Source organism: Shinella sp. OV683 (assembly GCF_057787725.1).
The window spans coordinates 4,141,259-4,256,601 of the sequence record NZ_CM173543.1 but is presented as its reverse complement, the minus strand read 5'-3'; the positions used below and the strand labels follow the sequence as shown (position 1 = coordinate 4,256,601).

Annotated in this window: 104 protein-coding genes and 1 tRNA gene (2 of these 105 running past the window's edge); 57 read left to right on the top strand and 48 right to left on the bottom strand. The window is 59.5% G+C overall.

Annotated features, from left to right (window positions below):
- Positions 1-135, bottom strand: the 5' portion of a protein-coding gene (locus tag ACXHRN_RS20605) for a hypothetical protein (RefSeq protein WP_488638167.1). It extends 102 nt beyond the left edge of the window; only the first 135 of its 237 coding nucleotides appear in the window; the start codon lies at positions 133-135; the stop codon falls past the left edge of the window.
- Between the two features lie 154 nt (positions 136-289).
- On the opposite strand from ACXHRN_RS20605, the gene ACXHRN_RS20600 reads away from it, so the two are divergent.
- The 3 genes from ACXHRN_RS20600 (at position 290) to ACXHRN_RS20590 (ending at position 3,826) form a co-directional block, all read left to right on the top strand.
- Complete coding sequence (locus ACXHRN_RS20600; RefSeq protein WP_488638166.1) at positions 290-859, top strand: hypothetical protein; 570 nt, start codon at positions 290-292, stop codon at positions 857-859.
- A gap of 653 nt (positions 860-1,512) precedes the next feature.
- Complete coding sequence (locus ACXHRN_RS20595; RefSeq protein ID WP_488641962.1) at positions 1,513-2,883, top strand: site-specific DNA-methyltransferase; 1,371 nt, start codon at positions 1,513-1,515, stop codon at positions 2,881-2,883.
- Complete coding sequence (locus ACXHRN_RS20590) at positions 2,876-3,826, top strand: DUF5681 domain-containing protein (RefSeq protein WP_488638165.1); 951 nt, start codon at positions 2,876-2,878, stop codon at positions 3,824-3,826. The genes ACXHRN_RS20595 and ACXHRN_RS20590 overlap by 8 nt, the downstream gene beginning before the upstream one ends.
- 400 nt (positions 3,827-4,226) lie before the next feature.
- Here the strand turns inward: ACXHRN_RS20590 and ACXHRN_RS20585 are convergent, their stop codons facing one another.
- From ACXHRN_RS20585 to ACXHRN_RS20555, 7 genes are read right to left on the bottom strand one after another with little or no spacing between them, the layout of a single operon-like run.
- Positions 4,227-7,103 (bottom strand): hypothetical protein, encoded by a 2,877-nt coding sequence (locus ACXHRN_RS20585; RefSeq protein WP_488638164.1) that lies wholly within the window; start codon positions 7,101-7,103, stop codon positions 4,227-4,229.
- Between the two features lie 23 nt (positions 7,104-7,126).
- On the bottom strand, positions 7,127-8,923 hold the full coding sequence (locus tag ACXHRN_RS20580) for a GMC family oxidoreductase (protein WP_488638163.1): 1,797 nt from the start codon (positions 8,921-8,923) through the stop codon (positions 7,127-7,129).
- A gap of 2 nt (positions 8,924-8,925) precedes the next feature.
- Positions 8,926-11,721 (bottom strand): hypothetical protein, encoded by a 2,796-nt coding sequence (locus tag ACXHRN_RS20575; protein WP_488638162.1) that lies wholly within the window; start codon positions 11,719-11,721, stop codon positions 8,926-8,928.
- A gap of 18 nt (positions 11,722-11,739) precedes the next feature.
- Entirely contained in the window at positions 11,740-13,215 is a 1,476-nt protein-coding gene (locus ACXHRN_RS20570; protein WP_488638161.1) for a c-type cytochrome, read from the bottom strand.
- The gene (locus ACXHRN_RS20565; RefSeq protein WP_488638160.1) at positions 13,212-13,643 is read right to left on the bottom strand and encodes a hypothetical protein; all 432 of its coding nucleotides are present in this window, start codon (positions 13,641-13,643) and stop codon (positions 13,212-13,214) included. Before ACXHRN_RS20565 ends, ACXHRN_RS20570 begins: the two co-directional genes overlap by 4 nt.
- Positions 13,640-15,166 (bottom strand): c-type cytochrome, encoded by a 1,527-nt coding sequence (locus ACXHRN_RS20560; RefSeq protein WP_488638159.1) that lies wholly within the window; start codon positions 15,164-15,166, stop codon positions 13,640-13,642. The genes ACXHRN_RS20565 and ACXHRN_RS20560 overlap by 4 nt, the downstream gene beginning before the upstream one ends.
- 33 nt (positions 15,167-15,199) lie before the next feature.
- Positions 15,200-16,585: an NADH:flavin oxidoreductase gene (locus ACXHRN_RS20555; RefSeq protein WP_488638158.1), complete on the bottom strand. Its 1,386-nt coding sequence runs from the start codon at positions 16,583-16,585 to the stop codon at positions 15,200-15,202.
- 130 nt (positions 16,586-16,715) lie between these two features.
- On the opposite strand from ACXHRN_RS20555, the gene ACXHRN_RS20550 reads away from it, so the two are divergent.
- A complete protein-coding gene (locus ACXHRN_RS20550) occupies positions 16,716-16,868 on the top strand; it encodes a hypothetical protein (RefSeq protein ID WP_488638157.1) in 153 nt (50 codons plus the stop codon).
- A 401-nt stretch (positions 16,869-17,269) separates the two neighbouring features.
- Here ACXHRN_RS20550 and ACXHRN_RS20545 read toward each other — a convergent pair whose 3' ends face one another.
- The gene (locus ACXHRN_RS20545) at positions 17,270-19,507 is read right to left on the bottom strand and encodes a hypothetical protein (protein ID WP_488638156.1); all 2,238 of its coding nucleotides are present in this window, start codon (positions 19,505-19,507) and stop codon (positions 17,270-17,272) included.
- Between the two features lie 632 nt (positions 19,508-20,139).
- On the opposite strand from ACXHRN_RS20545, the gene ACXHRN_RS20540 reads away from it, so the two are divergent.
- The 6 genes from ACXHRN_RS20540 to ACXHRN_RS20515 all read left to right on the top strand — a co-directional run bounded on the left by ACXHRN_RS20540 (position 20,140) and on the right by ACXHRN_RS20515 (position 23,972).
- Positions 20,140-20,739: a dTMP kinase gene (locus ACXHRN_RS20540; RefSeq protein WP_488638155.1), complete on the top strand. Its 600-nt coding sequence runs from the start codon at positions 20,140-20,142 to the stop codon at positions 20,737-20,739.
- An 83-nt stretch (positions 20,740-20,822) separates the two neighbouring features.
- Positions 20,823-21,164, top strand: coding sequence for a hypothetical protein (locus ACXHRN_RS20535; RefSeq protein WP_488638154.1), 342 nt, complete (start codon positions 20,823-20,825; stop codon positions 21,162-21,164).
- Positions 21,161-21,529 (top strand): helix-turn-helix domain-containing protein, encoded by a 369-nt coding sequence (locus ACXHRN_RS20530; RefSeq protein WP_488638153.1) that lies wholly within the window; start codon positions 21,161-21,163, stop codon positions 21,527-21,529. The genes ACXHRN_RS20535 and ACXHRN_RS20530 overlap by 4 nt, the downstream gene beginning before the upstream one ends.
- A gap of 1 nt (position 21,530) precedes the next feature.
- Positions 21,531-22,550: a protease inhibitor I42 family protein gene (locus tag ACXHRN_RS20525; protein WP_488638152.1), complete on the top strand. Its 1,020-nt coding sequence runs from the start codon at positions 21,531-21,533 to the stop codon at positions 22,548-22,550.
- The gene (locus ACXHRN_RS20520) at positions 22,550-23,224 is read left to right on the top strand and encodes a C1 family peptidase (protein WP_488638151.1); all 675 of its coding nucleotides are present in this window, start codon (positions 22,550-22,552) and stop codon (positions 23,222-23,224) included. Before ACXHRN_RS20525 ends, ACXHRN_RS20520 begins: the two co-directional genes overlap by 1 nt.
- Positions 23,196-23,972 (top strand): thymidylate synthase family protein, encoded by a 777-nt coding sequence (locus ACXHRN_RS20515; protein WP_488638150.1) that lies wholly within the window; start codon positions 23,196-23,198, stop codon positions 23,970-23,972. The genes ACXHRN_RS20520 and ACXHRN_RS20515 overlap by 29 nt, the downstream gene beginning before the upstream one ends.
- Here the strand turns inward: ACXHRN_RS20515 and ACXHRN_RS20510 are convergent, their stop codons facing one another.
- Both ACXHRN_RS20510 and ACXHRN_RS20505 read right to left on the bottom strand, forming a co-directional pair.
- Complete coding sequence (locus tag ACXHRN_RS20510; RefSeq protein ID WP_488638149.1) at positions 23,973-24,641, bottom strand: uracil-DNA glycosylase; 669 nt, start codon at positions 24,639-24,641, stop codon at positions 23,973-23,975.
- Positions 24,638-25,786, bottom strand: a complete 1,149-nt coding sequence (locus tag ACXHRN_RS20505; protein ID WP_488638148.1) for a pyrophosphatase — start codon at positions 25,784-25,786, stop codon at positions 24,638-24,640. The genes ACXHRN_RS20510 and ACXHRN_RS20505 overlap by 4 nt, the downstream gene beginning before the upstream one ends.
- A gap of 138 nt (positions 25,787-25,924) precedes the next feature.
- Here ACXHRN_RS20505 and ACXHRN_RS20500 point away from each other — a divergent pair, with 138 nt between their 5' ends.
- The 6 genes from ACXHRN_RS20500 (at position 25,925) to ACXHRN_RS20475 (ending at position 32,980) form a co-directional block, all read left to right on the top strand.
- A complete protein-coding gene (locus tag ACXHRN_RS20500) occupies positions 25,925-27,061 on the top strand; it encodes a hypothetical protein (protein WP_488638147.1) in 1,137 nt (378 codons plus the stop codon).
- On the top strand, positions 27,058-28,203 hold the full coding sequence (locus ACXHRN_RS20495; RefSeq protein WP_488638146.1) for a caspase family protein: 1,146 nt from the start codon (positions 27,058-27,060) through the stop codon (positions 28,201-28,203). Before ACXHRN_RS20500 ends, ACXHRN_RS20495 begins: the two co-directional genes overlap by 4 nt.
- Entirely contained in the window at positions 28,200-29,537 is a 1,338-nt protein-coding gene (locus ACXHRN_RS20490) for a hypothetical protein (protein WP_488638145.1), read from the top strand. The genes ACXHRN_RS20495 and ACXHRN_RS20490 overlap by 4 nt, the downstream gene beginning before the upstream one ends.
- Before the next feature lie 661 nt (positions 29,538-30,198).
- Positions 30,199-30,753 (top strand): DUF3489 domain-containing protein, encoded by a 555-nt coding sequence (locus ACXHRN_RS20485; RefSeq protein ID WP_488638144.1) that lies wholly within the window; start codon positions 30,199-30,201, stop codon positions 30,751-30,753.
- Positions 30,753-31,268, top strand: a complete 516-nt coding sequence (locus ACXHRN_RS20480) for a DUF2924 domain-containing protein (RefSeq protein WP_488638143.1) — start codon at positions 30,753-30,755, stop codon at positions 31,266-31,268. Before ACXHRN_RS20485 ends, ACXHRN_RS20480 begins: the two co-directional genes overlap by 1 nt.
- Positions 31,265-32,980 (top strand): recombinase family protein, encoded by a 1,716-nt coding sequence (locus tag ACXHRN_RS20475; protein WP_488641961.1) that lies wholly within the window; start codon positions 31,265-31,267, stop codon positions 32,978-32,980. The genes ACXHRN_RS20480 and ACXHRN_RS20475 overlap by 4 nt, the downstream gene beginning before the upstream one ends.
- Positions 32,981-33,242: 262 nt before the next feature.
- Here the strand turns inward: ACXHRN_RS20475 and ACXHRN_RS20470 are convergent.
- Positions 33,243-33,318: transfer RNA gene (locus tag ACXHRN_RS20470), tRNA-Ala, on the bottom strand.
- 147 nt (positions 33,319-33,465) lie between these two features.
- A complete protein-coding gene (locus ACXHRN_RS20465; protein WP_488638142.1) occupies positions 33,466-33,858 on the bottom strand; it encodes a TIGR02300 family protein in 393 nt (130 codons plus the stop codon).
- Between the two features lie 403 nt (positions 33,859-34,261).
- On the opposite strand from ACXHRN_RS20465, the gene aroA reads away from it, so the two are divergent.
- The 3 genes from aroA to ACXHRN_RS20450 all read left to right on the top strand — a co-directional run bounded on the left by aroA (position 34,262) and on the right by ACXHRN_RS20450 (position 36,741).
- Complete coding sequence (aroA, locus tag ACXHRN_RS20460; protein WP_488638141.1) at positions 34,262-35,608, top strand: 3-phosphoshikimate 1-carboxyvinyltransferase; 1,347 nt, start codon at positions 34,262-34,264, stop codon at positions 35,606-35,608.
- A gap of 134 nt (positions 35,609-35,742) precedes the next feature.
- On the top strand, positions 35,743-36,357 hold the full coding sequence (locus ACXHRN_RS20455; RefSeq protein ID WP_488638140.1) for a glutathione S-transferase family protein: 615 nt from the start codon (positions 35,743-35,745) through the stop codon (positions 36,355-36,357).
- A gap of 3 nt (positions 36,358-36,360) precedes the next feature.
- On the top strand, positions 36,361-36,741 hold the full coding sequence (locus ACXHRN_RS20450) for a VOC family protein (RefSeq protein ID WP_488638139.1): 381 nt from the start codon (positions 36,361-36,363) through the stop codon (positions 36,739-36,741).
- Here the strand turns inward: ACXHRN_RS20450 and ACXHRN_RS20445 are convergent.
- Together ACXHRN_RS20445 and ACXHRN_RS20440 are read right to left on the bottom strand one after the other, a co-directional pair.
- Complete coding sequence (locus tag ACXHRN_RS20445; protein WP_488638138.1) at positions 36,738-37,568, bottom strand: SHOCT domain-containing protein; 831 nt, start codon at positions 37,566-37,568, stop codon at positions 36,738-36,740. The genes ACXHRN_RS20450 and ACXHRN_RS20445 overlap by 4 nt on opposite strands.
- A 101-nt stretch (positions 37,569-37,669) precedes the next feature.
- Positions 37,670-38,593: a LysR family transcriptional regulator gene (locus tag ACXHRN_RS20440; protein ID WP_488638137.1), complete on the bottom strand. Its 924-nt coding sequence runs from the start codon at positions 38,591-38,593 to the stop codon at positions 37,670-37,672.
- A 159-nt stretch (positions 38,594-38,752) separates the two neighbouring features.
- Between ACXHRN_RS20440 and ACXHRN_RS20435 the strand changes: the two genes are divergently transcribed.
- Entirely contained in the window at positions 38,753-39,502 is a 750-nt protein-coding gene (locus ACXHRN_RS20435; RefSeq protein WP_488638136.1) for an SDR family oxidoreductase, read from the top strand.
- Positions 39,503-39,592: 90 nt separating this feature from the next.
- Here the strand turns inward: ACXHRN_RS20435 and ACXHRN_RS20430 are convergent, their stop codons facing one another.
- Positions 39,593-40,075, bottom strand: a complete 483-nt coding sequence (locus ACXHRN_RS20430) for a VOC family protein (protein ID WP_488638135.1) — start codon at positions 40,073-40,075, stop codon at positions 39,593-39,595.
- A 223-nt stretch (positions 40,076-40,298) separates the two neighbouring features.
- On the opposite strand from ACXHRN_RS20430, the gene ACXHRN_RS20425 reads away from it, so the two are divergent.
- Positions 40,299-40,496 carry a hypothetical protein gene (locus tag ACXHRN_RS20425; RefSeq protein WP_488638134.1) on the top strand — a complete coding sequence of 66 codons (198 nt, stop codon included), beginning with the start codon at positions 40,299-40,301 and terminating at the stop codon, positions 40,494-40,496.
- A 71-nt stretch (positions 40,497-40,567) separates the two neighbouring features.
- On the opposite strand, the gene ACXHRN_RS20420 is transcribed toward ACXHRN_RS20425, so the two are convergent.
- Entirely contained in the window at positions 40,568-41,119 is a 552-nt protein-coding gene (locus ACXHRN_RS20420) for a c-type cytochrome (RefSeq protein ID WP_488638133.1), read from the bottom strand.
- Between the two features lie 151 nt (positions 41,120-41,270).
- On the opposite strand from ACXHRN_RS20420, the gene ACXHRN_RS20415 reads away from it, so the two are divergent.
- The 3 genes from ACXHRN_RS20415 to ACXHRN_RS20405 are packed head-to-tail and all read left to right on the top strand — an operon-like array spanning position 41,271 to position 43,174.
- A complete protein-coding gene (locus ACXHRN_RS20415) occupies positions 41,271-42,020 on the top strand; it encodes a 3-deoxy-manno-octulosonate cytidylyltransferase (protein WP_488638132.1) in 750 nt (249 codons plus the stop codon).
- 36 nt (positions 42,021-42,056) lie between these two features.
- Positions 42,057-42,911 carry a prephenate dehydratase gene (locus ACXHRN_RS20410; protein WP_488638131.1) on the top strand — a complete coding sequence of 285 codons (855 nt, stop codon included), beginning with the start codon at positions 42,057-42,059 and terminating at the stop codon, positions 42,909-42,911.
- A 26-nt stretch (positions 42,912-42,937) separates the two neighbouring features.
- Positions 42,938-43,174: an Lrp/AsnC ligand binding domain-containing protein gene (locus ACXHRN_RS20405; protein ID WP_488638130.1), complete on the top strand. Its 237-nt coding sequence runs from the start codon at positions 42,938-42,940 to the stop codon at positions 43,172-43,174.
- Between the two features lie 201 nt (positions 43,175-43,375).
- On the opposite strand, the gene ACXHRN_RS20400 is transcribed toward ACXHRN_RS20405, so the two are convergent.
- Positions 43,376-43,705 (bottom strand): hypothetical protein, encoded by a 330-nt coding sequence (locus tag ACXHRN_RS20400; protein WP_488638129.1) that lies wholly within the window; start codon positions 43,703-43,705, stop codon positions 43,376-43,378.
- Between the two features lie 122 nt (positions 43,706-43,827).
- Here ACXHRN_RS20400 and ACXHRN_RS20395 point away from each other — a divergent pair, with 122 nt between their 5' ends.
- The gene (locus ACXHRN_RS20395) at positions 43,828-44,454 is read left to right on the top strand and encodes a ribonuclease D (RefSeq protein ID WP_488638128.1); all 627 of its coding nucleotides are present in this window, start codon (positions 43,828-43,830) and stop codon (positions 44,452-44,454) included.
- A 434-nt stretch (positions 44,455-44,888) separates the two neighbouring features.
- A complete protein-coding gene (locus ACXHRN_RS20390; protein ID WP_488638127.1) occupies positions 44,889-45,431 on the top strand; it encodes a DUF1697 domain-containing protein in 543 nt (180 codons plus the stop codon).
- A gap of 3 nt (positions 45,432-45,434) precedes the next feature.
- On the opposite strand, the gene ACXHRN_RS20385 is transcribed toward ACXHRN_RS20390, so the two are convergent.
- Both ACXHRN_RS20385 and ACXHRN_RS20380 read right to left on the bottom strand, forming a co-directional pair.
- The gene (locus ACXHRN_RS20385) at positions 45,435-45,815 is read right to left on the bottom strand and encodes a nuclear transport factor 2 family protein (protein ID WP_488638126.1); all 381 of its coding nucleotides are present in this window, start codon (positions 45,813-45,815) and stop codon (positions 45,435-45,437) included.
- 67 nt (positions 45,816-45,882) lie between these two features.
- Positions 45,883-46,218 (bottom strand): DUF6665 family protein, encoded by a 336-nt coding sequence (locus ACXHRN_RS20380; RefSeq protein WP_488638125.1) that lies wholly within the window; start codon positions 46,216-46,218, stop codon positions 45,883-45,885.
- Positions 46,219-46,394: 176 nt separating this feature from the next.
- On the opposite strand from ACXHRN_RS20380, the gene ACXHRN_RS20375 reads away from it, so the two are divergent.
- Entirely contained in the window at positions 46,395-48,143 is a 1,749-nt protein-coding gene (locus tag ACXHRN_RS20375; protein ID WP_488638124.1) for a hypothetical protein, read from the top strand.
- Between the two features lie 159 nt (positions 48,144-48,302).
- Here the strand turns inward: ACXHRN_RS20375 and rpsA are convergent, their stop codons facing one another.
- The 3 genes from rpsA to ACXHRN_RS20360 all read right to left on the bottom strand — a co-directional run bounded on the left by rpsA (position 48,303) and on the right by ACXHRN_RS20360 (position 52,495).
- Positions 48,303-50,003, bottom strand: a complete 1,701-nt coding sequence (rpsA, locus tag ACXHRN_RS20370) for a 30S ribosomal protein S1 (RefSeq protein ID WP_488638123.1) — start codon at positions 50,001-50,003, stop codon at positions 48,303-48,305.
- Positions 50,004-50,098: 95 nt separating this feature from the next.
- Entirely contained in the window at positions 50,099-50,755 is a 657-nt protein-coding gene (gene cmk, locus ACXHRN_RS20365) for a (d)CMP kinase (protein ID WP_488638122.1), read from the bottom strand.
- 207 nt (positions 50,756-50,962) lie between these two features.
- Positions 50,963-52,495: a DUF1254 domain-containing protein gene (locus tag ACXHRN_RS20360; RefSeq protein WP_488638121.1), complete on the bottom strand. Its 1,533-nt coding sequence runs from the start codon at positions 52,493-52,495 to the stop codon at positions 50,963-50,965.
- 139 nt (positions 52,496-52,634) lie between these two features.
- On the opposite strand from ACXHRN_RS20360, the gene ACXHRN_RS20355 reads away from it, so the two are divergent.
- Positions 52,635-53,888, top strand: coding sequence for a DUF763 domain-containing protein (locus ACXHRN_RS20355; RefSeq protein ID WP_488641960.1), 1,254 nt, complete (start codon positions 52,635-52,637; stop codon positions 53,886-53,888).
- Positions 53,889-53,993: 105 nt separating this feature from the next.
- Here ACXHRN_RS20355 and ACXHRN_RS20350 read toward each other — a convergent pair whose 3' ends face one another.
- From ACXHRN_RS20350 to gntR, 5 genes are all read right to left on the bottom strand, one after another.
- Positions 53,994-54,986 (bottom strand): ABC transporter permease, encoded by a 993-nt coding sequence (locus ACXHRN_RS20350; RefSeq protein ID WP_488638120.1) that lies wholly within the window; start codon positions 54,984-54,986, stop codon positions 53,994-53,996.
- Entirely contained in the window at positions 54,983-55,963 is a 981-nt protein-coding gene (locus ACXHRN_RS20345; protein WP_488638119.1) for an ABC transporter permease, read from the bottom strand. The genes ACXHRN_RS20350 and ACXHRN_RS20345 overlap by 4 nt, the downstream gene beginning before the upstream one ends.
- Positions 55,960-57,510: a sugar ABC transporter ATP-binding protein gene (locus tag ACXHRN_RS20340; protein WP_488638118.1), complete on the bottom strand. Its 1,551-nt coding sequence runs from the start codon at positions 57,508-57,510 to the stop codon at positions 55,960-55,962. Before ACXHRN_RS20340 ends, ACXHRN_RS20345 begins: the two co-directional genes overlap by 4 nt.
- Positions 57,511-57,591: 81 nt before the next feature.
- Complete coding sequence (locus tag ACXHRN_RS20335) at positions 57,592-58,716, bottom strand: sugar ABC transporter substrate-binding protein (protein ID WP_488638117.1); 1,125 nt, start codon at positions 58,714-58,716, stop codon at positions 57,592-57,594.
- A 227-nt stretch (positions 58,717-58,943) separates the two neighbouring features.
- On the bottom strand, positions 58,944-59,987 hold the full coding sequence (gene gntR, locus ACXHRN_RS20330; protein WP_488638116.1) for an HTH-type transcriptional regulator GntR: 1,044 nt from the start codon (positions 59,985-59,987) through the stop codon (positions 58,944-58,946).
- A gap of 223 nt (positions 59,988-60,210) precedes the next feature.
- On the opposite strand from gntR, the gene ACXHRN_RS20325 reads away from it, so the two are divergent.
- Positions 60,211-60,720, top strand: coding sequence for a cupin domain-containing protein (locus tag ACXHRN_RS20325; protein WP_488638115.1), 510 nt, complete (start codon positions 60,211-60,213; stop codon positions 60,718-60,720).
- A 33-nt stretch (positions 60,721-60,753) separates the two neighbouring features.
- Here ACXHRN_RS20325 and ACXHRN_RS20320 read toward each other — a convergent pair whose 3' ends face one another.
- Entirely contained in the window at positions 60,754-61,431 is a 678-nt protein-coding gene (locus ACXHRN_RS20320; protein ID WP_488638114.1) for a response regulator, read from the bottom strand.
- A gap of 249 nt (positions 61,432-61,680) precedes the next feature.
- On the opposite strand from ACXHRN_RS20320, the gene ACXHRN_RS20315 reads away from it, so the two are divergent.
- Positions 61,681-65,253, top strand: coding sequence for a PAS domain S-box protein (locus ACXHRN_RS20315; protein WP_488638113.1), 3,573 nt, complete (start codon positions 61,681-61,683; stop codon positions 65,251-65,253).
- On the top strand, positions 65,253-65,960 hold the full coding sequence (locus ACXHRN_RS20310) for a response regulator (RefSeq protein WP_488638112.1): 708 nt from the start codon (positions 65,253-65,255) through the stop codon (positions 65,958-65,960). Before ACXHRN_RS20315 ends, ACXHRN_RS20310 begins: the two co-directional genes overlap by 1 nt.
- A gap of 147 nt (positions 65,961-66,107) precedes the next feature.
- Here ACXHRN_RS20310 and ACXHRN_RS20305 read toward each other — a convergent pair whose 3' ends face one another.
- Both ACXHRN_RS20305 and ACXHRN_RS20300 read right to left on the bottom strand, forming a co-directional pair.
- On the bottom strand, positions 66,108-66,449 hold the full coding sequence (locus tag ACXHRN_RS20305; protein ID WP_488638111.1) for a hypothetical protein: 342 nt from the start codon (positions 66,447-66,449) through the stop codon (positions 66,108-66,110).
- A 227-nt stretch (positions 66,450-66,676) separates the two neighbouring features.
- A complete protein-coding gene (locus ACXHRN_RS20300) occupies positions 66,677-67,534 on the bottom strand; it encodes a sugar phosphate isomerase/epimerase family protein (protein WP_488638110.1) in 858 nt (285 codons plus the stop codon).
- A gap of 339 nt (positions 67,535-67,873) precedes the next feature.
- Between ACXHRN_RS20300 and ACXHRN_RS20295 the strand changes: the two genes are divergently transcribed.
- The 4 genes from ACXHRN_RS20295 to ACXHRN_RS20280 all read left to right on the top strand — a co-directional run bounded on the left by ACXHRN_RS20295 (position 67,874) and on the right by ACXHRN_RS20280 (position 71,723).
- Positions 67,874-68,761, top strand: a complete 888-nt coding sequence (locus ACXHRN_RS20295) for a sugar phosphate isomerase/epimerase family protein (protein ID WP_488641959.1) — start codon at positions 67,874-67,876, stop codon at positions 68,759-68,761.
- Between the two features lie 61 nt (positions 68,762-68,822).
- Positions 68,823-69,992, top strand: coding sequence for a mandelate racemase/muconate lactonizing enzyme family protein (locus ACXHRN_RS20290; protein WP_488638109.1), 1,170 nt, complete (start codon positions 68,823-68,825; stop codon positions 69,990-69,992).
- Positions 69,993-69,994: 2 nt separating this feature from the next.
- Positions 69,995-70,711 carry a FadR/GntR family transcriptional regulator gene (locus tag ACXHRN_RS20285; protein ID WP_488638108.1) on the top strand — a complete coding sequence of 239 codons (717 nt, stop codon included), beginning with the start codon at positions 69,995-69,997 and terminating at the stop codon, positions 70,709-70,711.
- Between the two features lie 40 nt (positions 70,712-70,751).
- Positions 70,752-71,723, top strand: coding sequence for an NAD(P)-dependent oxidoreductase (locus tag ACXHRN_RS20280; RefSeq protein ID WP_488638107.1), 972 nt, complete (start codon positions 70,752-70,754; stop codon positions 71,721-71,723).
- A gap of 18 nt (positions 71,724-71,741) precedes the next feature.
- On the opposite strand, the gene ACXHRN_RS20275 is transcribed toward ACXHRN_RS20280, so the two are convergent.
- The 9 genes from ACXHRN_RS20275 to ACXHRN_RS20235 form a co-directional block, all read right to left on the bottom strand.
- Positions 71,742-73,124 carry an adenylate/guanylate cyclase domain-containing protein gene (locus tag ACXHRN_RS20275; RefSeq protein WP_488638106.1) on the bottom strand — a complete coding sequence of 461 codons (1,383 nt, stop codon included), beginning with the start codon at positions 73,122-73,124 and terminating at the stop codon, positions 71,742-71,744.
- Positions 73,125-73,397: 273 nt separating this feature from the next.
- The gene (locus ACXHRN_RS20270; protein WP_488638105.1) at positions 73,398-74,057 is read right to left on the bottom strand and encodes a glutathione S-transferase family protein; all 660 of its coding nucleotides are present in this window, start codon (positions 74,055-74,057) and stop codon (positions 73,398-73,400) included.
- A gap of 147 nt (positions 74,058-74,204) precedes the next feature.
- Positions 74,205-75,281 carry an ABC transporter ATP-binding protein gene (locus ACXHRN_RS20265; protein ID WP_488638104.1) on the bottom strand — a complete coding sequence of 359 codons (1,077 nt, stop codon included), beginning with the start codon at positions 75,279-75,281 and terminating at the stop codon, positions 74,205-74,207.
- Entirely contained in the window at positions 75,281-76,390 is a 1,110-nt protein-coding gene (locus ACXHRN_RS20260; RefSeq protein WP_488638103.1) for an ABC transporter ATP-binding protein, read from the bottom strand. The genes ACXHRN_RS20265 and ACXHRN_RS20260 overlap by 1 nt, the downstream gene beginning before the upstream one ends.
- A complete protein-coding gene (locus ACXHRN_RS20255) occupies positions 76,387-76,593 on the bottom strand; it encodes a hypothetical protein (protein WP_488638102.1) in 207 nt (68 codons plus the stop codon). The genes ACXHRN_RS20260 and ACXHRN_RS20255 overlap by 4 nt, the downstream gene beginning before the upstream one ends.
- Positions 76,590-77,549, bottom strand: a complete 960-nt coding sequence (locus ACXHRN_RS20250) for a carbohydrate ABC transporter permease (protein WP_488638101.1) — start codon at positions 77,547-77,549, stop codon at positions 76,590-76,592. The genes ACXHRN_RS20255 and ACXHRN_RS20250 overlap by 4 nt, the downstream gene beginning before the upstream one ends.
- A 3-nt stretch (positions 77,550-77,552) precedes the next feature.
- Positions 77,553-78,458, bottom strand: a complete 906-nt coding sequence (locus ACXHRN_RS20245; RefSeq protein ID WP_488638100.1) for a carbohydrate ABC transporter permease — start codon at positions 78,456-78,458, stop codon at positions 77,553-77,555.
- A gap of 249 nt (positions 78,459-78,707) precedes the next feature.
- The gene (locus ACXHRN_RS20240) at positions 78,708-80,018 is read right to left on the bottom strand and encodes an ABC transporter substrate-binding protein (protein ID WP_488638099.1); all 1,311 of its coding nucleotides are present in this window, start codon (positions 80,016-80,018) and stop codon (positions 78,708-78,710) included.
- Positions 80,019-80,394: 376 nt separating this feature from the next.
- Positions 80,395-81,033, bottom strand: a complete 639-nt coding sequence (locus ACXHRN_RS20235; protein ID WP_488638098.1) for a TetR/AcrR family transcriptional regulator — start codon at positions 81,031-81,033, stop codon at positions 80,395-80,397.
- A 134-nt stretch (positions 81,034-81,167) separates the two neighbouring features.
- On the opposite strand from ACXHRN_RS20235, the gene ACXHRN_RS20230 reads away from it, so the two are divergent.
- The 13 genes from ACXHRN_RS20230 to ACXHRN_RS20170 all read left to right on the top strand — a co-directional run bounded on the left by ACXHRN_RS20230 (position 81,168) and on the right by ACXHRN_RS20170 (position 95,888).
- A complete protein-coding gene (locus tag ACXHRN_RS20230; protein ID WP_488638097.1) occupies positions 81,168-82,364 on the top strand; it encodes a Tm-1-like ATP-binding domain-containing protein in 1,197 nt (398 codons plus the stop codon).
- 8 nt (positions 82,365-82,372) lie between these two features.
- Positions 82,373-83,209, top strand: coding sequence for a phosphoenolpyruvate hydrolase family protein (locus tag ACXHRN_RS20225; RefSeq protein ID WP_488638096.1), 837 nt, complete (start codon positions 82,373-82,375; stop codon positions 83,207-83,209).
- Between the two features lie 50 nt (positions 83,210-83,259).
- Positions 83,260-83,676, top strand: coding sequence for a cupin domain-containing protein (locus ACXHRN_RS20220; RefSeq protein WP_488638095.1), 417 nt, complete (start codon positions 83,260-83,262; stop codon positions 83,674-83,676).
- 33 nt (positions 83,677-83,709) lie between these two features.
- Positions 83,710-84,894: a M24 family metallopeptidase gene (locus ACXHRN_RS20215; RefSeq protein ID WP_488638094.1), complete on the top strand. Its 1,185-nt coding sequence runs from the start codon at positions 83,710-83,712 to the stop codon at positions 84,892-84,894.
- A 246-nt stretch (positions 84,895-85,140) separates the two neighbouring features.
- Positions 85,141-86,133 (top strand): LacI family DNA-binding transcriptional regulator, encoded by a 993-nt coding sequence (locus ACXHRN_RS20210; RefSeq protein WP_488638093.1) that lies wholly within the window; start codon positions 85,141-85,143, stop codon positions 86,131-86,133.
- A gap of 54 nt (positions 86,134-86,187) precedes the next feature.
- The gene (locus ACXHRN_RS20205) at positions 86,188-87,426 is read left to right on the top strand and encodes an ABC transporter substrate-binding protein (protein WP_488638092.1); all 1,239 of its coding nucleotides are present in this window, start codon (positions 86,188-86,190) and stop codon (positions 87,424-87,426) included.
- Between the two features lie 410 nt (positions 87,427-87,836).
- Positions 87,837-88,754, top strand: coding sequence for a carbohydrate ABC transporter permease (locus ACXHRN_RS20200; protein WP_488641958.1), 918 nt, complete (start codon positions 87,837-87,839; stop codon positions 88,752-88,754).
- Positions 88,751-89,632, top strand: coding sequence for a carbohydrate ABC transporter permease (locus ACXHRN_RS20195; protein ID WP_488638091.1), 882 nt, complete (start codon positions 88,751-88,753; stop codon positions 89,630-89,632). The genes ACXHRN_RS20200 and ACXHRN_RS20195 overlap by 4 nt, the downstream gene beginning before the upstream one ends.
- 41 nt (positions 89,633-89,673) lie before the next feature.
- Positions 89,674-91,593 carry a glycoside hydrolase family 127 protein gene (locus ACXHRN_RS20190; RefSeq protein ID WP_488638090.1) on the top strand — a complete coding sequence of 640 codons (1,920 nt, stop codon included), beginning with the start codon at positions 89,674-89,676 and terminating at the stop codon, positions 91,591-91,593.
- 23 nt (positions 91,594-91,616) lie between these two features.
- Positions 91,617-92,690, top strand: coding sequence for an ABC transporter ATP-binding protein (locus ACXHRN_RS20185; RefSeq protein ID WP_488638089.1), 1,074 nt, complete (start codon positions 91,617-91,619; stop codon positions 92,688-92,690).
- A 440-nt stretch (positions 92,691-93,130) separates the two neighbouring features.
- Entirely contained in the window at positions 93,131-94,075 is a 945-nt protein-coding gene (locus ACXHRN_RS20180; protein ID WP_488638088.1) for a substrate-binding domain-containing protein, read from the top strand.
- Between the two features lie 57 nt (positions 94,076-94,132).
- Complete coding sequence (locus ACXHRN_RS20175; RefSeq protein ID WP_488638087.1) at positions 94,133-95,119, top strand: ABC transporter permease; 987 nt, start codon at positions 94,133-94,135, stop codon at positions 95,117-95,119.
- Between the two features lie 4 nt (positions 95,120-95,123).
- Positions 95,124-95,888 carry an ATP-binding cassette domain-containing protein gene (locus tag ACXHRN_RS20170; RefSeq protein WP_488638086.1) on the top strand — a complete coding sequence of 255 codons (765 nt, stop codon included), beginning with the start codon at positions 95,124-95,126 and terminating at the stop codon, positions 95,886-95,888.
- 220 nt (positions 95,889-96,108) lie between these two features.
- Here the strand turns inward: ACXHRN_RS20170 and ACXHRN_RS20165 are convergent, their stop codons facing one another.
- On the bottom strand, positions 96,109-97,131 hold the full coding sequence (locus ACXHRN_RS20165; RefSeq protein WP_488638085.1) for a LacI family DNA-binding transcriptional regulator: 1,023 nt from the start codon (positions 97,129-97,131) through the stop codon (positions 96,109-96,111).
- A 241-nt stretch (positions 97,132-97,372) separates the two neighbouring features.
- Between ACXHRN_RS20165 and ACXHRN_RS20160 the strand changes: the two genes are divergently transcribed.
- Genes ACXHRN_RS20160 through ACXHRN_RS20150 form a run of 3 tightly spaced genes read left to right on the top strand, consistent with a single transcriptional unit; the run spans position 97,373 to position 99,657 of the window.
- Positions 97,373-98,452, top strand: a complete 1,080-nt coding sequence (locus ACXHRN_RS20160) for a fatty acid desaturase family protein (protein ID WP_488638084.1) — start codon at positions 97,373-97,375, stop codon at positions 98,450-98,452.
- 38 nt (positions 98,453-98,490) lie between these two features.
- On the top strand, positions 98,491-98,808 hold the full coding sequence (locus tag ACXHRN_RS20155; RefSeq protein WP_488638083.1) for a MocE family 2Fe-2S type ferredoxin: 318 nt from the start codon (positions 98,491-98,493) through the stop codon (positions 98,806-98,808).
- A gap of 36 nt (positions 98,809-98,844) precedes the next feature.
- Positions 98,845-99,657, top strand: a complete 813-nt coding sequence (locus ACXHRN_RS20150) for a 3-methyl-2-oxobutanoate hydroxymethyltransferase (protein WP_488638082.1) — start codon at positions 98,845-98,847, stop codon at positions 99,655-99,657.
- Positions 99,658-99,897: 240 nt separating this feature from the next.
- On the opposite strand, the gene guaD is transcribed toward ACXHRN_RS20150, so the two are convergent.
- The 7 genes from guaD to ACXHRN_RS20115 form a co-directional block, all read right to left on the bottom strand.
- Complete coding sequence (gene guaD / locus ACXHRN_RS20145) at positions 99,898-101,259, bottom strand: guanine deaminase (protein WP_488638081.1); 1,362 nt, start codon at positions 101,257-101,259, stop codon at positions 99,898-99,900.
- 18 nt (positions 101,260-101,277) lie between these two features.
- Positions 101,278-102,609 carry an amidohydrolase family protein gene (locus tag ACXHRN_RS20140; protein WP_488638080.1) on the bottom strand — a complete coding sequence of 444 codons (1,332 nt, stop codon included), beginning with the start codon at positions 102,607-102,609 and terminating at the stop codon, positions 101,278-101,280.
- A gap of 4 nt (positions 102,610-102,613) precedes the next feature.
- A complete protein-coding gene (locus ACXHRN_RS20135) occupies positions 102,614-103,471 on the bottom strand; it encodes an aromatic ring-hydroxylating dioxygenase subunit alpha (RefSeq protein ID WP_488638079.1) in 858 nt (285 codons plus the stop codon).
- 97 nt (positions 103,472-103,568) lie between these two features.
- Positions 103,569-104,504 carry an ABC transporter permease gene (locus ACXHRN_RS20130; RefSeq protein ID WP_488638078.1) on the bottom strand — a complete coding sequence of 312 codons (936 nt, stop codon included), beginning with the start codon at positions 104,502-104,504 and terminating at the stop codon, positions 103,569-103,571.
- A gap of 9 nt (positions 104,505-104,513) precedes the next feature.
- Positions 104,514-105,557, bottom strand: coding sequence for an ABC transporter permease (locus tag ACXHRN_RS20125; RefSeq protein WP_488638077.1), 1,044 nt, complete (start codon positions 105,555-105,557; stop codon positions 104,514-104,516).
- Positions 105,557-107,128, bottom strand: a complete 1,572-nt coding sequence (locus ACXHRN_RS20120; RefSeq protein ID WP_488638076.1) for an ABC transporter ATP-binding protein — start codon at positions 107,126-107,128, stop codon at positions 105,557-105,559. Before ACXHRN_RS20120 ends, ACXHRN_RS20125 begins: the two co-directional genes overlap by 1 nt.
- A 76-nt stretch (positions 107,129-107,204) precedes the next feature.
- On the bottom strand, positions 107,205-108,326 hold the full coding sequence (locus ACXHRN_RS20115; RefSeq protein WP_488638075.1) for a BMP family ABC transporter substrate-binding protein: 1,122 nt from the start codon (positions 108,324-108,326) through the stop codon (positions 107,205-107,207).
- Positions 108,327-108,751: 425 nt separating this feature from the next.
- On the opposite strand from ACXHRN_RS20115, the gene ACXHRN_RS20110 reads away from it, so the two are divergent.
- From ACXHRN_RS20110 to ACXHRN_RS20085, 6 genes are all read left to right on the top strand, one after another.
- Entirely contained in the window at positions 108,752-109,021 is a 270-nt protein-coding gene (locus tag ACXHRN_RS20110) for a hypothetical protein (protein WP_488638074.1), read from the top strand.
- Positions 109,022-109,044: 23 nt separating this feature from the next.
- Positions 109,045-109,710 (top strand): Rieske 2Fe-2S domain-containing protein, encoded by a 666-nt coding sequence (locus ACXHRN_RS20105; RefSeq protein WP_488638073.1) that lies wholly within the window; start codon positions 109,045-109,047, stop codon positions 109,708-109,710.
- Positions 109,710-110,342: a glutathione S-transferase family protein gene (locus ACXHRN_RS20100; protein ID WP_488638072.1), complete on the top strand. Its 633-nt coding sequence runs from the start codon at positions 109,710-109,712 to the stop codon at positions 110,340-110,342. Before ACXHRN_RS20105 ends, ACXHRN_RS20100 begins: the two co-directional genes overlap by 1 nt.
- 57 nt (positions 110,343-110,399) lie before the next feature.
- Entirely contained in the window at positions 110,400-112,202 is a 1,803-nt protein-coding gene (locus ACXHRN_RS20095) for an adenine deaminase (protein ID WP_488638071.1), read from the top strand.
- A 9-nt stretch (positions 112,203-112,211) separates the two neighbouring features.
- Entirely contained in the window at positions 112,212-113,150 is a 939-nt protein-coding gene (locus ACXHRN_RS20090) for a LysR family transcriptional regulator (protein ID WP_488638070.1), read from the top strand.
- A gap of 432 nt (positions 113,151-113,582) precedes the next feature.
- A protein-coding gene (locus tag ACXHRN_RS20085; RefSeq protein ID WP_488638069.1) for an adenylate/guanylate cyclase domain-containing protein crosses the window boundary here: on the top strand, positions 113,583-115,343 show its 5' portion. Its footprint extends 78 nt past the window's final position; 1,761 of the gene's 1,839 nt are visible here — the first part of the coding sequence; its start codon is at positions 113,583-113,585; its stop codon lies off the right edge, out of view.

Here is a 115,343-nt window from a genome sequence, read left to right as displayed (position 1 = left end):
AGTGACGGTAACGCTGCCTTCGCGCCCGGATTTCTCCAGGGCATCGAACCAAGGCGTATCGTCCACCATTGGCCCTTCGACGGTAAATTCTCTGCGGTCGTGATCCTGGACGTAAACAAAGAACGGGTCAGTCATTCTGCGTCTGCTCACGGGCTCTCTCCTATATAACATAAAGGACATTATCATATATAGGAGAGCTTGCAACGGTCGTTGTGCCGTATTCCGTATACAACCCATTGACGGCATGAGTGATATCAGAAATGATTAGGTTTCTTGGGAGGGGAAAACTATGTTGATTACAAGCCGTCGGACTCTCATTCAAAGCATTTTCGGATTTGCTGCTGCCAATACTGTGGTATTGCCCGCGTTCGGGGAAGAGCTTAAACCCGTGGAATATCCTATAGATCCAGGTTCCGGTGGTTTACAGGAACCTCGGAAGCTGGCCGGTACGAAAAATAAGTTTCCCATCCCCCCAAATTACTATGCCCGAGCAAAACTTGGTTCATACTGCGAGACGACTAATGTAGATCGGGCAATTTCTGTTACACAATGGTCAGCTGACGCCTCAAGCTCACTGCAATCGGCACAAATCGTATATACCGGGGATCCGGGCGACGCGGGCTTTACTAAAGAACTTTCCATGGATGCGGTGTCGGCTCCAACGTGGATCGTCTACCAATATTCCTTTGAGCCTACAGAAAAATCTTTCCGGCATGATGAAGATAAGCTCGTGCATTGGTTTGAAGCTAAATTTCCTGGAAGAGGTGCCCAACCATCTGACGCGCCGGAGGGAAAGTTGCTCATTGGGTTTAGTAAGAACAAAGCAACCTTGGACAGCAGGTGGAACCCGCCGTTTTAAGGCTTCTCCGGAAGTGTCAATGAGCTAAAAAAGCACTCTTATTGCTCTCCCATCTAACCCTTTTCCAAATATCCTCGGGGCGTGGGGCAGACCGCCACATACCTGTGATTCAGCGTTGAAGTTTGACCCCTTTCGGCGCGGAAAAATGACCCCGGTCTAAGCAGATTAACATACTGCTCAATTTGTGTTTTCTTCAGTGTGGCCGGGGTCAACGTTCGACGCCTATGCCGGGGTCAATCGCCACGCCGAAACACAATCTGCCGGATCTACGTTACCCAGAAGCACGCCTGCGCATCGCCACCAGTGTGCGGTCAGCGATCTCCATAAAAGTTGTGTTCCAACACTCTCGCCAACAGGCCAAAATTGCAAAAGCGAGCTCAACCCATTGATAAGTCTCACATAAAGTTATCCACAACCTTTATTTGACTGCCCATTTAAGGGTAATTCTACTTTAGATTGTGAAAATCTTTTGAAGGGCTTTTGAAGTGGTCTTAAAGGGTGTTTGAAGCCCTCTTAAAGGCATCTCGAAATCCGACCGTTTTGCACGCGGCAAGGTTGAATTGTGCGGATTTAAGCGGCTTGATCGTAGCCAGAATGTAGCCAATCATAGTCTGCATGAGTGATTTCCCGCTCTGAGGATCGCACCTATGAACATGCATTCCCCTTCAATCGAGATGCTGCCGCTCGCAGCACTTCGCCCCTATTCCGGCAATGCCCGCACACACTCTAAGCGCCAGGTGACCCAAATCGTCGACAGCATCCGGCGCTTCGGCTTCACAAACCCGGTGCTGATTAGTGACGATGGCGAGATCATCGCCGGTCACGGTCGGGTGATGGCGGCCGAGCAGCTTGGGATGGCAACCGTGCCTATTCTCAGGCTGTCGCATTTGTCTGCCGAGGAACGGCGCGCCTATGTGCTCGCCGACAACAAGCTGGCACTCAATGCCGGCTGGGACACAGAAATCCTGGCGATCGAATTGCAGGCACTCATCGACCTCGACTTCGATGTCTCGCTGACCGGGTTTTCGCTGGCTGAGATCGACTTTTCGCTGGACCAGGCACGCGAGGCCTCGCCGTCGGCTGGTGACGATGTTGCCGATCGGATCGTCGAACCGGCGTCGGGACCACCGGTGACAAGAATGGGCGATCTATGGCTTCTCGGGCGTCACCGACTGCTGTGCGGTGATGCGCGATCAGCAGAGGATGTCGGCCGGCTGGTGGACGGCGCCAAGGTTGATCTGATCTTCACCGACCCGCCCTACAATGTTGCAATCGACGGCATTGTCGGCGGCCTGGGCTCGGTTAAACATCGGGAATTTGCCTTCGCCTCCGGTGAGATGAGCAGCAGCCAGTTCACGGAATTCCTAACCACCACACTCGGCAATGCGGCTGCCGTTGCCAAGGACGGCGCCATCGCCTTCGTGTGCATGGACTGGCGACATATGCGTGAGGTGGTGGATGCCGGCGAAACGGCGTTTTCCGAGCTCAAGAACCTTTGCGTCTGGAACAAGACCAATGGCGGCATGGGGAGTTTTTACCGCTCCAAGCATGAATTGGTCTTTGTCTTCAAGGCCGGCACGGCACCCCATACCAACAGCTTTGGTCTCGGAGAAACCGGACGCTATCGCACCAATGTCTGGGACTATGCCGGCATCAGCAGTCTTGGCGCCCATCGCATGGATGAACTCTCTATGCATCCGACCGTCAAACCGGTGGCACTGGTTGCCGATGCCATCCGTGACTGCTCACGGCGCAGTGAGATTGTGCTCGATGTGTTTGGCGGCTCAGGTTCCACAATGATCGCCGCCGAGCTTTGTGGCCGGCAAGGGCGTTTACTCGAATTCGATCCGATTTATTGCGACACCATCGTTCGGCGCTGGCAGCAATACACCGGCAAGAACGCAGTGCTCCCGGACGGTGGCGACAGCTTTGAAGCCACGGCTGCAATCAGGCTTGGACCGGTCGCGACACCCACAGCGCCGGCGCGCCCTGCAACTAGCAAACGGAGACGCTTCAATGGATGAGGAAAAGATCAAACACCATGTCATCTTTGGAGATGACGTCGGCTATGGCAATCCACCCGAACAGAGCCGCTTTAAGAAGGGGCAATCCGGCAACCCCAAAGGTCGGCCGAAGAAAACTCCGTCCAATCTGTCGCTTCCCGATCAGCGCACATTGTCCACCGTCATGAACGTTGCCAACCGTATTGTCCCGGTGCGGGAAAACGGCGAAGTGAAGTACATGAATATGATGGAAGTCGCCGTCAACGCACTCTTTGCTAAATCGGCCAAAGGCGATTCCCGTGCTCTGGCCACCTTACTTGCGCTCATGCAGAAGGGCGATGTCGCACGAGCGCTCCACATCAAAGAGCAGAATGTGTTCTGGCAAAACCGCAAGAACGAAGGAAAAGCAAAACTCTCCGACGCTCAGGCTCGTGGCGAACCCATGCCCAAGCTTCTGCCGCATCCAGATGACATCATTATCGATCATGAGGAGGGTCCGCGCTTTGTTGGACCATTCATTGAGCAAGAGCAAATCATGCTGGATGAAACACTGCGCTTGCGGGACTTGCTGTTTCTCCAAAGTTCCTTGGACCGCCGCAGCAAGAAAAGGCCTAGCGAACCGCTGATCAAGCCCGGAGCTGCAGAACTGCTTGCAATGGTATTAGAGCGATTTATCCCAGCGCGTCTACGACTCTCCAATGGGGAATGGTTGTGGCGCACCACAAGGGCTGACATCATCCCCAAGAGTGAACTATTGAAGCTAGTATTCGAAGGGTGGCGAAAGCTTGGTTGGCCACTGCCGCGGGGGCTTGTTTTTCCAGAGATGGAAACGATGAAGAGGTTGATCGAGCGGGCCTTCGAGTTGGCGCGAGATATTCGGAGTCTGCCATATCCAGACGATATGCCACGCGGCGAGTGGGAGAGATCGGCCGCGCGTGTAATCGAAAGCCATTTTCCGCAATGATCTACATGGTGTGGACAGTATCCGACAAAGCTCGCGGATGGCCACGAACTGGCGCCCGCCTTTCAGGCCCGGTTGCCTCGACGCGGAACGTGCGGACCAAATGAGTTGGGCCTCGGTTCCCCTCACCATTTGGCGACGGCTGTTAGCTAGCGATACATGATTCTTCCCGCTATCGATTGCAGGGTGTCCGGTTTGCGCAAAAGCTGTCATTGTGAATGTCAGCTTTTAAAACCGTTCGTGCAAGAACTGCCTGCCGCGCATTAGGGCCTTGTCAACGGTTTCGCCATCCAAATGATAAAAGATCCCGCTTTTTGGGGTTCAGAGCAAGCAAAGCAGGTTATGCCCTCACTTCGCAATTCTTCATGGCTGACACGTTAACTTTACGATGCCGATCGGGGTCTTACTTTTTAGCGCCAGGGCAGATCGAGCTCGGCATGGCTTGGTTTGACGAAAGGGCATTCAACAATGCCCGCCAATTGGCATCATGGTTCGATCTCTTGGGGTCATGCGCCCATTCGGACACGGTTCTTGCCGCATCATCGTCATAGACGGGCTGATCCTTGCTGTGCAGTGCCAGGACGAGCTTCTCGATGTCAGCAGCAGCCAGAACACGGCTGTCGGAAGGGTTCGCGGGATTGGCGAGTGAAAGCGAATTGGGCAGCAGCCAATGCGTGCCGATGCCGCCATTGGTGAACATCGCCGGCATGGTGATCTCGTGTGCGCTGAACTGCGAGCGGTGATCGCAATAGAGCTTTCCGATCGCCGCGCGGAGCTCCGTCTCTAGACCCAGGCTGAGCTGGCCGCCCGCACCGAGCACCGAGCCGAAGCCGAAACTTTCGCTATAACGGCTAGCCGATGCCGACACGTCGGCAACGACAATATAGAGCGGCGGCAATTGCTGCTGATTGTCGGGCGCCGATCGAAACGCGTCGCGGATAGCGTAGTAGAGCGTCATTGCACCGCGATTTTCGACCGCACCGCCATCGGTGACCCAGTAGCGCTTCCCCTCATGCGGTAACTGCACATCGATGGCCGCGTCGGGGAAGACCGGCGGGAAGTTGGCGCTCAGGGCTGCGGCGCGCGCAACCGAGACATCCTTGTTGTTGATGGTGATCATCTGCATCTGGTGCGAGCCGTCGTCAGGTGGCGGGACGGGGGCCGAAAGGTTTGTCAGGACAAGCCTGCCTCCCGCCTGTGCGGCATCGAGGTCCTCACGACAGTTCGTCGCGCGCTCCGCCAGCAAGAGAGTCTTGTCCGCGTCGCAGGGCAGGTCCAGGCCCTTGAACGAGCCGACAATGGCCGTATTGAGCATGATGCCGAAGGATGGTGTCGCCATTGTCGCGGCGCCCATCTCGCAGACGAAGGATTCCGCCAGGATTGAACCCAATCTCGAACGCGCAGGCATCCAACCCCGCACATGGCCCTCTGGCTTTTGGGACTCGTCACATGTCGATGCCGCCCAGTGATCGCGCCCGAATACGATGCGCATGTCGCTGGCGCCGTCGATGGCATATTCGATATAGGGTAGCGCCATGGCCCGCGAAAACCGATCCCAGGCAACCGGGTCCATCGCGCCGGCATGGCGAAGCTCTTTTTCGTGAAGCGCAAAATAGGCGAGCGCAGCACTGCCGCCCGACACGCCGCTGACCACCACGACATTGCAGATCATGTTGTGTTCGGCGAGGCCGTGCAGCACCGAGGCGGTGTACATGGCCGCTCTCGTGCCGCCCCCCGAAGCGACGACGGCGATACGCGGTGCGGTCGCAGAGAGTTCAGAGCACTCTTTGTTCGCACTGCCCGGACCGAACAGCAGGCTCGCCAATGACTTATCGACGTGCTCGGCGGAGCGGACGTCAAGTTCCGGCGGCTGGATGGCTCGATTGAAGGTAATATAGGCCGGCACGCCGATCAGGCTGAAGGCCAGCGTCCCAACGATTACGGGGTAGATGATCGTCGATCGCTGCAGATTGCGAAGGCTTGCAAGCAGATCGCCCGCAGGAGCCAGGTCGGCGGGCAGGCGCTCTAGCTGGGCGCGAAACTGGGCGAGGACTTCAGCTGGCGTCATGAACTGGATCGCCCGTCGGCTTTCCCCGTGGGTCTCCTTGCTGCCCCGATAGACACCTTCGACCTTGAGACGGCCGGCGCCATGTAGCGCGATCGTGCGTCCAAGGTTCTCGACCGTGCTCAACGTACTGCTGCCGCTAAAATCATAAGAGATTTTCACCGGACTCACCGAGGTTTTGTCGCTGTCGAGAAGACGGATCAGCCGGCGGGCGACGAAATTATCGCACCAGAACGCGTAGTACCAGGCAACAACATATGCGAGCGCGATATAGCCCATGATCGTGGTATTGCCGAAACCTTTGCTGCCGGCATTGAAGAGATAGGTGATATAATGGACGTCAAGCAGACGCAGGATGGCGACGACGACAACCAGAATGCTGATGACGCGTTGCGGGCCGATGAAGAAAAGGCGGCCGATGGTCTGCAGGATTTCCATCAGGCGGTCGAATAATATGCCCAGGAAGACGGCGACCCACGTCGCAAAGCCGACCAAATAGAAAACATAAGAGAGATAATGGTCCGGCACGAAGAGGGAGAGCAGCGAGCCCGGCAGCAGGATCTCGACGGGATAGCGGATCGGCGCGATGGCGAAGGCCGATGCCAGGGCCGCCACCGGCCCCCGCCCCATGAAATCATAGCGGTCCTTCGGCAGGAAGAGCTCCACCTTCGGCAGGCTCTGTGCGAGCGCACCGCCGGCGTCGGATCGGAACAATGTGCGGGTGATCAGCCATACCGCTGACAGTGCGATGATCAGGGCAGCAACGACCGCGGCCCCGACATGGAGGCGGGGCGCGGAGGTCACCGCCCCATAGGCCTCCGGCCGCGAACGCAAGATCAGCAGAACCAGCAGGATGGCCAGGATTGAGAGCTGCCCGGCAAGCAGGTACTGACCGACCCAGACACGCTTTGCCGCGGCTATGTGCAGCGCAAGCAGAAGCACGAAGCCAATAGCGAGAAACAGGAGGTTGATTGGGCCGGTCGCGAATGTTGGGCCGAGCGCCATGGCAATGATCAGGATGCCGGCAAGGACTGAGACGAACCAGGGATAGCCATCCGGCGCCAGCAAGGTTGAGAGGCGCGCGCGCCCGGCTGGCAGGGGTCGATTGAGCCCGGCGTCGAAACGCCGCCACCACCTGACGAAGCGCCGAACTCCGCCGCCGAGCCAGTTGTAGAGGCTGGGCTTCTCCTGCTGGGTGACAGTATCCCTGCTCATTGCCACACTCCCCTTATAGAGCTCTATGGATCGGCGAGAATGACGTCTGCGGCCTTTTCGGCGATCATATATATGGCCGTGGCGAGGAAATAGCCCGGAATTCGCGGAAAGACCGACGCATCGACGACCCGCAATCCCTCGACACTATGCACCTTGAACCGGCTGTCGAGAACGCCACCTTGTTCTTGCGGACCGATGGCGCAGGTGCCGCAAGCATGATGGCCCCAAGCGTTTTCCAGAACATAGCGGCGAAGCGCCTCGTCGCTGTCGTTTTGACGTCCCGGCTCATCCTCGTCGGCGACAACGTCGTCCATGGCATCGGTGACTTTTCTGACGAAGCGGATCCCATGAACCATGGCGTCGAGGTCACGCCTGTAGCGGCCTCCCGCCTCGAAGAAGGAATGAAAGACGATCTCGGGCGGAACCGCGTGATCGGCGCTTCTGAGCTTTACCGTGCCGGCGTGATTTTCGGTATAGGCCTTGAGGACGACCCAGGTCATGTAATCCCGCGCGCGAATGCGCTCGGAATAGCTGCGATAGTAGCCGCGGAAATCAGCCAGCAGTGAAAAGCAGTGCAGGTCCGGCACGGTGAGCGTGTCGCTGGACTTCAGCGCCAGGGAAAACATCAGGCCGTTGCTCGTGTAATTGCCGATGCGAAACCATCGCCACCATCGGTAAGACGCGTCGCGGGTGGTATAAGTCACGCCCTTGAGCGCCGCCCAAGGCTCTTTCATCCGGCTGACGACGCCGACCTCGTAGCGATCCTGGAGGTTGCGGCCAACACCGGGAAGGTTCTGGACAACCGGAATGTTGCATTTCTCGAGATGGTCGCGGTCGCCGATCCCGGACAGCATCAGAAGCTGCGGCGTCGCAAAGGCGCCGCCCGCGACGATTATTTCGCGCCCGGCGCGGATGACGTGCTTCGCTCCGTCGCCATCGACACAATGCACTGCGACCGCACGCTTTCCGGCGAACTCGATGCGCGTCACCTTGGTGTTCAGGCGAATTGTCAGGCGGTCGGGATGGCGTTTCATCACCTTGAGCAACCGTTCGCGCGGGCCGTGCCGCGCGTGACGACGCGTCGATAGGGGTATCACACGCACGCCGCAGGCGTCGGCATTCCAGTTGCGCCGGTCATTCGGGTCGGTTTCGACCGTCTCCCATTCGATCCCGCTCTTGCCAAATGCATCGGCAGCCGCGCCGATGGAGCGCAGGAGCGCTCGCAAAAGCGGCCAGTCGCGCAGCACCCTAAGCGGCAAGGCCCGCTCCGTCGTCATCCAGCCCCACCAGCCATGGCCGGTCGGATTAAGACCGGTGGCAAGCGCGAGCCATCGCCACAGAAAGATGCGGTAACGGCAACGCTCGATGCGCTCGAAATAGGCCTGCATGCGCGTGGCCCTCCAGCTGTCGTCGCCCGTGAGCTGGAAAATGTGGTTCCAATCGCAATGGTTAGGGCGGACGATGATCATCGCGTGATGCGCCGTGCAGCCGCCAAGCCCGCTCGCCCGCGGATAGAGCACGCCGTCCTTCTCTTTGTCGTATCGCCAGTCGCGTTCCTGCATGCGCTGCCTTCGATAGTGGCGGACCCAATAGTCCTGCGCCATGCCCGGATGTTCGGAGGCGAAGGCATGGAAGGCGGGAACGCGATAGGCGTCGAAGAGCGGCATGTCGCTGGTCGGATCGTCCTTGTTCGCGAGCGGATCGCCGCCGGCCTCGATGACGAGCACTGAACGGCCCTTTTCGGCGAGCCGAGCGGCCACGACAGCGCCACCGGCACCGCTTCCGATAACAATGTAGTCGTGGGTCGCGACATCGGGCATCGTTAGAACTGCTTCAAATAGGCGATCAGCGCAGTCTTATCCGATTGCGGCAGATCGGCGCCGAAGGTATGGCCGCGATTGACCACATAGTCGGAGCATTTGCTGAGGGCGACGAGACGATCGATGAGCTTCGCGTCGCGGACAACCGTCTCGGCCTTGGCCCAAATGGCAGGGTCTGCCAGTTCTTGCGGCGTGCATTGTCCGCCGAGCTTCGCGAAGGCGCTGACGAGCGCCGGGCCGTTGTCGATCAGCCGCTCATAATTCGCCCATTTGTCCTCGTCGTCATTGTCGGGCAGCAGCTTGGTGTTGACGAGCGCGTTGATCGGAAACCCTGCCGGGAACGGACCAACTGTGATCGAACCGTCCTTCTTGAAGGCCCAGCCGGCCACACTGCTGAGCACGCCAGTGAATGGCCGCAGCTTGTCGGGCACGAAGCCCGCCGGAACGATGAGGCAGGATGGCGCGGTCGTCCTGTAGATATAGCCGGGCACCGGCATCTGCGTCAGGGTGTCAGTGCGGCGCGTCTCAGGCAACAGCATCTGGCGGATCGAGCGGTCGAAGACGGCGAGTCTGTTCTGTACGCAGGGCAGATAAGGATCGCTCGGGTCGGTGGCCGGGCATGCAGCGCTGTGATCGGGGTGATACCCGCCGGCATCGTCCTGATCATAGTAGTCGGGGCCGTGGTAAATCTCCTCGTGGCCAACCGAATTGTTGAGCAGGAAGGGCGCGGTCGACCAAAGGCTGATCAGCGATGGCGGCCTCAGATAGCCGCGTCCCTTGCCGGCCGGCTGGAGCGGCGTTGCCGCGCCGGATACAGGATGATTGACAGTCACTTCACCCGGAGCGGGCAGGGACTTGTAGGTCGATGAGGTGAAGTTATCCCAGATATCGCCGGAAAGGCCATTGGTGGCAATCGCACTGCAGGCATTGGTGCGCACGACGTCGAGCGGCACGCGTCTTTCCGTCGATAGGTAGTTGCCATCAAGGAAATCCTTGCCATTCTCATCCGGTCCGGTAACGAGCTTGACCATGCCGCGCTTGAAGGCGTCGGACTGCGCCCAGGCCCAGTAACGGTCCCAGCATTCGCGGTAATGCGGGCCGGCGCCACCACTGGCGCAAATTCCCTGATCGACGCCAAGCTCGGCCGGCGGGGTCGGCTGCTTGCTAGAGTGGCAGGCGGCGCAGTTTTCAGCGAACACGATCTTTCCACGATCGACCTCGGCGGGAACGCGTTGTTCCAGGATATCACGCCCGCCCGGCGCATCGGCAAGGTGGTCGGCCCGCGCCGTGACCAGGAAGAAGATCGCCATATCGGGCGTCATCGCCTCGGTGGCTCCCCAATAGACGGAGTTCTTCTGCGCATCGGCGATGCGGATCGGAGAGATCTTCTGCCCGCCGAGGAAGGGACGGAAATGCAAAAGCCACTCTTCACTGAAGAGGCCAATGTTCAGATAGACCCGATTGAGCGCGCCGAGCGTGCCGACGGAATCGGACCCGTCTTTCAGAACGCGCATGGAGGCAACGGCGTCGGTCGTCTTGTCGAAGAACGAACCGAATGCCGCGGTCTCGCGAAAATCTTGAAACTGCTTGTTGTCCTTCTCATCGCCCTTGAGGGCTTCCTTGCCTGTCTTGGCGGCCATGCGCAAGCGGTCGAACACTTCATAGACCGCGTTCATCGTGCGCGGATTGTTCATGTAGTCCGTCGATACAAGGGACGTGTCGAGCGAGCCGGGCGGGTTGGTGTGAAACAGCTGGAAAAGGAAATTTGCCTCGTTCGGAGCGGGATTTCCCGATGACGCACGCGGCCTGGTGTTCCAGAAGAAGATGCGATCGACCCAGAAATATTGCGCGCCGGCATTCGAGGAGATTTCAGGAAACAGCGGACTCTCCACGTTTTTCGGCGGATTGATTGGGTTTGGGCCGACGTGGCAGAAGGCACAGGACATGCCGACCCGGTAGGGACGGACCAGGTCCTTGTCGTTATAGTAGGCGGGGTCGGTGTAATACCGGACCGGATCCCAGCGCTCGGCAGCCTTGCCGTCGAAATCCGGGTTGGGAAACAGGCGCAATCCCATCACGCCGGTCGGCTCGCCATAGTAGGACCCGACAGGAAAGGGTATTTCTTCACCCTTGATCTTGAAGGTTTTCCCGCGCGCGCCGATCTTGACGCCGGGGTAGCGGGCGTCCGCCGAGGGATTGCCGCCGAAACTGTCGGCCGGGCAGTCCTTGTGGCGCTGATCGAGCCACAGGCCCCAATGATCGGCATCCGGGCCTTTCGGAGCGCTGAAGCAGGGTTCGTTCACGAGACCCAGATAGCGAAACCGATTATCGCGGCCATAGGCCATCGTCGGAGAGGGATAGGACGAGATCGTCTTCAAAAGATCGAACGAGCCAAGCGTCGAGCGCGCGGCAAAGTCCCAGAAGCGGTCATTGCCGCCGGTCCAGACAATCCATGCGTTTTGGCCCCGAATCGCCGCCTTGCGAACGGCTTCTGGGTCGAGCCCCGTCGCTTCGGCAATCTGCTTGATCTCCTTGGGATAATCCTTTCCGGCTGCGGGCGGCAGCAGCAGCCCCTTGTCCATTGCGGCAAAGTAGGGCTCGTCGGCGCCGGAGAACTCGGCAACCGTGCGATTGGCGAGCTTCGCTTCATCCTGAACATTGCCGAACTTGCTCGAGTCCGGTTCGATCAGCCACCAGACGAACAGGACAAGACCGGCGACGGCAACGACTGCGACCGTCGCCAGCGTTGCGACCGTCCAGGCCAGAAACCGCACTATTCGCCGTGTTATGTTCGCCATCGTTCCTTCTCCTGATGGTCAAAGAGTCTTGAGGTATGAAAGAAGCTGTTCCTTTTCCCCCGCAGACAGGTCGGTTCCCCAGAGATGCCCTTCATTGCCGTTGCCGGCCTGGCTTGTGTCGTAAAGCGTCCCGTATTTTTCACCCTCTGTGCCCGGTGCACTGACGAAACCGCCATTCTCGGCATCCATCAGATCATAGCCGCGATAGAAGCGCTTCGGCCGCTCGGACGGCAGGGCAAGCAGCGCCCGCAAGGTCGGAACACTGCCGTTGTGCAGATAGGGTCCGCGCAGCCAGAGGCCGCGCAGGCCGGTGGCGACATAGCCGTCGGTCTTCTGGAAATTGGAAAAACCCCAGGCATAACCAGGCTCATAGACCACGTAGCGGTCGCGCGCGGCCGGCGTCCACATGTCGATACGGTGTCGGTCGGTGCCGAGTTCGACGATCGGAATGGGCGTCCGGTAGCGACCGCCGCGCGGGTCGTGGCACACCGCGCAGGTCTTGTCATAGATGGTGTGGCCGGCATCCACCGCCACGACGTCCACGCGATAGGGATCGCCGACCGGCCGGGCGATCGAAAACGGCGATGGCGGGGAACCTTGCAGGCGAATGAAATCCATTACCCGACGAAGGCCCTCTTCCGCGCCAGCATAAGATTTGTAGGTCATGCCGTCGCCGATAGCGCCGGAAACAACCGTCTCGAAGAGATCGGTCTGCAATCCGTCCCAGTGAAGCGAGAAGCGGCGCGTGTTGGTGGCGGCGACCTCGGCGAGCGACCACAGCGGCATCATGTCGGAATTGCCGATCGTGTTGTCGTCGGCGAGTCTGAGATTCTGGAATTTGACCGGATTGAACGGATCGATCCTGCCCGGCCCCCAGTCGGGACGGCTTTTCATCCAGGCAAAGCGCTGTCCCTGCTCCGTGAGCGCCGCACGCGTCGCGGGCACCAGGACGAAGCGATAGAGCGCGCGCTCCCAGAGCGGCATGTCATAGATCCTGGCAATTTCCGTCATCACCCGATCGGCGGTGAAGCGGGGGTCCGCGCCGACGTCGATCAGGAAGCGGATATAGGCCTGCGGGTTAACCCTGGTTCCCGGTCCAGCCACCACCAGACGCGCTGGTTCGTCGGTGCGAAGCCGGTAGCTACCCTGATGGCAGAAGGCGCAGTTCGGCGAAACACGTCCGATCACGCCAAGCGTCTTCACCGAGAGGCCGACCGGAACTTCATCGCCGGCTTGCCAGTAAAGTCCGAAGGCACCCCAGCCATCCTTGTTGGCCGGCAGGTGGTCGGGAAAGATTTGCGGCAGAACCTGCCATATCCAGTACGGGATGCCCTGCGTCTCCTCGTTGCCGATCGAGCCGTGGTTGAAAACTTCCGCGAGATCGTTCGACCTAACCTGCGCAACAGGCCGGAACAACAGAAGGAACAAGCCGCCCGCCCCGACCACGACGATGATCAGCAACACGAAAAGCGACTTCCAGAACACCCGCCTCATCCGCGCGCTCCTTCAGCAATGTCCTGTTCGAGGCGCACGATACGCAAAAGGCAAAACAGCGTTACGATGCCGATCGACCCGTCCAGGAACACGCCGGCAAGATAGCCGACAGGCTGATCGAAGACGAAGACGGCGAGGAAGAAGAAGACCGTGCCGAGGGCTCGCGACGGAAACACCGCGAGCCATGCGAAGACCCGGTAGCGGTCGATGTCCAGCGTCGCGGGAATGTAGAAGATCGTCAGGATGCCGAGCAGCAGGCCGGCAAAGCGCGGCCAGATAAGCTGATTGATGGTAACGCCGAAGAGCCCGAGGATCCATTCCGGGCAGGAGATAAGCGGCAGGACGAAGCCAAAGTTCAGCAGGATCCCGATCCAGACGAGGATCGCATGCCGGGCCTTCCATTTACTGAGCGATCGCGACTGGGTCATAGCGTTTTCATGTATTCAACGAGGGCGTCTTTCTCCGTGTCGAGCAGATCGGTGCCGTAGCGATATCCTTCATGGCCGGTATTGGCATTGCCGGGCCGCGACGTGTCGTAGCGGAAGAGGTCGCCGCCGCCGGCCGCATCCGACCGATAGCCCACCCTGACGGGATCGAACTCGTCGTTGCCGCGATACCAGACGCGCGGCCGCTTGGCGCTCGATTCGAGCAGATCGCGCAAGGTCGGCACCGAGCCGTTGTGAAGATAGGGGGATCGTGCCCAGATGCCGTCCAGAGGATGGTTGGCATAGCCATCCGTCTTGTGAAAACGGCTGAAGCGCCAGGGATAGCCGGAGTAAAGCAGGTTCTGCTCGGCGGCGAAATTCTGCGTGTAGGAAGCCCAGCGGCCGGGATCGGTGCCGATCTTGGCCAGAGGAACGGTTTTACCAAGCCGGCTGAACCGCGCGGTATCATAGTTGTAGACGGCGCCGTCCTTGAAACCATGGCAGTCGGAACAGTAATGCAGGAAAAGCTCCTTGCCTTTCGCTGCCTTTGCCGGATCGATCATGTCGGCAAAAGGAAAGGCAGGCGCCGCCCGGTCCCACATCCAGTCTTCGACCCGCGCAATCGATGGCCTATCGACCGTCACCGGCGTCACGCCCGCGCCGAGTGCCGCGCTCAAATTCCGTTCGGCCACGGAATCGTTGTTGCCGTCCCAATGGAGGTTCATGCCCTCGCGCGGGCGCTGCCGCCAGATGGAGGGAAAATCGGAGGAACCATTGAGAGCGGCGACACTGACATTGGCCTCGTCCATCGGGAAGTTGAACTGCAGGGCCTTGTAGGGGTTGAACGTGTCCACCCTGCCCGGACCCCAGTCCTCCTGGCGATTGACGAAGGCGAGTTGGGTGCCGAGTTCGAGGAAAGCGTTCTTGACCCTCGGGAAAACCACGTAGCGGTAGATCAGACGATCGAAGGCATTGAGATCGCCGCCAACCTCAGGGCTGTTAATCGCCGCAATCAGGGTATCGGCGTTGAAGCCCGGGTCGCGGCCGACATCGATGAAGAAACGGATGAATTCCTGCAGGCGCAGATTGTTGGACGGCGCGCCGGGGATCAGATGGCGAACGGGATCGCCTTGCAAATGGTAGGTGCCGACGTGACAGACCGAACAGTTCAGCCAGACGCGTTCGACGCCGGAGACAACACGTCGCGATACGCCGATCGGCAGATCGTCGCCGGGCTTTTCATAGAGAAAACCGAAGCGGCCCCATCCTTCCGGGCCGAGCTTGCTGGCATACATGACGGGCAGCGCCTTAAAGACCCAGTAAGGTGGCCCGGTCGCCGTTTCGCTACCGATCGAGCCGTGCGTGAAATGGTCGATCTGGTCTCGAAAGGCGACGACGTACTGGTTGACGAAGATCAGGTAATAGGCTGCCGCGAAAAGCAAGAGGATGACAATCGCCAGTCGCCAGCGGCGGCGGCGTCTTACGGCGATTTCGACGGGCGTCCTGCGGTCGTTGTCGCTGCTCATGGTCCACTCCAAATATGCTGGCGGATGCGCGCTTCAATGGAAGGTTGGAGGTTCGAAAACTGACATGACTTGCTTGATCATCTTGTCGTAGCGATCCTCGAAGTCGGTGCCGTCAAAACGGCTGATGTCGTAACAGCCGAGTGGGTTTTCGAGGTCGTTAAGCAGACATTTGTTGCAGTAGGTACATTCCTTCTCGGGCCTGTTGGCCGAGGCCAGGATCTTCGGAAGGTCATTGTTGGCAACCAGCGTCCGTGCCATGCTCACCGCGTCGCAGGCCCCTGTGCGGATGGCGTCGGCAATCTTGTCGGCATGTTGAAAGCCACCGGTACAGAGCACCTTGATTGCCGGATCGATCTTGGCGATCGCTTCAGACACCGCACGCGCATAGTCGAGGTTGATGCCCTCAATGATCTTTCCCCTCCGCCAGCGCCAGAGCGCCTGGAAAGCGCTGCCCAGCACGGGATTGGAGAAGATCGCATAATTCATAGGCGCGCGCGTACCCTGCGAGAGCATTCCGTCATACCAGCGACGAAGATCGTTCAGCGGCAGGTCGCCCGGCGGGTTGCGAGGATGCGGAAATGTCGAGCCGCTCGAAATGTGGAAAGAGTCAACGCCCTTGCCACCATCGAGCAGCATCGTACAGATGTTGATTGTCTCGTCGAGCGTGTTGCCCTTCTTGATCCACGGGTAGAGCCAGTCGTTGTGGTCGACGCCATTGATCTTCATCTGTAGGTGAAAATCCTGGCCGACCTCACGGCGTATCGCCCGGATGATTTCGAGCACGAAGCGTGCCCGGCCCTCCCAAGCCCCACCATATTCGTCCGTGCGGTCGTTGATACCGGAGCTCAGGAATTGTGTCAGCAGATACCCGTTGGCGCCGTGCAACTCCACGCCATCGAGCCCGGCCTCTTTGGCCCGCCGTGCACCCTGGGCAAACTGCTCCACGACCTCGGAAATCTCAGGCTTCGTCATCGCCTGCGCAAGCAGTCCGTGGAAGTAATCGCTCTTGTTGGTGGAGCTCAGGCCCTTTTTGTAGAGGTTTTCGACGCCGCCCATATCCTGCTGTCGCCCGGAATGGCTAAGCTGCATGATGAATCGACAGTCATACTGATGGACGCGGCGGCCGACTTCTCGCCAGAAGGGGATTTTATCATCGGCATCGATCATGGCATAGCGCACGAGGATGCGGCCGCGCACGGAGACCGGGGTGAATGAGGAGATGATGCAGCCGATCCCTCCGCGCGCAAATTTCTCCTCCCAATTTATCCTGGCACTGCCGCCATGGCCATTATAGTCGTCGAATTGCCCGGAAATATTCGATCGGAAGAGACGGTTCTTGACGTGCAGCGAGCGGAACTTCAGCTCCTGAAAAATCATCGCTGCGTTATCGGCGTGCGTAAACTGGCTGTCTGGATGCATAGTGGCCAATCCAAGTAACGTGCCGGAGCAACGAGGGAGGGGAATGGAAGCCGGAATGCAATACTGACGATATAACTTTGCGGTGTGGCAGACGATAATTCACTCTCGTAAAATTTGCAAACGATATCGATTGAAAATCGTAATCTACGCGCGAGTAATTTTGGATGGATTTGCAAGCAAAGAGAGCGGTATTCACGTTGGTGAATTTATTTTATTGACCTCGTTCCTTGCCGGAGTGTGTTTCGGCGCGGCATTTGACCTTGCCAAAGGCGTCGAACGTTGACCCCTTTGCACCCAGGAATTGCCGTTGTCTTACAAGATGTTCGGCCACCTGTAGCGGGGTCAAACTTCGATGCTTAATCACAGCTGACAAAACTCTGGAGCAAGATCAGGGTCTCAGGTCACATTTTGCACCCGGACTCCTTTCGCAGGCGCTCGAAGCCTCGGTTCCAACATTAGTTTCAAAATTTTTCAAAATGGCATTGTTTTTATTCAATAGTTTCTGTGTTTTGCCCTCTCTCCGAGTCTACCGTTGCTTTCTATTTTGCCCCGTACATCGGCAATGATGTTGTGCCGTATCTTCACGAACGTAATTCCCGCCGACATGATCTTCGCGGCGACTGGGCCTGCTTTGATGTTTCACCGCGATGGCGAACATTTCTCGGCGTACTAGTGCGTCTAGCCTCAATGTAAAAGTCGTTCGATTATCTCCGCGTAGAGAGTGAACAGCTGAGGATTCGCATGGCCTTCCGCCGTATTAGGCCGATGATACCATCTTACTGCTCCTACCGGTGCTGACACATCCGGCTTCCAACCGGCAGCAATCCCAGCAAACAAGCGATTGTTGAAATCGGACATATCGTCGCCGTAGCGTTTGTAATAAGCACCGAGATATGACCCGTAGGAATTACTTCTTTGAGAGAAATATTCCTGGGTAGCGTTGTCGCTAATAAGGCTAGGATACCGCAGTTTTGCCATCAATAAATTGACGATATGATTTACATCTCTATCCACGTCATCATGATTATCGTTAGCTATTTGAATAATTAAGTGCGTGTTGGTAAGTAATTCTAGTTCCCCTGCAATTCCACCTCTTGTAACCCCCTGATAGGGAATTATCGAGAAGGGAAGCGGATCGCAACACAACTCCACCGCGAGCGGATCAACATTAAGCGCCCGATAAAATAGGTTGACGGTCGCGGGGCCAATCAAGTCGCCATTGAAGATGTTTCCTGCCAGACATGTGGCGTAGGAAAACGACTTATCTGCCTCACATAAAATTTTGTCGGCGGTTTTCACGGCTTCGCATTTCGCCTTCTGCGTGACGTTAGTGGCCGCCTTTTTGCTCTCACATGCGGCCTTCGCAGAGATATTTCCGGTCTTCTTCTTAATTTCGCATGCAGCTTTGCTTGTGGCGTTAGCTGTTGCTTTTTCTGTTTCGCAAACAGGATCATTATACGCTACAGTTTGCACACAGCCGCCATCCCACGGGCGCTTAAGGATACAGTGTTCTCGGTGACAGTCGCTGGTATCCGTCTCAGCGGAACAGGACGTTTGGTCGGGCTCTGCGGGACAGGGCGCTATATCGACCTCGGCAGCGCATTCTTTAAGGCTGCAATCGCGCTTCTTGATATCAGTGCAATTCCCTCCATCTTGACCAAGAGCATTCCTCCAGTTGCCGTTGAACGCATGCTTCCCCTGTATGTCCTCCGGCAATGCTTCCCACAGGCGCCGAAGATGCTCTGTTTTGCCCCAAACGCCCATTGCCGCAATGAGCGGAACCAACTGATCCCGCGAAGTTCCCCATTCCTTGTCAAAGCCCTTGTTATAGGGGGGCTGCTTTGGATGGCGGTAGAAGACACCATCTCTGTTGGGCTCTAGAAGAGCCAACACGTCGTCGAAGTTTAGCTTTCGACGGGGCTTCCAAGGTTCTAGACCTGGGGTATGCTGCCTGATCCAGACGCCGAGCCAGTACCAGCCTTCCCGCGCTGCGGTGTCTCCGCCGTTGAATGTTCCATCCATATTTTTGTGAACAATTAGGCCATATTGATCGCAAAATATCTCTCTTCCATCCAACAATCGCGCTAAGTCTGACGCAGAGGGCGGAATCGACGAAACAGGTGGTTCTAAGACCTGAACCGTGGTTTGTTTATTCGGATCCGCGTCTGTCACAGGCAAGATAGCGCAAGGGCCCTCTGCTAGCCCGAGGTCAATGGAATGCAACGCATCTTGAGGAGCGCTCGCGATACTTTCGTGGCCCAGTCGTAGCCAACGCAAACCATTCGGACTGGTTGCCGTCTCCACGACTTTAACGCGTGTACCCTTCGTCAATTTGAACAACGGGGCTCGATCTGTTGAGGGATCACCTCGCACATTTAGCAGCGCTGATGTTTCAAGCTCGTCGCCAACTGCGATTTCTGCCGCATCGACGTCAGTCTGGGCCCGGCGAAAGTAGGACTTCGATACGTCGAGTGGATGTGCTGCAACCCAGAAGTTGCACATGTGCAGGGAGTCGCACGGACCGCTATGAAAAACTGGCTCGGTTAATATGGGCGATTGTTTCGAAACGTCTGACTCCGGATCAGTAAGCACGAAACGCACCCATAGCTGAGTTCCATAAGGCGCCGCCGGTTCACTCGTCACCTCCCTGACCAGAACAAGCGAGCCTTTCCGAAGTGAGATTGTTTTGTCGAAGCGAGCCGGTGCATTGTGCAGCCAAATCTCTGTGGTTGTTGTGAAAATTCGCCCCACCTGAACTTCCTTCGGGGAGACGGACAGGCCTTGGCTCTCAAACCAGGTACTTGTGTCACCTGGTCCCTGAGCTGCTATCCAATCACGACAATTAAACTCACATGCACGTGGGGAGGACGCAAAGCAGAACAGAAGTAATAGCGATGCCAGTATGGCCAACAATGCACGCATGTCCCCCTCCCTTATAAGCCGATCTTGAAAAATACTACGAGAATAACTAGTGAGCAATCGAGGTAACGATATAAGCTGTCATTTCCCCGAGCAAGATAGCTGTAGCGCGATATCAATAGGGAGTTACTTGTCCTATGATCTGCGCCAGTAAGCCCAAAAAGACCGGTGAGAGAACATCATGAAAGTGCCCGTTTTTATCAGTAGACCAAGCCCCCACCTGTCGGCTCAATCAAGGTTTGTCGATCAGTTCATAACGGAGCTCCAAGCGCGAGGCTTTGAACCATTGACGCTCGGACCTGGTAGTAGCTACGACTACGACGCTCCACTGGTGGGCATAAGACGGCTCCTGACCCATTGTTGCGGTCTCGTTTCGATAGCTTTTAAGCGAACTCATGCACCGATGGCTACCAAGTATCCCGGTGCGGACTGAATATCGTTAAGTAAAGCAAAGCGAATCATTACCATGTGAAAATGCGGATCAACTTGAGCCTGAAATCAACAACTCCCACCTTCTTTTGTCCTAAACTTCAGGATACTCGCAGGCCTCCAATCGCCCTTAGAACACTTCCTTTCTTGGGAAGTCTGCGTTATCAGTTGCATGGGTTGCATTGGAGGTTCGAATGTCAGGAAAGTTGTTTTTTGTCGAGGGGCCGGACGGAGTTGGCAAGACGACGACGATCGATCAGCTGAAGGTTGCCTTGTCGCGACGGCCCGACAGCTTCGAGTTCCTGAGTTTCCCCGGAAAAGCGGAAGGCACTCTCGGGGCGGTCGTCTATCGTATCCACCATGATCCCGAGGCATTCGGGATTTCGACAATGACCGAATTGTCGAAGCAGGCGCTTCATATCGCAGCGCATCTTGATGCGATCGAGCGGTTGATCGTGCCGGCGTTGCGATCAGGCACTAATGTGCTATTTGATCGCTTCTGGTGGTCAACGCTCGTCTACGGGGCCGCCGCCGGCGTTCATCAAGCTGGTCTGAACACGCTTGTCGAAGCTGAACGGCTAGTATGGAACAGGTTCCAGCCATCGCTTGCCGTCCTCCTGGACCGCGACCAACCAATTGATCGGGATGTCGAAATCAGAAGTTGGCTCAGATTGCGCGACGCTTACCGAGATCTCGCGCATTCCGAGCGTTCTCACTACCCGGTCGAAATCGTCTCGAATATGGAGACCCCAGAGGCAGCCGTTTCCGCCATACTCAATCTGATCGAAAGAGCACTCGATAAGTGATGTCCGATTTTCCGACATTTTATGTTGGAAAATCGGACGAATATGTTATATGTCTGCATACGACGCCGTTGGAGGGCCGACTCTTGCCGATCAATTCGAGTACGAAAGTCAAATCGCCGCCGTTCCCCGTGGATCAAGTCCTGGAAACGCTGCTCGCTGAAATCATAAAGTCGGTCAAAGACCTGGCTGAGTTCGAAGGCGTCCTGCTTCCGAAGTCTCAGAAGGAACTGATCGTCAAGTCGATCCACATCGATTCTCACACCGTCGTCGAAATTCTATGCGTCCTCGATGAGGTCGTGGGGTTCGAGGTAGGCCAAGGCGCCGTACGTCCTGGGGGTTATGAATCCATCCAGGAGGCTGTCGATGATGTAACCGCTCGTATGGCCAAGCTTTGGGAGAAGCATTTCGAAGGGGCGGACGCATGAAAAGTCCCGCCGATGGAAAGTCGGATGAGGCAGAACGCCTTGCAATCGCCGACAAGCTGCGGCAATCTCGGGAGTATGTTGGGCTCAGCCAGGACGAGGTCGCCAGCCGCCTTACGATTCCACGAAGCGCGCTCTCCAATATCGAAACTGGACAGCGAAAAGTTGATGTCATCGAACTTCGAAAACTGGCCGCACTCTATCGCCGTCCAGTGAGCTACTTCACGGGTGATGCCGACCCGTCGGAAATTTCGGGTCCGGTGCACCATCTGGCACGCACTGCATCCAAGCTATCTTCCAACGACCTTCAGGAACTCAGCCGATTTGCGGATTTTCTGAAGAGCCGCTCGTCCATCGAGGAAGAATAGGATGACCGCTATCGAAAACGCCATTCGGAAAGCCATGACGGCGGCTGGCCGTCTGCACAACGATCTGGCAATACGAGACAGGATCGAGCGGGCGAATGGGACTTTAAACGGCCAGATCGACGTTTTCGGGATTATGGCTCGCCTCAACCTGCCGCTGATCTTTCGTCCGCTAGACGGGTTGCTGGGTGCTTTTATGAGCGAGCCGGCCCCGGGCGTGCTTGTGACCACAAAACGTCCACTGAGCGTCCAGCGGTTCACCGCCGCCCATGAACTTGGACATTTCTATCTCAATCACAGGCCGAGCCTCGACGACGATTCGATCCTGCGGCGTAGTCCCTTTGCAGCCTCAAAGGACGCTAGCCTTCAAGAAGTGGAAGCTGACGCGTTTGCGGCGTCATTTCTCCTGCCTCAATGGCTGGCGCTTTTTCATTGTAAACGGCATGGCTGGACTAAACAGTATCTTCCCGATCCCCGAATTGTCTATCAGCTGTCGCTGCGGGCGGGCACGAGTTATTCAGCGACGTGTTGGACGCTCGCACGCTATAATATGATCAGCCGCCTCCAGGCGAAGCAGCTTGCCGACATAGAGCCGAAAAAGATCAAGAAGGCTACACTCGGCGATGTGGAGCCGGCGGCCTACTACGGCGATGTCTGGGAACTGGGTGAAGCGGACAGAGGCGAGGTTCTCCACGGCGGTCCGGACGATCTCTTTGTGGTGCGCCTGAAGGAGAATGCGGGAGCTGGCTACCTTTGGCGTGTAGAGGAACTGAGCTCGGATGCATTTACGGTCCGAGAAGATGTCCGTGAAAATACCGACGCGGAGGCCGCTGGCGGCCCAGTCGTCAGGCGCATCGTCGCACAATCTGTGAGGCAGCAGCAGGGCACGATCAGGATGACCGAAGCGCGGCCTTGGCAGCCCGGCAGCGTCGTCAACGATTATACACTTGACGTCGATCTTCACGGTCCCGAAGTTGCTGGCTGGTCGCGCGCTGAACGTCGTTTTAGACTGGAGGCCGCGTAGTGTCCAAGCCTCTCCTTACCCATGATCTTCGCAGCATGTTTGGGGACGTGCGTGATCAGGGGCTTCGTCCGACATGCCTGGCATTCGCGGTCAGCGACTGTCATGCTGCGGTGCGCGCCGGTTGGGATCCACTTTCAGCCGAGTTTGTTTTCTATCATGCGCAGCGACGTGCAGGTCTTCCACCAACGGAAGGTGCGCTGCTGTTGCATATCCTTGAAGCACTCCGCGATGACGGCCAGCCGCCTGAAACGCTGTGGCCTTATTCTGCGGTTTTGCCAGTCGATCTTAGCCACTGGGGACCTCCGGTGATCACGACAAAATTCTTCCGGAACTCCGCGCGGGGTCCTGGATCGTTCGACGAAATCGTTGATAACCTGATCAACGGCTTGCCGACGGTGATCGTGCTGCACATGGGCGAAGCATTCTATGATCCAAAAGACGGCATTGTGGCCGGCTATACCGGAGAGAAAGATGTCACGCGTCATGCCGTGATCGCGGTTGGCGCGGGGGACTTCGGAGGGCAAAGAGCGCTCCTTGTCCGCAACTCCTGGGGGCCGTCCTGGGGTATCAACGGCCATGCATGGATCACCGAAAATTACATATTACAGAGGTTGCGCCGCATCGCGGTGCTGAAGGAGGAAGTCAGTGTATCTGCCCATCAAAACGCAGCCTAGCTGTGCGTCTGCCTGGCTCGCCGCGGTTACCGCCGTCAATACCGCAAACGGCGCCCATGACGCGCAAAATGTCATCGTTGACGTTGCTGATCCGCTTGCTATAAGCGATGCCGATCGCGAAGTGATCGCTCTCGTCGATCAATATCTGCGAGATCACGACCGGTATCCCGTCGAAACGGTCGCCAACACGATTTTTCCGCGGGCCTTGTACGCGCGGTATAAGGCGCCCGCCTTTTATGATGTCTATCGGACGAGAGTTCTGCCGCGCATCAAGAAGGGCGACTGGGGACGGTACTTCGATCGGATGATCACATTTCCGCTCGAAAAGAAGGGCAAGTCCATCAATCCCCTGGACGACATGGTTACGAAAATGCGCGACCAGGTCGCCTCCGGAAAGTGCTTTCGCAATGTCTACGAGATCACGATTTACGATCCGATCAGGGATGCGGGTCCTCTGATGAACCGGCAGTGCTTGAGTTTCCTGAGCTTCAAGCTCACAGACGGACCAGATCGCAGGCTTCTGCTGACGGCGGTTTATCGCAACCACTATTACATCGAACGCCTCCTGGGCAATCTCATCGGCCTCGGCCGACTCATGAAATTCGTCGCCGATGAGGTGAAGGTCAGCGTCGGAAGCCTAACGATCGTCTCGACTCACGCCGTGGTGGACTCGCCCTCCAGCCGCGAATATCTGAACGAACTTCTTGATGAGGCGCGGACGACAGGAAGCTTGAAGGAAGCAGCGTAACTAAAGGAGATGCAGTTGCGTCTGAGCAGGGGGCCTCCGCCGAACGCTATAGAACGTCTCTAAGGTATCGATGAATTCGTTTTGGCCGCCGTAACTCGGATGTCTTACGGCTGTTGCATCCAAATCAAGATCAGCGAGAGCGGACTGTGCATCTCGGCCGATCGCGACAAGATGTTTGGGTCTGAGTGCGGCAATAAGGGCCTCGAGCAGCGGCTTGCAGGCGAGCCTCTCGCTTCTCGAATGACAACGATTGGTCATTGGTTCGCCGGCAGCATGCGGATGGAAAGGAAAGACATTCCACAGAAAGATCGGCTGTTCGATCGATTTCAGCATCTCCCAGACCACCGACGCCGTTCGTTCGGCAACCGGTGGCCCTTTGGTTGCCCTATGCAGCGGGGCCGTACCAAGCAATGCGGCATGCCAATCCAAATGCAGTTCGTCGGTAAGCGCTAGTCCGGTGCGACGACCGCCGCGGTAGCCGAGATCGCGGGCGATCCAGAAGGAGTGTACCCCCTTCATCATTGCCGCATCCAAAACCGTCTCGAGATTTTTACGTCGTATCGCCGGGGATTCATCGGTATCGAAGTCCGGGCACGCGTCCGCATAGGGGTTGAACGCGTTCTCGAAACGGAAGGAGGCTAGTTCTTCAACAAAGGCAGCGGCTTTCATGGCGCAAGCTCCTGCACGATCATGCTCCGTTTGTCCAGATCTAGAACCAGCTGTCCACGACGATGTTCCTTGAGATAGCGATAAGCCGCGTTCCCGGTCAGAATTGCCTGTTCCCAAAGCCAAAGGGGGCAAGATTCGGACTCGAAACCCTGGACAAATCCCCTTACCGTCTTCAGTAAGTTAAAATCAACCTCATCACGACCTACGAAGAAACTATGCTCCTTTGCCCTGGAAAAGACATAGGCCGCGACACCTTCCTCCACGATGATAGCGCGCAGACCGTCTTCGCCGTCATCGACTTTGGTCTTGCTTTTCCGCTTCACCTTCAACAGCGCCCGTGTCACCGGTGACCACCCCAAGACCGCGGCGTAAGCGTAGTGAAAAGCGTCATGAAACCGATAGAAATCTTCGACGATGTTGTTGTCGGTCAACCGGTCACCGATATTCACGCCGTTGCAGCGCTGGTAAACATAGGCTTTCTCGCCGCTCACTCGTTCGAAGATCTCAACCTGAAGTTGGCGTGGCAGCTGCTCTTCCGGATGGTACTCTGTGTCGAACAATGCCGGCCATGTCCGTTCGACCGGCCATTTGTCCTGTGCCTTGTGGATATTGCGAACCGCCGCCTCGCTCAGTATGACGCCTGCCTCGGTTGCTGCATCGACAAGATTGCGGAAGATGACCGTCAATTTGCTGACAAGCAAAGGCTTATCCGTTTTGGAGACAGCTGCACCATGTTCGTCGGACAGATTTCCAACGGCGTTTGCGAGCTTTAGAAGGGTACGGGACACTTCCGAGGTTGGAAATGGAAGTCTAAGGCTTCGTTGGGGTTGCAACTGCTCAAACGTGATGGCCCCATCGGGCACGTGTCGAAAATCCGATGCTAGATCCTCAAATGGGATCTCGGCCTGAGCGGCGATGATGGCGAGGTACCAGAGTGCATCGCCGAATTCCTCCAAGACGCCGCCCTCATAGGAGTCGTAAGCGCTGGCGTCTCTTTGCTTTTTCTTCACCTCGCTCAACAGGCTGCCTGTCTCACCAAACAGTCCGAGGATAGGCAACCCCAATCCAGCCGCCTTTCCTCGGGTTTTGTCAGTCGTCAGCGCCGCAGCCTGGTACTCGTTCAAAGTAACCGTAGAAGCGTCCATCCCCCGAATCCTCCCTTTGAATGAGAGGGTGCCAGACATTTTCGCAAATAGGAATCGGAAGTTCATAACTTATACGTGTTGTGACTTGCCAGCCACACGCTTTCAAGTTTAACTGCGCGATATCAAGGGAGGATGAAATTGGTGCAGGTAGTATTTGTTCACGGCGTTGCCAACAGAAAAACGGACGCTGGCTTCGACGCGAACGTCGCTGCGCGTGATCGCCGGTTTAAGGACCTAGGATTTTCGTCGGCAGATTTCAAAATCAGCAATCCCTACTGGGGTGAGTTTGGTGCCGACCCTCAATGGAAGCTTGCTTCCGTCCCGAAATTCGACACCGCGTACCAGGCTTTGGGTATCGGCGCAGCGTTGGCGCCAGCGGGAAACGGTTCCGAAATCCTCGAGGCTGCGCGAACCGATTTCGCGGCAGTGGTCGGCGCGCTTTCCGTCACGGCCCTTTCGGATCCGACAAATCCGCTCTCTCAGGACCAGGAGGTCTTCTGGATGACAGCCGCCAAATACGCTGCGGTTCAGCCAAAGCCTGCCTGGCTCGCGACGGTCAATCACGATGCAGAATTCTGCGATCGGCTTAGGAAAGAAGTCGAGGCCGGCGCCGCAGTTCAAGGTCTGGGATTCCTCGACAAGGTGAAAGAAGCGGCTGACAAACTGAAGGGCGGTGCTTCAAATCTTGTCAACAGCCCGTTTGCGCGCGCCGGTCGGGAGAAAATCACGCCGAGTCTTGCGATATTTATCGGCGATGTCTTCCGGTATCTGCGCCAGGACGACGCTCGTACGAGAATCCGTCAGATTGTTTCCGAGGCCATTATTGCTGCTGGTAGAGAGAGAAAGGCAGGCGAGCCTTTGGTGCTCATCGGGCACAGTATGGGAGGTGTTATCCTTTATGATCTGCTGTCGAGTGACGAAACAGTCAAGAAACTTTCTGAGGCCATTGGCTCGAAGTTCGAGGTCGATCTCCTCCTCACCGTCGGCTCTCAGGTTGCGCTTTTCGAAGAGATGAAGCTTTACGACGCAAGCTCAGCCGAGTTCTCAGGGCAGACTAAACCTGTGCCAAGGCCGAAAGCGGTCAAGACTTGGTGGAACGCCTTCGACAAGATGGACGTCCTATCCTTCGTGACCAAACCTATCTTTCAAGACACCGAGGATTTCTCAGTCGATACGATCGCGGGCGTTCTCGATGCTCATGGTGCTTATTTTTCCAGCACAATGTTCTACGCACGCTTGAATGCTCGGCTGAAAAACATTGGGCTTGCACCGTGACGACAGTTTATCTTCGGCAAGGAGACGCCCCGCGAACCCACGCATTCATCATCGGGTGCGGTCGCTTCCCAAGTCTCAGTCCAAATGGCGCCGCCGACAGGGTCGCGACTGCCGCCGGCGCCCGCGCCATGGCACGATTTCTGCTAGATCATGCCGACAGCTTGATCGCCCCGCTCGGTTCGATCGAAATGCTGCTGTCGGATCCAGCTCAAGCCGCTGACCAGGACACGCTGGGCTTGGGTGTAGTTGACCACGATCCTCGCGCAGACGATATCGTTGAGCCGGCCACCGACGCGAATTATCACACTGCCGGCGATCGCTGGATCGGTCGATGTCGCCCAGGCGATCACATGTTTTTCTACATGGCGTCGCATGGCGTGACGGATAGCGACACCACTGCGGTCGCGGTGTTGGAAGATATTCGTTCGATCAATCATAGACCTTGGGCGCAATCCATCAACATAACGCAGCTGGCTTCAGCGTTGCCGACGTTACTGGCGGACGGTTGCTGGGTCTTTCTTGATGCCTGCCAAGAGGTTATTCCTGCAATCTTTCAGCAGATCAATGGAGCTCAAAGTCCAGCTCTCATCACTCCCGATATAACCCAAATGACGCGGCGCAGGACAAGTTCGGTTTCGCTTGCCGGTTCGCGGCTTGGCACAAGCGCATGGGCGCCAACCGACGGGGCGCCGCCGTTTTTCACACAAGCCTTGATCGAGGGATTGAAAGGTGCGAGCGTCGAATTTTCCAATACCGACGGTTGGGTGGTGACCGGACAACAGATCCTCTTCACCTTAGGTCGTATTGCAAATGCAGCACTGAATAATATTGATCTGCAAACGGAGTCTCTCACGCAATTTAACCGGGATGTCGGATTATTGAGAGTCCCCCAGCCTCAGATCCCGGTGGTTGTCCGCACGGCGGTTGAAAATCATATCCTGGCCGCGATGTCGGTGACCGCCAACGATGGCAACGGGCGTGTTCTCACGAAGAATGATGCCGAGTTGGCATGGAGGTTCCGTGTCGATCCTGACTTTGCACGCTACACAACGTCAGCGCAATTTGCAGGGGGAAATCCTGTCTACCAAGATCAGGTCTTCACAGCGACGCCACCGGCACAGATCGTGGAGCTCGTGGAATGACGGGCAAGGATGATGTTCATAACGTCCGCATATTTGGCCCCTCTCAGGTACCGCACCACTACCGGCTGGTAGCCACGGAACGCAATACAGGCGGAGCGGATCTTCTCAGCAACAAGGACGGGGTGGCGGAGACGCAACTGCCTGCCGGGACGTTTCTGTGCTATGCGGAAGATCTCACGACCGGGGCGATATCGACAACAAAAATCAATATCGCTAGCGGTAGCGTGGATCCCGTTGTCGTGGAGCTCGGTGAGAGGCCGAAGGCGACATCCGTTGCCTCAAATTTCCGACCCAGCCGCGTTCAAGCCTATCAGTCATTCCGGACAGCATCGGCTACGCTGGGCGAGATCGATGAAGATCGCGTACCAATCGTATCCCCTTATTTGATTGAGTTTGCTGCGAAGCGATTCTCGGGAGCCTTGACGCCCCTGACATCAAGGTTGGAAAAACGTTTCTCGATTGGTCTCTCGATCGATCTCACCTCGGGGCAACGAGGCGGCTGGCGCGCATTTGAGCGAATAGAAGGTCTCCAGGCCCGTCAAGACGGCAACCAGATCATAGTCGACTTTGGCGAACTAGCATTTCGACCTAAAGAACGGCTCCGTTTGAGCGTTAGTGTCGAGGGGGACCATGTCTGGCAAGTCAACCTGCCGCTGTTCGAGGCGGGCCTTATCGTAGAAGTTCCAGTGGTAACATCCGGCTTTGGGCCGGAGCTCGGTTTACACCTGGTCGTGCCGGATCCAACTCTTTCGTTGGTGCTGGCTGGTTCGCTCGGGTCCTTTTCTGGCGGCCTGGAGAAAATCTCCGGTTTTCAATCAGATCGCCGTACAAAGTCTGATGACGATCCTTGGACCGGTCTTTCGTGGGCCCTTGCTGATATCAGGGGCGGCGCCGCACCTCGGCTCCCTGGTAAGGACCCGTGGCCGTGGCATCAATTCGATCCCATCAGCGATGGGTACGTCGTTTGGGCATGGCTAACTGCTGCGAACGCCGACAAGGCCTCAGTCGAGCTTGATAAGCGCTGCCTCGACACCTTGGTGCAAGCGCGTAAGCTCGGTCGACCATATTTCTCTGCGACAAGTGAGTTGGCGGTGGAAATGTTACAAGCACTCGCGAGCGCGTCAAAGGACGCTAGCATCCGGGCAAATGCGAAATACGAAGCTGCTATATGGTCGCGCCGCGGGAAGACGAAGCTCAAAACTGGACCCTTCTATTCGTGGGAGCGGTCAGAACAAAATATGCAAAACGGCAAATTGCCGGTAGGAAACTATGCGACGCTCGTTTCTGGGCAGCTCGGCACTGGTCGATTGGACGTCGCGACTATTCTGAAATAGCGCGCCCCGAGATAGATCGGGTCGAGACTGCGACGTGTTGACGGGTCGGACACCAAGTCACGTACCAGACCCGGAATTTGAACGATTATCCGGCTTCAGCTGTCATCTCGAAAGTTTGCTCAGCAATCCATTCGCGCATACCGCGACCCCAAATGCCAAAACCTCCAGGAGTCTTATCCACGAGCTGTAGGCGCCATAAACGGTCGTCTCGGGGAAGAGACTGGAGTTCCAGAACCAATGCCGATTTTCGTCCAATCTCTGCCTCGAGCGTGGAATACCCCGCGAGAGGTGTGTTTCGGCGTGGCGTTTGACCCCACCATGGGCGCCGAACGTTGACCCTTGGCCACAACGAAGAATATGCAGATTGAACAGCATGTTAATCGGTACTAAACGGGGTCATTCTTCCGCGCAGAAAGAGGGCAATCTTCACTGCTTAATCACAACAGATCCGTCGGCAGCGCCCGCAATGCAACCAATGTGACCTGCCGCTTCGCGCGGCAATCTCCCAAATTATCTTTATCGACTGGACTTCCTGAGCCGGACGAGCATTGCTGTCAAGGCGGGCCAACAACGTGGTCCGAATGCATCACGCCCGCAATCGCGGGCTTCCGTCAGTACAGGTGCTGGATTGGCCAGCACCTTGTTCGCGACGGAGACGCATATGTCGATCATTACAGATATCGGAAAAACAGTCCGCAGCCGTATTGTTGGGGAGAGGGGCGATACACCGCAAGGGCACGTAAGGTCGGAAAGGAATGCTGCGGTGTCTGCGCCTGTCGAACCGACTAAGAGCCGACTGCGGCACGCTGCGCGACGCAGCGTGGGAGCCGACAATGGGGAGCAGGCTGGCCCTGCTCAACAAATCGGCGAGACCCCTTATCGCCAGGCTTCGGAGACAGCGGTTGTGCCCGAGGCGACGACCAAAAGCGACACGGTGCTTCATCTGCTGAGGCAACCCGATGGCGCGAGCCTCGCAGATCTCATGTCAGCAACGTCTTGGCAACGGCATTCGGTCCGTGGCTTCCTCTCCGGCACGGTGCGCAAGAAGCTTGGCCTCAATCTGATCAGTGACATCCCCGTCGGTGGCGACCGACGCTACCGAATCCCGTCTGTTGCCGGTGCAGAGGGTTCTCCCCCAATCGACGCTACGGTACTACTTGGCCTGCCGTCGACCACCGACGCTGTTGATCCTCTAACTGACAGCGTGGTGGGCTGATGGCGCGGGTAACAATTGTAGACAGGGTCGCCGCACTTGGCGACCTATCCCGATCGGCACTGACGGATCTGTGGCTCAAGCAGTATGGCGTCGCTCCGCCGCTGGGAATGCGACAGCCTCAACTGTTGCGCGCCGCCGCGTATCATCTTCAGGAGAAGCAGATCGGTGGACTGTCTCTGGCCGGCAAACGCCTCCTTAAGGCCGCTGTGAAGCGCGTTTCACAAAAGTCGAGGACTGCCGGTGAAGATGCGCCTGCTTTTATTGCTGGGGTATCGAATGGGGCCACACAGGGCGAGGATACGTCACCAACCGCTAAAGCACGCCGCTCGCCTCCGCTCCACACAACTCCACTGCCCGGCTCTCGGCTGATCCGGGAATGGAATGGCCGACGCTATGTCGTGGAAGTGGTCACGCAAGGCTTCGTCATGGATGGCAAGACCTATCGCTCACTGAGCGCTATCGCCTTCAGGATCACAGGCACCCATTGGTCCGGTCCGAGGTTCTTCGGCCTATGAGCGAGAACAAGAAACTCCGCTGTGCGATCTACACCCGCAAATCAAGCGAAGAGGGGCTCGATCAAACCTTCAATTCGCTGGATGCCCAACGTGAAGCCTGTGCGGCCTATATCGCCTCGCAGGCCAGTCTTGGATGGCGATTGGTCCCGGAATATTATGACGATGGCGGGATATCGGGTGGCACGCTGGAGCGGCCGAGCATCCAGCGACTGCTTCAGCGCATCAAGGATGGCAAGATCGATGTGGTGGTCGTCTATAAGATCGACCGTCTCACCCGGTCGCTGACGGACTTCGCCAAGCTGGTAGACGTGTTCGACGGACATGCCGTGTCGTTCGTCTCCGTGACGCAGCAGTTCAATACCACGACGTCGATGGGGCGGCTGACCCTCAATGTGCTGTTGTCCTTTGCCCAATTCGAACGCGAGGTGACGGCCGAACGTATTCGCGACAAGATCGCCGCCTCAAAGCAGAAGGGAATGTTCATGGGCGGTCGCATCCCGCTCGGCTATCGTCTCGAAAATCGGAAGCTGCTGATCGATGAGGTGGCCGCCAATCATGTTCGGTATCTGTTTGACCGATATCTCCAACTCCGCTCGGTCAGCGATCTCGCCAGGGAGATCAACGCTCGTGCGAAGGTGCCAACCGGGCAGGGAGCGCAAGCCGCAGGATCGCCGCCCCACAAACCCATGAGCCGCGGTCACCTACGGCACGTGCTGGCCAATCCCATCTACATCGGCAAACTCCGGCATCGAGACAAGATCTACGATGGAGAACATCAAGGCATCGTTGCGCCCGAGGTCTTCCGAGAGGTCCACACGCTTCTGGCTGATAAGGCACCGGAGAGGCGCAGCCGAACCAACATTCTCGACGTCCATCCATTGATCGGATTGGTGTTCGACGAGACGGGAGATCGGCTTGCGCCGAACCACGCGCACAATCACGGCAAGCGATATCGCTACTATATCTCCAGTCGTCTTCGTGATGCCGGGAGAGGCGAGAAAAGCGGCTGGCGATTATCCGCAAATGAACTTGAGTCGATCGTCCTGCAACAGGCAAGAGAGGTGTTGCACGATCGTCCGAGGCTCTCGGAGTGGCTCGAACATTACATCCCCGCCGGTGAGATCGAGCGTGGTTTGACGGCGGCATCGGACATGGTGCAAGCGTTGAGAGATGACGTGAGCGCCATAGGTCAGAAGCAGATCCTGCAAACACTGTTCGAACGCATCACGCTGTCGTCGACTGGCATTCGATTCTCTATACGCCGTCATGCACTGATTCGACATCTGCTGTCGGCCATCGGCTTACCGGCAATGGCCGACGAAGGATCCCCATCCGAACACCTGGATGCTGAGATCGTCATGATCGAGCGGCCGATGGCGATCAAGCGGCGGGGCATTGAATCGCGCATCGTGATCAATGGAGCCGCCGGACGAGAACCGGCCCCCATGCTTGTCGATCTGATCGCAAGAGCCCATCACTATCTCAATCGGCTGACCGATGGTTCGGTGTCCTCGATTGCCGAACTGGCAACTGAGCTGTCGGTGCATCGTGCCGATATCAGCCGCATTCTGCCGCTGGCGTGTTTGTCGCCAGCTATCACCGAAGCGATCCTGACCGGTCGTCAGCCCGTCGATCTCACTGCGAGGACGTTGTCGCGTCTCATCGACATTCCGCCGGCCTGGGTGGATCAGGCCCAGGCGCTAGGCATATAAGCTGTCGCACGACTCCCGGATATCTCACTCTAAGATTCATACGTTGAAGAGCGCCGACCCTGCTTCGGCGCTCTTTGCTATCGACCCCGGCAAAACAAGTGGTCGCGGAAATGGCGCGACAGAGACTGAGGCCTGAAAAGCCAGAAAAACGGAGAGACAAGCTGGAAAGTGGCCACTCAGATAGCCAGACACGCCGCTAACCCACGGAAATGTCGCGTCTCTTTCGAGAGGCTCAAAATAACTGGTTCGTCGCTGGAAAATTTGGTGGAGCTAAGCGGGATCGAACCGCTGACCTCTTGCATGCCATGCAAGCGCTCTCCCAGCTGAGCTATAGCCCCATCCGTCCCGTTTCCGGGTGGTGGTCACCGCGCTTGGTTGGCGTCGGTGGCGGGTACTTACTTCTGCTTATTGACAATGGCAAGCAGGAAATTCGATCCGGCCAGATTTTTTTGAGCGGTTGCTCATCTGGCCGGAGCGGGAATGGATCAGACTTCGTCTTCGTCGCCCGGTACGCCGATCAGGTCGGCCATATCGTCGTCATCTTCGTCTTCGTCCTGCTCGAGGAACGTGTCGTCGTCGTCATCGCCGATATCGACCTCGTCATCGCCCAGATCCGGGATGTCCTCGCCGCCGGCTGCTTCGTCGTCGGCTTCCTCCAGCGAGACCAGCTCGACTTCGGTGCTTTCGGTATCGACTTCCGGCACTTCTTCCTCTTCCTGGGCCTTTTCCATGACCTTGGCGGCAGAGGTCTCTTCGAAGAAGGACAGCGGATAGGACTTGCCCGTATAGGGCGACACGACCGGATCCTTGTTCAGATCGTAGAATTTCTTGCCCGTTTCCGGATCGATGCGTTTTGTGCCAAGTTCAGTTTTTGCCACTTCAAAGACCTCTTGATTGATAAGCCGTCCGATGTGTCAGAGGCGGCGGGCCGGACAACCGGCCGATGATGAAAATCAGAGCAAGCCCCTTAGCGATGTTGACCGGCTCTGTCAAAGCCTAAGTTCGCACTGCGGCGGGAGTTGCAACAAATGCAACTTTTCCAGCGATTCTCAGGAGCTGTCGGAAGGTCATAGGCGATCTGAAATCTGAGGCAACTATTGGATAACAGGGACTTCGGCAAAAAGCTTTCACAAAGTCAGTGTTTTGAGAAGTTGCATTAAACGCGACTAATCCTGATGACCTCGAAAAGTCTTTGTGTTAACGAGCGGCCAATCGGACGAGGGGGATGTCTGTCAGCGCTCCCGATGCCAACTGAACGCAGTCTCTCGAAGGGCCTTTTCCATGTCGCATAGTGGCACTCCGGCGCCGGCAACCGCCAGAAAATCCGAAAATCTCAAGGGCACCGTGCGCATCCCCGGCGACAAGTCGATCTCGCATCGCTCCTTCATGTTCGGTGGCCTGGCTGCCGGCGAGACGCGCATCACCGGCCTGCTCGAAGGCGAGGATGTCATCAATACCGGCCGTGCCATGTCGGCCATGGGCGCAAAAATCGAAAAGGTCGGTGACACCTGGATTATCCAAGGCACCGGCAATGGCGCGCTCTTGGCACCTGAGGCGCCTCTCGACTTCGGCAATGCCGGCACCGGCTGCCGCCTGACGATGGGCCTGGTGGGCGTCTATGACTTCGCCTCGACCTTCGTCGGCGATGCCTCGCTGTCCTCGCGCCCGATGGGCCGCGTGCTGAACCCGCTACGCGAGATGGGCGTGCAGGTCGAGGCTGCGGCTGGTGACAAGCTGCCGGCGACGCTGCGCGGACCGAAGACGCCAAACCCGATCACCTACCGCGTGCCGATGGCCTCGGCCCAGGTCAAGTCCGCCGTGCTGCTGGCTGGCCTCAACACGCCCGGCATCACCACGGTCATCGAGCCGATCATGACCCGCGACCATACCGAAAAGATGCTGCAGGGTTTTGGCGCCAATCTCACGGTCGATACCGATGCCGCTGGCATCCGCACCATCCGGCTGGAAGGCCGGGGCAAGCTCACCGGCCAGGTCATCGACGTGCCGGGCGATCCCTCGTCGACCGCGTTTCCGCTGGTCGCTGCACTGCTGGTGCCGGGCTCCGACGTCACCATCATCAACGTGCTGATGAACCCGACGCGCACGGGCCTGATCCTGACATTGCAGGAAATGGGCGCCCGCATCGAGGTCATGAATGCCCGCAGCGCCGGCGGCGAGGATGTCGCCGACCTTCGCGTCCAGTATTCCGAGCTCAAGGGTGTCTCGGTGCCGGCCGATCGCGCGCCGTCGATGATCGACGAATATCCGGTGCTGGCTGTCGCCGCCTCGTTTGCCGAGGGCAAGACGGTCATGGACGGGCTTGAAGAGCTGCGCGTCAAGGAATCCGACCGTCTGGCGGCAGTCGCCCGTGGGCTGGAGCTCAATGGCGTCGCCTGCGAGGAAGGCGAGACCTCGCTGGTCGTCCACGGCGTGCCCGGCGGCAGGGGCCTCGGCAATGCCAGGGGCGAGGCGGTCAAGACCCATCTCGACCACCGCATCGCTATGAGCTTCCTGGTCATGGGCCTTGCGGCTGAAAACCCGGTCACTGTGGATGATGCACGCATGATCGCCACCAGTTTTCCGGAATTCATGGATCTGATGACCGGCCTCGGCGCCAATATCGGCTGAGCGCGAGATGGCCGGACCCGCGGCGGCCATACGATCAGGCTCTGGCGGTATCAGGGATGAGAAGGCTGGCTGACAGGCCGGATGTTTCTGCTATAAATCCGCGCAGCAAAACACCATTTTCCCAAGGAGCCAATATGCTGAAACTCTTCTATGCGCCCGGCACCTGTGCTCTCGCTTCACGCATCGCGCTTGAGGATGCTGGCGCTGAGTACGAAATTGTTCGCGTCGATTTCAGCAAGCAGGAGCAGAGGAGCCCTGACTATCTCAAGATCAACCCAAAGGGCCGCGTGCCGGCGCTGTCGACCGGCAAAGGTATTTTGACCGAGACGGCCGCGATTCTCAGCTACATCGCCCAGACCTTTCCCGATGCGCGGTTGGCGCCGTTGGACGACGCGTTCGCCTTTGCAGAAATGCAGGCGTTCAATTCCTACCTTGCCTCTACCGTGCATGTGAATCATGCCCATGGTCGCCGTGGGGCACGCTGGGCCAATGATGAGATTTCCCTGGCGGATATGAAGCGCAAAGTGCCGGAAACCATGGCTGCGGCGATGGAGTTGATCGAGCATGGCATGCTGGAAGGACCGTGGGTTCTGGGTGAAAACTACACGGTGGCAGATCCCTACCTCTTCACCATAGCGGGCTGGCTGGAGGGCGACGGCGTCGATATCGATACTCTGCCGCGCATAAAAGACCACATGCAGCGCATGTCCGCGCGCGAGAGCGTCAGGCGCGCGCTTGCGGAGATGTAACCGATGATCACCGGCCTGGACCACGTGGTGCTGACCGTCCGGAGCATCGAGCGCAGCTGCGATTTCTACATGCGTGTTCTTGGCATGGAAATGCAAACCTTTGGCGAGGGCAGGGTGGCGCTGGTTTTTGGCCAGCAGAAATTCAATTTGCATGAGGCGGATGGCGCGCCGCTTCTGCCGCGGGCGCGCAATCCGGTGGCGGGCGGAGCGGATTTCTGCCTGACAACAGACCTAGATCCTGATGAAGTCATGCGGCGACTTGCAGCGCAGGGCGTCGCGGTCGAACTCGGCCCGGTGGATCGCACCGGCGCACGCGGAGAAATGCGCTCTGTCTACATTCGCGACCCCGACGACAATCTGGTCGAGATCGCCAAATATCCCTAAAGTCGACCGAGCAGGTCGGCCTTCTTGGTGCTGAATTCTTCGTCGGTGAGGATTCCCTTGGCATGAAGGGCCGCAAGGCGCTCGATCTTGTCGAAGATATCCTCATCGCGCGCAACGGTCGCCTTGGAGGCGGGCTGCATTGGCTCGGGTTCGGCATGGATGGCAGCGCTTGTCGTGAAGGTCGTCGGTTCCGGTTCCACAGCCTTCGTCATCTCCGCCTCAGCCTCGCCGGGCTGGACGATCTCGAGATCTGCAACGCGCACCAGCCCATATTGCGACGTGAAGCTCAGCGACTGGTCTCCGCCCTGCTGCTGCGAGAAGCCGCCGATCTGGTGATCGCGTGTGTCGTAGACAGTGGTGCGCCCACCGATATTGATCGCCAGCCTGTGCGTCGAGGGAAAGAAGGCATAGCGAAGATCGTTCTGGGCACCGGTCGAGGCAGCATGCCCCAGCTCTTCCGGCCACCAGTTGCCCGAGGAAAATCCGCCCGGCACGAACAGGCTGACGCCACCACCCTGATATTGCGATTGCGACTGGTTGGGCTGTGCCGGCAGATGCAGGTGGGCGCTGCGGGCGAGACCGGCCAGCTCCGTGCATAGTCCGTCGACTTTAGCCTTCAGCCCATTGTTGAACATGTCGCCGACCATGGTCATGCCGCCTTGCGACCATTGGCCCATGCCGCCGAGATCCGGATGGTTGAATTGCGCCTGCGTCGTCTGCCCGGCGATAACAGCCATCAGCAGATGCTCGACAGCGTCGAGGCTGACGCCGTAGCGCATGGCGATGTCATTCAGGGCCTGACGTCCCTCGTCGGTGAGTTTTCTCATCGTGCTCGCCCTTTGCTTCGCCCTTTTCGCCGCGCACGGCACTGGTTAGGAGACGTAGCATGTGAGGTTGCTGGACGATAGGGCGGCCTTGCGCTTCGACATTAGAGGACATGGTCCCAATAGGGCGGAGAGCCGAAGGCGGATCGCAGGTGATCGGCCAGCGCCCGGAGTTTTGCCGAGGGGTGCCGACCATCCGGATGGGCGATGAAAATGAATTCCTCTTCCGGCCGCATGCCGACGTCAACGAGCTGCAAGTCGCCCGCCTTCAGCGCTGGCCCGGCGATGAACATTGGCAGCAGCGCGATGCCGAGCCCGGCAATCGCCGCATCGCGGATCATGTCGCCATTGTTGAGCCCGAGGCCGAGCCGTCCCCGCACCACGACAGCATCTTCGCCGCCACCTGATCCGGCAGGCCGGGGAAACCGCCAGTCGGCAGCGCCGCGATTGGTGTAGAAAATGCCTTTATGACCGGCCAATTCATCGATCGAAGTCGGCGAGCCATTGGCCGCGATGTAGGCAGGCGAGGCGACCAGCACACGACGGCTGGGTGCCAGCCGCCAGGCCATCAAACGAGAATCAAGGATCGGCCCATTGCGGACCACTGCATCAAAACCGCCCGAACTCGCATCCACCCGGCGATCATCCAGATCGAGCGTCAGCTCGATGTCGGGATACCGGGCGAGAAACGGATAAAGCGCCGGCCCCAGATGCAGCCGTCCAAACGTAACCGGCGCCGAGATCCGCAACGGCCCGATCATGGCGCCGCGACGCTCGGCGAGATCGGCTGCCGCTGTGTCGACATCCCTGGTGATGCGTTGTGCGCGTTCCAGGAACGCGATGCCATCCTCGGTCAGCGTCAGTTTTCGCGTTGTCCTGTGCAGCAGCGTCGTACCGAGTGTCTTTTCCAGATCCGCCAGCCTTTCGCTGATTACAGATTTTGATAACCTCAGCCGGCGTGCCGCCTCGCTGATGGACCCGGATTCAGTTGTGGCGACAAAAGCAGCAATGCCTTCCAGCTTCATCATTGTTCGGATATCCCGGAAAGCAGTTCCATTATTTGCAGACTAATCCGAACGAGAAGAAAAAGCCATATTCACCTCAAGCAAACGGCCCGGCGGGCAACAGCCAGGAGCGAGCCGGGTTTTGCCAGAGAAACAACAGATTGAAAGAAAAGGAATATCACCATGTCACGCCTTGCAAATAAAACAGCCCTCATCACCGGCGGCACCAGCGGCATCGGCCTTGAAACGGCCCGTCAGTTCATCGCCGAAGGCGCGCGCGTCGCCATCACCGGCACCAATCCCGTCACCATCGAAGCTGCCCGTGCCGCGCTCGGCGACAATGTGCTGATAATCCGTGCCGACGCCAGCAATGTGGCCGAGCAGAAGAACGTTGCCGATGCCATCGAGAAAGCCTTCGGCAAGCTCGACATTCTGTTCGTCAATGCGGGTATCGCCGATCTCCGTCCGGTGGAAGCATGGGACGAAGCCGGCTTCGACCGTTCTTTCGCCACCAACGTCAAGGGTCCCTATTTCCTGGTCCAGGCGTTGCTGCCGATCCTGAGCAATCCCGCCTCGATCGTGCTCAACACGTCGGTTAACGCCCATGTCGGCATGCCGACATCGAGCGTCTACGGCGCCACCAAGGCGGCGCTGCTGTCGCTCGCGCGTACACTGTCGGGCGAATTGATCGGCCGCGGTATCCGGGTGAATGCCGTCAGCCCCGGCCCGATCTCGACGCCGCTCTATGGCAAGCTCGGCCTCTCGGAAGCCGATACCAAGGCGATGGCGGCTGGTGTGTTGGCTCAGGTGCCGGCAGCGCGTTTCGGCAACGCATCGGAAATTGCCAAGGCCGTGATTTTTCTCGCATCGGATGAAGCCTCCTTCACCGTCGGTGCGGAAATCATGATCGATGGTGGCATGGGCACGCTTTAAAGCGGAGCAAGAGGTGCTGATCTCGCCGCAGGCCCTAGGCCCGGATCGAGATCAGCCCTGCCATCCACAGCCGTTCTCAAGACCTAAAGTCTATTGCCTGACGCCGGAGGAGGTCCCTCCATACGCTGCCTCGATCGCAGCGATATCGATCTTCTTCATCTTCATCATCGCGTCCATGGCGCGGCCGGCGCCGGCCTTGTCCGGTCCGGACAGCGACTTGAGCAGCGCCCGTGGCACGATCTGCCAAGAAATGCCGAACTTGTCCTTCAGCCAGCCGCATTGGCTTTCAGCGCCGCCGTCGGCAGTCAGAGCGTTCCAGAGACGGTCGGTTTCGGCCTGGTCGTCGGTATGCACCACGATCGAGGCGAATTCGCTCGGCTTGAAGTGCGGCCCGCCATTCAGCGCCTGATAGGGCACGCCATCGAGTTCGAAATCGACGACGAGCGGTTCGCCGCCTTGCGTCTGTCCAAAATTGGTAAGGATCCTCGAATTCGGAATCAGCGACGTGTAGAGTTTGGCGGCGTCCGCGCCCTTGTCGTCGAACCAAAGGCAGGTGGAGATCTTGCTGGGCATCAGGTCCTCCCTGGTGTTTCACGCATGCTTGGATGGCCAATGCCATGCATCGGCTCCAGCACGATAGGGGCGGGCAACGCCCGGGTAAACCCCGCGATCACAGCCACCCTGACAGATTCCGGCAGCATCAAACCCCAAATCTCTCGCCCGCATGAGCACTGCTGACAGGATATCGAATGGCCGTGCGCTAGGGTCACTCAGCATGTACTTGAGGAGATCGGAAATGCTCTATCAACATCGCAAGACGACCAGTGCAAGACGCATTGCAGACCGGCTGTGGCACGCATACGCATTCACGCTGAAGACAGTCTGGCAGCGTCATCTGAACGCGCGCAGCCTCAACAATCTCAGTGCCGTTGATCTCAAGGATCTAGGCCTTCGCCGCAATCCAGGCGGCGGCTATTGGCACCGGGATTCATAGCAGCCGCCATTAAGGACATGAATCAAAAAGCCCGGTGAACCGGGCTTTTTTATCTGCAATGGCAGAAGATACTACTTGGCCGGCAGCGGCAGCGGGCTGTCCGACTTGGTGTTGAGATAGGCGATGATGCTGGCGCGCTCGTCGTCCTTCTTGTCGCCGGCAAAGCCCATCGCGGTCCCCTTGATGTACTTCTTCGGCGCCGTCAGGAAGTGGTTGAGATGATCGAAGCTCCAGGCTTCCTTACCACCCTGCGAAAATTCCTTGATCGGCGTGGAATAGCCAAAATCGGCGAGATGGGCGATCGGACGGCCTACGACGCCATAAAGGTTCGGGCCGACCTTGTTGCCCGCGCCTTTCTCGGCGCTATGACAGCTCATGCATTTCTTGAAGAGCACTTCGCCCTTGGCCGGATCGGCCTTGGCCATCAGTTCGGCAATCGGCACTTCGACCGGCGCGGCTTCTGCACTGGTATTGGCATCCGTGGGTTCTGCAGCAACGATTTCAAAACCGGGCTTCTCGGGATTTTCCGAGTGGAAAAGACCTTCCGATGCAATCGAAACGGATAGGACCACGAATACCGTCGCCAGCAACGCGCCCACACCCATATTCATATAAGAATTCATATGTTCAAGCTCCCCTTACCACCCGAAGCCCTCCGGGCCATCTTGAAATCGCGCGGAACCTATGTCTTTTGGGGTTAAAGTGCAACCACAATCCACCGTTCCTTGGTGAGACCAATTGACACTATTTGCTAAGGAAATTGAAGGGCCTTCGATGACGAATCCGAGTTTAGACAACACCTTGATCCTTATTCCTGCCCGTATGGCATCCACCCGTTTGCCCGGAAAACCACTCGCCGATATTGGAGGTGTTCCAATGATCGTTCAGGTTGCGCGGCGCGCCGCCGAATCAGGGCTGGGTCGGGTGACCGTTGCTGTCGACCATCAGGATATCCTCGATGCCGTCCGCAATGCCGGTTTTGAGGCGGTGATGACCAAAGTCAGCCATCAATCCGGATCGGACCGAATCTTCGAAGCGCTCGGCCATGCCGACCCCGATGGCCGCGCCGAATTCATCGTCAATGTGCAGGGCGATCTGCCGACCATCGAGCCGGAAACCATCCGTGCCAGTCTGAGGCCGCTCGACAACGCCGCAACCGATATCGCCACTCTTGGCGTCGAGATCACCGACGAACACGAAAAGACCAATCCGAACGTTGTCAAGATCGTCGGGTCGCCGATCGCCGATAGTCGACTGCGCGCACTCTATTTCACCCGCGCCACCGCGCCCTATGGCAATGGCCCGCTCTACCACCACATCGGCCTCTATGCCTATCGTCGTGCGGCGCTCGAGCGTTTCGTGTCGCTCGCACCATCGGTGCTGGAAAAGCGCGAGTCACTTGAGCAACTCAGGGCACTTGAAGCAGGTTTCCGGATCGACGCTGAAATCGTTGACTCGGTGCCGCTGGGCGTCGATACTCCCGCCGACCTCGAAAAGGCCCGGGCAATCCTTGCCGGAAAATAGAAATACAATAACGAATTCAGGGCGAAAGCATCTCCGATGATTACCAAGACCAACCGCATCGCTTTCCAGGGTGATTTCGGCGCCAACTCCGATATGGCCTGCCGCGACCAGTTTCCCGAACTGTCGCCGCTGCCATGCGCCACCTTCGAGGACGCTTTGATGGCGGTGGACAGCGGCGATGCCGACCTCGGCATGATTCCGATTGAGAACACGCTGGCCGGCCGCGTTGCCGACATCCACCTGTTGCTGCCCGAGTCGCGACTGCATATCATCGGCGAGTATTTCATGCCCATCCGCTTCCAGCTGATGGTGCTGCCGGGCGTCAAGAAGGAAGAGATCCGCACCGTCCACAGCCACATCCACGCGCTGGGCCAATGCCGTCGCATCGTGCGTATGAACGGCTGGAAGGCGATCGTCGCTGGCGATACGGCCGGTGCCGCCAAGATGGTGTCGGAGGAGCAGGATCGCTCGATGGCGGCGCTTGCGCCGCGTCTTGCCGCCGATCTCTACGGTCTCGAGATCCTCGAGGAGAATGTCGAGGATTCCGAAAACAATGTCACCCGCTTCGTCGTGCTGTCCCGCGACCGGATCGTGCCGGCCCGCCATTCGGCCGATGAGAAGATAGTCACCACCTTTGTGTTCAATGTCCGCAACATTCCCGCCGCGCTCTACAAGGCGATGGGCGGCTTTGCCACCAACAACATCAATATGACCAAGCTCGAAAGCTACCAACTGGGCGGCAAGTTCGTGGCGACGCAGTTCTATGCCGATATCGAGGGTCATCCCGACGATGAAAACGTCAAGCATGCCATGGACGAGCTGAAGTTCTTCTCGACCGAAGTCAGGGTGCTCGGCACCTACCGCGCGCACCCGATGCGCGACATGTTCTGATCCAGAGAATTTGAAAGGAAACGCCGATGAAATGCGTTTTTATCCAGCTTCAATGCCGCCCGGGCACCGCCTATGACGTCGCCGATCAGGTCTATCAGCGCGAGATTGCTTCGGAGATCTATTCGACCAGCGGCGAGTTCGACCTGCTGATCAAGCTCTACATTCCCGAAGAGCAGGATATCGGCCACTTCATCAATAATAACGTCCTGAATATCGAGAACATTTCGCGATCGCTGACCACGATGACGTTCAAGGCGTTTTAGGCCTTTACGGATGAGGCCCCCCTCATCCGGCGCTGCGCGCCACCTTCTCCCCGTTGGGGAGAAGACATATCTGCTTTAGCCGACGTGCCTAAGACGGTCAGGCATGAAGTGGGGAGCAGCCCGGAAATGGTCTCCCTCCTCTTCTCCCCAGCGGGGAGAAGGTGGCCGAAGGCCGGATGAGGGGGTCTTAAATCTCAGTGCTCAAAACCCGTCCGACGTCCACGGCTTGTAATATTCCTTGCTCTTCTTCCACTCGATTTCATTCGGGGGTCGCGTGGATCTCGCAACGATGCCGTCATTGTCGCATTCGTAGACCCGGTAGCCCAGGCCGTTGCGCCATGTTTTCGGCCACTGCCTTTCGATATCCGATGTGCAGTTGGCTTGCGCCTGTTTGTCGATCTGGCCGGGCACCTTTACGCCGGGGAGATCCTTGAAGGGCGTGTCGTCCTTGGCGCTTGCAGATGACAATGCGCCCGCCGCCAGCAGGGCTGCAACAGCCAGTGTTGGAAGCCGCAAACCGTTGCCTGTCATCGTTCACCTCGCAATCTTCAGAATATAGTGTCGCCTGGTTGGCGGTGAAGGCCGCTCCGCTATTTTTATTTCGCGCCATATCGACTATAGCCCATTCAACCATTGCACTTTCAGGATTCCCCATGACCAGCACCATCCGCCTGCACAAGGGCGACATTTCCCCAACCGATGCTCTCCGTTACACCGGCGCCATTGCCATCGACACCGAAACCCTCGGCCTCATTCCCCGTCGCGACCGGCTGTGTGTCGTGCAGCTTTCGCCCGGCGATGGCACGGCCGACGTGATCCAGATCGCCAAGGGCCAGACCGAAGCGCCCAATCTGGTGGCCATGCTCGCCGATCAATCGCGCGAGAAGATCTTCCATTTCGGCCGCTTCGATATCGCGGTGCTGTTTCACACCTTCGGCGTCACCACATCGCCGGTGTTCTGCACCAAGATCGCTTCGCGCCTGACCCGCACCTACACGGATCGCCACGGCCTCAAGGACAATCTCAAGGAACTGCTGGAGATCGACATTTCCAAGGTGCAGCAGCAGTCCGACTGGGCCGCTGAAACGCTCAGCCAGGCACAGCTCGAATATGCGGCCTCCGACGTGTTGAACCTGCATGCATTGCGCGACAAGCTGACAGCACGCCTTGAGCGCGACGGCCGCGTCGAGATCGCCAAGGCGTGCTTCGAATTCCTGCCGACCCGCGCCAAGCTCGATCTCTTGGGCTGGGAAGAAACCGACATCTTCGCCCACAGCTGATGGTTAGTCTGGGGCGGCTGCCTCCGTGGGCGAGCCGCCGCTGCAGATATGTGATTACCTCAGGGCTAACCCTGGTTCGTGCAATTTGCGCCTGGCGGAGGATTGCTGCCGACTGCGCATCCGTTTGCGACCTGCTGCGAAACCCCAGGCGTACCATAGTCGCTGCCGCCATTGCCGGCTGCATAGACCGTGGCGGACAGTACAAGGACGAGGGCTGACGCGAGAGCAGCAAGCTTTGAGAAGGTAGAGGACATGGTGAACTGTTTCCTTATCACGTTGGAACTGGTCGCCATCTCATAAATAACACATGATGGCCGTTAGTTGGTTCAGCTTAGACGTGCGCTCGCGATAAAGTGATCGGAGCCCGCCGGCGAGGATATGACGAGTTAGAGTGGGCGCGCTGCTACAAGCTCCGCAGCCTGAGGAGCGGACCTATGACCGACAATGTCTACATTGCGCTCCTTCGCGGCATCAATGTCGGGGGCAAGGTCCTGAAGATGGCTGATCTCAAAGCGGCTATCTCCGATCTCGGTTTCGAGGATGCAAAGACCTACCTGCAAAGCGGCAATCTGGTGTTTCGCACCAAAAAAACAGCCGAGCCAGCACTTGCCTCGGCTATCTCCAAGGCAATCGCGGACAAATGTAGCGTCGATGTTCATGTCATCGTCTGCGACCACAAAGCCTGGGCTGAACTCATCGCCCACAATCCGTTCCCCGTGGCCGCCGAAAACCCGAAGATCGTGCATGCTTTCATCCTCGACAAGCAGCCTGAAAAACAGCGGTGCGAGGATTTCGCGGTCCGCGATTTCGGGCGGGATGAGTGGAAGATCATCGGCGACACCCTCTACATGCATACGCCGGATGGCTTCGGCAAATCGAAGCTGGCTTTGGCTGTCGAGCGAGGGCTGAAGGTGCCGATGACGGCACGAAACTGGAATACCGTGCTCGCGCTTGATGCGATGGCGAAGGACCTTTGACCCCTATTCACCCGGTTCGATAAAGCCGCCGTCGGCCGCCTGATGAGGGATATCCCACCCGAAATAAACCTCCGCCTCGATGATCATGCCATCTCGAATGGTCAGGATCTCGGTGTTTCGGAATTGCGTACCGCGCGCGGTGCGGCCTTCATAGGTGACGAAAACACGGTCACCATCCGCCACTGTATAGATGAAGTCGAAGCCGGACAGGCTCTCGCTATTGGGCCAGCATCGCTCGAAATAGGCCGCGCGGTCCAGCCGATTGTCGAGCGGACTGGTGAAGTGGAAGTCTTCTGCGATCAGCGCTTCGAGCGCCGCCCTGTCCTTGTTGACATAGGCGAGGTAGCTGGATTGGGCGATGCTTACGGGGTCGTGCTGCATCATGGCGTTCCGCCGTTGCCTAGGTTCATTGCTGCAACAATGATGATCAGCAAGATTGGTTCCGGAAAGCTCAGGATCCGTCCTTTTCAGGAACACGCCGGACAACGCCCAATCTGGCAATGACCGAGCCGGGAACGCCGTAGCGGGCAATGACGTCCTTGCCGTTTCTCAGTCCGCAGATCTCCCGCTGGACGAACAGCGCATAGACCTGCATTGCGGCCTCATCCGTCAGCGCCTCTCGTGTCTCATCGGTGGCCTCGGCCAGCTTGGCCAGCGCGGCTTCCGCCTTCAGCCCGGCACGGCCGAGACTGTCGGCCCGCTCTGCCATGAGTTCATACTCGAAGACGTTGAGGGGGGATTTGCCGGAGGCATTGTCGAGATAGGAGCTTGGCGGGCGGAGTGTCATCTCAACGATTTGCTTCGGATTAGGGAAATCTTAACCACACTTACTTAGTCTACTATCAAATATAGGCTTTCCCAGGCGCAATGCCAATCGCGCCGGTTCGTTTTCGACAGGAGAGCCAAGGGTCGCATGAGCGGCCTCTTTCCCTCATGTCCTGTCCATCAGCAGCGAGCGATCCCATGCTGGCCCCCATTTCATCGGCAACCGTCGCCCCCGCATCGATCAAAACCCATGGTTCCGAAACGAGAACCGCGGCTGGACAACAGTCGACCGAGGTCAATCCCGACGCGCCCGAAAGTCATGCGCCCCACGCCGCACCCACTATCGGCCTTTCCGGCAGCACCGTTCTGTCGAATGTCAATGCGGTCACGGCGACGGCAGCGAGCAGAACCGTCCTGCAGCTGCTCGCCTTTGCCATCGCTGCACAGGTCAACATTTCCAAACGAGCCGATGAAAGCCTCGACGCCTTTTTCCTCAGGCTTGCGACGACGTTGACCAACATGAGCGATACGGACCGCGCATCGATCGAACAGCGCTCCGGTCTCAAGGCGCTCAACATCCGGCTGACCGATCTGGTCGAGGCGCTCAAATCTCCGGAAGGGCCGAATGCAGCGCGGCTCGTGGCGATGGCCGAAGCGCCGCGCACGCCGTTTGCCCGCTTTGCAGCAACCGCCGCCACCAACTCCTATCTCCAGGAAGGGCAGGGCGCCACGCGCTCGGCCGAGGCATTTTCAATCGAAGCCACTGTCCGTTCCAACGAAAGCGGTCTTGCACCTGCAAATTCCAACGACGGCGCGCGTGGTCTGCAGAGCCAGCTGAAGGCGTGGTTCGAACCCGGAGCTACGGCAGCCGAGGTTTCAACGCCCAAGGAGCCGTTGGCCGAGGTTGGTGAGGCTCTCGGACTCGAACTCGCCGATGAACAGCTTGATCCAGTCGATGCGCCCGACGCCGCTGAACATTCGGCCGAAACGGTCGATGAAAGTATCGCCAGAGCCGATGTCATCGAGAATGTAGTGGATGCAGTCACTGAGCCGGCAGAGGTAATCTCCGACATTATCGCCGACGAGACGCGGACATTTGACGTCGTCGTGGTGGCGGAAACGCCAATTGAGCAGGCCATTTTGCCGGAGTCGGATCTCCCGACAATCTCGGCGGCGCCAGTTGCCGAGGCCAATCCGCAGCCACAGCCAGTAGGCGAAGAGCCTGCAGCCGCCGACCTTCCCGATATGTCGGGTGCTGCCCGCACAGAGAAGCTGCTGGACAGCCGTCAGGCCGAAAAACTCCTTGTCGCCGACCGTCGCGTCGAGACGCTGCTGACGCTCAAGGGCTTCGCCGAAGTTGCTGTTGTCGAGCAGCAGCCCAACCACATCGTCAGCCAGCCGGATCCCACCGATCCCTGGCGGCGGCATGCCGTGGGTAACGACAGCCCCGCTGCGGTGGTGCAGGAGGCGCTTGCAAAGATCGAAAAGGCAGTGGCATCGGCAACCCATGCAATCCATCGCCAGAGCCCGCAACCAGTCCAGCCCGCTGACGCCGATGAGAGTGCGGAAGCAGCGATCGGCCGCCAGGCAGCTGCCGAACAGGAAAAGGGCGCTGGCCAGCGTGTCGCCACGGCGGAGATACATCTGCCGGCCAAGACCGCGGTCAATCCCGAGCTGGTGCCATTTGCCTATGCGCCGCTGCAGCCGGCCAAGGATGAGTTCGAAACGAAGGCTTTGGAAGACGAACGCCATCAGGATGATGCAGACGACGAAGCCGATGGCGAGCAGGCCGAGACCGGCGATGAACGCCGCGAGCGTCTCGCCCGCAAGGCGACCGACGACCTGTTGAATGCCGAACCGGAAGAGCCGCAGACCATTCCGATCTCGCGAGATTCCTCCGAATCCGATCGCGCCTACGCCATGTATCAGCGCTTGGGTGGGTTCTAACCCGAGCATGTCGCCCAAAAGTGTGCCGCGGTTTTGGGACGACGACATGCTGGACAAATGAAAGTTACAGCTGGGCTGGCGTTAGGGGGCTGCGCCGCCCAAAAAGAAACCCGCCGGTGCGCACCGGCGGGTTTCTTATTTCAGATCGAAGTGCTTGGCTTATTCGCCGCGGTTCTTCAGAGCCGCGCCGAGGATGTCGCCGAGCGAAGCGCCGGAGTCGGACGAACCAAACTGTGCGACGGCTTCCTTCTCTTCAGCGATCTCGAGAGCCTTGATCGACAGCTGAACCTTGCGATCCTTCTTGGAGAAGTTGGTGACGCGGGCGTCGACAACCTGACCAACCTGGAAACGCTCGGGGCGCTGTTCATCACGGTCGCGCGAAAGGTCGGCGCGGCGGATGAAGGAGGTGAGCTCTTCGTGGTTGACGAGCTTCACTTCGATGCCACCATCGTTGATCGCAGTGATTTCGCACGAAACGACGGCGTTCTTGCGCAGGTCACCAGAGGTGGCTGCATCGCCAACGGCGTCCTTGCCGAGCTGCTTGATGCCGAGCGAGATGCGTTCCTTTTCGACGTCCACATCGAGAACGACAGCCTTGACGACGTCGCCCTTGTTGAACTCTTCGATGACCTGTTCGCCCGGACGGTTCCAGTCGAGGTCGGAGAGGTGGACCATGCCGTCGACGTCGCCGTCGAGACCAATGAACAGGCCGAATTCGGTCTTGTTCTTGACTTCGCCTTCAACGACGGTGCCAGCCGGATGCGCATTGGCGAAGGATTCCCAAGGGTTGTCGAGGGTCTGCTTCAGGCCGAGCGAGATGCGGCGCTTGGACGGATCGACTTCGAGAACGACGACGTCGACTTCCTGCGTGGTGGAGAGAATCTTGCCCGGATGGACATTCTTCTTGGTCCAGGACATTTCGGAGATGTGGATCAGGCCTTCGATGCCCGGCTCCAGCTCGACGAATGCGCCGTAATCGGTGATGTTGGTAACCGTGCCGGTGATCTTCTTGCCGGTCGGGTACTTCGCACCGATATCGCCCCAAGGATCGGACTCGAGCTGCTTCATGCCGAGCGAGATACGATGGGTTTCCTGGTTGATGCGGATGATCTGAACCTTGACCTGCTGGCCAATGTTGAGGATTTCCGAGGGGTGGTTGACGCGACGCCATGCCATGTCGGTGACATGCAGCAGGCCGTCGATGCCGCCGAGATCGACGAATGCGCCGTAATCGGTGATGTTCTTGACGACACCCTCGACAACCTGGCCTTCTTCGAGGTTCTGGACGATTTCCGAACGCTGTTCAGCGCGGGATTCTTCAAGAACGGTGCGGCGCGAAACGACGATGTTGCCGCGACGCTTGTCCATCTTGAGGATTTCGAACGGCTGCGGAACATGCATCAGCGGGGATACGTCGCGGATCGGACGAATGTCGACCTGCGAGCGCGGCAGGAAGGCAATGGCGCCGTCGAGATCGACGGTGAAGCCACCCTTGACCTGGTTGAAGATCACGCCTTCGACGCGTTCGCCGGCGTTGAACTTGACTTCGAGCTTGATCCAGCTTTCTTCGCGGCGAGCCTTCTCGCGCGACAGAACAGCTTCGCCCATCGCATTTTCGATGCGCTCGACATAGACTTCGACTTCATCGCCAACCTTCAGCGTGCCGTCCTTGGCGCGCGCACCGAATTCCTTCAGCGCGATGCGGCCTTCGACCTTGAGACCGACATCGACGATTGCCATGTCCTTCTCGATGCCGGTGATGATGCCCTTGGTGACGTAGCCTTCGGCCAGGTCAACCTTGGAAAAGGATTCTTCGAGGAGGGACGCGAAGTCCTCCTTCAGGGAATTTGCTGCGGACATTGGTTCTCCAAATGGGCGGCGATAGTTCTGCCGCCAATGCGCCGGGGGTTAAGTGTTGAACATGGGCCTTTCGCGAACCGGCCCTGTTAAGAGGGCTATTCCGGCGCGCGGTGCGCGAAAGCATCCCGTTCCAGCACGGCGTCGATTTTCACCTTCGCTGCCTGGAACGCGGCCTCTATACCCATTTTGGACGTATCAATCAAGTGCGCATCTTCAGCCGGTTTCAAAGGGCTGTCGGCACGGCCCATGTCGCGTGCATCACGCTTGCGGATATCGGCCAAAACCGTGTCGAAATCTGCCTTTCCGCCGCCGGCAAGGATCTCTTCGTGGCGGCGTCCGGCGCGCACTTCGGGCGATGCGGTGATGTAGAGTTTCACCTCGGCATCAGGGCAGACGACGGTGCCGATATCGCGGCCGTCGAGCACGGCTCCCGGCTCGCGATGGGCAAACGCCCGCTGCGCCTCGACCAGTGCCTTGCGCAACTCGGCCATGACGGCAATCTTGGAAGCGGCTTCACCGATATCGTGGGCGGAAAGCACGGTCCGATCAAGGCCGGCAAGTTCGATATTGCGGGCAATGTCGGCGGCAACGGCCTCGTCGTCGAGCGGCAGATGCGCATCGAGCAGCGCCTTGGCGACGGCCCGATAGGTCAGGCCGGTATCGAGGTGATGGAATCCATAGGCGTCGGCAATCAGCCGTGAGAGGGTGCCCTTTCCTGCGGCAGCCGGGCCATCTATGGCAATTACAGTCATCAAAAATCCCGTCGCTGAGAATCGGATATCTCTTCGCCACACGCAAGTTTTCATAAGGAAACCGCACGTGAATGCCAAGCGATTGTGACAAAAACTTATCGTGATTGCGGGAATCGTGACGTGACCGTGACCTCAGGGCAATAGATGAGCAGCGCGCGCTTGGGAGGGGCCCGACGACTCAGATGCGCAGAACGGTCGGGCCCAGGGTCATTTCACCAGTTCGAAGTCGCCGGGCTTCCAGGATTTGTCGAACCAGGGCTCCAGTGGCGCGTAGAGCCGTAGCAGGCAATTCCAGCCTTTGCCCGGCATGGTCTGGACCCAATTGGTCTCATGGCCCTTCGGCGCCTTGGGCGCGAACCACACCGTCACGGAGCCGTCTTCATTCTTCTTGATGTCATGTTGGTTGCTGTCGATCCCGGCGAGTTTCTGGTCGGTTTCCAGGAGCGAGCGCGTCTGGTTGTCATAGACTGCGAAGGACCAGAATTGCCCGACTGGAACGGGAGCGGGCAGCGTGATCCTGTAAGTCTTGCCGCCATCGAGATAGTTGCCTTTCGAATCGCGGGCGGCAAAAGCATAGGCCGAGCCCGTGCCGGGCTTCGCATTGGCCATCGCTGGTGTTATCCCGGTCGCCATGTAGTGGAACATGGTGCGTGCATCGAGCATGCGCTCGCCATCGTTCAGGAACGCATAGCTGTTGCCGATGAAGCCGTTGTTCCAGTGCCGGTCGGGGAAGAACTTCGCCCGTGGATCTCGCGGCTCGAACGCCAAGGCGCGCGCCGTGGCATTGCCGACGGCCACCGCATCGATGAGAATCGTCTTCATCCGCTTGTCCGGCGCGAATGGTTGACCTTTCTTGATGCCGATCGAGGCGAACAACCCAACCAATTCGGGGTCGAACGCATCGCCGGGCTCGGACTGGATGACCTCGTTCAGTTCTTCGTAGAAATGGAAGGTGTTGGCATGGATGGTGTTGAATTTCATGCCCGATGTATTGATGAACGTCGTGGCCGGCGGGCTCGCGGCTGCCGACAGCGGGTAAACCTTCGCCTTGCCCGTGACGCCTTTCACCGCTGCGGCGATGTCGCCGTCCTTTACGAAGGCGCGGTAGAAGACAAGGTTCGTGTAGGTTGGCGTCTTGGTGACGAAATACCCGTCGCCAGGCAGGCTGCCGGAATAGCCCGGCGGCACGAAGAGATACTTGCCACCCTTGCCCTCATCAGGGCCGACCAGGCCCACATCCGTGACATAGCGGAAATAGGCGTCGTCGACCGGCCCGAGGACGCCAGGCGGCACTTCCACGACCACGGGGCCATCTTTCAGATCGATGCAGAAGAACACATAGACCGTGGTCGAATTGGGCGTCAGGAACAGTGAACGGGCATCGATCAGATCCTCGGTGATCCCGACGGCCTTGTTCCCAGCGATCCCGACGTCCTCCAGTCCCTTGCACGCGGCATAGGCCGAAGCCGCCGGTATGCCGCTCAGGAATGCCTCGACGCCGCGCGCGAAATCGATGTTGTCATAGACTTTTTGCACCGTGGCCTTGTCCGGGAGCCCATCGACGAATTTCAGGGTTCCGAGCCGGGTTTTCACCTTGCTTGGTGTCTGGATATAGGTAGGAACCTCGGCTTTGTATTTTGGTACATGGTGCTTTTCCGCCGCGGTGGCCTGGCCGGATCCGGCAAGAAGGCCCAGAACAAGAGCAAATCCGATTCCGACTCTGTCGATCTTGACGCGCATGACGACTTCCCAAGGGTTGATGCAGGAACTGTAGTCTTGTCGAACCCACGCATGGTGGGAAGTACGTAACGGTAACATCGTCGATGTTACGTGGCCGCGTGGTCTTGACTCTGATCGCCGAAAGGAACAGATGAAGAACATGACGCAGCGTACCGGCAGTGCTGATCTTCCCTTGCATGGCGGCCGTGTGCCTCGTTGGCTCGGCGACCGCATGACCAAGCTCGGCGTGTTGATTGCCGAGGCGATCATTCAGCAATACGGGCGCGACGAATTTCTGCGACGGCTGGCGCATCCCTTCTGGTTCCAGTCCTTCGGCGCCGTCATGGGTATGGATTGGCACTCCTCGGGCATCACCACCAGCGTGCTCGGTGCTTTGAAACGCGGGTTGCCGCCGCTGTCGCGCGAACTCGGCCTGCATGTCTGCGGCGGCCGTGGCGCGCAGTCGCGCAAGACGCCCGACGAACTGATCGCAGTCGGCGAGCGCACCGGCGTGGATGGCGCGGGCCTGGCAACCACCAGCCGGCTGGTCGCCAAGGTCGATAGCGCCGCCCTGCAGGATGGTTTCGATCTCTATCTGCACGGCTTCATCGTCACCGACGATGGCAAATGGGTGGTCGTCCAGCAGGGCATGAACGAGGATACGCGGCTGGCACGCCGCTATCATTGGCTGTCGGAAGGGCTGACAAGTTTCGTCGATTCCCCACATGCGGCCATCGAGGGCAGGGACCAGGGCGAGATCGTCAATCTCGCCGACCGCCGAGCAGGTCCATCGCGTCATGCCCAGCTCGATCTGCTGGCGACGTTGGGACCGGACAGGATCGTCCACGAGGTCGCCGCGATCGAAGGGCGGCTGCCAAAGGAGTCGGTATCAGACCAGGCGATGCTTCCGCATCTGATCATGCCGGCGCACCACGATGTGCGGGAGACCGATGTCAACATGCGGCGCCTGCACGGCAATCTCGCTGCGGCCGCCGATCGCGGCCCCGAGGATTTCGAGAAGTTGCTGCTTGTGCCTGGCGTGGGCGCGCGCACAGTCAAGGCACTGGCCATGGTGGCTGAAGTGGTGCATGGCGCGCCCTGCCGGTTTTCCGATCCTGCCCGCTTTTCGCTCGCTCATGGCGGCAAGGACCGGCATCCCTTCCCGGTGCCACTCAAGGTCTATGACGAGACGATCAGTGTGATGAAATCGGCGATCCGCAAGGGCCGGTTGGGTCGCGACGAGGAATTGCAGGCACTGCGGCGGCTCGACGACCAGTCGCGCAGGATGGAACGCTACGTCACCGGCCCCGATCTCAAGGAGATCGTCGCCGGCGAGTACGAGAAATCGGCCGAGTGGGGCGGTCGCAGTGTCTTCGGCTGGGAGCCCGACTGGAGCGAGGAATTCAAGCGGTAGTTTCCGGCCAGGCGAGGATCGGCAACTGGTTGGAACGCTTGATCTGTGACAGCGCGAAACTCGATTCGATCGAGACGACACCATCGAGGCGTGTCAGGGCTGCAACTATCGGCTGGCCGGGCCGCGGCCATAGAGCAGCAGCATGCCGACGATGACGACACCGAAGATGATCTGTCGCCCGGCTTCGGGCATCTGCATGACCGAGAGGATCGATTGCAGCAGCGTGATCAGGATCACGCCGGCAACGGTGCCGAGATAGGATCCCTTGCCGCCGAGGATCGATGTGCCACCCAGCACCACAGCGGCAATCGAGGGCAGCAGGTAAGCGTCGCCCATCGACTGCGCGGCTTTCGACGCATAGCCCGCGACCAGCACGCCGGCAAAGGCGGAAAGCGCACCCGATGTGATGAAGGCGATCATGACGATGCGGCGGGTATTGAGTCCCGAGAGATAAGCCGCGCGCTCGCTGTTGCCGATGCCGTAGATCGAGCGGCCATAGGTGGTGCGCCGATAAAGGAAGACCATCACGGCGCTGACAGCGACCCAGACCAGGATCGCATTTGGCACGCCGGGAATGATGAAGCCGGTCGCCAGCCAGCGCACGGCGGGTGGGGCGGAATCCTGAGGCGAGAAGCCGCCGGTATAGAGCACCATCAGCCCCTGCGCGACGACATTGGTGGCCAGCGTGACGATCATCGACGGAATACGCAGATAGGCGACGCCAAAGCCGTTGATCATCCCGAAGAGCGCGCCGCAAAGCACGCCGAATGGGATGGCGAGCACGAGGCCGGTCTCGCCGAACCCCGCGGCAGCGCAAGCCATCATGGCGCCGGCCGTCATTACCCAAGGCACCGAAAGGTCGATATGGCCGAGCAGGATTACCAACATCATGCCGGCCGCAGTCACGCCGAGGAAGGAGGCGACCTTCAATTGCTGTATGAGATAGTCCGGCGACAGGAAATTGCTGGAATAGATGCTGCCGACCAGCAGCAACAGGATGATGCAGCCAAAGGCGGTGGCCACCGCTGGATCGATGCGCCGCAGGAATGCCGGCATTTTGGCGCGTGGTTCGACACGATTTTCTGACATCTCGCTCATTGAAACCATTCCAGGCGGTTGCGAACGCGGACCAGCGCAATGGCGCCTATGCTGACGGCGATCATCAGCACCACGCCCTGCAGCAGCGGTTGCCAGAGCGGGTCGACATCGAAGACGAACAGCATGTCGCCGGTGGTGCGGGCGGCGAAAGCGCCGAAAATGGCGCCGATGGCGCTACCCCGGCCTCCAAACAGTGAAATGCCGCCGAGCACGACGGCGGCGATCGACCAGAGCGTATAGCCGTTGCCGCTGGCATAGGCGGCTTCGCCGGTATAGGTGAAGAAGGTCAGGAACAACCCACCCATGCCGGCAAACAGCCCGCCGAGCGCGTAGGCGACAAACTTGGCTCGCCGGATCGGCACCCCCGACATGAACGCGGCCGGTTCGGATGAGCCCGCGGCGAACGCTGCCCGGCCGATCGCCGATCGTCGGTACGGTATCCAGACGACCACAACGATGGCGGCGAGCAGCACGAGGCTGGCTGGAACGATGCCGAACAGCTTTCCGGTCAGTGCATCGGCGAGATCCTCATTGACGCTTCCGCCTGGGAAGGGCCTCAGCAGCAGGGCGATACCGAAATAGACTGCGCCGGTGGCAATGGTGGCGACGATCGGCTGCAATCTTCCATAGATCACCAGCAGGCCGTTGATGGCGCCGCAGGTCATGCCGGCGGCAAGCACCCCGATCAGCCCAAGCGTCGTCATCAGGGGATTGCCCACGACGATGTATGACGCGATGCAATTGGTGAGGATGAAGATCATGCCCACCGACAGATCGATGCCAGCGGTGATCACCACCAGCGCCTGTGCCATGGCGACGAAAGCCAGCAGCACACCCTTGTTGGCGGCGGTCTGCGCGACGTTGACGGTCAGGCCGACGGGATGATTTGCAATATAGACTGTGAACATCAGCAGGAAGATCGCCAGTCCCATCAACGTGCCGCGCTGTTCGTTCAGCCAGTAACGCCATTCGCTCATTGCGCGGCCTCCATATGTGTCTTGTCGACATTCAGCGCGCTGGCGATCAGGGCGTGTTCGGTCAGGTTGTCGCCCTTGAGCTCGCGGACGACATGACCGTCATAGAGCACCAGAACCCGGTCGCAGCAGCCGATCAGCTCATCATAGTCGGTGGAATAGAACAGGATCGCGGCGCCCGCATCGGCCAGCCGGCGCAGCAATTGATAGAGCTCCTGCTTGGTGCCGACGTCGATGCCGCGCGTCGGGTCGTTGAGCAGGATGATGCGCGGGCGGCGCATCAGCCATTTGGCGATCACCACCTTCTGCTGGTTGCCGCCCGACAGCGACCCAACCGGAATATCAAGCCCGGCTGTTTTGATCGCCAGGAGCTTGACCATCTCGTCGATCAACTCCTCTTCCTTGGTTCGATCGATGACGCCGCCCGAGGAAATACGATCCAGATTGGCGAAGGAAAGGTTTTCGCGCACCGTCATCGGCAGCATCAGGCCCTCTGTCTTGCGGTCTTCCGGGATCAGCGACATGCCGACACGGGATGCTCGCGCCGAGGCGGGGCTTGCCAGCGATACAGGCGAACCGTCGATCAGCACCGAACCGCTGGTTCCTCGCAAAACGCCAAAAAGCGCGAGCAACAAATCGCGCTGCCCCTGCCCATCCAGCCCGCCAAGGCCGACGACCTCGCCCTTGCCAACGGAAAACGAGATGTCGCGCAATTTGTTGGCCCAGCCGAGATTGCGGCATTCGAGCACGGGCGGGCCGATGTCGGCCGCGCGCGTTGGCTTCGGCGGGAAGACATTGTGGTACTCGCGGCCGATCATCATCTCGACCACTTCGGTGTTGGTTCGCGTGCCGGCCTTGTAGCTGGCAACATTGCGGCCGTTGCGGAACACGGTGCATTCGTCGGCGAGTTCGGCAATCTCATGCATGCGGTGCGAGATATAGAGAATGGCCAAGCCTTCGGACCTCAGCCGTTTCAGCACTGTGAAAACCTTGGTCACGTCGCTTGCGGTGAGCGCCGATGTCGCCTCATCGAGGATCAATATGCGCGGCTTGCGGGCCAGCGCCTTGGCGATCTCCACCATCTGGCGGCGCGATAGCGGCAGGTCGCGGACCATGGCGCGGGGGTGGATATCCTCGGCGCCGGCGCGGGCCAGCGCCTCCTCGGCGATCTGACGTTGGGCGCGGCGATCGATCATCCCGAATTTCTTCGGCGGATTGGCAATGGTGATGTTGTCGGCGACGCTGAGATCCGGAACCAGTGAGAGCTCCTGAAACACGCAGGCGATGCCGAGCGCGACGGCTTCCGCAGGCGAACGGAAACTCACCGCGTTGCCATCCATCAGCATCCAGCCCTCGTCGGCCGCCACGACGCCGCTCATGATCTTGATCAGGGTGGATTTGCCGGCGCCGTTTTCGCCGAGAATGGCGTGGATGCGGCCGGTCTCGACCTGCAACTCGGCATTTTCAAGAGCGCGCACGCCGCCATAGCGTTTCGAGACACTCTCCATACGAAAAAGCGGCGCGGCCGCTGGATTGTCCGATGCGGTCATCAATATCCCCGACTGCCTGACATTCGCATGCCGCGGGACTTTCCCCGCGGCATGCCGTTGCAGAAGCGTAGGCCTTGCGGCCTATTGATTTTCCTTCGTCTGCCCCATGATTTCCTGGGCAGTGAAGTTGATCCCGCAGGTGGGGAAGGAATTGCCGACAAAGAAGTTGTCGGACTGGTCGGGGTAGAAATCCTGACCTGCCTTGAAGTTCGGATCCTCGACAATTGCGAGCGGCAGCTTGACCGATTGCGGCACGACCTGGCCTTCCAGTGCCGCGATCGCCGTCTTGATCGCCACGGCCACCTGTGCCGGACCGGTGCCTGCCGACGAGCATTTCAGGCCTTCGGCCGCATGCGCCGCGCAGAACTTGCGGAAGCCGTTTTCTGTTTCACCGCCGAAGGGCACGAACTTGTGGCCGGCATCGATCATTGCCTGCACGACGCCGGTGTCGCCACCCTGCGCCGTGATGCCGTCGAACGACTTCTGCACGGCAATTGCATCGGCTGTTGCCTTCTGGGCGGTCGGATCGTCCCACTTTCCGAGCACTTCGATAACGTCCCATTTCTTGCCGCTCGCATCGAGCGTCTCATGGATACCGTTGTGGCGGTCGGTATCGACTGATGTGCCCGGCACGCCGCGCACTTCCAGGATCTTGCCGCCATTCGGCACATGGCCGATCAGCCAGTTTGCCCACAGCACGCCGAGGCCGTGCTGATCGACATTGACGTTGATGGCATCCTGGGTGTCGAGAATGTTGTCGAAGGCGACGAGCACGACGCCGGCTTCCTTGGCGCGCTTGATGACCGGGCCGAAAGCGGTCGGATTTTGTGCATTGACAACGATTGCGTCATAGCCGGAATCGATGAAGTTGTTGATGGCCGAGATCTGCGCCGGCACATCTTCGCCGGTCGAGACAACCTTGAATTCCTTGAGCTTGGCCGCGACGTCAGGCTGCGCCGCATAGGCCTTGGCCGTCTGGATCATCTGGATGCGCCAGGTATTGGCGATGTAACCGTTCGCAAGCGCGATCCGGTAAGGGCCGTCCTTCTTTGGAAACTTGAAGAATTTCGTGTCAGCCGACCAGGGCGCGAAGCACTCCGGTTCGGCGGCGGGGCCGCTGACGACTTCCGGGTCGGCCAATGCGGTCGATGCAGAAAGCGCAAGCGCAGCGGCTGCGAGCAAGCCGCAGACATAGGTCTTGATCATCGATTACCTCCCAAGTGTTTATCTCTGCGGATCCGCCTCGATGCGCAAACGTCAGCACCAAACGCCCGCGGACACTTGTTCCGCCGGGATGGCTGCACTGCAGAATGACAATCGTTATGCGAAATCCGGTGACGGCATCGGGCTCCTCTCCCTCGACGTCACGATAAAGATGGTAGCGCTACCAAATGGCTTTGTAAAGCGGCCTTGTTTGAAGCTCTATCGCGAGGTCACGGCAGGCGACGGGTGCTGTCCCGAACCCGCAATTCGAAGCCGAGATCGATGATCCGGTCCTCGACTATTTCCCCCGACAGCTCCGCCATTGCCATGCTGATGGCGCGCTTGCCGATCTCGTAGCGCGGTGTCCTGATGCTGGTGATCGAGGGATAGGCGACATTCATCATCTCGAGATCGTTGAAGCCGGCGATCGCGATTTGGGACGGCACACTTATACCGGCGCGATGGCAGGCAAACAGCACGCCGAGCGCCAGATCGTCATTGTTGCAGACGATGGCGTCGAGGTCCGGGTTCTGCTCGAGTGCTCGATGAAACAGTTCCACGCCGCGGGTGACGCTCGATGGCGACGGCGTAGTCGTGATAAGGCTATCGTCGAAATGTCCTTCCCTGCGCATCACCTGTTCGTAACCTGCAAGGCGCCTGTGAGTGCGCGGGTCCATGCGGGCGCCAACGAAGCCGATGTTCTTACAGCCCATCTCGATGAGATGCTCGGTGATAACAACGCCGCCGTTGAAATGCGAAAAGCCCACCATCATGTCGATCGGCTCGGGGCCGATCTCCATGATCTGCACGACCGGGCAGCCGGCATGCTTGAGCAGCTTGCGCGCTGCAGGCGTCTGGTCGATGCCGGAGACGATCAGCGCGGACGGATGCTGGCTGAGAAAGACGCGCAACAGGCGTTCCTCCTCCTCCTGCGAATAATGGGTATTGCCGAACTGGACCTGCAGATTGCTGCTGCCGAGGCCGTCGTGGATACCGCGCAGGACTTCGGCAAAGACATTGTTGGTCAGCGACGGGATCAGCACGCCGATCACGTCGGCCCGCACCGATGCCAGGGCGCGGGCATTGGGGTTCAGCATGTAGCCGAGCTCGTCTATAGCCGCCGTGATCCGTTGGCGCAGTTCCGGAGAGACTTTTTCCGGGTCCCTGAGCGCCCGCGACACGGTGATCGAGCCGACTTCCGCGAGGTTTGCGACGTCGGCAAGGGTCGGTCGTCCGGTACTCCGTCGCGACCGTGGCTTCGGCCCTTTTCCCATCGCTTCCATGCATCCTGCCCGCTGAGATATCCCTCGCGCCATGCCCGCGAATGGTTTCGTCCGCTGCACGTCGTTTGGCAAACAGATAATCCTCAAGCGGCCTTCCGTCCATCCATGCGGTCATCGCAATCGCGACAGACAGCTTTTGATCGGCTATGATCGAAGGAAACAACCACGCTTTTCACGGCTTTTCCGAAGGCAATTCCAGCGTATGAGGTGTGACGTGACAGCTGACGCGATCCTGTTTCCAAGAAGCGAATGGGTGCCCAACAATCCAACGCTTCCGGTGCTGTTCTACCGGCACGCTCTCGAATTCGGCGAGCACACGGCCGAGGCATTCGAGGCGCGGTTTCGCGAAAACGACTGGCAGGGAATGTGGCGCAATGGCGTGTTTTCCTACCAGCATTACCACACTCATGCGCATGAGGTGCTGGGCATCGCGTCGGGTCATGCGCGGTTGCTGATCGGCGGACCGACCGGCCAGGAAATCGACGTTGCGGCGGGCGACTGCCTCGTCTTACCAGCAGGAACGGGTCACTGCTTGATCCATCAAGGCGGTGACTTTCTGGTCATTGGCGCCTATCCGCCCAGGCAGCACGCCGACATATGCACCGAGGCGCCGGGGCAGGCAGGCCTCGATGCGATTAATGCCGTGCCGATGCCGGAAACCGATCCGCTCCAAGGGCGACACGGGCCACTTCGCCAGATTTGGCAAGGCGGATCAGGGGAGTGACGGGTCAGCGCGCGCCGCAGAGCGATGTGCCGTCTAGGCGCCCTTGTAGATATAGCCGCTGCCGCGCGACGTCTCGATCAGGTCGCCGTCCTGGCCATTCTGCTCGAGCTTGCGCCTCAGCCGCTTGATACGGGAATCGATGCTGCGGTCGATCGGGTCTGACCCGTGCGCAGGTGCCAGCCTCAGGATTTCGTCGCGGGTCAAGAGCTTGCCGGGATTGGTGGCAAAGGCGGCGATCAGGTCGATTTCCGTTGGAAACAGCGCCACCTCTTCGCCGTTCGGTTCAAACAGCTTCCAGCGCTTGAGATCGAGCGAGAACGAGCCGAAGGACACCATGCTCTCGCTGTTGAGACGCCGCCGACGCAGCACCGCCTCGATGCGGGCATTGAGTTCGTTGAGTGAGAAGGGCTTGGTCATGTAGTCGTCGGCGCCGATCTCCAGCCCGACGACGCGGTCGACGAGATCGCCGGCACCGGTCAACATGATGATGCCGAGATCGTGGTGTTCGCGCATACGGCGCGCAATGCTCAGGCCATCTTCGCCGGGCAGGTTGAGGTCGAGGAGGATGAGGTTTGCGGCGCAATCGACCATGAGCGCATTGAGGCCTTCGCCGGTGGTCGCGCGGCGAACGGCATGGCCCTGCATCGACAGGAAATCCTCTATCATGCCGCTCAGCGATTCATCATCGTCGACAACTATCAGATCCGCCATGAGTAAATGCCCATCAGTGCCCCTCAACTGCACGATAAACTTACGATATTTCTGCCTGCTTGGCGATTGCAATCGAAAAGTTCATCGAAGCAAGCCTTCCCGGCCAATTAGCGATAAGGTGGTGAAAATAGGTCGCGACATCGGCGTGAAACAATCCGGTTCCATTTTCCTTGTCCGCAATATTGAATTTTCCTGGGGTAACGGGCTTGATGCGGAAGAAAGTGCGCCCAGGATGAAATGATGGACAGCATGGGTCAAGATAAAGGGGAGGGCTTAAAGCCGTTGCGCCACACGCGCATAGGCCCTTCGCCACGGCTATTGTTGCTGTGTGCCTTGCCGCTTTCGCTATTGATCGTAGCGATCGTCGTCGATCAGTTCTGGCGCCAGCAGGCCGCGATGCTTTCCGACCTCGATCGCGTCATGAACGAGCAGCAACATGCGCTGAGTTCGCTGATATCGGACAATGACCAGCAGCTTGCCCGCATGCGGCTGACCATGGAAGACCGCATTTCGGATTCAGGGGGGTTGTCGAAGCAGCGGGCCGGAGAACTCCAATCGGTCGTGGTCGCGCTCAATGGCGGCGAAGCCCGCGGGCTGGAATGGACGCCGGGCGCCAACAATGCCAGTCTTGGCAGTCTTTACAGCATTCCCGAACTGGCCTCGCGACCGGCCGATCAGATAGGGCCGATCGATGCGGCTCTCGACCTTCTGAGCGGGTTGCACATCGACCGGCGTGCGGGGTCGCGGTCGCATTCCAGCTATTTCATCTCGGCACAGTCCGACTTCCTGGCGATCTTCCCGGGCCTGAGCCTTCAGGCGATTGCCAGCGTCACCGGCAAGGGAAAGCAGATCCACAGCATCGGCGATCTCCTGAGTTCGCTGAAGACCACTGACGCCTACCAGCTCGGCGTGCCGGAGAAGAATACGCTACACAATGCCTATTGGACGGGCATCTTCGAGGATCCATCCTTTCTCGGCCTGATGGTCAGCCACGCGGCACCCGTCTACGTCAACCAGCGTTTTTATGGAATCGTCGGCACCAATATCCGGCTCGAATCCTTCGAGGCGCTGATCGCCCATATGCCACAGCCGGTAGGCATGCTGGCCATCACCAATGACAAGGGCGAGATCCTTACGATCAACGGCCGGGCCTTCAACGGCGATCTCCAGAAAATGATCGACCACCTCAAGCGCAGCGGCCTGGTGTTCGACAAAACCAAACAGAGCCTGGGTGTCGGCTTCGAGGATGTCGGCGACAACTGGGTGCGCGTCCAGGCGTCGTCCGCCTCGCCGTTCCAGCTGATCTATGTGCTGCCGAAATCCGATCTCTACGGCTATCTGCTGCCGCGATTTGCGCCCTACGCGCTGATTCTGATCGGCCTTGGCGCCACGTTGTTCGGGATGTTCTACCTGCTGCATCGCGCCTATATAGCACCGAGCCTGAAGCTAGCCGAATTCCTGACTATGCAGGCGGCCGGTATCGACACGGAGATACCACCCCTGCCATCGGGCTGGCGGCGGCACTTCCTCACCATTGCCGGCATCGTTTCGACCATTCATCGCTACCAGGCGCGACTCGAAGAAAGCGAGGCGCGCTTTCTTGCAGCAACATCGAGCCTCGACGATGGCTTCGCAATCGTCGGGCCGGACGCCAAGCTGGTTTTTTACAACGAAGCCTTCGCCGGCCATCTTGGCGAAGACAAGAAATCCAAAATCGCCATCGGCTGCGACATCGCCGATCTCATCGAGCCCAGGCTTTATGGCGTCGAGGACACCGACGTCGAATACGAGCTGCCCGGCGGCCGATGGATCGACGGCTGGAAGACGGCGACGCCGGACGGCGGCAAGGTGATCTTGCTGCACGACATCACCAAGGCCAAGCAGACCGAAATGATGATCCGCGAGAGCGAGGCACGATACCGCCTGGTCATCAACACGCAGACCGAGATGGTGGCGCGGCACGATCCCGGTGGCAGAACCACCTTCGCCAACGCCGCCTATTGCCGATACCTGGGTATGACGCTGGAGGAAGTGCTGGCACGCCAGGAGAGCGGCTTCGACACGATTCTCCCCGAAGACCAGGAGGCGTTCAACGCCCATCTCGCCTCATTGACGCCGGACAACCCGATCTCGACGATTATCCTGCGCAACTACATCGTTTCCACCGGCGACATCCGTTGGGAGGAATGGACGGATACAGGCATTTTCGACGCCCATGGCGAGATGATCGAAATCCAATCGATTGGCCGCGACATCACCGAAAGGAAGCGCGCCGAGGAAGCGCTGAGTTTCAGCGAAGCCCGCATGGCCGCCTTCCTCGAATATGCGCCGGTGGCGATGCTGGTGAAGGACCGCAACGGCATATTCACGCTCGTCAACCCGGAAACGGCCAAGCGACTTGGCAGGCCTGCCCATGAAATCATCGGCAAGCGCACGGTCGACATCCTGCCGGCCGACGAAGCCGCCATGATCGACCGCTCGATCGAGAAGGTGCTGGAGACCGGCGAAATGCAGATCGAGGAGCAATATCACCCCTCGCTCGCGCCCTATCTCTATAGCCTCTTCATTCGCTTCCCCGTGCGTTCGGAAAGCGGCGAGGTCATAGGCGCCGGTGTTTTTGCCGTCGATCAGACGAGCCAGCGACTGGTTGAAATGGAGCTCGAAAAGCAGCGCGACGTGTTGCAGCAGAGCGAGAAGATGGCCGCGCTCGGATCGCTGCTGGCCGGCGTCGCCCATGAACTCAACAATCCGCTGTCCATCGTCGTGGGCTATTCCGGCATGCTGCATGAAATGGCCACCGACGAAGCGACCAAGCGCCGGACCAAGGAACTGCATTCCGCCGCCGAACGGTGTGCCCGCATCGTCAAGACATTCCTGTCGATGGCGCGTTCCAAGCCGATCGAGAAGCGCAACGTCTCTCTCGACAGTGTGCTCGACGATGTGCTGGAACTGGCTGCCTATGGCCTGCGAAGCAATGGCATCACGGTTGAACGCGAACGTCTCGTCACCCTACCGGACTTTTTCGCCGACCCCGACCAGCTCCATCAGGTGTTCATGAATGTCGTGATCAATGCGCAGCAGGCCATGACGGGTGTCGAGGGCGAGCGAGTACTGAACGTCAAGAGCTATCGTGGCCGCGGCCATATCGTCATCGATATCCTCGATTCCGGCCCTGGCATCGACGATGCCGCCAGGGCGCGCGCCTTCGAGCCATTCTTCACCACCAAGCCGCAAGGTGTCGGCACCGGTATAGGATTGTCGGTGTGCCTGCGTATCGTTGACGCGCATGGCGGCACGATATCACTGGACGCGGCGCCGGCCGGCGGAACGCTATGCCGCATCAAGTTTCCCATGGCGCCGGAAGTTGCGCATATGGAAGTTCACGAGCCAGAGGATCGGTTCCGTCTTGCCGGTCGTCTGCTCGTCGTCGACGACGAGGCGACCATTGGTGCCTTTCTCGTCGATGCGCTGGGTGCCGAAGGGGTCGACGTGATCGCGGTGCCAAGCGGTCGCGAAGCGCAGGCGATCATCATGAAGACCGATTTCGACGCCGTGGTCACCGATCTGCGCATGCCCGATATCGATGGCGACAAGCTGGTCGAGTTCATCCTGGAAAAGCGCCCCGAGCTCAAGGGTCGCATCGTGGTGATGACAGGCGATGCGCTGAACGCCCAGAACAGGATCGAGCGCACCGACCTGCCGATCGTCACCAAACCTATCGACATCTCCGTGCTGCGCCGTGTGCTCCGCCCGCTGCTCGACAGGGACACCAAGGCTGCAAACAAAAAAGATTCCGTGGCCACGCATGAGGGAGTAAGCTGATGTCCGAAGCCAACATCGTTGTAGTGGATGACGAACCGGGCCTTCGAGGCATGATCGAAGACTACCTCTCCATACAGGGCTATGCCGTGCATCAGGCCGAGGGCGGCGCAGCACTCGATCGATTGCTTTCGGCACGCGCGCCCGATCTCATCTTGCTCGACGTCAATCTTCCCGGGGAAGACGGGTTCTCGATCCTGAGACGGCTGCGCAATGGTGGCCAGCGGATGGGGATTATCATGCTGACCGGCAATGCCGACGAGATGAGCAAGGTCAAGGGCCTGATCGATGGCGCCGACGACTATCTCCCAAAGCCTTTCGAAGTCCGCGAGTTGCTGGCGCGCGTGCGCAGCGTGCTGCGGCGCCTGCCGCCACCGGCAGAAAAACCGGTCGAGACAAAACCGAAGCTGACACTCGGCAGCTTCGTGCTGGATGTCGAAGGACGGCGCTTCTTCACGGCTGACGGCGAGGAGATCGAGGTCAGCAGCATGGATTTCGACCTGCTGGAGACGTTTGCCCGCCATCCTCGCCAGGTCCTGTCGCGCGACCGGCTCTGCGAACTCGCCCATGGCCGCACCCTGCAGGCCGCTGACCGCAGCCTCGACATCCGAATTGCACGGCTGCGCAAGAAGATCGAGATCGATGCATCGGAACCGACCATCCTCAGGACCGTGCGCGGCGAAGGTTACGTCTTCGAGCCGGAAGGCTGAAACAAACGATACGGCTCGCTAGTGGCGGGCCTTACCGACAGACAAAAAGAAGGCGACCAATTGGTCGCCTTTTAGTTGGTCTTCTCCGGGGAGGGAGGGCGGAATAACGTTCGTTTTGTTTCGAATGCCGAGATAACTCTTTCGTTTTCAGTTCATGGCCATCAAGCACGAAGACGGGATCGACCGCATCTTCTTCGGCACCGCCACGCGGATATTGCCGGCGGCAGGGCCGACCGGATTTGCAGCCGGATAGGCCGTTGACGCAAAGGAGCTGAAGCTCAACGCAGCAGCCTGGAAGCCGGCGATCGAGCGGGTCTTGATGTTTTTCTCGCTGGCGGAACCCGGCGAAACCACGTCCGGACCACGGCTGATCTCGACGTTTTCAACGTTGTGATGGTAGAGGGCTGCCGCCCCCAGCTCGAAGCCCAGGATGACAGAAATAACAATGATAGATGCTGCGGCTGCACTCAGGCGCGTGAAGGTAGACATCGATCTGCTCTCTGGTTTTCGGCGCCTGACGAATTCACGTCGGCTGCTTCGATGAGTGCAGGTCTAAGGTTCGTTTGTTTCACCTGAATGTCGCTGTTACAATTTGAGCGTCTTTGGTTTGAAACATTGAAACAAATCGAACAAAACGAATGTGTGTGAGGTTTGGATACATTCGAATTCGCGATCATGCGCTGCACGCGCCACGCGTGATTGTGGCACCGTGGGGCTCAGCGCTTGGCGGCAGCATCCCAGGATTTACGGATGTGTTTATAGCCGTCGCGATAGACCGCTTCGGGCGTCTCGGAAAAGTCGCGCCAGACCTTGGTGGCCGCCGCGAGGTCCTTCAAGGATCTGCCAAACGCTTCGATCGTCAGCCAGTCGTCGTAGCCGCTCTTGCGGATGGCGTCGAAAGTCTCTTTCCACGGAATGTTGCCTCGCCCCGGCACGCCGCGATCATTTTCCGAGATGTGGATGTGGACGATGTTGCTGACATGCCTGGTATAGGCGCCGATCGGATCGGCTTCTTCGATATTGGCATGGAACGTATCGTACATCGCCTTGATGTTGGGATGGCCGATCGCGTCGATATGGGCCGACAGATCGGCCATCGTATTGACGAGATAACATTCGAAGCGGTTGAGCGCCTCCAGCCCGATCGTCACACCATGCATGCCGGCATGGTCGCCAATCACATGCTGTGAGGTGACGGAGCGCTCGAACTCCGCAGCGGTGGGGCCGTCGCCGGAAAACAGGCCCAACGTTGAATGCAATGGTCCGCTCAGCGTCTTGGCGCCCAGTGCCTCGGCGCAGTCGATGGCCCATTTCATATAGCTGACGCCGCGCGTGCGCGTGTCGGCATCGGGAGAGATGAGGTTCATTCCGGGGTCGCCCATCGCCGAGACGGCGGTCCGCTCAAGACCGATCGCGTCCAGCATCGCCCCCAAACGTTTGTAGTCGTCCGGTGTTCCCTCGAAGATCGGGATCTCGACGCCATCGAAACCGGTTGCCTTGATATCCCTCAGTAGCGGCTCATGCTCCTTGGTGACATTCGTGGTCCACAGGAACATGCACATACCGATTTTCATGGTGACTTCCTCCTCCTCGCAGACAGCAAGGGCCTCCCAACCCATTGCCGTAATCTGGTCATACCAAAAAATTCCAACTGGTCAAGCCACGCGGCAGCGGTTCGGGCGCGCAAGACAGACCGCACGATCGCGCTTAATATCATGATATTGCATAATATATCTGAATATTTATGTCGATGTCAGCCTCGTCTTGCGGAGTGCGGAAATTTGCGTTAGATGTTTTATCACGCCCAATTGGCCAAACCAGATGTTGAGGAAAGCTGGCACGGCTCGGGGAAGAGACACCCGCCAGTGGAGGCTGGCGCCATTGCTTAGGCGATTTTCTGGGAGGAAATGACCATGCATCTTTCGACGCATAATTGGATGCGTGCTGAGCCGCTCGCCGTGACGCTGAAGCGGATCAAGAAATACGGCTATGAGAGCATTGAGATCTCGGGCGAGCCGACCCAATACGACATCAAGGAGACCCGTGCGCTGCTGAAGGAGCATGGCATCCGCTGCTGGGGTGCGGTGACCCTGACGCTCGGCGAGCGCAATCTTGCCGCCAAGGACGAGGGCCAGCGCGCCCGCTCTGTCGATTACGTCAAGAGCGTCATCACCATGGTCAGCGAGCTTGAAGGTGAGATCGTCACCCTGGTGCCCGCGACGGTTGGCAAGGTCGTGCCGGATGGCACCGAGGAGGAAGAATGGAAGTGGGTGGTCGACGCCACCAAGGAATGCTTCGCCCACGCGCAGAAGCGGGGCGTCCGGATTGCCATTGAGCCGCTTAACCGTTTCGAGACCTATTTCTTCAATCGCGGCGCCCAGGCGCTGGCCTTGGCCGAGGCCGTTCATCCGGATTGCGGCGTCTGCCTCGATGCCTTCCATCTGAATATCGAAGAAGAGAACATGTATGACGCCATCCGCCAGGCGGGAAAGCGCCTGTTCGATTTCCATGTCGCCGACAACAACCGTTTCGCAGCCGGCCTCGGCCAGCTCGATTGGCCGAAGATCATCGGCACGCTGAAGGAAATCGGCTACGATGGCGCGGTGACCAACGAATTCGTTGCCCCGGTCGATCGCACGCCTGCCGCCAAGTATCCTGAAATGGTCGAGCGCAATCCGGTCGATATTCCGCCGGAACAGCTCAAATTCATCCAGGACCACGGCTCAAGCCTGCTGACGGAAGCCTTCTACGACGACCAGATGCGCATCACGGCGGAAACATTGCTGCCGTTGATCAAGTAGGCAACGGCGGAAACGTTCGAACCTCCCGGCGGCGCGCCGCCGAGAGGTGAGGGGATTGAATATGCGTATCAAGACGGTAGAGGCCTGGTGGGTGAAGATCCCCATCGAAGCAAGTCGGCAGCACCGAAGCGATTTCGGTCGGCTGGCGACATTCGATGCGGCGATCCTGCGCATCGAGACCGACGATGGCGTCGTCGGCTGGGGCGAGGGCAAGAATGCCGCCGGCAGCGCCGGCACCTACGGCACGCTAGTCCACCTCCTCAACCACGAGGTTGGCCCGAAACTGATTGGCCGCGATCCCGCCGATATCTCGAGCATATGGGAAATGCTTTACAACGGCGTGCGCGCTGAAAGCGCCGCGAGTTCGGGCCATGCGATGCCGGAGCTTTCGCGGCGTGGTCTTTCGGTGGCGGCCATCAGCGCCGTCGATATCGCGCTCTGGGATATTCTGGGCAAGTCGCTCGGCGTTCCGGTGTGGAAACTGCTCGGCGGCCGCAAGGCCGATCGCCTGCCCGCCTATGCTTCGGGTGGCTGGGAAAGTGCGGAGAAGATCGGCGATCAGCTGAACTCCTACATTACCAGCGGCGGCTTCAAGGCCGTGAAGATGCGGGTCGGCGCCATGGATGGCGCGCCGCATGTGTCGGCCGCACGGGTCAAGGCAGCCCGCAAGGCGCTTGGGCCCGACGTTGAACTCATGGTCGATGCACATGGTACCTATACAGTGGCGGATGCCAAGCGGTTCGGCGCGCTGGTCGCCGATTGCGATCTCGCCTGGTTCGAGGAGCCGGTGATTGCAGACGACAAGCCCGGCATGGCCGAGGTTCGCGCGGCCGGTAACATTCCCATCGCAACCGGCGAATCCGAGGCGACACGGTTTGCGTTTCGCGATCTTGCTCTGCTCAAGTCCGCCGATATCTTCCAGCCGGATCCGGCCTTCTGCGGTGGGATCACCGAGGCAATGCGGATCGGCGCGCTTGCCAGCGCCTTCAACCTGCGTTTCGCGCCGCATCTCTGGGCCGGAGCGCCGTGCTTCTTCTCCGGGCTGCATATCTGCGCGGCCTCGCCGGCCAGCTTCGTCATCGAATATTCGCTTGGCGCAAATCCGATGATCCACGACCTCGTGGAGGAGACAGTCGAGGCCAAGGACGGTATGATTGCGATTCCAGACAAGCCCGGATTGGGCTTCACCATCAATGAGCGCGTGCTGGAGGCTCATGCACAAAGAAATTGATCATGAAAGAAAATAGCCTGCTTCCGGATCTTGCGGCCCACCTCTTCGCCCAGTCGAAGGACGATAACGGCCGCACGCCTTCCGAACGCGAGCTGGCCGAGCATTTCGCCGTCAGCCGCGGTCAGGTTCGCGAAGCGCTCGCGATCCTGGAAGCCATGCGGATTGTCGAGCGGCGGGCGAAATCCGGCATCTACCTGACGACGACGGAAGCCAGCGTCGAGGCGATGGCGCTGTTTGCGCGGGCCGGCGTGCCGCTCGATCCGGTGCTGATCTATGAGACCGTCGAGTTGCGCAAGATCCATGAGATCAAAGCCGCCGAGTTGGCTTGTTCGCGGGCGACCGAGGAGAATTTTGTGCGGCTGGCAGAAATCCTGGCAGCGTCCGAAGCACGGCTTGCCGCAGGCGAAGGCCTGGCGCGTGAGGATCGCGAATTTCATCTCGAGATCGTCCGCGCCACCAAGAACAGCATCTTTCACAAGGTTTGCAGCGTCTACTACATGATGGGCGAGCAGCGCCTACCGGTCTATTTCAACGACATGGAGCGGTCGCGCAAATCGCACGAGGAGCATATCCGCATCTACGAAGCTCTTGTCCGCCGCGACGGCAATCTCGCCCAGGCGTTGATGAGTGCACATCTGCAAGGCGCGGAAAGCTATTGGAAGGGACTGATTTCCGGCAACACGCCCAGCGCCAGCGAGACTTTGGCGCCGGCGGGCTGACTGGCCAATTCATTTCATCGATGTTCCGGGGAGGGAACTGGTGAGCGTGATTTTTTCGACCCATCCGTTGCATCCCGAAGCTGAGGCCATGCTGCAAGGCGCCGGCACCCTGCTTGTGGCAAGCGCGCCGACGGCCGATGCTATCCTCGGCGAAGGCACCGACGCCGACGTCGTCATCGTCCGCGCGCCGATCCCGCCGGCCTATTTCGACAAGGCGAAACGCTTGCGCGCCGCAATCCGCCATGGCGCCGGCCTCGACATGATTCCCTACGATGTCGCCACCGCGGCGGGCGTGCTGATCGCCAATGTGCCGGGTGCAAATGCGCGCACGGTCGCCGAACATGTTGTCATGATGAGCCTTGCCCTGCTGCGCGGCTTCCGCAAAGTGGACGGCGATCTGCGCAGCCACGGCTGGGAAGCGGGACGCGCGCATGCCAACAGCGCCCGCGAACTGTCGGGCAAGACGATCGGCATCATCGGCATGGGCAATGTCGGCCATGAGATTTTCCGCATCGCCCATCACGGTTTTGGCCTCACGGTCATCGCCAATAGCCGCAATCCCGCCAGCCTGCCGGAGGCCGCCCTGTTTGCCAGCGTCGACCAATTGGTGGAGCAGGCCGATATCGTCGTGCTCTGCTGCCCGCTGACGCCGGAAACCACGGGTCTGATGAGCACGGCAAGGATTCGCCGGATGAAGCCGGATGCGATCCTGATCAACGTCTCACGCGGTCCTGTCGTCGATGATGCAGGCCTGATCGAGGCGCTGCGTCATGGCGCGATCTGCGGCGCTGCGCTCGATGTCTTTTCTACGCAGCCTCTGCCGCTGGATCATCCTTACTTCCGCTTCGACAATGTGATCCTGACGCCGCACATGGCGGGGATTACAGAGGAAAGCATGATGCGCATGGGCACCGGTGCTGCCGCCGAGGCCATTCGAGTGCTCAAGGGAGAATTGCCGACCAATCTGCGCAATCCCGAAGTGGTGGAACGTTATCGGCGACGGTTTCCGTAACAGTTGCGGCTTTTCGCTCTAGGCAATCCAGACATCGGAACCCTCGTTCCGGCCCTTCAAAGCCAGGCCTTGGTAAAAGCGCATATTGCCGCGGTAACGCTCGCGGGCGGCAACGTCCGACACGGCCTCCATTGCCGAGTGGCTGGCAATTATGCGGCAGGAGAGGATGCGCGTGGCGGCTTCCAGCCGCGAAGCCACATTGACCGTATCGCCGAGCATTGCAAATTCCATCCGCCGGGCATTGCCGATGTCGCCGAGGATGACCGAGCCGAAATGCACGCCGACCGAAAGACGGATGGGATCCAGCCCTTTGCCGGTCCGGTCCGCGTTGAGACGTGCGATGCTTTCCTGCATCGCGAATGCGGCAGCGATGGCGTTGGCAGCATCAGACGGCGAAGGGTTGGGCGTCCCGAAACTCGCCATCAATCCGTCACCCATATATTTGTCCAGCGTGCCGCCGTGGGAAAACACGACCTCTTCGAGCGCGGCATGAAAGTCGCGCAGCAGGAAGATGACCTCTTCCGGAGAGTGCGCCTCGGCGTAGCGGGTGAAGCCGACGATATCGGCAAACAGGACGGCGACCTCCTGCGAGCGCACACCGCCCATCGGCTCGTCGCGATGCGAGAGTTCATCCACCAGGGAGGGCGGGAAATAGCGCGACAGGTTGGCGCGCTCGGCCGCGAGGTCGGCCTGACGCATCAGCAGCTGGCTTGCGCGCCTCGATTTCAGGCCAAGAATAGCGGCAACAATAACGAAGACCGTGATCTCCTGGATTCGGTTGGTGAAATGTACACTGTTCGGATCCAATGTTTCGAAGACCCGTTCGAACCCGACCAGTGCCTCCCGCATTCTGACGGACAGTTCCGGATAAGTGGTTCCGAACAACACAACGCCACCAACCCCTCCGAGCCAGATAGTCGCAGCCCAGACACCGATACCCTGAACCGTGCGCCAGCTGTAGGCGAGCGTCGCAGCCGCCAGAAAAATGTAGAAATAGTCGAAACCGTCGAAGCTGAACTGAAAAGCTGTTGGCCAGGGCTCCGACGCCATCGGATTGGGCAGGGTCATGGCGAGTGTCAGCAAAAGGAGGTCCGCGAATATCAGCGCCAGTTCGACGAGAGACTGTCCGACGCGCGCCGCCCGCAATTGCCCGATTCCGATCAGGACGAACAGAATCAACAATGCTTCATAGTACAGCATCTCCATGCGGGGATTGACGTAGATCAGGAGCAAAGCCACAACAGCCAGCGCGCCGGCACGGGCCCATGTCGCGATGCGCTGGCCCTCCATCTTCTCGATTTCAAGGGCGCGCGCCAGATGCGGATTGCGCTGGGCGAGCTGTTCCTCAGCCAACCGCGTCGACCACGGAGGCTCCCACAACCCGTACATCCAGCGCCCCATTCCAATCCTGCGCTTGCGCGCCTCATCAGGTCGATGTTCAGATAAATCCAGTCCCACAAGCCGAGCCTCACGTTGGACAGCAACTCTAGAGCCTTTCCGGGTTAGATTGAAGCATTCTGTTGGCTCAAACGGAGTCGGATGATCGACCGGCGGACGCGCGCCGTCGCCAAGCTCTACGGCCAAGCCGGCCGATCGATCAGACGGCCCGCTTCAGCCAAGCCAAAGGCTCGGGCATCTTATCGTCCGCCCAAGACTCCAAGATGCTTGCAACTGCTAATCCCGATCCGGCGCGCCGAGCGGGAAATACGGCCGATACTGCCGCGCCTCATCCACCGCTCGTGCAAAACTCGGCCGGGCGAGCAGGCGCTTGCGATAGGCGATGACATCGGCGAATTTCGCATCGATCGCATGTGTCCAGTCGGCATAGAACAGGGATGGCGCCGCCGAGCAATCGGCGAGTGAAAAGCTGTCGCCCGACGCCCATTGCCGCCCCTGCATGCGCTTGTCCAGCCAGCCATAGGCGCGTTCCAGCATCTCGCGCGCCTCGTTGACGCCATAGGGATCGCGGTCGGCCTCGTGGCGGAGGGCATTGAAGACCACTTTCTGCTGCGGCGTCGAAATGTAATTGTCGAAGAACCGGTCCATCATCCTCACATCGATCGCGGCATCCGGATTTTCAGGGATCATCCGCACCGGCCCGGGATAATGGACATCGAGATATTCGATGACCATCGTCGCTTCGAGGATCTCGCGTCCCTTGTCGAGCAGTATCGGAAAGCGTTTGACCGGCCACCGGTTCTCCCAATCGGCGAGGTTTTCGGGTTCCTCGGGACTCAACATGCGGAATTCGAAATCGGTGCCATTCTCATAGAGAGCGATCAGTGCCTTCTGGCTGTAGGACGAGAAGGGGTGGGCATAGAGCACGGGTTTCATCGGTCTTCCTCTGCATATCAAGCAACGTCGATGGCGCAGCATATCAATCCGATTGCTTTTTGCAAGTGGTTAAGTGTTTTATTAAGTGTTGTGCCCGAAAAAACCGGCCACAGAATCCGCGGCCGGTCGGCTTCATGAAAAATTGCTTTATCCCGCGTGCCGCAGGCTAATGCCGCTTCCCCCGTCAAAAAGCACCACCTTGTCGGGATTCCAGGCAAACCGCACCGGCTCCTCGAAGGCTACATTGGTCTTGGCCGGCACCGTTGCGCGCAGCACCGTGTCGCCGGACCGCAGCGTCAGGATCTTCTCCACGCCGTGGTTCTCGATATCGTGCACCCGCGCCTCGACCGGTGCGCCACTCTCGAGATAGAGGTCCTCGGGACGGATGCCGAAAATCAACTTGCGCCCCTCGACCTGCGCTGCCCGGCCCGCCAGTGGCAGTTCGAACACATTGGGTGCCACGACGGCGCGTCCGTCCACCAGTTGCCCGTCGAGCAGGTTCATCGGCGGCGAGCCGACGGCGCGGGCGACGAAGGTGTTGAGCGGGTTGTTGTAGATTTCGTTTGGCGTGCCGACCTGCACCAGCTGGCCGTTGTTCAGCACGCCGATCTTGTCGCCCATCGACATCGCCTCGATCTGGTCGTGGGTGACGAACAGGAAGGTGGCGCCGAGATTCATTTGCAGGTTCTTGAGTTCCGTGCGCAAAGCCTCGCGCAGCTTGGCATCGAGCGCCGAAAGCGGCTCGTCCATCAGGAAGACGCGCGGCTTGCGGACGATCGCCCGACCGATCGACACCCGCTGCATCTCGCCGCCCGACAGCCGGTCGGTCTTGCGGTCGAGCAGATGTTCGATACGCAACGTCTTGGCGACGCGATCGACGCGCTCCTTGATCTCGGCCGGCTCGACCCGGCGGATCTTGGACTTCAGCGGAAATTCGAGATTTTCGCGCACCGTGTAGCGCGGATAGAGCGAGTATTGCTGCAGCACCAACGCCACGTCACGCTCGGCAGCCCCCCATTCGGCGACATCCCGCCCCTCGATGAAAACCTGGCCTGCAGTCGGTTTTTCTAGTCCGGCAATGATGCGCAACGTCGTCGTCTTGCCCGCGCCGGTTTGGCCGAGCAGCACGAAGAATTCGCCATCGGCGATCTCGAGATCAAGGCCTTTCAGTGCCCTGTGATTGCCGAAGGTCTTGGAGATACCCTTGAGTTCAATATGCGCCATCAGAGCCTGACTCCGAGAGAATTGCCGCTTGCCTTGTCGAAGAAATGCGTTTGCGCAGGATCGATGCGGATCCACACCTTGTCGCCGACATTGCCGACGAAGCCGCTCTTGGTGCGTGCCCGCAACATCTGCGATCCAACCTTGAGGTCGACGATGTCATGCGAACCGAGTGGCTCGATGATGCGTGTCTCGACCGGCAGGTAGCCGTCGATGCCTTCTCTCGCCACTGATATCGCTTCCGGCCGCACGCCCATCGTCAAGTCGCTGGATTTGGCGCGACCGGCGTCGAGCTTTTGGGTCAGCTCCGGCGGGAACGCAAAGCCATCCGTAGCACCCTCCACCAGTACCCGGACGTTGCCGCCCGCATCCGAGACCGAGGCGTCGAGAATGTTCATTACAGGGCTGCCGACAAACTGCGCCACGAAGGTGTTGGCCGGATAGGTGTAGACGTCGGTCGGGCTGCCCACTTGCTGCAGCACGCCCTCGTGCATGATGACGATGCGGTCGGCGAGCGACATCGCCTCGACCTGGTCATGGGTGACATAGATGGTCGTCGAGCCCTGCTTCATGTGCAGACGCTTGATTTCTGCACGCATCTCCTCGCGCAGCTTGGCGTCGAGCGCGCCGATCGGCTCGTCCATCAGCATCGCCTTGGGGCGGCGGACCAGCGCCCGGCCGATCGCCACCCGCTGCATGTCGCCACCCGACAGCGCCGAGGGCTTCTTGCCGAGGAGATGAGTGATCTGCAAGGTCTTTGCCACATCCTGCACTTCGCTCTCGACATCGGAACGGCTCTTGCGCATTGCCCTCAGCGGGAAGGCGATGTTCTCGTAGACATTCATATGCGGATAAAGCGAGAACGACTGGAAGACGAAGGCGATGTCGCGGTCCGACGCCTTCATATGCTGTACCGGTTGGCCGTCGATCAGGATATCGCCAGTATCGATTGTCTCCAACCCTGCAATAGCGCGCAAGGTGGTCGTCTTGCCGCAGCCGGACTGGCCGAGCAGCACAATGAATTCATTGTCCTTTATCGCGAGGTTCAGGTCCTTGATGACCTGAACGGTGCCGAAATACTTTTCGACGCCGCGAAGTTCGATCTGCGTCATTGCGTGTTGCCCTCGTCGTCTTGCTCTTCTTCTGGCGCGATCTTGATGGCGATCGAAAAAGCCACCAGTCCGACAAGGATCATTGTCAGCCCGTAGCGGTGGAGGAACTCGTTCCAGGGCTGGCAGAGCGCAATGATGCCGAAGATCATCAGGATCTGCGAGCCGGGTTCGAAATACTTCTGGTTCAAGGAACGAAAGCTCATTTGCGGATCGCTCCGAATGACATGCCCCTGAGCAGGTGATTGCGCAGCAGGAATGTGAAGATCGCGACGGGTAGCAGGAACAGGAAGGTGCCCGACGCGATCACGGTCCAGTCCGGCAGGCCCGACCCGATCTGGCTGGGAATGAACGGTGGTGCGGTTTGTGCACGCCGATTGGTCATGATCAGCGCGAAGGCATATTCGTTCCAGGCGGTGATGAAGCAGAACACGGCCGTGGCGGCGATGCCGGTGGCGGCTTCCGGAATGACGATCTTGAAGAACGCCTCCATCCGCGTATAGCCGTCGACCAGCGCCGCCTCCTCATATTCCTTGGGGATCTCGTCAATGAAACCCTTCATCAGCCAGACCGAGAAGGACAGGTTGAATGCGGTGTAGAGGATGATCAGCCCCCAATGCGTGTCGTTGAGGCCCACGACCCGATACATCAGGAACATCGGGATGGCCACCACGACGGGCGGCAGCATGCGCGTCGACAGGATGAAGAACAGCCAGTCCGCCTCTCCTTTCACCTTGAACCGCGAAAAGCCGTAGGCGGTGAATGTGCCCATGCCGACCGCAAGGATGGTCGAGGTGATAGCCACGATCAGCGAATTCATGAACCGGCTGGGATAGCCCGACGGCTGGACCTCGCCCCGGCCCGAGCGCACGACTTTTTCACCGCCGTCGAACACCAGCCGTTCCCACCAGGGGGCTGCTGCATATTCCTCCGGCGTCGGCGGATTGCGCAGCTGCGAGCGCTTGGTGAAAAGCTTCACGAAGGACGAAATTTCGGGCGTGAAAACGATCGTCGGCGGGATCGTCGTGGCAAGATTGCGCGGCTTGAAGGCCGTCGATGTAATCCAGTAGATCGGCGCCAGAAAGATCAGCGTGATGATCAGGACAGCCACGATGGCGACCCTGTTCATAGCGAGTTCGGAGCCCGTGCGGACAGCAGCCATCGCTCAGCGCTCCTTCACTTTGTTGAGGTATTTCACATAGATGTTGGTGATCGCCAGCACCATGATCAGCACGATATAGGCCAACGCGCAGGATCGCCCCGTCTGCCACTCCTGGAAGGCCATCTTGTAGAGGCGGATCGAGATCACCTCGGTCGTCGGCTGGCTGGTCAGGATGTAAGCGAGGTCGAAGGTCTTGAAGGCCTCCATGGTGCGGAAGATGATCGCGATCATCAGGATGGGCGCCACCAGCGGCAGGGTGATGCGGAAGAAGGTGTAGATCGGCCCGGCGCGATCGATCGCTGCGGCCTCGTAGAGATGCTTCGGCACGGCCGACAGGCCGGCAAGCGATAGCAGCATGACGAAGGGCGACCACATCCAGATGTCGGTAATCGCGACTGCGTAGAGCGCCATGTCGGGATTGGCGAGCCATTCGAACGAGCCCAGCCCCAGCGCATAGTTGATAATGCCGAAAGATGGATCGTACAGCAGCTTCCAGAACAGCCCGACCACCGCCATCGACAGCATCATCGGCAAGAGCAGCAGCGTCGTGAGCAAGCCCTTGAAGGGGATATCGCGGTTGAGCAGCATCGCGGTGCCGAAACCGACGATGACCTGGCCGACCACCGAGACGATGACATATTTCGCGGTGATAGCGAAATTCGACCAGATGAACGGGTCGTTGAGCAGGTCGCGGTAGTTCTGCAGCCCGACGAAATTGGCCGGTGCATTGGTCGAGGCGCGAAAGTCTGTAAAGGAATAGCCGAGCGAGTAGATCAGCGGGAAGATGTTGAAGACGATCAGAAACAGGATCGTCGGGATGATGAAGAGATTGCGGATCGCCAGATCGCTCATGCCCCTCTTGGCGGCGCGTGATCCCGAATCCAGATTTGTCATGACTGCGGTTGCCAACCTCTCCTCCTCCGAGAGTTCGGCGCATGATCCTGCGCATAACCCCATAAATCAGAAATGACTTATGGAAGGGCTTATGCGCGGCTTCCAGATTTTACAGCGACCGCTTTGCGGCGCTGCAGCCGAACCCGGATTGGATGCCATCATGCGCTATGTTCTAAACTTTCCACGGCGCGTCTAGGCGCACGCAAGCTTGCCCGAAGGCGTTGGGAGGGGGCGGAAGAGTCCCCTCCCATTAGTTGTGGCTAGCTACTGCATACGACCGTACTTCTTGAAGGTCGCTTCCCAGTCCTTGGCCAGCGCGTCGAGCGTTGCCTTGGAGTCGCCTTCCTTGCCGACGACGGCCGGATAGATGCGCTGGTTGAGCTGCTGCAGAAGTTCCGCATATTCCGGAACCGCCCAGAAATCCTTCACCTTGAACATGGTCTCGTAGAAGGCCTTGTTGTATGGCGTCGCATTCTGGAATTCAGCCGATTCAAGTACGGCCTTCGAGCAGGTGTAGCCGCCGAGCGCCGCCCACTTCTTCTGGGTGTCGTCCTTGATGAACCATTCGAGGAACTTCATCGCCTCTTCCTGGTTCTTCGAATAGGAGACCACCGAGATGCCCTGGCCACCGAGTGCGGCATACTGGTCGCCGCTCGGACCAGCCGGGTTGGCGAAGAAGCCGGTATTCTTTGCATGCGGATTGGTCGCCTCATTCAGCAGCGAGGGGAAGAAGGCGAAGTAGTTCATGCTCATCGCTGCCAGGCCTTCGGTTATTGCCTGGTTGTCTTCCACGAAGAAGGTCTTGGCCCAGCCCGGAGGCGTGAACTTGTAGAGCTCCTTGTAGGCATCGAGCGCAGCGACTGCCTTGTCCGAGTTGATGAAACCATCGACCTTGTAGGTCGACATATCCCCCAACTCGCCGCCATAGGAGAACAGCGCGTTCTCAAAACCCATCGCCATCGCGTCATAGGAATTGTCGGTGTAGATGGCGATGCCGTAACGCTTTTCATCCGGACGATAGAAGAACTCGGCTATGTCGCGGAGCGCCTTGAAATCCTTCGGCACGCCGAGATCGTAGCCGTACTTGGCCTTGAAGGCTGCCATTTCCTTGGGATCTTCGAACCAGTCCTTGCGGTAGGACCAGCCAACAGCATCGCCTTCGAGCGGGATCGCCCAGTACTTGCCGCTCTTACCGGGATATTCGGCATAGGATGCGACAGTTGCCGGCGCCATCACGTCACCGAGATTGTGCTTCTTGAAGAAGTCGGTGAGATCGACATAGTGTCCGCCGGTCGAGCCCGCACCGAGCCACTGGCTGTCGCCGACCACGAGATCGTAGGCGTCGCCCTTGGCGTTGAATTCCGTGAATGCCTTGGTCTGGAAATCCGACCAGGGCGTGGTTTCGACCGTCACCTTGACGCCCGTTTCCTTCTCATAGTCGTTGACCAGTTCCTGGAGATAGTTGGCCGGATCCCATTCCGCCCAGAAGATTGTCAGTTCCTGCGCCATGGCGGATGTCCCGCTGGCGAGCATTAAGCCTATACCGGCAAGCAGACCGGCCACTGTTTTGCGCATAATGACTTCCTCCCATTTTGCACGTATCCCGGATTTCCTCCCCGGGAGCTCGCTCATGGCCAGATTGTCTGCCGGAAATGCCGCTTGACGCAGCGGGGTCCTCCTCGACCCTCGTTTTACCGATTCAGAATTATCAAGCCTGATCAGTTTATTGCATGATCTGGTATTACCAAATATGGAATGCGTCAAGAGCTTTCAGCGGCTGCGAGCTATCGAACAATCTGATTATTCGACGCATACTTTCAGTCTCTAAGCCATAAAAGCCCTGCGGCATTGAATTTTACCTCATTGCGGCATCTGACGGTTTACAACAACAAAAAGATTTCGCAATCTGGTCAAACCAGATTCCGAAAATTGGCTCGATCATATGTTGCCGTCAGACGCTGTTTCCTCCTTCAGAGACCGTGGCACGCACCAGCGCCGACGCCGCCCACTGGACGACGGATTGCGCAGTGGCGGCATCGAGCCCCCATATATCCTTGAGTACGACCAGCACCTCCACGCCGAACACCAGCGACAGCGCCTGCGCCAGCCGGTCGCGGGACATGGCGGAGACGGTGGACTTCAGTGGTGCGATGGCGTCACGCAACAGATCGATGCGATGGCCACGGGTGAATTGCGGCTCACTGCCAGCCGTGCCGGCCTGACGCTGGGCCCACTGGTCGAGCGACATTTTCAGGGCGGCCTTGAAGGTCGCCTCGAACTCGTCGATCCGTGGCATCGCCGCAGCGAGCAAGGCAGATACACGTGCCTCGGCCGTATCGGCAGGTCCTTGGAAGGTGAGGATGGGTCCGAGCGCCTCATCAACCACGGCTTGCACGAGGGCGGCCTGGCTAGGAAAATAACGGTAGGCGGTGGCGCGCGACACTTCGGCGGCCTCCGCGACTTCGCTGACCGACGGCGTGACACCCGACTGCATCAGTCGGATCGCGGTGTCGAGCATAAGCCGGCGGGTCCGGGCCCGGGGGCCGCGTTCGCTGGTTTCGACCGAAGGAAGTTGACCTGAGACGCTCATGTCAATATGATACGCGCGTCTCAAAAATTTGCAAGATGCCGGTTTGATAGAGCCGTAATTTTGCCGAAGAGCTGAAAAAGCCCGGTGGAGCGGGCCAGTCCGCTGCGTTTCAAAGCGGATGTCTGGGAGGACAGATGGGGCGTATTTATGCCGTCGGGACGGCCGACACCAAGGGAGAGGAACTTGCCTACCTCGCCGCCCACATCCGGGATGCGGGCGCTGATGTCGTCATGGTTGACGTCGGTACGCGCGTGCCGACCATCGCCACCGACATCAGTGCAAGCCAGGTCGCCGCCTGCCATCCCGAGGGCGAGCAGGCGGTGTTCGGCACGGACGATCGCGGTACGGCGGTTTCGGCGATGGGTGTTGCCTTTCGAAATTTCATTCGCGGGCAAGACGACATATCCGGCGTGGTCGGCATCGGCGGCGGTGGCGGCACATCGATCATCACCATGGGCATGCGCGAGTTGCCGTTGGGCCTGCCGAAGATCATGGTTTCGACGCTGGCCTCGGGTGATGTGGCACCTTACGTCGATGTCTCCGATATCATGATGATGCCCGCGGTCACCGATCTTGCCGGCCTGAACGGGCTGAGCCGGGTCATCCTTCACAATGCTGCCCAGGCCATCGCTGGCATGGCAAAGGCCCCGGCTTCGGGGAAAGATACGCAGCCGGCCATTGGCCTGACCATGTTTGGGGTGACGACGCCTTGTGTCACGGCCATTGCCGATCGGCTGCGGGGCTCGCATGACTGCATGGTCTTCCATGCCACCGGCACGGGTGGACGAACAATGGAGAAGCTCGCCGACAGCGGCTTGCTGACCGGCGTCATCGACATCACGACGACGGAAGTCTGCGACCATCTGTTTGACGGCGTGCTACCGGCGACAGAGGATCGCTTCGGCGCGATTGCCCGGACTCGACTGCCTTATGTTGGCTCGGTCGGGGCGCTCGACATGATCAATTTCTGGGCGCCCGAAACCATTCCCGAGCGCCACCGCGATCGGCTGTTCTACCGCCACAACCCCAATGTCACATTGATGCGCACGACGGCGGCGGAATGCGCGGAGATCGGCCGATGGATTGCCGAAAAGCTCAACCGCTGCGAAGGCCCGGTTCGGTTTCTCATTCCGGAAAAGGGAGTCTCGGCGCTCGACATCGAGGGCGGTGTGTTTTTCGACCTCGAGGCCGATGCCGCATTGTTTGCTGCCATCTCGGAGACGTTGGCGACGACTGCCGACCGCCAGATCCAGCACCTGCCATACCATATCAACGACCCTGAATTTGCTGAGGCGGCCGTTGCCGCTTTCCACGAAATATCCAAACAGTGAGACAGACAATGCCCGCCATTTCCCGCCAAACCATCCTCGCCAAATTCCAGGACATGATTGCCCGCCGCCAGCCCATCGTCGGCGGCGGTGCCGGCACCGGCCTTTCGGCCAAGGCAGAGGAGGCGGGCGGCATCGACCTGATCATCATCTACAATTCCGGCCGCTACCGCATGGCGGGCAGGGGCTCGGCAGCCGGATTGCTTGCCTATGGCAATGCCAATGAGATCGTCAAGGAAATGGCGGTCGAGGTGCTGCCGGTGGTCAAGAAGACGCCGGTGCTGGCTGGCGTCAATGGTACCGATCCCTTCGTGCTGATGCCGCAGTTTCTCGCCGAGCTGAAGGCAATGGGCTTTTCAGGTGTGCAGAATTTCCCCACCATCGGCCTGTTCGATGGCGCCATGCGCCAGAGTTTCGAGGAGACCGGCATGGGCTACGGGCTGGAGGTCGATATGATCGCCGAGGCCCACAAGCTCGATCTGCTGACCACGCCCTATGTCTTCAATCCGGATGAAGCCATCGCCATGACCAAGGCGGGAGCCGACATCATCGTTGCCCATATGGGCGTAACGACCGGCGGCTCGATCGGCGCGACCTCGGCAAAGTCTCTCGACAATTGTGTCAACGAGATCGCAGCCGTCGCGGAGGCAGCAAGACGCATCAGGAAGGACGTTATCGTCCTCTGCCACGGCGGCCCGATCTCGATGCCGGATGATGCGAAATACGTTCTCGAGCGCTGCCCCGGCTGCCATGGCTTTTACGGCGCAAGCTCGATGGAGCGCTTGCCGGCAGAGGCGGCTATCCGCGACCAGACGGCGACATTCAAGGCACTGACGCTCAGCGCCTAGGCGGGCGCGTGTCGAGCTAGAATTAGACAATCATGGGAGGAGGCGTTACTATGGCCAACAAGGACGATATGTTTCTCTATCCGAAGGACGTCGAGAGTTTTGGGTTTGACTGGGGCCGGCTGGCCTTGACGGTGGCGCCTGATGTCAACGGCGCGGAACGATTTTCAGGTGGCGTGGTCGACCTGCCGAGCGGCAAGGGCCATTCCAGGCACAACCATCCCGGCGCCGAGGAGATCATCTTCGTCATCTCGGGCAACGGCGAGCAGATGGTCGAGGACATCGCCGGCAATCCGATCGTCAAGCAGGTTGGCCCGGGCTGCACGGTCTATGTGCCGGAAAGCCGCTTTCACTCGACGCTCAATACCGGTGCCGAACCAATGCAGCTCTTCGTCGTTTATTCGCCAGCGGGCCCGGAACTCGTGCTTCGCGAGCTTCCGGATTTCCGCCTCATACCAAAGGGCGCCTGATTTAGTCTGGCAACCGCATCTTGGGAGGGATCCGTGAACGTCAACACAAACCACACCACAGAACTCGAAGTACCCTTCGACAGCGACCGGCTCGATCGGCTGATGGAGGCGGCGGGCATCGATGTGCTGGTCGCCACGTCCAAGCACAACACCGCCTATCTGCTGGGTGGCTACAAGTTCATTTTCTTCTCGGCCATGGATGCGATCGGCCACAGCCGCTACCTGCCCATCGTCATCTACCAGAAGGGCGCGCCCGAACATGCCAGCTACGTCGCCAACAAGATGGAAGGCGGCGAGCATGCCAATCACCCATTCTGGACACCGTCCTTCCATCCCGCCTGCTGGGGCACGCTGGACTCGATCGCCATCGCCATCGATCACCTCAAAAAGCTCGGCGTCGCGGGCAAGCGCATCGGCATCGAACCGCCGTTCCTGCCGTCGGATGCCTATATTGCGCTGAAGGCGGAGCTGGAAGATGTGACCTTCGTCGATGCGATCGGCATGATGGAACGCATGCGGGCACTGAAGACGCCGGCCGAACTCGACAAGCTCCGGCATGCATCCGAGCTGATCACGGATTCGATGCTGGCAGCGATCGGCTGGGCGCAGGCGGGCACGACCAAGACCGAGATCATCGAACAGTTGCGCCGCGAGGAAACCAATCGCGGCCTGCAGTTCGAATATTGCCTGCTGACCCTCGGCTCAAGCCACAACCGCGCAGCATCGGAGCAGGCATGGCAGCGAGGCGAGGTGCTGTCGATCGATTCCGGCGGCAATTATCACGGCTATATCGGCGACCTCTGCCGCATGGGCATTCTTGGCGAGCCCGATTCCGAACTTCTTGATTTGCTTGGTGAAATCGAAGCAGTGCAGCAGGCGGCCTTTTCGATGGTCAAGGCAGGCACGCTGGGCGGCGATGTGATCGAACATGCCGAAGAGGTCCTGAAGGCATCGCCGAGTGCTGCTTTCACCGACTTCTTCGCGCATGGCATGGGGTTGATTACCCACGAAGCGCCGTTCCTGATGACCAATCACCCGGTCCGCTACGAAGGCGTCGATGCGGCTCGACCACTGGAGGCCGGCATGGTGATCTCGGTCGAGACCACCATGCTGCACCCCACCCGCGGCTTCATCAAGCTTGAGGATACTTTGGCGATCACGGAAGACGGCTACGAGATGTTCGGCGATCGCGGTCGCGGCTGGAACCGGGGTGGCTGATCGGCCATTGGTTCAGGCGCCAATCGCATCCTGAAAAAACGACATTGCACTATTTCGCCATCAAGGCCCGTAGCTCAGCTGCGGGCCTTTTTGTCTATGTGCTTGCAGCGATTGCTGTTTCCACCCCTCGCAGGAAAATTTTGAGAAAACGTTTTCTCATATTGACTTGTCGAATGAGAAAAGGTTTTCTCAGGGTAATTCTGGGAGGAAGTCAAACTGAACGCGCAGCGAACCAAGAGCAATCGTGTGACCATTCACGAGTTGGCGAAAGCTGCCGGCGTGAGTGTGTCGACCGTCTCGAAAGCTCTCAATGACAATGGCCGCATGGCAACCGAGACCCGAGACCGGGTCAAGCGGATCGCCGCGGAAATCGGCTTCCGGCCGAATGCGCTGGCGCGCGGCCTGCTCAGCAATCGCAGCTTCACCATCGGACTCCTGACCAACGATACCTACGGCCGCTTCACCCTGCCGGTGATGGCCGGCATTTCCGAAGCGCTGGTCGATCACGGCGTGTCGGTCTTTCTTTGCGCGATCGAAGACGATCCCGCGCTCGCCAAAATCCATGTCGACGCCATGCTGGACAAGCAGGTGGATGGCATCATCGCGACGGGCAAGCGGGTCGACAAATCTCTCCCTGTCGATCTCGCTGGCCTGCCGGTGCCCGTGCTCTACGCCTTCACCAAGGGCGAGCCGGACAGCGTCACCCTGACATCAGATGACGGGCAGGGCGCCACGTTGGCGACTGAATGGCTGAAATCCATTGGCCGCAAGCGGCTGGTGCATATTACCGGTCCGCAGGACTTTGCCTCGGTGCGCGAACGTGCCGGCGCCTTTGCCGATGCCGCCGGCGCCGAGCATCCGGTAATGTACGGCGTCTGGTCGGAAGGCTGGGGGCATTCCGCCATCGATCAGATCTGGAAGGCCGGTGCCGAAAAGCCCGACGGCATCTTCTGCGGCAACGACCAGATCGCCCGTGGCGTCATCGATGCGCTGCGCGAGCGCGGCGTCAAGGTGCCGGGCGATGTCTCGGTCATCGGTTTCGACAATTGGGAGATCGTTGCGGGGCAGACACGGCCGCCGCTGACCACTGTCGACATGAACTTGAAGGAACTCGGCAGGGAGGCCGGCCTGATGGTGTTGGCACTTGCCGAGGGCAAGGTCGTCGAACCCGGCTTGCGCCGGTTGCCCTGCAAGCTGGTCGTCAGGGAGTCCTGCGGAGGCGACAGAAGCGAAGTTTAAATAGAGGAGGAGGGGCACGTTATGAAACGGCCCCTAAATTTGGGAGGAACTACAATGATCAGGAAACTACTGGCAGCAACATGCCTGATTTCGGCCTGCATGATCGCGTCGCCTTCGGCGGCCGACACAATCAATATGTGGGTGCGCTCGGGCATCGGCGATTCCTTCAAGGAAGTCGTCAAGGCTTATAACGCCGGCCACGACAACAAGGTCGAGATGACCGAAGTGCCGTTCTCCGAACTGGTGCAGAAGTATGCCACCGCCATTGCCGGCGGCCAGGCGCCGGACGCGCTGTCGCTCGACCTCATCTATACCCCGGCTTTTGCGGCTGCCGGCCAGCTCGAAGACCTGACGGATTGGGCCAAGGCGCTGCCTTACTTCAACTCGCTCTCGCCCTCGCACGTCAAACTCGGCACCTATGAGGACAAGATCTATGGCTTGCCGCTTTCGGTCGAGACCTCGATCTTCGCGTGGAACAAGGACCTCTACAAGAAAGCCGGCCTCGATCCTGAAAAGGCGCCGACCAACTGGGATGAAATCACCGCCAATGCCGAAAAGATCCGCGCTCTCGGCGGCGACACCTACGGCTTCTATTTCTCCGGTGGCGGCTGCGGCGGCTGCATGATCTTCACCTTCACCCCGCTCACCTGGGGTGCCGGCGCCGATATCCTGTCCGCCGATGGCAGAACGGCGACACTCGATACGCCGCAGATGCGCAAGGCGGTCGATATCTACCGCAACCTCGTCAAGAAGGACACCGTGCCGGCCGGTTCGGCAAGCGACAACGGCGCAAACTTCCTCAGCTTCACCAATGGCAAGATCGGCCAGCAGAGCCTCGGTGCCTTCGCCATCGGCACACTGGTGACCCAGCATCCGGAAATCAATTTCGGCGTGACACTGATCCCTGGGGTGGACGGCAAGCCTTCGTCCTTCGCCGGCGGTGACAATTTCGTCGTCACCAAGGGCACGCCGAAGCTTGAAGCGGTCAAGCAGTTCCTCGAATACACCTATTCGTTGGAGGGCCAGAAGATCATGGCCAAGTATGGCAGCTTGCCGACGCGCGGCGATATCGCCGACCAGGTGCTTGAGGGCCTCGATCCGCGCCTGAAAGTGGGCATCCAGGCAATCGCCGTTGCCAAGACGCCCTACACGCTGCAGTTCAACGACCTGATCAACTCGTCGAACGGTCCGTGGGCCACCTTCATCAATGCCGCGATCTACGGCGATGACGTCGACGGCGCCTTCTCCAATGCCCAGACGGAAATGCAGTCGATCATCGACGCAGCGCAGTAAGACGCACTTGAATGGCCGGGAGGACACCAACCCTCCCGGATTATCTTCAGTGACCATTTGGACTTGCCTATGTTGAATCGTTGCAGACCCTCTGATGGCGCATGGGACGCCGGCGCCAATCGCTGGCCCCCTCTTCTCCCCTTGGGGAGAAGTGCCGAGCGCAGCGAGGCGATGAGGGGTTCCAACCTGCCGTTGGCGGCTAAGAGAACCCCTCATCCGGCCTCCGGCCACCTTCTCCCCAAAGGGAGAAGAGGGAACCCGCTGTCAATGCGGAGCCCCGCTGCCGGCGTTGTCGTGTGCTGGAACCGTCCTTCTAGCTTGGTGGCCGAGCAACGATCTCCCTCTTCTCCCCTTGGGGAGAAGGTGGCCGAAGGCCGGATGAGGGGAGGCCAGGGATGAATACGACTGCAATGATCGCGACCGACACTAATCCGCCTCGCACTAGACGCCGAACGAGGCGCAATGCCGGCTGGCGCGGGCTGCTTTACATCGCCCCGGCCATGGTGCTGGTCACCGTCTTCTTCGTGCTGCCGGTGCTGTTCACGGTCTGGATGAGCCTGCATAAATGGCCACTGCTTGGTGTGCCCAAATGGACCGGCTTCGGCAACTATATCAAGATTGCCCATGATGCCCGCTTCATGTCGGCACTTGGCTTCACGGCGTTTTACACGATCATCGTCACCATCGCCATCTTCGCCGTCGCCTTTCCGCTGGCCATCTTCGTGGAAAAGCAGCGACCATACATTTCGGCCTATCGCACCATTATCTTCCTGCCCGTCGTGGTCGGGCTGGCCTCGGCATCGCTGCTGTGGGTCTGGCTCGCCAATGTCGACAGCGGTTTCATTGCGCCGCTATTCCAGCTGCTCGGCCTGACGAAGACAAGGCTCAACCTGCTTGCCAAGTTCGACACGGCATTCCTGACTGTCATCGTCATGGTGGTTTGGAAGATCGCCGGCTTTACCATGATCATACTGCTGACGGGCCTGCAGGCCATTCCCCAGGAACTGACCGAGGCCGCCCGCATTGATGGCGCCAAGCGCTGGCAACGATTCCGCCATCTGACACTGCCGCTGATGCGCAGGACCATGGCGCTGGCGCTGATCCTGTCGATCACCGGCTCCATCCTCGCCTTCGACCAATTCTACATCATGACCTCGGGCGGACCGCAGAACAAGATGATCTCGGTGGTCTACTACATCTTCAACCAGTCCTTCGTGTCGTTCAATCTCGGTTACGGCGCGGCACTGTCGCTCGTGCTGCTGGCGATCCTGCTGGTGATCAGCGTCGTGCAGCTCTGGCTGCTGCGCGTGGGAGATGAACGTCCATGAGCACGTCGGCAAAAATCAGCTCCCGCACTGAAATCCGCGCTCGCAAGGCGCTGTGGGACAAGGTCATCTATCACGGCATCGGCATCGGCACGGCGTTCTTCTTCATCGCGCCGTTCGTGATCACCTTCCTGTCCTCGTTCCGCCCGAATGCCGAATCCGGCTCGCCGCCGCTGCCGCCATGGCCGACGACCGGCATCAGCTTCGATGCCTACCGTGCGCTGGACGACTTCGGCTCTGGCATCTGGCGGCACACCATCAATTCGATGGTGGTCTCGCTTGGCACGGTCGTGCTGACCGTGGCAGTCAGCGTTCTCGCCGGCTATGGCTTCTCGCGCTATCGCTTCCGGTTCAAGAACGCGCTGTTCGTGCTGATTATCGCGACGCTGATGATCCCGTTCCAGTCGATCCTGACACCGCTGTTCATCATCCTCGCCAGGCTCGGGCTCAACAATTCGCTGTTCGGGCTGACACTGGTCTATGTGACACTGCAATTGCCGTTTTCTGTTTTCATGATGCGCAACGCTTTCGACGCGGTGCCGAAGGAGATCGAGGAGGCGGCACGGATCGATGGCGCGCGCGATCTGCGGCTGCTGGTGCGGGTGCTTCTGCCGCTGGTCATGCCGGGAATTGCCACCGTGTCGATCTTCGCCTTCCTGAATGCCTGGAACGAGTTTTTTGCGGCGCTGGTACTGCTTTCCAGCAACGACAATTTCACACTACCCGTGCTGATGACCGCCGTTCGCACCGGCCGGCTCGGCGCCATCAACTGGGGCGCGGTGCAAGCCGGCGTGGCTGTCATGGTTGTGCCCTGCCTGTTCGTCTTCCTGCTTCTGCAACGCTACTACATGCGCGGCCTGATGGCCGGCGCGGTGAAATGAAATCCCCAGAGTGAATGAAATCCAAGAGTGAAAGTGTTCTCATGACCAAATCAAGCAAAGACCGTCAGTTCCGTCCCGTTGCCGTGCCCGATGTCGATCTCGGCGGTTTCTGGGGCAAGTGGCAGGACGCCGTCTGCGATTCCACCGCCGAGACCCTGCTCGACCGCTGCGTCGAAGCGGGCATGCTGAAGGCGATTGATGTCAGCCAGCCAAGCCCGGGCGTCGTCATCCCGATCCAGCCGTGGGGCGGCACGACGCAGATGTTCTGGGACAGCGATCTCGGCAAGTCGATCGAAACCATCGCCTATTCGCTCTATCGCCGGGCCAATCCCGAACTCGAAGCCCGTGCCGACGGGATCATCGACATGTATGAAAAGCTGCAGGACAAGGATGGCTATGTGAACGGCTGGTTCCAGCGCGTGCAGCCGGAGCGCCGCTGGAAGAACCTGCGCGACCACCACGAACTCTATTGCGCCGGCCATCTGATGGAGGGCGCCGTCGCTTACTATCAGGCGACGGGAAAGCGCAAGCTGCTCGACATCATGTGCCGCTTTGCCGACTACATGATCAAGGTCTTCGGCCATGGGCCCGGACAGCTGCCCGGCTACTGCGGCCATGAGGAAATCGAGCTGGCGCTGGTCAAGCTCGCCCGCGTGACCGGCGAGCAGAAATACATGGATCTCTCGAAATTCTTCATCGACGAGCGTGGGACTGAGCCGCACTTTTTTACGGCCGAAAGCGCTCGCGACGGTCGCGACGCCTCGGATTTTCACCAAAAGACCTACGAATATGGCCAGGCGCACGAGCCGGTGCGCGCTCAGAAGAAGGTCGTCGGCCACGCGGTGCGCGCCATGTATCTCTATTCGGGCATGGCCGATATTGCTACCGAGTATAAGGACGACAGCCTGACGGCGGCGCTGGAAACGCTGTGGGACGACCTGACCACCAAGCAGATGTACATCACCGGCGGCATCGGGCCTGCAGCCTCCAACGAGGGGTTCACCGACTATTTCGACCTGCCCAACGAGACCGCCTATGCCGAGACCTGCGCCTCGGTTGGCCTGGTGTTCTGGGCGAACCGCATGCTCGGCAGAGGCCCGGATCGTCGCTATGCCGATATCATGGAACAGGCGCTTTACAATGGCGCGCTTCCCGGCCTGTCGACGGACGGCAAGACCTTCTTCTACGACAATCCGCTCGAAAGCGCCGGCAAGCATCACAGATGGAAGTGGCACCATTGCCCCTGCTGCCCGCCCAACATCGCCCGCCTGGTCACGTCAATCGGCTCCTACATGTATGCAGCAGCCGATGATGAGATCGCCGTCCATCTCTATGGCGAAAGCACCGCACGCCTGACGCTGGGCAACGGCGCCAAGGTCGAGCTCAAGCAGACAAGCAACTATCCCTGGGATGGCGCCATCGCGTTTGATGTCAAGGTCGCCAAGTCAACGCGGTTTGCGCTGTCACTGCGTGTTCCCGAATGGGCCGAGGGTGCAACATTGAGCGTCAACGGTGCGATGATCGACCTCGCCACCCATGTTGTCGATGGCTATGCCCGTATCGAACGTGAATGGCGCGACGGCGATCGCGTCGCCCTCTATCTGCCGCTGGCGCTCCGACCGCAATATGCCAATCCGAAAGTGCGACAGGATGCCGGCCGGGTAGCCCTGATGCGAGGACCGCTAGTCTATTGCGTTGAGACCACCGATAATGGCGAGGATCTGAACGCCATCGTCCTGCCGACAGAACTGTCCGCCGACACGATGGTGCTGACGGATCTCAACGACGCCGTCGCCGTGGATATCGCGGTGATGCGCGAAAACACCTCCAACTGGGGCAAGCCGCTCTATCGCAATGCGCCTGCGGAGCGTAAACCTGCCAAGGCCCGTTTCGTGCCCTATCATCTCTGGGACAACCGCGCGCCGGGCGAGATGCTCGTCTGGCTGCAGTCGGATAATTAGCGATGGAGCAGACGGTGAAGGGGATGAGCAACACCAGCGTCGCGCTGCGGGATGTGCGCAAGAGCTACGGCAGCCTGCAGGTGATCCATGGCATCGATCTCGATGTGGCGGAGGGGGCTTTCGTCGTCTTCGTCGGCCCATCGGGCTGCGGAAAGTCGACGCTGCTGCGCATGATCGCCGGGCTTGAAGAGGTGACCGATGGCGAGATTGCCATCAAGGGCAGGGACGTCACCGATCTCGATCCGTCCGAGCGTGGCATCGCCATGGTCTTCCAGTCCTACGCGCTCTATCCGCATATGAGCGTGCGCGACAATCTGGCCTTCGGGTTGAAGATGGCGCGCACCGATCCCTCCGAGATCGGCAGTCGCGTCGCCGCAGCCTCGTCGATCCTGAAGATCGACCATCTGCTCGACCGCCGGCCGGGGCAGCTCTCGGGCGGCCAGCGGCAGCGCGTGGCGATCGGCCGGGCAATCGTCCGCAAGCCGGATGTCTTCCTGTTCGATGAACCACTGTCGAATCTGGATGCCGAACTGCGCGTCTCGATGCGCATCGAGATCGCCCGCCTGCATCGCGAGCTCGGCAACACGATGATCTACGTCACCCACGACCAGACCGAAGCGATGACCCTTGCCGACAAGATCGTCGTGCTGCGCGATGGCAAGATCGAGCAAACCGGCACGCCCCGCGAAGTCTACGAGAACCCCGCCAATGCCTTCGTGGCCGGTTTCATCGGCTCGCCGCGCATGAACCTCATCAATGCCGAATGGCTGGGTGGGGGCAGCATGCGCGTAGCCGGCACCACGATCGGCGCAGAGATCGACGGTTTTGCACTCAAGCCGGGCGACAAGCTGCAGTTCGGTATGCGGCCGGAGCATGTGGTCGTTGGTGCACCCGGGTCGGACAGCATTCCTGCCAGGGTGGATTTCTCGGAATATCTCGGCGGCAACCGCTTTCTCTATTGCCAGCTGGAGGATGGCCAGAGCGTCATCATCGAGCAGCGCGATGGCCCCGACATCACATCGGGAGAGACATTGCACCTGACGGCACCTGTCGACCGCCGGAGATTTTTCGCCACAAGCGGCGAGCGGCTTCGGTAGGTGTCTAGACATTGTTTCGTTCAGCGACCGGCATGTCCTCGACATGCCGGTCGTTTTGTTCTGCAAACACATCAAAATGATGTGTTTGTTTAAATTTTCAGCAAAACAGTTCTCGTACTCAACCCGGCTATGCCCGCAAACGGGAAATTGCTGGCTCTGTGACACCAGCTGATCCAGTTTGTGGCTTGACAGGCCGGTCTTGCCGCCCTTACGTAACCAATAGTATCAAAATGACGCCTCAAAATGCCGCATTGCGAAATTCCCGGTGCTCTATTGCGTCGCGGAAACTCGCTATGCCGGATTTGCAGCGGCCTGTTGATGCGAACGGGGCTGGAGGGCTCCGTTTGATTGAAGGGAGGGCGACGCCTAGCCACTCGGCACACGGCGCGTCGATCAATCGGGCCGAATTGGTCGGCCTGCAAAGAGGAGGAGGATTGATCATGCTGAAAAAGCTTAGTCTATTCGTGTCCGCCGTGCTCGTCGCTTTTGCGGCTGCGGCCTTTTCGCCGGCGCTGGCCGCCGGCAAGACATTCTATTGGGTTTCGCATGGCGCGCCGACCGATCCGGTCTGGACCTACTTCCTGGCCGGGGCCAAGCAATGGGCGTCCGATACCGGCAACACTGTCAACACCTCGTTCCACAGCGGCGACGTCCCCTCGCATCAGGAGGCCATTCGTGCCGCCATCGCCGCCAAGGCTGACGGCATCGTAACCTCGAGCCCAGATCCGGGCAGCTTGGTCAAGGTTGTCGACGAGGCGCGCGCCGCCGGTATCTCCGTTATCAACATCAACACGCCGGACCCAACGGTGAAGTTCAACGCCTATGTCGGCATGGATCTCCAGAAGGCTGGCGCTGCCTGGGCGCAATACCTCGTCGACCATAAACTGGTGAAGGAAGGCGATTTCGTCTGGATGCCGGTCGAAGTTCCGGGCGCCACCTATGGCGTGCAGGAAGAGCAGGGCATTGCCAGTGTCTTCAAGCCTCTCAACATCACTTGGGAAGTCACCGACACCACGCTCGACCAAGGTGAAATCATCAACCGCATGAGCGACTACCTCACCGCCAATCGCACCAAGGTCAAGGCAATCATCGGCCTCGGCGATCTGGTGACAGGCTCGGTCAAGCGCGTTTTCGACCAAGTCGGCGTCAAGGCCGGCGAGATCCCGGCCGTCGGCTGGGGCAATTCGCAGGATACAACCCAGGAAGTCATCGGCGGCTACGTCAATGCTGCGATGTGGCAGGATCCGCAGGCCACCAGCTATATCGGCCTGTCCATGGCCGCGATGGCTGCCAGCCAGATTCCCCCAGGCTTCAACGTCTATGTCGGCACTCTCTATGAAAAAGACAATGCCGCAATCTACGACAAAATCATGAGCGGAAAATAATCCTCATAAGTGTCATCCGGCGATTTCGCCGGGTGACACCCTAACTGGCGGACATCCATGCAAAATCGCTCCCTGCTGCAGCGCTTCGTCGCCGCGCCCGAATTCGGACCCCTGGTCCTGCTGATCGTCGAACTCGTGATTTTCACGGCGATCAATCCCAATTTCCTTTCAGCGCTCAATATCTCCAACATCCTCGCCTTCACGGTCGAGCTCGGCCTTATCGCATTGGCGATGACGTTGCTGATGACGTCAGGTGAATTCGATTTGTCGGTCGGCTCCGTGTTCGGCTTTTCCGCTGTCGTGATGTGGACCTTGTTCAATGCCGGGCTGATGCCAATGGGCGTGGCCTTTATCGTGGCGATCGCCATCAGCATGGTCATCGGCTTCGTCAACGGCTGGTTCGTTACCCGGCTAAACATTCCGTCATTCCTTGTCACGCTCGGCATGCTGCTGGTCGTGCGTGGCTCGGCTCTTTACCTCACCGATGGCTTTCCGCAGCGAACCTGGAGCGCCGAAGGCGTGCCGCTTGCCAATGTGCTGGTCGGCGAATTCATGATTGGCAGCTTCCGCGTCTACATGTCCGTTTTCTGGTTCGCGCTGTTTGCCATCGCCGCGCACTATCTGCTGACCCAGACCAAATCGGGCAACTGGATCCAGGCATCAGGCGGCAACGCCAATGCAGCGCGGGCCCGCGGCGTGCGCGTCAACCGCACCAAGGTGCTGCTGTTCATGCTGTCGTCGGCGATGGCGGCATTTGCCGGCATCATTTCCTCGATCCGCACCTCGGCTGCCAACCCCAACAGCGGCACGGGCTACGAGCTTGAAGTCATCGCCATGGTGGTGATCGGCGGCACGGTCCTGACCGGCGGCCGCGGCACCATCATCGGTACCGTGCTCGGCATCTTCATTCTGCGCACCATGCGCAACGGCATCGTCATGATCGGCGTGCCGGGCCTGGCCTATAACATCTTCATCGGCGCGATCATTCTCGGCATGATGGCTCTCCATTCATGGCTCGAACGCCGACACAATGCAGGGACGTGAGGCTATGGCCGAAGAACTCATCCGCATGGAAAATATCAACAAGTTCTATGGGCGTGTGCAGGCGCTCAGGAATGTCAGCCTCAAGGTCAACACCCACGAAATCGTCGGCCTGCTGGGCGACAATGGCGCCGGCAAGTCGACGCTGATCAAAGTGCTGTCGGGCGCGGTACCGATCACGTCGGGTGATATCTACATCAAGGGCAAGCGCGTCGATATGCACTCGACAACCGACGCCATTGCCAACGGCATCGAGACCATCTACCAGGATTCGGCACTGGTGCCGCAGCTGTCGATCGCCCGCAACCTGTTCCTCGGCCGCGAACCGATCAAGGGGCCGGGGATCTTCAATCGGCTCGACCACGAGGCGATGAATGGCGTCGCGCGCGATCTGCTCAAGAAGGTGGGCATCACCAAGGATATTCCGCCCAATACGCCAATCGGCTCGTTGTCGGGCGGCGAACGGCAGGCGGTGGCTATTGCCCGCGCCATGCATTTCGAGAGCGACCTGATCATTCTTGACGAGCCGACCAACAATCTCGGGGTCGCCGAAACGCAAGGTGTCCTGCGCTTCGTGCGCGAGGCGCGCGACACCGGCCATTCCTGCATCTTCATCGCCCACAATATCCACCACGTCTTCCAGGTCGTCGACCGCATCATCGTCATGCGGCGCGGCAAGATCGTGGCAGATGATATCGATCCGAAGAAGACCAGCATCGAGGAAGTCGAGCGGGTCATCACCGGGGAGGAATTGCTGGCTGTGGTGCAGTAGGGGTGCTTCTTGGGTGCGGCTTCCCCCTCATCCGGCCTTCGGCCACCTTCTCCCCGCGGGGGAGAAGAGGAAATGCGCTGAACTGCCTTGTAAAATAGCTAAGCCGCCCATGCGGTACCGTCATTGGATGAATACGGCGCGGTGATCTACCCTCGTCTCCCCAGCGGGGAGAAGGTGGCCGAAGGCCGGATGAGGGGGCTTGCTCCGAGCACTGACGTCGTTAAATCTCGCTCGGAATATTCTCCGAAAACACTGACTGAATGCGCACCGTCGTGTGCGAAATCTCGCCCTCGCCGCGAACGGCGCGCACCAGCCGGTCGATCGCCTCGCGGGCCTCGACGCGGGCATTCTGGTCGATCACCGCATCCATCACCCCTTCGAGCAGAAAGCCGCGCGTATCCTCGGTGAGGTCATGGCCGATGAAGACCACGTCCTTCTCGCGACCTGCCTCGCTGAGAGCGCGGGCAATGCCCCGGTGGCCGGCGCCGATGCAATAAATCGCCAGCAGGTCGGGATAGTCCTTCAGCAACGAGCGGACCTCCTCATAGGCCCGCTCCGAATCCTCGCGGATCTCACGGGCGGCGATGACCTCCATGCGCGGAAAGCGCTCCTGCAGGATATGGCGGAAGCCCATTTCGCGTTCTTCGTGGCCCCGGTAAGCCAGCGCCCCGGCAATCAGCGCCACCTTGCCCGAGGCGCCGGGCAGGAAACGGCCGATCAGGTAACCGGCCAGCCGGCCGGCAGCACGATTGTCGATGCCGACATAGCTGACACGTCCGACATGGCTGATGTCCGACACCAGCGTCAGCACGGCGATGTCGCTCGCGATAAGCCTGCGGACGGATTCGCGCACTGCCGGGCTGTCGAGCCCGATCAGGCCGACACCTCTGCTGAAATCGCGCAAATTCTCGAGCTTGGCGGCGATCTCCTCCGGTTCGATGCCGGCGATGCGATGAATGTGCAGATCGACATCGCCTCGCGTGCCGGCCTGACGCTCCAACTGCACTGCAAGATCGGTGATGAAAGCGTTGCTGCCACCCGGCAGGACGAAATCCAGTCGGATCGTCGACCTGCCGGTGGGAGCCTGCGGGGTGGCGCCGGACAATTCGCCAGCGATTTTCAGGACATGCACACGGGTATGTTCCTGCACGCCGGCGCGGCCATTGAGAACCCTGTCGACGGTGGCCTTCGACACCCCGGCGATGCGGGCGATTTCATCCAGTTTCGGACGATTCTTCTTCAAGCAACGGCCTCATATCGATCTCGCCAACACACCTGCGGCGAAAAATTGCATCAAAATGAGGTATTAGCCGGATAATCGTCGATGTGCCAGTGGTCCAGCGGTGGAAATCGGCACCAACGATGCATTTTGCTGCAAGATAGGCAGTGTAGCACGCTTGACAGCAGTGGTTGGCAAATTATAACTTCATTTTGAAGCGTCAATATGATGTTTTGTGATGTGATTGAGTGAGACGGAACCTGCAATGAAACCCACAGCCCGCGATTACAGCCTGATTGGCCGGGATTCGGCTGAAGCAGAGGCGAATGGCCTGGCGGCAGCCGAATGGTATTCCTGCCCGATTGATCGCAAGGTGCTCAAGGAATTGATGAAGCGCAGCGACGGTCCAGCCTTGCGCGATACCGCCATCTGGATCGGTGCATTGCTCCTATCGGGTGCGGGTGGCATCTATTTCTGGGGCTCGTGGTGGGCGGCGCCCTTCTTCCTCGTTTATGGCGTGCTTTACGGTTCGGCGAGCGACAGCCGCTGGCACGAGGCCGGCCACGGCACGGCGTTCAAGACGCGCTGGATGAATGATGTGGTCTACGCCATCGGCAGCTTCATGATCCTGCGAGAGCCAACCGTCTGGCGCTGGAGCCACACCCGCCATCACACCGACACGATCATCGTCGGCCGCGACCCGGAAATCGCCGTGCCGCGGCCGCCGGACATACCAGGCATCCTGCTGAATTTCTTCGCCCTGAAAAGTGCCGTCAACCTCTTCAAACAGCTGTTCATGCATGCCGGCGGCAGGCTGAGCGACGAGGAGAAGACCTACGTCCCTGAGACGGAGCGCGGCAAGGTTTATCTCGTCGCGCGCATCTATCTGGCTATCTACGCCGCGGTCATCATTGCCTGCCTGATGATGGGCAGCATCCTGCCGGCAATGCTGATCGGCCTCCCCTCGCTCTATGGCGGCTTCATGACGCCATTTTTCGGGCTGACCCAGCATGCTGGGCTGGCGGAGGATGTGCTCGACCACCGGCTGAACAGCCGTACCGTCTACATGAACCGGCTGTTCCGCTTCCTCTATTGGAACATGAACTATCACGTCGAGCATCACATGTTTCCGATGGTGCCGTATCACGCTCTGCCCCGGTTGCATGCTGCGATCAAGGCGGACTGCCCAACACCCTATCCCAGCACCATCGCTGCCTATCGCGAGATCATTCCGGCCTTGCTCAGGCAGGTACGCGAGCCGGCATGGTTCGTGGTGCGTGAATTGCCGGCGGGGGCCAAGCCCGTACCCTACAATCACGGAACGGTGCTCAAGCCGGCCGAATGAAATGACGACATAATGAAATGACGACATGGAGAATGACAATGGATGCCGGCTGGATTGACGCCTGCGGGGTGGACGACATCGACCAGGAAGATGTGATCCGCTTCGATCACGCTGGCCAGACCTACGCGCTCTATCGCACCGAGGACGACCGCTACTTCGCCACCGCAGGCCTGTGTACCCATGAGAAAGTGCATCTCGCTGATGGCTTGGTCATGGGCGATATCATCGAATGTCCCAAGCACAATGGTCGCTTCGATTTGACCACGGGGCGGGCCAAGGGCGCGCCGGTCTGTGTCGATCTTGCCACCTTTGCTGTCAGGGTCGAGGGTGACCGCGTCCTGCTGAAAGTCGCCTAGTCCCAGCATAAATTCCTCGCAACGCAGGATCTGCCAATGCCCGCTATTCCCGCCACCGTCGCTGACCTTCTTGCTCTCAAGGGCAAACGGCAGTTGACCAAGCTTCGTGTCGAAACGATGGAGGAAGCGGCTGCGGCCAGCGAGGCCGGTATCGACATGCTGTCGGTTCCGCCCGAGCTATTGGTGCAGGATGGTTTCCGCGATGCTTGTCCGCATCCATTCGTAGTCGGTGGTCTGGAGCCTGGACTGTTTGTCACCGAGGAGGATTATCTCCGTATCGCCTTCAAGCTGCTGAAGATCGGCGCCAATGCGGTCTATTGCGGCGCTAGCCTCGGCATCGTCCGGCGGATGCGCGACGAGGGCATTCCCGTGGTCGGTCATGTCGGCTTGATCCCATCGCGTCGCACATGGACGGGTGGCTTCAAGGCGGTCGGCAAGACATTCGAGCAGGCCACGTGGATCTGGGAGCAAACCAAGGCGCTCGAAGCGGCAGGCGCCTTCGCCGCCGAAATCGAGGTCGTGCCGCCGGATGTGGCCACGGCGATTTCAGCGCGCACAACGATGCTGATGATCTCGATGGGGGCTGGCGGCGGCTGTGATGCGCAATACCTTTTTGCGACCGACGTGCTCGGTAGCCACGATGGCCATTACCCTCGTCACTCCAAGGTCTATCGTGACTTCCATTCGGAGAATCAACGGCTGCAACGAGAGCGAATCGCAGCGTTCCGCGAATATGCCGAGGATGTTTCTAACGGTGCTTTTCCGGTTGGGAAACAGCTTGTCGGCATGCCTGCGGAGGAACGGGATCGATTCGTGGCCTCCCTGAATGGTGTGCCCACTGTCGTATGATCGAAATATGTTGCGGAAAGAGCACAGCGCAAATTAAGTCAGACAATAATGGTGCGTTGCGATAATTTAGCTCTTGAACACGTTTCAACGCAGCATTATCTTCAAATCAGCAAGACAGTTCACCTCCTCCCGAACGTCTTGCGGTCGACCACCGGCACTCCTCCTCCCAGCCGTTGGTCAAGATATAAGCCCGGTGCACCTCCTCCCGCACCGGGCTTTTTTTATTTCCGGCTTTGCTGCTTATTTGATGTGCTTGCCGCCGACCCAGCGATCGGTGATGTTGGCCCGTCCTGCGGCATAGATGATCTTCTGCAGGATGCCGTCGCCGCGATCGAGATCGTCCCAGAGGTGAATGGGTGATTTGTCGGCCTTCGTGTCGACAACCAGCGCATCGAAGAGATAACCCGGCGAAAATTGCCCGATCGGGAGATCAAGCGCCTTGCCGCCACCAGCCGTGGCGATATGGAATGCGTCGCGGAAATCGATGCGCGCCTGCCCATAGGAAGCGCGATGCTCAGCCGAGAGCTTCGGATCAACGCCACTTTCCAGCATACGCGAGGCCATGACCGCAGCACGGCAATTCTCGAACATCGAAGCACTCGGCCCGCCGGAAATATCGGTGCCGAGACCCACATTCACGCCCTTTTCCAGTGCGGCTCTCAACGGAAAGACCGCATTGGCGAAATAGGCATTCGACAGCGGGCAATGGGCCACTGCGCTTTCACGCAGCTTCATCTTGTCCATGTCGGCATCGGTGAGAAAGTTGGAATGTGCGAGCACCGTCTTGCGGCCCAGGAGCCCGAAGCGGTCGAGGCTTTCCGTGTCGGTCACACCATGACGGGAGAGCACATAGCCATGCTCCCAATCGCTCTCCGAGCAATGTGTCTGGACGTGGCAGCCGCATTCCCTTGCAAGCGCGCCAAGACCTTCAAGCGCAGCATCGGTGCAGGAGGGGATGAAGCGCGGCGTCACAACGGGAAGCACGCGGCTATCCGCATTGTCGGGATGGCTCCGGACATAGTCGATCAGCGAGCGCGTGCCCTCGATCGCGGCCTCCGGCGAGGCATCGCGGTAGTCGTCGGGGCATTCATCAGCGTTGTCCATCGCCACCTTGCCGACCAGCGCGCGTTGGCCCTTCTCCAGGCAGATATCGACCAGCGCCCGCGTCGCCTCCTGATGTATGGTGGCGAAGTAGAGCGCCGTGGTCGTGCCATTGGCCAGGAGGTCGTCTACCAGCAGGTCATAGCTGTGACGGGCGAAATTGATGTCTTCGTAGCGGGCTTCGAGCGGAAAAGTGTGCTTCTGCAGCCAGACTTCCAGCGGCATGTCCAGCGCGCTGCCAAGCTGCGGGTATTGCGGCGCATGCACATGCAGATCAACGAAACCCGGGATGAGATAGGAGCCGGCCGGCAATTTGACCACCTCGCCCGACAGCTCGCGCGTTTCGCGGATGACGCGGTAGTTCGGGTCGCTGGGCCGGTGGACGGCGCCGATCGTGCCGGCGCTGGTCACGTCGATCAGTACATCTTCGAGAACATCGATCTCGCCGCGCACCGGCGCGTGAAATCCCGATGCCAGGATCGTTCGGTTGCGAAGGTCCATTCCAACTCTCTTTATTGTTCAGCCCAGGCTGCGTGCTCTGAGCGAAAGGGCGCGCTCGCGGAAATTGTTCCGTATTTCGGCTTCGTCCAGCCCCAGAACCACCCGATCCTGCATGAGAACAGCGCCGTCGCAGATCGTCGTCACCACGTCGTCGGCGCGGGCGGAGTAAACCAGTGCCGCAGCCTCGTCATAGACCGGCAGGCAGTGCGCCTTGTCGAGATCGACGATGATGACGTCCGCCTTCTTGCCCGGCGCAAGTGCGCCGACGTCCGGCCGGTTCATCGCCGCTGCCGCACCCGTGGTGGCCATCTCAAGCAACTCGCTGGTTTTCAGGAACTCGACGTCGTTGGTCCTGTCCTTGTGGATCATGCCGGCAAACTTCATCTCCTGGAACATGTCGAGCGCATTGTGGCTCGCAGGTCCGTCGGTCGCGAGCCCGACGGTGATACCCGCCTCGCAGCAGGCGCGCAGACGCATCGTGCCGGAATTGAGCTTGGCGTTGCAGCACGGGCAGTGGGCGATCCGCGTACCGGTCTCCGCCATGATCCTGATGTCGTCGTCATTGAGCTGGGTGCAATGCGCAGCCGTCACGTCCGGTCCGAGGAAGCCCAGCGAATGGACCCATTGCACCGGCGTCGTGCCGTAGGTTTCCTTGACATACGCGATCTCCTGTGGTCCCTCGGCGAGGTGCGTGTGGATGACGACCCTGTAGGCATCGGCGACCTCGCGCACCTTGCGGTACATCTCGGCGCCGCAGGAATAGGGCGCATGCGGCGACAGCGCGACATGCACGCGATCATTACCCGTCTTGTGGTGCCTTGAGACCTTGTCGCCGAAATTGTCGAGCGCCTTCCACGACCACGGGGTGATGTCGGAATAGAGGCCGCGATCGGCAAGGCCGTAGCCGAGCGTCGCCCTCAGTGGCATCTTCTTCAGTGCTTCGATTTCCGGTTCGACGCGGTAGGCATCGAAATGCTCGTTGAACGTGGTGATGCCGGATTTCGCCATTTCGACCAGACCCATCAGGCTGGCCCAATAGAGTGTTTCCTCATCGAAATTGCGCTTCAGCCGCCACATCGTGCCCAGCCATTCGAACAGCTGCACGTCTTCCAACAGGCCGCGCAGCAGCATGTTGGAGGCAATGTGGGTGTGGCAGTTGACGAAGCCAGGCATGACGACGCGGCCCTTGGCGTCGATGACCTTGATGGCACCTTCGGTCGATACCGAGGCCGCCGGCCCGACAGCAAGAATACTATCGCCCGAAATCGTCACGGTGCCCTTGTCGATCTTTTTCGCGCCACCCATCGGCAGGACAGTGGCGTTGATGATGGCGATATCAATGCGGCTCATCAGGTCACGCAGCCATCGCTGATGTGCCGTAGGTGATGCCTTTTTCCTTCAGCCAGCGGCGATAGGCGATCGAGGTCGCATCGGCGCGCGTCGGGATTTCGGCGCGCGGCTCCATCGGAAACAGCACAGGGCGCTGGTTTTCGAGAATGATGCGGTCCTGCAGGAAGATCAGCTGCTGGAAATGCACGAGATCGGTGGTGGTCGAGACATCGTCGATCAGGAACATCACCGGATGCGCGCGGCACCTCGTTGGCTCGACCGGCTGCACGAACAGGCAGATCACATCCCAGCGGTTGGCTGCATTCGGGCAGGTCTTGTAGAGCACCGTCGTGAACGGCGTCATGACGCGGTAGATATAGTCGGTCATGATGCCATCGGTGGCCGAAAGTGCCGCCTGCGGCTGGAAGAACTTGCAGTTGGTCGCCCAGACCTCGTCGACATCCCTGCGGATCTCGACATTGTAGTGCTCGACTTCGGTGTGCGGCTCGGCACCGAGAATATCGGTGTGCACGAAGGGAAAATGCGCCATGTCGAGGAAATTCTCGACGATGCGCAGGCCGGATGCATTCACCGCCACCGTGCCGCAATTGACCACCCTGCGATCATCCTCTTCCGCCTCGGGCAGCGCGAACAGGCCGCCCTTCGGCTCGCCCAGCGTCACCCACCGCAGGCCCAGCTTGCGGATCATCGGCAGCGGCCCGGCGCGCCCCTCGGCATGCACTTCGATCGTGCCGTCCTTCTCGCGGCGCACGGTGAGGTCTGTTCCCAGCAGCCGGTTGGCCGATGTGCCGAAGGCAATGTCGGCTTCGGTGTCCAGCGGATACCATTGATCGAGTGCCGCCTTGTCGGAACATAATGTCATGGTCTCGCTCCTGTCCTTTGATCGTAAATCCGGTCCACCACAGTTTGATGGGTTGCAGGCAATCCGTCCATATCGAAATTGCCGAAGTTTTGGGTTGTCATCTCGTGTCGCGATAATAGGGCACGCCGATTGCTGCTGGCGCGGCCATGATCCGCCGCATGCGCTGCCAGGCAAGCACGGGCACGATGATGAAGGCCATGGTGCCAAGATAGGGCAGCATGGACAGGAACGGCGCCGCGATCGGCCAGCCGCGCGCCTGACCAACAAAGCCGACCGCGGTGATCAAGCCGAACAGCAATCCGGAAAGCACCGCCGAGATCGGCCGGTAACCGGCGAATATCACGAGGGCCACGGCAATCCAGCCACGCCCGGCGACCACGCCGTCCGACCATGACGGCACGAAGGCGAGCGTCAGGTAAGCACCGGCGCCGGCAGCAAGTGCCGAGCCTGCCGTGACATAGCCGACGCGGATCAGGTTGACCGGAACGCCGGCTGCATCAGCCGCCGCTGGATTTTCGCCGACGGCGCGCAGATTGAGCCCATGCCGGGTACGGAACATGATGTAGGAAAGCGTCACCGGCAGGATGATGTAGATGAGGTAGACGAGAATATTCTGCGAGAAGAATGCCTTGCCGAAGATCGGGAGGTTGGACAAGAGCGGGATTTCGACATTGGCGAACACTGCGCGAGCCGGCATGCCGGAATAGGCGCGACCGATGGTCGAGGCGATGCCGGTGCCCATCAGCGTCAGGGCGAGGCCGCACAGCACCTGATTGGCGCGCAGGATGACGGTGGCGAAGGCAAACAGCAGCCCGAAGATCGCACCGACGGCCAGCGCTGCAATAAAGCCGGTAATGGGCGACGGGAAGGCGGTGACTGTGGCGATGGCGGTCACCGCGCCCATGGCCATCAGGCCTTCGACGCCGAGATTGACGACGCCGACGCGCTCGGCAAGCACTTCGCCCAAGGCTGCCAGCGACAGCACGCCGCCCGCGAGGAAAGCTGTTGTGAAAAGGCCGGTCAGAAGGTCCATGTCAGCTCCTCAAGCCTTGTCGCGCACAATGCGGTAATGAGCGAGTTCGTCGCCGATCGCCGTCAGGAACAGGATCAGCCCCGTGATCGCGAGCACAGCCGATGTCGTCAGCCCCTGGGTTTGCAGGATGATGCCCGAATTCAGGATGAAGGCCATCAGTGCGGCCGAGAAGATCACGCCGACGGCGGAACTGCGCGCCAGCACCGCGACCATGATACCGAGATAGCCGTAATTGTTGGAGATACCGCCCTGGAGACGATGCACCGTGCCGGCAAGCTCCAGCATTCCAGCCAGGCCGGCAATTGCGCCGGACAGCAGCATGACGGTGATCAGATGGCGGCGGGCGGGCATGCCGGCATAGTTGGCGGCATCCGGATTGGAGCCCACCAGCCGAACCTCGTAGCCCCAGCGCGAGAAGGCCAGAAGTGCGGCCACAGCAAGTGCGATGACGATAGAAACCGGAAAGCCCCAATGGATCGAGCCGTAGAATTCGGGGATTTCGGCCGACATGCGCGCTGTTGCGGAGTTGGACATCTTGTCACGCCAGACATCGGTCGAGACGTAATAGACCATCAGGATAGCGACGAAGTTCATCAGCAGCGTGGTGATCAGCTCGTTGACGTTGCCATAGGCGCGCGCCAGCGTCGGGATCAGTATCCACAGCGCACCGCCCACAAGACCGGCCACGAACATCAGCGGCAGGATGACCATGGGAGCGCCCGGCACGAACAGTCCAATTGCGGCGGAACAGAAGGCGCCGGCGTAAAACTGGCCCTCGGCACCGATATTCCAGGCGCCGATCTGCTGGGCGACCGCCACCGAAAGGCCTGTCAGGATCAGTGGAGTAACGAGGACGCCGAGATCCTCCATGCCGAAACTTGAGCCGAAGCTCGCTTCGATCACTTCGTAGCCGAGTTCAAACGGGTTGGCGCCGGTTGCGGCAAGAATGATTGCCGCAACCGCCAGCGCCAGGATGATGGCGGCGGCGCGTGCGGCAAAGGCGATGGCAGGCGAGGCGGAGGGCAGGCGCTGGACGCGCACCGAAAGAGCCATTACGCGACCTCCCGGTGGGTGCGTCCACCCATCAGCAGGCCGATCTCGTCGATATCGGGATTATCATTATCGATAACGCCCATGATTTTTCCTTCATAAAGCACGGCTATGCGGTCGGAGAGGTTGAGCAGCTCTTCGAGTTCTTCCGAAATGAGGATAATGCCGGCGCCGATATCCCTGAGTTCAACGATGTAGCGCAGCATGGTGTTGATGGCGCCGACATCGAGGCCGCGGCTCGGATAGGCGGCGATCAGCACCTTGCTGGCAATGCGCATTTCCCTTCGTGCCACCAGCCGCTGCTGGTTGCCGCCCGACAGATTGCGGATCGGCATGCCGAAATCAGGGATCATCACATCCGCTGCCCCGGCGATTTCCTTGGCGAGTTCGGTGGCCGCACCCGGTCGATAGGTGCCGCCTCTGGAAACTGGCGGCTTCTTGTATTCGCGCATCACGGCATTGGCGGTGACGCTGAGCGCGGGAGCTAGGCCGCTGTGCAGCCGGTCCTCGGGGATATGGCCAATGCCGATCTCGGCGAAGTGGGCGGCGTCCGATTGTGTCATCGTCCTGCCGTCGATGATGATCTGGCCCGAGGTCGCGTGCCGCATGCCGGTCAAGACCTGGCTGAGTTCGCGCTGGCCATTGCCGGCGACGCCTGCAATGCCGAGGATCTCGCCCGCGTGCAGATCAAGCGACACGCCATGCAAAGCTGCCGAGCCACTGTCGCCGAGAGCGGAGATATCCTTGAGGCTGAGTACGGGCTGCTTCGAGATCGGCGCGGCATTTGTCGGGCGCTGGCGCATGTCGGCGAGCACGATGTCGCGACCGACCATCAGCTTGGCCAGCATGCGCGGATTGCAGTCCGACGTGTTTTCGGTGGCTATCTTGCGGCCGCCGCGCAGGATGCTGATGCGGTCGGAAATCTCCAGAACCTCATCGAGCTTGTGGCTGATGAAGATCACTGAATTGCCGGTCGATGTGAACTCGCGCAATGCCTTGAACAGTTCGCGGGCTTCGGCTGGCGTCAGCACGGCGGTCGGCTCGTCAAGGATCAGGATCTTCGCTTTGCGAGCCAGCACACGCAGGATTTCGACGCGCTGCTGTTCGCCCGTCGAAAGGTCGCTGACGCGCTCGCCGGGCTTGGTCTGCAGGTTGAACTTCGTTGCCAGTGCCGCGGTCCGGGCTTCGAGCACCTGTGCCGATGCGAGCCGCGGTGTTTCGGACCAGCCGAGATGAATATTTTCCGCCACAGTGAAGGCCTGCACCAGCTTGAAATGCTGATGCACCATGCCGATGCCGGCAGCGATCGCCTGGATCGGTGTCGAAAATTCCCGGATGTAGCCGTCCACCATGATCTCGCCCGCATCCGGCCGATAGATGCCGGTCAGGATGTTCATCAAGGTGGATTTGCCGGCGCCGTTTTCGCCAAGCAGCGCATGGATCTCGCCGGGCATGATATCGAGATCGACGTCCTGATTGGCGATGACGCCTGGAAAATACTTGGCGATTCCCTTCAGCGATACGAGCGGTGGCGTGCCGGGTGGGGCTGAAAAACGCGTCGGGATCTCATTCATTGAAAAATACCGGTGATCTGAAAATATCTAAGGATCCGGCCGGATCGACCGGCCGGATCCTGGCGATGATGCCGGCTTAGCTTGCGAGGCCCGAAACGCCTTCGACCGACCAGTCCCAGTTGTACAATTCGAGATCCGTCATCTTCTGGCCCTTGGCAACCTTGACATTGCCCTTGGCATCCTTGATTTCGCCTTCGAATGGCGACCAGCCGCCCATGATCTTGTCACGCACTGCGTCCGCCGCCTTGGCGACGTCGGCCGGGACCTTTTCGCCCCATGTGTCGCGGTCGACGCCTTCGCCCATCTTGAACAGCACTTCGCTCGGCGCCCATGTGCCTGCGAGGCGCTTGGCGACCTGCTCGACATAGAACTTCTTGAAGTCGATCATGACGGAGGAAACATACGAGTTCGGGCCGTAGCGACGGATGTCGGTGTTCCACATCGCAGCCCAGACGCCGCGCTTTTCGGCGACCTGCAGGTAGCCGGCTTCATCCATGATGCCGTGCAGGAAGTCACAGCCATTGTCGATCAGCGCCGTGCCGGCCTGGGTGGCGGCCTGCGGGTCGAACCACGAATTGATGACGATGGTCTGCAGGGTCGCGTTCGGGTTGACCGAGCGGGCGCCCAGCAGGAAGGCGTTGGTCGATGCAAACACCGACGCAACCGGGAACGAAGCGACATAGCCGAGCTTGCCGGTCTTGGAGAGATGGCCGGCGGCGACGCCGATCACATAGGTCGGATACCAGTGAGCAAGGTAATACCAGCCCAGGTTGTCCATGGTCACGTGGCCGTCGCATTCGAGGAAGGCGACCTCGGGTGCGCGCTTGACGACTTCATGCAGGAAGTCACCGTTCGAAGAGGTGTCGAAGATGATGTTGGCGCCTTCGCTGACGAACTGGCGATAGGTGCGCGTCGCGTCTGCGGAGTAGGGGATGTTCTCGACTTCGAGGATCTTCTTCAGCTTCGGATAGGCTTCCTTGACGGCCAGCAGGCCCTGGTGATGGGCCCAGGTCCAGCCTTCATCCGAGATCGGGCCGACATGGCCGAAGCCGACGACCGTGTCCTCTTCCTTGATGGCGGGAAACGATGCTGCGGCGAATGCCGGGCGAACAAGACCTGCGGGCAGCATCACGGATGCAGCGCCGACAGCACTCATATTCAGGAAGCCGCGGCGGGAAAGTGTACGTAAATCAATCATATGGTCCCCTTTTTTGGTTTGTTGGTGCCGCGATGTCCTGTTGGCATCGCGCTTATGGCCGGAGTTCTCAACGCAACATCTATGCCAATCGGCAATCTTGCTCCCTTTGAAATCGGATTTCGTCGACTTGCCCGGACAACCTTAAAAAACTTTCTCCTGGTGCAACATTTTTTCCTCCCATGTATTGGTGGAGCCCACTCTGTGCAAAGCCTCTTCAAGGCGCTGGGCTGCCCGCGATCTCGACAATGGCGAACGTGATGCGTTCGGAATAGTGTGCATTAATGTTCGCAATCGATGCGCAAATAGCAACAGCTACCCCTTGTTGCTCCCCTTGTAATTGGCGACGAACCGGGATTAGAATGCCTAATCGCGAGGCACGACCAATAGTTGTGCATGTTGATTAAATTATAGGCATGGAGTGGCGTATGCAAGAGGCAAATGAACGGCGAGGCCAGTCTCTGGAGGCTGCGCGGTTCACTTTTCGTGGCCGAATCGACTGCGACAGCTTTGCGGAATTTGCGCTGCATCGGGCATCCCGGCTCGATATCGAAATCCAGGTTGGCGCCTGCGATACGACTTCGGCAATTCTCTCGGTCCGGGGACAGGAAGCGCTTGTCGATGCCTTCGAAATGGCCTGCAGCCTCGGCCCTTATGATTGCATCGTGCTGGACGTCGAGCGCAAGGCGCTGGTCTGAGCGAGTTTTATGAACAGGAGTGAATGATGAAACTGGAAAGCGGATGGGTGCCGGTGGCGCTGTCATCTTCCATCGAGACGGGGACGTCTGCGGGCGCGGTTGTGGAAGGCGCCGAAGTGGTTGTCTGGCGCGACAACTCCAGCAAGGTGCATGCCTGGGAAGATCGCTGCCCGCATCGCGGCATGCGGCTGAGCTTCGGCTTCGTGCGCGGCGATCACATCGCCTGTCTTTATCATGGCTGGCAATATGATGCCGGCGGCCAGTGTCGTCTGATCCCGGCCCATCCCAATCTTGATGTTCCCCAGACCATCAAGGTGCCGACCTACAGCGCCGAGGAGAAATGCGGAATCATCTGGGCCACGTCAGCTGCCGACGCCGAGATTCCTCAGCTGTCCGAAGGCATTTTCACCAGCGTTCGCAGCCTCTATGTGGATTGTCCGATCGACAGCGTTCTTATTGCGCTGAGCGCCAGGGGCTTCAAGAGCGTTGGCGACAATTGCGGCACCTGCACAATCGACGGAACTGCGCTTCTTATCGCCCTTCAGGCCACGCGCCCGCAAAAGACCGGCTTGCATATCGTCGCGCTGTCATCGCCGGATGCCGAGACACTCAAGCGTCTCGCCCGCTGGGCCGAGGCGTTCCGCTTCTCGCTCGAACAGCCCCAACTGGCTGCGGCGGAGGTCGCGTGATGGCCGGCGTGGTTCTCTACAATTATGAAATGGACGAAAACTGCTATCGCGCGCGTCTGCTGCTCGGCATGCTTGGCGTCGAGTGGAAGTCTGTCGCCGTCAACATGTTTCCCGGCAACGAGCACAAGCGGCCGACGATGCTGGCGCTCAATCCGGCCGGCACGATGCCGGTCTTGAGCGACGGTGATCTGACGATCTCCGGCACATCTGCAATCCTGCTTTATCTCGCCAAAGCGTACGATTCCGCCGGCAAGTTCCTCCCCGCCGATGCCAAGGCATTCGGCGAAGTCGTCAAATGGGTGGGATTTTCCGAGACGGCACTGGCGTCGTCCATCGATGCCCGGCTCAAGTCGCTGTTCGATACACCGGGCGATCCCGTCTTGCTAAAGGCTGCTGCCCGCAAGGCATTCCGCATCATGGACGACCACATGACATCGCGCCATTTCGACGGCAAGGAATGGTTCGTGGGTGACGAAGCAAGCCTCGCCGACATCGCGCTTTTCCCGTCCTTTGCGCTTTGCCGTGACTTCAGCGTCGACCACGATGAATATCCGGCACTGCGCCGCTGGATTCGCCGTTTCCGCACGCTCAAGGGCTTCCGCACCATGCCCGGCATTCCGGATTATCATTAGGTCACCGAGTACCACTCGGCCACAGATTATCATTGATGAATTGATTGGAGTAATTTGATGACCACCCTTACCCGCTTTTCGGTCAAGCCGTTGCACACGATGACACGCACCATGGCCGACGTCGCCTTCGGTCGCCGCGAGCCTGAACTTGTCATCAAGGGCGCTCGCGTCCTGTCGACCTATTCCGAACGCATCCTGCCCGATCGGGAAGTCTGGATTTCCGGCGGCCGCATCGCCGCCGTCAAGCCGGCCGGCACCTACAAGGGCAGCATGGCGAAGACATATGACACGCGCGGCGGCATCATCGCGCCGGGCCTCGTCGATCCGCATATCCACATCGAATCCTCCATGGTCACGGCCTGCGCCTATGCCGAGGCAGCGCTGCTCAACGGCACGACGACGATCTTCTGCGACAGCCACGAAATCGGCAACGTCATGGATGTCGCTGGCGTCGAGGCGATGCTGGAAGATGCGCGGCAGGCACCGCTGTCGATCTTCCTGACTGTTCCGAGCACGGTGCCAGCAACCTCGCCGGAACTCGAAACTGCCGGCGGTGACCTGACCCCCGAAAAGATCGCTGCTCTGTTCGACAAGTGGCCGGAAGCCGTGGCGCTGGGCGAGAAGATGGATTTCGTCCCCGTCGCCATGGGCGACGAGCGCAGCCATGCAATCCTCGCCGCTGCCCTCAAGCGCGGCCGGCCGGTCTCCGGTCACGTCTATGGCCGCGAATTCGTCTCCGCCTATGCCGCATCGGGCGTCACCGACACCCATGAAGCGATCGACCGCGAAATCGCCGACGACATGCTCGAAGCCGGCATCTGGCTCTTCCTGCGCGGCGGCCCGCCGACCACGCCGTGGCACTCGCTGCCGCACGCCATCAAGACGATCACCGAACTCGGCTCCTCGCACAAGCGCATCGCTGTCTGCACCGACGACCGCGACGCCGACGACCTCCTGCAGTTCGGCCTGGATTGGGTGGTCCGCGAAGCCGTCAAGGCCGGCATGACGCCGGAACAGGCATGGTCGATGGGCTCGCTGCATGGCGCCACCCGCTTCGGCCACGATGGCGAAATCGGTGGTCTGGGCGGCGGCCGTCGCGCCGACCTCGTGTTGCTCACCGATGACCTAAAGCCAGTCAGCACCTGGTACGGCGGCGAGCTGGTGGTCGACAATCGCAAGGTCATGCCGGTGCTGGAAGAGGCGCTCTCCAAGCCGTATCGTTACCCCGATACCGCCTACAAGACCGTCAAGTTGCCGAAGAACCTCAAGCTCACGCCCGATCTGCCGACCGAAAAGGTCGTCGCCCACACGATCAAGACCGAATTGCCCGGCATCACGCTCGGCCATATCGAGGTCGAGCTTGAGCCCGCCAATGACTGGCAGACGCATTTCACCCGCCACGGGCTTTCCTTTGTGACCGTCGTCGAGCGCCACGGGAAGTCTGCCGGCAATATCGGCTATGGCCTGCTCAGCAATTTCAAACTGACCAAAGGCGCCGTCGCGTCTTCGGTCGGCCACGACAGCCACAACATCATCATCGCCGGCACCAACGAGGCCGACATGCAGGTGGCGCTCAAGGCGATCGAGGATATCCAGGGCGGCGTCTGCGTTGTCATGGACGGGGAGGTCACGGCCATGGTGCCGCTGCCGATCGCCGGCCTGCTGTCCGACAAGCGCGTGCATGTGGTTGCCGAGGAGGTGAAGCTCCTGAAGATCGAGTGGGAAAAAGCCGGCTGCACCATACCCTATATGGGCTTCAACCTCATCCCGCTCTCGGTCATCCCGGAGATCCGCATCACCGACAAGGGCAACGTTCTGGTCCCGCAGATGGAAATCCAGCCGCTGTTCGAGCCAGCTTAGGACGAGCTGATGGACCCATACCGGCTCGGGCTCGTCGCCATCCGCGTTCACTATTTTCAACTGGTAGCGCGGCTGGGTTCGATCCGGCAGGCGGCGCAGACGCTCAATGTCGCGCCGTCCTCGGTGAGCCGGATTCTCAAGCAGCTCGAGGATGATCTCGGGCTGCCGCTGTTCGAACGTGTCCGCCAGCGGCTCAAGCTGACCAGCGCTGGCGAGTTGATGCTTTACCATGCCCGCCAGAGTTTTTCCGAACTCAACCGCGCCTGCAACGAGATCAACCAGCTGCACGGCCTGCATCGCGGCACGGTGTCGGTGGCGATTATCGAAAGCGTCTCGCGCGGGCTAATGCCCGAGGCGCTGGAGGCATTCTGGCGTTCGCATCCGGGCATCTCCGTCGAGGTCAGGGTGATGAGCTCGCAGCAGGTCGCCAACGCTGTGGCTGAAAGCGAATGCGATCTCGGAGTCGTGTTTGATATCCGCGTGCCGCGCAACGTCCGGCGTATCGGCGTCGTGTCGTTGCCGCTCGGCGTCGTTACCAAGCCCACCAGCCGCTTCGCTGGCCGTAGCGATCTGCGCATCTCCGATCTCGCCGGCGAGCGGGTGATCCTCTCCGACGCCAGCCTGACACTCGGCGCCTGGGTCGAAGAGGCGTTCGGCCGCACCTTCGTTGAACTCAACCAGCGGGCTCGCACCAATTCCATCGGCCTGATGACCGATCTCGCCAAGCGCGATCTCGGCACGGTGCTGCAGACACGGGTCGGTATCGAACAGGATATCGCCGAAGGCACGCTGAGCTTCGTGCCGTTGCGCGATCCAAAGCTGCAGCTCCGTAAGCTGATGCTGCTCTCGCGCTCCGAAAAGGAAATGTCCAATGCGGCCTCGGCGCTGGGCCGGGTGCTGGCTGGCCTTCTGGATCGGCTGCGTGAGGTGACCGACGAGAGAGCATAGAGACCGCAATACCCATTAGAGTCTGTCAGAGCTAAATAGAGGCAGTTCTGTTGGCTCAAACGGAGTCGGATGTTTGGCCGGCTGGCGCGCGTCGTAGCCAAAGCATACGGCCAAGCTAGCCGGCCAAACAGCCGGCCCGTTTCAGCCAACCTGAAGGGCCGGGCATCTTTCCGCCGGGATCAGAGGCGACTGGCTCGACCATACCTTCGGGTATGACCTTCGCCAATCGCCTCTGCCCCGACACAAACCTGCTCCGGCAGAACTGCCTCTATTTAGCTCTGACAGACTCTAGAGCCGGATCGCAGCCCGGAGATTGCGCGCATGTGTTTGTATGGCGCAGCTAAAAGTACAATGGCTTGATGATGGTTCAACTTTCAGCGTGCTGTTTACCTTTGTCGAATGAGAATATGATGCGCGCAGGGGGTTGCGCCCATGGTCCGCAGGCTTGTCACGATATTGGCGGCTGACGCTGTTGGTTACAGTCGTTTGGTTGGACAGAACGAGGAGGCTGCTCTCGCGCTCTTCAATCAATGCGCTACGATAATCGAAGAACGCGTTCGCGTTCACAGCGGCCGTATCTTCGGCGGTGCCGGCGACAGCGTGATCGCTGAGTTTCCCAGCCCCGTGGAGGCTATGCGCTGCGCGATGGAGATCCAGGATGGGATCGGGCAGCTCGATGACGGGCTTGCCGAAGAACATCGCATGCTTTTCCGCATAGGCCTCAATCTCGGCGATGTCGTCGTCGAGCATGACAACCTGTATGGGGAGGCGGTGAACGTTGCCGCACGTCTGGAAGGATTGTCCGAGCCCGGAGGAATTTGTGTTTCAGGGAGCCTTTACGAGCAGGTACGCCACCTGCCCAACGTTACGTTCCATGATCTCGGCTCTCGAAATCTGAGAAACATCCAGGTCCCGATCCATGCCTATGCCGTCAGAGGCGTAAATTCGCACCCGGTCCGAAACCGTTCGCCATGGTGGTACTGGGCAACGGTGGCTGCGGCGTTTGCGATCGTGGCGTTGTCGCTCATGTGGCGATACATGCCAGCCATTGCGACAGGCGTCGGTACGACGACAGAAGAGAGCAGCGCGGCATCGCCGTCCATTGCCGTGTTGCCGTTGAGCAATCTGAGTGGCAAGCCCGATCAGGAATACTTCAGTGACGGTCTGACCAACGATATAACAACCGATCTCTCTAAATTCTCGGGCCTGTTCGTCATTGCCAACAACTCCGCGGCGACATTCAAGGGCAAACCCACAAAGGTCCAGGACATCGGCAAGGCACTGGGCGTCCGCTATGTGCTCGAGGGAACGGTCCTGAAAGCCCCGGATCGACTCAGGATCAACGTGCAACTCATCGACGCTGTGGCTGGCCACCACGTATGGGCGGAACGCTACGACCGGAAGTTGGGAGATGTCATTGCCATCCAGGAAGACATCACGAGCAACATCGTCACGGCACTTGCCGTGAAGGTCAGCGCAGCTGAGCAACAGCGTGCCAGCCGGAAACACACGCAAAACATGGATGCCTACGACTACTATCTCAGGGGCAAGCAGATCTGGGCCGATCCCAACAAGGTGACGCCCGAGGGCAATGAGGAGGCGCGGAAGCTTTTTCAAAAGGCGATCGCCCTGGATCAGAACTATTCCTCGGCCTATGCGGAGCTCTCCTATGTCTATGTGAGGGAGTATCAAAACGGTTGGAGCAAGGACGGGGCCACGTCGCTAAAAGAGGCGGAGAAATTTGCAGAAAAGGCGCTGGCCCTCAGCGACGATTTCAGCAGCCACTGGTATCTCGCCATCGTCGCGTGGAACAAGGGCAACTTCGACAAGGGCTTCTACGAATACGAGACGGCGCGGCGGATCAATCCCAACGACCCAGACCTCGCCGCGGACATGGCGGAGGCCTTGGTCTATGGCGGCGAGGCGGAACGAGCAATCCAGCAGATCAAGGAAGCAATCCTGCGCAATCCCGAAGTGCCTTACTGGTACTGGTGGAATCTCGGTCGCGCCTACTATATGGCCGGGTATTACGCGGATGCGATCGACGCGATTGGAAAGATAACCGCGCCGCCCAACGATGTCCGCCTGATAACGGCGGCCAGCGAAGCACGGCTCGGCAACCTGTCAGCCGCCAAATCGATCATGGCCGAATTCAGCAAGAACGACCCGGAATGGTCCCTCGAAAAATCGGCT

Excerpts from the sequence above, each read along its gene's own strand:
- ACXHRN_RS20195 (WP_488638091.1), top strand. The coding sequence starts at position 88,751 with ATGAGCACGTCGGCAAAAATCAGCTCCCGCACTGAAATCCGCGCTCGC.
- ACXHRN_RS20595 (WP_488641962.1), top strand. The coding sequence starts at position 1,513 with ATGCATTCCCCTTCAATCGAGATGCTGCCGCTCGCAGCACTTCGCCCC.
- ACXHRN_RS20410 (WP_488638131.1), top strand. The coding sequence starts at position 42,057 with ATGATTACCAAGACCAACCGCATCGCTTTCCAGGGTGATTTCGGCGCC.
- ACXHRN_RS20555 (WP_488638158.1), bottom strand. The coding sequence starts at position 16,585 with ATGCATCCAGACAGCCAGTTTACGCACGCCGATAACGCAGCGATGATT.
- rpsA (WP_488638123.1), bottom strand. The coding sequence starts at position 50,003 with ATGTCCGCAGCAAATTCCCTGAAGGAGGACTTCGCGTCCCTCCTCGAA.
- ACXHRN_RS20440 (WP_488638137.1), bottom strand. The coding sequence starts at position 38,593 with ATGATGAAGCTGGAAGGCATTGCTGCTTTTGTCGCCACAACTGAATCC.
- ACXHRN_RS20170 (WP_488638086.1), top strand. The coding sequence starts at position 95,124 with ATGGCCGAAGAACTCATCCGCATGGAAAATATCAACAAGTTCTATGGG.
- ACXHRN_RS20220 (WP_488638095.1), top strand. The coding sequence starts at position 83,260 with ATGGCCAACAAGGACGATATGTTTCTCTATCCGAAGGACGTCGAGAGT.
- ACXHRN_RS20250 (WP_488638101.1), bottom strand. The coding sequence starts at position 77,549 with ATGGCTGCTGTCCGCACGGGCTCCGAACTCGCTATGAACAGGGTCGCC.
- ACXHRN_RS20275 (WP_488638106.1), bottom strand. The coding sequence starts at position 73,124 with ATGGGGCGCTGGATGTACGGGTTGTGGGAGCCTCCGTGGTCGACGCGG.
- ACXHRN_RS20155 (WP_488638083.1), top strand. The coding sequence starts at position 98,491 with ATGGATGCCGGCTGGATTGACGCCTGCGGGGTGGACGACATCGACCAG.
- ACXHRN_RS20310 (WP_488638112.1), top strand. The coding sequence starts at position 65,253 with ATGTCCGAAGCCAACATCGTTGTAGTGGATGACGAACCGGGCCTTCGA.
- ACXHRN_RS20355 (WP_488641960.1), top strand. The coding sequence starts at position 52,635 with ATGACGCAGCGTACCGGCAGTGCTGATCTTCCCTTGCATGGCGGCCGT.
- ACXHRN_RS20530 (WP_488638153.1), top strand. The coding sequence starts at position 21,161 with ATGAAAAGTCCCGCCGATGGAAAGTCGGATGAGGCAGAACGCCTTGCA.
- ACXHRN_RS20380 (WP_488638125.1), bottom strand. The coding sequence starts at position 46,218 with ATGACACTCCGCCCGCCAAGCTCCTATCTCGACAATGCCTCCGGCAAA.
- ACXHRN_RS20580 (WP_488638163.1), bottom strand. The coding sequence starts at position 8,923 with ATGCCCGATGTCGCGACCCACGACTACATTGTTATCGGAAGCGGTGCC.
- ACXHRN_RS20230 (WP_488638097.1), top strand. The coding sequence starts at position 81,168 with ATGGGGCGTATTTATGCCGTCGGGACGGCCGACACCAAGGGAGAGGAA.
- ACXHRN_RS20090 (WP_488638070.1), top strand. The coding sequence starts at position 112,212 with ATGGACCCATACCGGCTCGGGCTCGTCGCCATCCGCGTTCACTATTTT.
- ACXHRN_RS20305 (WP_488638111.1), bottom strand. The coding sequence starts at position 66,449 with ATGTCTACCTTCACGCGCCTGAGTGCAGCCGCAGCATCTATCATTGTT.
- ACXHRN_RS20480 (WP_488638143.1), top strand. The coding sequence starts at position 30,753 with ATGGCGCGGGTAACAATTGTAGACAGGGTCGCCGCACTTGGCGACCTA.
- ACXHRN_RS20435 (WP_488638136.1), top strand. The coding sequence starts at position 38,753 with ATGTCACGCCTTGCAAATAAAACAGCCCTCATCACCGGCGGCACCAGC.
- ACXHRN_RS20180 (WP_488638088.1), top strand. The coding sequence starts at position 93,131 with ATGCTGAAAAAGCTTAGTCTATTCGTGTCCGCCGTGCTCGTCGCTTTT.
- ACXHRN_RS20175 (WP_488638087.1), top strand. The coding sequence starts at position 94,133 with ATGCAAAATCGCTCCCTGCTGCAGCGCTTCGTCGCCGCGCCCGAATTC.
- ACXHRN_RS20255 (WP_488638102.1), bottom strand. The coding sequence starts at position 76,593 with ATGAGCTTTCGTTCCTTGAACCAGAAGTATTTCGAACCCGGCTCGCAG.
- ACXHRN_RS20300 (WP_488638110.1), bottom strand. The coding sequence starts at position 67,534 with ATGAAAATCGGTATGTGCATGTTCCTGTGGACCACGAATGTCACCAAG.
- ACXHRN_RS20395 (WP_488638128.1), top strand. The coding sequence starts at position 43,828 with ATGACCAGCACCATCCGCCTGCACAAGGGCGACATTTCCCCAACCGAT.
- ACXHRN_RS20485 (WP_488638144.1), top strand. The coding sequence starts at position 30,199 with ATGTCGATCATTACAGATATCGGAAAAACAGTCCGCAGCCGTATTGTT.
- ACXHRN_RS20185 (WP_488638089.1), top strand. The coding sequence starts at position 91,617 with ATGAGCAACACCAGCGTCGCGCTGCGGGATGTGCGCAAGAGCTACGGC.
- ACXHRN_RS20575 (WP_488638162.1), bottom strand. The coding sequence starts at position 11,721 with ATGGCGAACATAACACGGCGAATAGTGCGGTTTCTGGCCTGGACGGTC.
- ACXHRN_RS20315 (WP_488638113.1), top strand. The coding sequence starts at position 61,681 with ATGGGTCAAGATAAAGGGGAGGGCTTAAAGCCGTTGCGCCACACGCGC.
- ACXHRN_RS20285 (WP_488638108.1), top strand. The coding sequence starts at position 69,995 with ATGAAAGAAAATAGCCTGCTTCCGGATCTTGCGGCCCACCTCTTCGCC.
- ACXHRN_RS20190 (WP_488638090.1), top strand. The coding sequence starts at position 89,674 with ATGACCAAATCAAGCAAAGACCGTCAGTTCCGTCCCGTTGCCGTGCCC.
- ACXHRN_RS20455 (WP_488638140.1), top strand. The coding sequence starts at position 35,743 with ATGCTGAAACTCTTCTATGCGCCCGGCACCTGTGCTCTCGCTTCACGC.
- ACXHRN_RS20150 (WP_488638082.1), top strand. The coding sequence starts at position 98,845 with ATGCCCGCTATTCCCGCCACCGTCGCTGACCTTCTTGCTCTCAAGGGC.
- ACXHRN_RS20225 (WP_488638096.1), top strand. The coding sequence starts at position 82,373 with ATGCCCGCCATTTCCCGCCAAACCATCCTCGCCAAATTCCAGGACATG.
- ACXHRN_RS20130 (WP_488638078.1), bottom strand. The coding sequence starts at position 104,504 with ATGGACCTTCTGACCGGCCTTTTCACAACAGCTTTCCTCGCGGGCGGC.
- ACXHRN_RS20590 (WP_488638165.1), top strand. The coding sequence starts at position 2,876 with ATGGATGAGGAAAAGATCAAACACCATGTCATCTTTGGAGATGACGTC.
- ACXHRN_RS20385 (WP_488638126.1), bottom strand. The coding sequence starts at position 45,815 with ATGATGCAGCACGACCCCGTAAGCATCGCCCAATCCAGCTACCTCGCC.
- ACXHRN_RS20205 (WP_488638092.1), top strand. The coding sequence starts at position 86,188 with ATGATCAGGAAACTACTGGCAGCAACATGCCTGATTTCGGCCTGCATG.
- ACXHRN_RS20115 (WP_488638075.1), bottom strand. The coding sequence starts at position 108,326 with ATGATTGATTTACGTACACTTTCCCGCCGCGGCTTCCTGAATATGAGT.
- ACXHRN_RS20140 (WP_488638080.1), bottom strand. The coding sequence starts at position 102,609 with ATGAGCCGCATTGATATCGCCATCATCAACGCCACTGTCCTGCCGATG.
- ACXHRN_RS20135 (WP_488638079.1), bottom strand. The coding sequence starts at position 103,471 with ATGACATTATGTTCCGACAAGGCGGCACTCGATCAATGGTATCCGCTG.
- ACXHRN_RS20525 (WP_488638152.1), top strand. The coding sequence starts at position 21,531 with ATGACCGCTATCGAAAACGCCATTCGGAAAGCCATGACGGCGGCTGGC.
- ACXHRN_RS20265 (WP_488638104.1), bottom strand. The coding sequence starts at position 75,281 with ATGGCGCATATTGAACTCAAGGGTATCTCCAAGACCTTCGGCAATCAC.
- ACXHRN_RS20235 (WP_488638098.1), bottom strand. The coding sequence starts at position 81,033 with ATGAGCGTCTCAGGTCAACTTCCTTCGGTCGAAACCAGCGAACGCGGC.
- ACXHRN_RS20100 (WP_488638072.1), top strand. The coding sequence starts at position 109,710 with ATGGCCGGCGTGGTTCTCTACAATTATGAAATGGACGAAAACTGCTAT.
- ACXHRN_RS20125 (WP_488638077.1), bottom strand. The coding sequence starts at position 105,557 with ATGGCTCTTTCGGTGCGCGTCCAGCGCCTGCCCTCCGCCTCGCCTGCC.
- ACXHRN_RS20510 (WP_488638149.1), bottom strand. The coding sequence starts at position 24,641 with ATGAAAGCCGCTGCCTTTGTTGAAGAACTAGCCTCCTTCCGTTTCGAG.
- ACXHRN_RS20095 (WP_488638071.1), top strand. The coding sequence starts at position 110,400 with ATGACCACCCTTACCCGCTTTTCGGTCAAGCCGTTGCACACGATGACA.
- aroA (WP_488638141.1), top strand. The coding sequence starts at position 34,262 with ATGTCGCATAGTGGCACTCCGGCGCCGGCAACCGCCAGAAAATCCGAA.
- ACXHRN_RS20430 (WP_488638135.1), bottom strand. The coding sequence starts at position 40,075 with ATGCCCAGCAAGATCTCCACCTGCCTTTGGTTCGACGACAAGGGCGCG.
- ACXHRN_RS20475 (WP_488641961.1), top strand. The coding sequence starts at position 31,265 with ATGAGCGAGAACAAGAAACTCCGCTGTGCGATCTACACCCGCAAATCA.
- ACXHRN_RS20505 (WP_488638148.1), bottom strand. The coding sequence starts at position 25,786 with ATGGACGCTTCTACGGTTACTTTGAACGAGTACCAGGCTGCGGCGCTG.
- ACXHRN_RS20570 (WP_488638161.1), bottom strand. The coding sequence starts at position 13,215 with ATGAGGCGGGTGTTCTGGAAGTCGCTTTTCGTGTTGCTGATCATCGTC.
- ACXHRN_RS20270 (WP_488638105.1), bottom strand. The coding sequence starts at position 74,057 with ATGAAACCCGTGCTCTATGCCCACCCCTTCTCGTCCTACAGCCAGAAG.
- ACXHRN_RS20400 (WP_488638129.1), bottom strand. The coding sequence starts at position 43,705 with ATGACAGGCAACGGTTTGCGGCTTCCAACACTGGCTGTTGCAGCCCTG.
- ACXHRN_RS20290 (WP_488638109.1), top strand. The coding sequence starts at position 68,823 with ATGCGTATCAAGACGGTAGAGGCCTGGTGGGTGAAGATCCCCATCGAA.
- ACXHRN_RS20295 (WP_488641959.1), top strand. The coding sequence starts at position 67,874 with ATGCATCTTTCGACGCATAATTGGATGCGTGCTGAGCCGCTCGCCGTG.
- ACXHRN_RS20545 (WP_488638156.1), bottom strand. The coding sequence starts at position 19,507 with ATGCGTGCATTGTTGGCCATACTGGCATCGCTATTACTTCTGTTCTGC.
- ACXHRN_RS20585 (WP_488638164.1), bottom strand. The coding sequence starts at position 7,103 with ATGAGCAGGGATACTGTCACCCAGCAGGAGAAGCCCAGCCTCTACAAC.
- ACXHRN_RS20350 (WP_488638120.1), bottom strand. The coding sequence starts at position 54,986 with ATGAGCGAGATGTCAGAAAATCGTGTCGAACCACGCGCCAAAATGCCG.
- ACXHRN_RS20160 (WP_488638084.1), top strand. The coding sequence starts at position 97,373 with ATGAAACCCACAGCCCGCGATTACAGCCTGATTGGCCGGGATTCGGCT.
- cmk (WP_488638122.1), bottom strand. The coding sequence starts at position 50,755 with ATGACTGTAATTGCCATAGATGGCCCGGCTGCCGCAGGAAAGGGCACC.
- ACXHRN_RS20565 (WP_488638160.1), bottom strand. The coding sequence starts at position 13,643 with ATGACCCAGTCGCGATCGCTCAGTAAATGGAAGGCCCGGCATGCGATC.
- guaD (WP_488638081.1), bottom strand. The coding sequence starts at position 101,259 with ATGGACCTTCGCAACCGAACGATCCTGGCATCGGGATTTCACGCGCCG.
- ACXHRN_RS20490 (WP_488638145.1), top strand. The coding sequence starts at position 28,200 with ATGACGGGCAAGGATGATGTTCATAACGTCCGCATATTTGGCCCCTCT.
- ACXHRN_RS20360 (WP_488638121.1), bottom strand. The coding sequence starts at position 52,495 with ATGCGCGTCAAGATCGACAGAGTCGGAATCGGATTTGCTCTTGTTCTG.
- ACXHRN_RS20240 (WP_488638099.1), bottom strand. The coding sequence starts at position 80,018 with ATGCGCAAAACAGTGGCCGGTCTGCTTGCCGGTATAGGCTTAATGCTC.
- ACXHRN_RS20415 (WP_488638132.1), top strand. The coding sequence starts at position 41,271 with ATGACGAATCCGAGTTTAGACAACACCTTGATCCTTATTCCTGCCCGT.
- ACXHRN_RS20120 (WP_488638076.1), bottom strand. The coding sequence starts at position 107,128 with ATGAATGAGATCCCGACGCGTTTTTCAGCCCCACCCGGCACGCCACCG.
- ACXHRN_RS20260 (WP_488638103.1), bottom strand. The coding sequence starts at position 76,390 with ATGACGCAGATCGAACTTCGCGGCGTCGAAAAGTATTTCGGCACCGTT.
- ACXHRN_RS20420 (WP_488638133.1), bottom strand. The coding sequence starts at position 41,119 with ATGAATTCTTATATGAATATGGGTGTGGGCGCGTTGCTGGCGACGGTA.
- ACXHRN_RS20320 (WP_488638114.1), bottom strand. The coding sequence starts at position 61,431 with ATGGCGGATCTGATAGTTGTCGACGATGATGAATCGCTGAGCGGCATG.
- ACXHRN_RS20345 (WP_488638119.1), bottom strand. The coding sequence starts at position 55,963 with ATGAGCGAATGGCGTTACTGGCTGAACGAACAGCGCGGCACGTTGATG.
- ACXHRN_RS20450 (WP_488638139.1), top strand. The coding sequence starts at position 36,361 with ATGATCACCGGCCTGGACCACGTGGTGCTGACCGTCCGGAGCATCGAG.
- gntR (WP_488638116.1), bottom strand. The coding sequence starts at position 59,987 with ATGGGAAAAGGGCCGAAGCCACGGTCGCGACGGAGTACCGGACGACCG.
- ACXHRN_RS20335 (WP_488638117.1), bottom strand. The coding sequence starts at position 58,716 with ATGATCAAGACCTATGTCTGCGGCTTGCTCGCAGCCGCTGCGCTTGCG.
- ACXHRN_RS20560 (WP_488638159.1), bottom strand. The coding sequence starts at position 15,166 with ATGAGCAGCGACAACGACCGCAGGACGCCCGTCGAAATCGCCGTAAGA.
- ACXHRN_RS20200 (WP_488641958.1), top strand. The coding sequence starts at position 87,837 with ATGATCGCGACCGACACTAATCCGCCTCGCACTAGACGCCGAACGAGG.
- ACXHRN_RS20110 (WP_488638074.1), top strand. The coding sequence starts at position 108,752 with ATGCAAGAGGCAAATGAACGGCGAGGCCAGTCTCTGGAGGCTGCGCGG.
- ACXHRN_RS20105 (WP_488638073.1), top strand. The coding sequence starts at position 109,045 with ATGATGAAACTGGAAAGCGGATGGGTGCCGGTGGCGCTGTCATCTTCC.
- ACXHRN_RS20405 (WP_488638130.1), top strand. The coding sequence starts at position 42,938 with ATGAAATGCGTTTTTATCCAGCTTCAATGCCGCCCGGGCACCGCCTAT.
- ACXHRN_RS20445 (WP_488638138.1), bottom strand. The coding sequence starts at position 37,568 with ATGAGAAAACTCACCGACGAGGGACGTCAGGCCCTGAATGACATCGCC.
- ACXHRN_RS20375 (WP_488638124.1), top strand. The coding sequence starts at position 46,395 with ATGCTGGCCCCCATTTCATCGGCAACCGTCGCCCCCGCATCGATCAAA.
- ACXHRN_RS20340 (WP_488638118.1), bottom strand. The coding sequence starts at position 57,510 with ATGACCGCATCGGACAATCCAGCGGCCGCGCCGCTTTTTCGTATGGAG.
- ACXHRN_RS20425 (WP_488638134.1), top strand. The coding sequence starts at position 40,299 with ATGCTCTATCAACATCGCAAGACGACCAGTGCAAGACGCATTGCAGAC.
- ACXHRN_RS20390 (WP_488638127.1), top strand. The coding sequence starts at position 44,889 with ATGACCGACAATGTCTACATTGCGCTCCTTCGCGGCATCAATGTCGGG.
- ACXHRN_RS20600 (WP_488638166.1), top strand. The coding sequence starts at position 290 with ATGTTGATTACAAGCCGTCGGACTCTCATTCAAAGCATTTTCGGATTT.